The following is a 110,733-nucleotide window of genomic DNA, read 5'->3' as shown; positions in this document are numbered from 1 at the left end:
GCCGCACGCGACATTTCCAGGCATCGGATTTACCATTGAAGGACGTAGAATTTACGCTTTCATTGCCGGCTTGATTGGTCGACCCTGACCTACGCCGGTGACACCATGCCCACAAATCCCAACCACGTCGTCGAAACGTACTCAGCCCTGCTGAAAACGGTGCGGACAGCGGGACTCATGCGCCGCCGTCGTGCGTTTTATGGGATGGTGTTCGCCATCCTGGTGCTGGCGCTGGGGGCCGCCGGGACCGGGTTCGTGCTCTTGGGACAGACCTGGTACCAGCTGCTGATCGCGGCCGCGCTGGGAGTCCTGTTCACCCAGTTCGCGTTTTTGGCCCACGAGGCAGCCCACCACCAAATCTTCGCCTCCGGGCGGACGAACGACTGGACGGCGCGGATTTTGGGGCCGCTGCTGGTGGGCATGAGTTATGCCATGTGGGTGAAGAAGCATACCGCGCACCACCAAAATCCCAACACCAAGGGCAAGGACCCGGACATCCACACCGGCGTGGTCGCCTTCCATGAGGAAGGTGCGGCCGGCAAGCGCGGGTTTGCCGCCGTCGTGACCCGGCACCAGGGGGCGCTGCTGTTTCCCTTGATCCTGTTCCTGGGGTTCAGCCTGGTCCTGGACTCGGCCAAGACGCTGTTTGGCCGGCGTGGCGTGCGGTTCCGCTATGTGGAGATCGGCTTGTTGGTGCTGCGCTTTGGTGCATTGCTGGTGGTGCTGTTCCTCATGCTGCCGTGGGGCATGGCGCTGGCCTTTATCGGCGTGCAGATGGGCGTGTTTGGTTTCTACTTGGGGGCGTCCTTTGCGCCGAACCACAAGGGGATGCCCATTTTGGAGGCTGGAAGCCGCGTTGATTTCCTGACCCGCCAGGTGGTGACGAGCCGCAATATTCGCGGCGGGATCTTTATGGACACGCTCATGGGCGGGCTGAACCGGCAGGTGGAGCACCATCTGTTCCCGGACATGGCCCGGCCGGAGCTGCGGCGCAGCACCTCCCTGGTGCGCGAGGCCTGCGGTAGGAACGGCATTGCGTTGACGGAAACCGGGCTGCTGCAGTCCTACGCCATCGTGGTCAGGTACCTGAACCGGGTGGGGCTCTCCGCCGTAGATCCCTTTGAATGCCCGCTGGTTCGCCAATTCCGCTAAATGCGGGCGGGCCCCAAAAAGCTGAATAGCGCCGCGGCCACCTGGTCCATGTCCTTCAGCCCGCACTCCCACACCGTGATGGTGCCCCAGCCCAGGCCGTCAAGCAGGGCCAGTGCCTGGGCGTCCCGCTCCACCGTGCGGGCGCGCTTGGCCTCCCAAAATTCGGGGTTGGTCTGCGGTTTGTGGGTGCCATTGGGACACGAATGCGAATGCCAAAAGCAACCGTTGACAAAAATGGCCTTGCGGCGTGCGCTGAAGACGATGTCCGGGTGCCGGGCAAACCCACGGCATGGAGCCGGTAGCGGTAGCCCGCCGCAAAAAGCAGCCGGCGCACCTGCATTTCCGGTTTGGTGTCCTTGCTCTTGATGTTCGCCATGACCCTGTGGCGCTGGTCCCTGGTCAGGGAATCAACCATGGCCTCCATGCTACGCGCCGGGCGTACCGTGGGGGATAGGGATAGACAGAAGGAGTGTGGCCATGAAACAAGCCAGCGTTCGGTACATTGTCAATGACGTCGACGCCGCCATTGGGTTTTACGTGGGGAAACTGGGGTTTGTGGAGGTAATGCACCCGGCTCCGGGATTCGCCATGCTGTCCCGCGGCGCCTTGCGCCTTTTGCTCAGCGCCCCCGGCGCCACGGATCTAAACGGTGCACCGGGAGGGGGCGGCCGGGCCCTGGCGGATGGCACGCTCCCCGTTCCCGGCGGGTGGAACAGGATCTCCCTGCAAGTGGCGGACGTTGCTGCGCAGGCGGCCGGCCTCCAAGCCGCGGGCGTGCCGCTGCGCAGCTCCGTGGTCCAGGGAGTCGCGGGCCGGCAGGTATTGGTGGAGGACCCGTCCGGCAACCTGGTGGAGCTTTTCGAGCCGATCCTGCCCCCAGCGGCCGGGTGACCACCCGCTGCGGGCCCGCTACGCCATCGGCAGGTGGGGGTAGTCCGCCTGGCGCCGCTGAAACTCCAATATGGCCGGGTTGACGATGATGCCGTCGCGGATTTCAATGGCACGCCGGATGGTGTCGTTGTCCGCCCAGGCCGCCGGGCCGGCCAGCACCGGTTCAATGAACGGCAACAGGGCTTCGCTGATCTCCCACGAGGCCGAGTTCCACAGGTAGCTGGGGGTGTGGTCCACGGCGTAGTAGTTGACGTTGTCGCCCACCGTAAACATCGGATCGGTGAAGCTGGTGTTGCGGGCCCAGCTAAAGCCCATGCCCTCGTCGCAGGAAACATCCACAATCAGGCTGCCCGGACGGAATCCGGCCAGGTCTGCCTCCGTCAGGTACGTCATGGGCGCATTCGGGTCCTGCAGCGTGCAGTTGACCACAATGTCCGCCTCGGCGAGGAACGCTGCCAAGGGGGCGTCGCCGTCGTCGAGCATGACAAATCCTGTGTGGGGCGGCTCGGGCGCGAAATCGAACTGGACCATTTCGGCGGAGTGGATCGGCGCAGCCACGGCGGCCACGCTGCGGCTGGTGAGCACCTGCACCTCGCGGATGCCCAAGGCATTCAGAGCCGTGACGGCGCCGCGGGCGGTGGCCCCGAAGCCGATCACCACAGCCTTCATCCGGCGCCCGTAATCGCCTGTGGAGCCAATCAGCGACAGCGAATGCATGATCGAGGAGTACCCGGCCAGCTCGTTGTTCTTGTGAAAGACATGCAGGCCAAAACCGCCGTCGGACGCCCAGTGGTTCATGGCTTCAAAGGCGATCAGGGTCAGCTTCTTGTCAATGGCCAGCTGGGTGATCTCACGGTCCTGGACACAGTGCGGCCAGCCCCACAGCACCTGGCCGTCGCGCAGTTCCGCCAGGTCAGAGGCCTGCGGCTTGGGCAGAAGCACGACGTCGGCACCCGCCACCACCTCTTCCCGCCGGGACACGCCGCCCACCAGCTCCGCGAGGGCAGCATCTGACATGCCAAACTGCTCCCCGTAACCTTCCTCGACCACCATCCGGGCGCGGATGTCGGCCTCGATGCGGGAAAAGTGCTCGGGATGAATCGGCGCGCGGCGCTCATCAGGCTTGCGCGAGGTGCCAATGACGCCGAGCCGCAGCCCGGAGCTTGCGGCCGTCATTTTTTCTTTGCGGGGGTGGGCTTGTCGGCGATGCTGGGCCCCGCTTCGCCGGCGCGCTTGTCTGCGCGCTTTTCCTTGATGGACTTGCTGGACTTTTTTGATGCAGTTTGCCGTGGTGATTTGTCGCCCATGTCAGCTCCCTAAGGTGGAACCGAAGATGGTCCCATAGCCCTGACCCTACACGCACTGGCCTGTTAAACGCCTTGGTGCCCCGGCCGTTGTGGACAACGGCAAGGGCACCAGCAGTGCGCGGAGCGGGCGACGGGAATCGAACCCGCGTATCGAGCTTGGGAAGCTAGCGCTCTACCATTGAGCTACGCCCGCACTGAAGCGTCCCCGTCAAGCAGTGGGGACATCGAACAAAAGTCTAGCGGATGTTCAGGGGTGCTTTGTACACTTTGCCGGCCGCCCGGGCCGCATGCTAGAAAATCAGCTCGGGATCGTTTTGCTGCTTTTTGCCCTGGAACAGGCGCACCAGGGGCTCCACGAAACGGGCTGCAACGGGGCCGAAGACGGCCATGATCAGCACGTAGGTGGTGGCCAGGGCGGCCAGTTCGGCGGGCACGGCGCCAGACGCGACCGCCAGTCCGGCAATGACAATGGAAAATTCACCGCGGGCAATCAAGGCGGCGCCGGCGCGGGCCCGGCCCATGACCGCTATGCCCTGTTGCCAGGCGGCCCACCAGCCGGTAATGACCTTTGTGGCGACAGTCACCACGGCCAGCAGGAGGGCAAACCCCAGAACCGGGGGAATGGTGCGCGGGTCCGTGTTCAGGCCGAAGAGTACAAAGAACATGGCGGCGAAGAGGTCCCGCAAGGGTTCCAGCACGCGGGTGGCATTCTCCGCTGTACCACCGGAGATGGCGATGCCGAGCAGGAACGCGCCGACGGCGGCGGAGACCTGCAGGGCGGAGGCAATGCCGGCCACCAGCAGGGCTGCCCCCAGCAGCTTGAGCAGGAAGGATTCCCTGTCCGGGCTGTCCAGCACTGTGGAGACCAGATGTCCGTAGCGCAGGGCCCCGACCAGCACGGCCGAGATAACGGCGAGGGAAATGCCCAGTGCCGTCAACCCGCCCAGCAGGGACACCCCGGCCAGGACCGCCGTCAGAATGGGCAGGTAGGCGGCCATGGCCAGGTCCTCGATCACCAGGACGGCAAGCACCACGGGTGTTTCACGGTTTCCCAGCCGCCCCAAGTCTCCCAATACCTTGGCAATGATGCCGGAGGACGAACTGTAGGTGATGCCGGCCATCACCAGGGCGCCCACGGGTCCCCAGCCCAGGATCAAGGCGATGGCAATGCCGGGGAGCATGTTCAGCACCAAATCCAGCAACCCGGCCATCCAGGATTGCCGCAGGCCCGTGACTAGTTCCTTGGCCGTATATTCCAAGCCAAGCATCAACAGCAGGAGGATGACCCCGATTTCGCTGGCGATGTGGGCAAAGCCGTCGATCCCGCCCAGGTTGACCAGGCCTCCCTCACCAAATGCCAGCCCGCCCAGCAGGTACAGCGGCACAGGGGACATCCCAATGCGTCCGGCCAGGCGTCCCAAAAATCCCAGCGCAAAGAAAACTACGCCTAGCTGGATGAGGGAGAGCGTGGTCGGATCCATGGTGGACCCTATGGCCGGGACTGCAGGATTGCAGCAGCTTCCAAGAGTCCTGAATCGGTCCCCACAATGACCACCATGTCCCCGGTCTTCAGCACTTCATCCGGGCGGGGAGAGCCAATGACCTCATGGTCCCGCAGCAAGGCGACGATGGAGGTGCCGGTGCGGGTGCGCATCTGCGTGTCGCCCAGGGGCCGCTCGGCAAAGGTGCTGCCCGGGCGGACCAGGATTTGGTGGGTTGTGACGCCGGGGACGTCCTTTTGTTCCGCTGCCAGCTGCGCGATGAGTTGCGCCGAGCCCAGCAACGAGCCCAGGGCGGAGGCTTCCTCGGCGCTGAGCGGAATGGACGCGGCGCAGGTGTCCGGATCGTCCACCCGGGAGAGGATCAGCTCCGTGTGGCCGTCACGGTGGGTGACAACGCCTACGCGGCGTCCCGTTCCGAGCCGCAGCTCCCTCCGGACACCGATGCCCGGGAGGGGAGTCTCTTCAATATTCATGGTCCCACTTTAGTCGTGCACCGCGGGCAGCGGCGGGATAGATAAAAACGCCCAAAAATATAACGCCGGATGCCGTCCAAAAAGTCCTGTGCCACCAGCCCCGGAGCCCATGTGCGCTATTTTTAGAAGGTGCTGATCTCAGACCGCGACATACGTGCCGAAATCGATGCCAAGCGTATTGTCTTGGACCCCTACGAACCCGCCATGGTGCAGCCCTCCAGCGTTGATGTGCGCATTGACAGGTACTTCCGTCTCTTCGACAACCATCGCTACGCGCACATTGATCCCTCGGAGGAGCAGCCGGACCTGACGCGCCTGGTGGAGGTGGATCCGGAGGAGGCTTTCATCCTGCACCCGGGCGAGTTTGCGCTGGCCTCCACCTATGAGACCGTCACGCTGCCGGACGATGTGGCCGCCCGGCTGGAGGGAAAGTCCTCCCTGGGCCGGTTGGGCCTGCTCACCCACTCCACGGCCGGCTTCATTGACCCCGGCTTTTCCGGACACATCACCTTGGAACTGTCCAATGTGGCCACCCTGCCCATCAAGTTGTGGCCCGGGATGAAAATCGGCCAGCTCTGCTTTTTCCAGCTCTCATCCCCGGCGGAGCACCCCTACGGCTCGGGCCAGTACGGAAACCGCTACCAGGGGCAGCGCGGCCCCACCGCCTCCCGTTCCTTCAAGAACTTTCACCGCACCAAAATTTAAGGCCCGGGGGGCTACGCCGCCACGCCGTGCGGCGGTGCCTTGACCGGCAACAGCAGCAGCAGTCCGGCCAGCAGCACCACCAAGATGCCGATGATGCCCCACCGCTGGGCGCCAAACAGCACAATGCACAGGCCAAAGAGCTGCGGCGCCAGGAAGGAAACTGCCCGCCCCGTGGTGGCGTAAAGCCCAAACAGTTCGCCCTCCTGCCCTTCCGGGGCCAGCCGGCCCATGAAGGTGCGGGCCGACGACTGGGCCGGTCCCACAAACAGGCACAGGATCAGGCCAAAGACCCAAAAGGCCGTCTTGCCGTGGAGAAACAGCACGGCGCTGCCGGAAACCAGCAATCCGCACAGGGACGTGACAATGACGGCCTTGGGGCCGAACTTGTCATCGAAGAAGCCGGCGGAAAGGGCTCCCACGGCGGCCACCACGTTCCCGGCGATGGCGAAAATAAGCACGTCCCCGGTCTTGAAACCAAACGATCCCACCGCCAGCACGGCGCCAAAAGTGAAGATGGCCGCCAGCCCGTCGCGGAAAATGGCGGAGGAAATCAGGAAGTACACGGTGTGCCGCTCCGACTTCCACAGCAACACGATGGTCCAGAAAAGCTCCTTGTAGGACTGGAAGAAGCCAACATGGGGTTCGTTCGGGTCCGGCTCGCTTTCGGGGATGGCCAGCATCACAGGAATCGAAAAGATGATGATCCACAGGGCGGAGAACACGGCCACGGCACGGTAGGTCATGCCGTCCGCGGAGGTGATGCCGAAGATCCCCTCCTCCGGCTTGATCAGCGCGAAATACACGAAGAGCAGCGCCACAATGCCGCCAAGGTAGCCCGACGCCCAGCCCAGGCCGCTGATCTTGCCGATGGTGTGCTTGGTGGAAATCTGCAGCAGCATCGCGTTGTAGTTCACGTCGGCAATCTCAAAAAACACGTGCCCGGCAGCTATAAGCATGCAGCCAAGCAGCAAGTACGACTCATGCGGCTGCACAAAGAAGCACGCACCGGTGAGCAGGGCCACGATGAGCGTGTTGATGCCCAGCCACAGCTTTCGCCGGCCGCTGTGGTCCGTTCGCTGCCCGGCGACGGGGGCCAGGAGGGCGATGGCGAACCCGGAGATCGACAGGGCAAACGCCAGGACAGCCGTGGCATGGTCTGCGCCGCCGAAATCCTTGCCGGTCAGGTACAGGGCCGTGAAAATGAAGGTGGTCATGACGGAGTTGAAGGCCGCGCCGCCCCAGTCCCAGGCGGACCACGCCACGATCTGCCGCTTGGTGCCCGGCGGGGTGTCCGCTGCGGCAGGTGGGAAATCCATGGCCTGCGGGAACTGAGTCATACGGCACATGCTATCCGGCCCGTCGCGGTGAATGCTGTCACATTAACGCAACGGTTCACCGCGCCGCCTGGGGCCGGTGCAATGGCCCTTGATAGGCTGGGAAGGTCGGGAACCGACCTCTACTGTGATTCAGACGTCCCTGCCCGAACCCTGCGGAGTCCACCTTGTTGATTGTCCTTTGTGCACATTTCATCATGGCTTTGCTCGCGCCCATTTTCTTTTCCCGCTGGGGACGCGCCGCGTTTTACGTGCTGGCAGCCGTTCCCGCTGCCAGCTTTGCCTGGCTGCTGACCCAGTACGGGGCAGTATATTCCGCCACAGGCATCAATCCGGTGCTGGACGTCCCCTGGATCCCCGCCCTGGGCGTCAACCTGACGTTCCGCATGGACGCGCTGGCCTGGCTCATGAGCCTGCTGGTGCTGGGTGTTGGCGCGCTGGTGCTGGCCTATTGCGCCCGCTATTTTAAGACGGACGACGCCGGCCTGGGCGGCTTTGGTGCCCAGCTGCTGGCTTTTGCGGGGGTCATGTTTGGGCTGGTGACAGCCGACAACCTGATTCTCCTTTTCGTATTTTGGGAATTGACCACTGTCCTCTCCTATCTGCTGATCGGACATGCCCGTACCCGCATAGCCGCCCGCCGCGCTGCGCTGCAGGCACTGGTGGTCACCACCTTTGGCGGTTTGGCCATGCTGGTGGGGCTGATCATGGTGGGCGAGGGTGCCGGGACGTACAGCATCTCCGGCGTGCTGGCCAGGGCGCCGCAGCTTGTGGCAGCCACTGGCACGCCGGGCACCGTGCTGGACATCGGCGTTGCGTTGGTTTTGGTGGGCGCCGTGACAAAGTCCGCGCTGCTGCCCTTCCACTTTTGGCTGCCGGGCGCCATGGCCGCACCCACACCCGTGAGCGCCTACCTGCACGCAGCAGCCATGGTGAAGGCGGGCATTTACCTCGTAGCCCGCCTGGCACCTGGTTTTTCCGGCACCGCGCACTGGCAGCTCCTGGTGACGGTGCTGGGCCTGGCCACCATGCTGGTGGGCGGTTGGCGGGCGCTGCGGCAGCATGACCTCAAGCTCATCCTCGCCTACGGCACCGTGAGCCAGCTGGGTTTCCTGATGGTGGTGGTGGGCCTTGGCAGCCGCGAGGCAGCGCTGGCGGGGATGGCCATGGTGCTGGCCCACGGCCTGTTCAAGGCGGCGCTGTTCCTGGTGGTGGGCATCATTGACCACCAGTCCGGGACGCGAGACATTCGCGAGCTGTCCGGGGTGTTCCGCTCCGCGCCCGCGCTGGGCGTGGTGGCCCTGATAGGCGCCGCCTCCATGGCAGGGCTGCCGCCACTGGCAGGATTTGTGGCCAAGGAATCCGTGTTTGCGGCCTTTGAGGCCCATGCCCGCTACGGCTCCGCCGGGCACGTGGCAGGCTTCACGGTGCTGGCCCTGATGGTCATTGGATCCATTTTGACGTTTGCCTACAGCGCCCGGTTCCTGTGGGGCGGCTTTGCCCGGAAACGTCCCGCCCCGGGCGGGGCCGCCGCGCCTGTGGCTGACACGCCCTTCAAATCCGTGGACTGGCTGTTCCTTGGCGCGCCCGCACTCCTCAGCCTGCTAACAGTGGCCTATGGCGCATATCCGCAGCTGGCGGAACGCTGGATTGCGCCGTACAGCGCCCCGTTTCCGGCCAATGACCCACACCCGCAGCACCTGCTGTTGTGGCACGGGGTGACGCTGCCCCTGGTCTTGAGCGCCGTGGTGGTTGGCGGCGGCCTGGCCTTGTTCCTGCTTCGCCGCCGGTTTGAGTCGCTGCAGGCGCGGATGCCGGCGCTGGTGGATTTGGAACGCCTCTACCGGCAGGCCATTGTGGTGCTGGACCTGGTGGCCATCTGGGTGACCGGCCGCACGCAGCGCGGTTCGCTCTTCTTCTACCTGGCAGTCATCCTGGGCACGGCCATTGCCGCCGTGAGCGCCGTGCTGGCCACCACGGGACCGGACTGGCTGGGCCGGCACTACACGGTGGATGGCGGAACCCCTTTCCAGGTCATCGCGGGCGTGGTGATTGTGGTCGGTGCCTTAGCGGCGGCCCGCGCCAGCAAGAGGTTCATGGCCGTGCTGATGGTTTCGGTCACCGGCTACGGCGTGGCGCTGATCTTTGCGCTCCAGGGCGCCCCGGACCTGGCATTGACGCAGATGCTGGTGGAGACCATTGTGCTGGTGGCGTTTGTGCTGGCCATGCGCTCCCTGCCACCGGGCCTGCGAGAACGCACCCGCGGGAGCCACAAGCTGCTCCGGGTCATCCTGGGGGCCGCGTTCGGCGCCGTCATGGTGGTGGTGGGGGTGGTGGCCATGGGATCGCGCATCGCCACGCCCGTCAGCCTGGGCCTGCCCGCCTTGGCGTACACCGGCGGCGGAGGCCTCAACGTGGTGAACGTGACCCTGGTGGACATCCGCGCTTGGGACACCTTTGGGGAAATTTCGGTGCTGGCCATTGCCGCAACCGGTGTTGCCAGCCTGATCTTTGTCCGTGGACGCGGACAGCGGCTGGCCCGGGCCGAGACCGTGGAAACGGGCAGCATTGGGCGCGTTGGCGTGCCGGATGGGTCCCCGAGCCCCGTCGCAGAACTGGCCAGGCGCTTTGCCGTGGTGCCCGGCAACCCGTGGCTGGTGGCCGGGCGCACGCTGGCCCCCGAGCGGCGATCCATCATCATTGAAGTGGTCACCCGGCTGGTGTTCCACAGCATCATGGTGCTGTCCATCTACCTGCTGCTGGCCGGGCACAACGGCACGGGCGGCGGCTTCGCCGGCGGACTCGTGGCCGGGCTGGCCCTGACCATCAGGTATCTGGCCGGCGGGCGCTTTGAGCTGGCGGAGGCCACCCGGGTGTCGGCCGGAACCCTGCTGGGACTTGGGCTGGCGGCTGCTGCCCTGACGGCGCTGGCACCCCTGTTTCTGGGCGGCGAGGTGTTCCAAAGCGCCATCCTCTCCTTTGACCTGCCGGTGTTCGGGCACGTGAAGTTTGTGACCTCAACCCTCTTCGACATCGGCGTGTACCTGGTGGTGGTGGGCCTGGTGATTGACGTGCTGCGGAGCCTGGGTTCGGAAATTGACCAGCATGAGGAGGACGGCATTGGGGACATCACGTTGATTGAGGACGACGAGCCGCTGGAGGTGGGCCGGTGAGCGTCAACCTGACACTGCTGCTGGTCATGGGCGTGCTGTACGCCATCGGGATCTACCTCTTGCTGGAACGCAGCCTGACCCGGGTGCTGCTGGCCCTGATGCTGCTGGCGAACGCCACCAACCTGCTGCTGCTGGCCACGGGCGGCTACGCCGGGCTGGCACCGATCTTCGGCAAGGATATTCCCGCCACGGCATACAACGATCCGCTGCCGCAGGCCTTCATCCTCACCTCCATTGTGATTTCCTTCGCCGTCACGGCCTTCATGCTCAGCCTGATCTACCGGTCATGGCTGCTCAGCCGGGCTGACCACATCCAGGATGACCGGGAAGACCGCCGTGTTGCCAGGCAGGAATTGTTCGACGCCGAGGAAGACTCCGAAATTGCCATTGAGGTGTCCGACTTCCATGAAAACAACCAGCCGGCGGGCAGCCGCGAGATGATTCCCGAAGTGACCTTGAAGAAGGCAGCAGTGCACCACGCCGTCAAGGAAGGCGGGGAATGAGCATCGCATCCCTGGCGCCGCTCGCCGTCGTCCTGCCTTTCCTGGGCGCAGCCCTGGCCTTTGTGCTGATCCGCCAGCCGCGCATCCAGCGCCGGGTCAGCCTGGGCACGCTGGCCGTGACCCTGGCACTGGAAGTGCTGGTGCTCGCCTTTGTCTGGCAGTCCGGCCCCGTGGCAGTGCACCTGGGCGGCTGGGCGCCGCCGTTCGGGATCGTCATGGTGGCGGACCAGTTCTCCTCGCTGCTGCTGGTCATTTCCTCCGCTGTCAGCCTGGCGGTGCTGGCCTATGCGTCCGGCCAGGGCGCGGCCGACGGCGAGGAAGGCGGGCCCCTGTCTGTTTTCCACCCCACGTACCTGATCCTGGTGGCCGGCGTGTCCAACGCATTCCTGGCCGGTGACCTGTTCAACCTGTATGTGGGCTTTGAGATCCTGCTGACGGCCAGCTACGTGCTTATGACGCTGGGCGGAACCGGATCGCGCATTAGGGCGGGGATCACCTACGTGGTGGTCAGCGTGGTGTCCTCGCTGCTGTTCCTGATAGCAATTGCCATGATTTACGGCGCCACGGGAACCGTCACCCTGGCCGACCTGGCCATCAAGCTGGGGCAGCTGGACCACGGGACCCAGCAACTGCTGCACGTGCTGCTGCTGGTGGCCTTTGGCATCAAGGCTGCCGTCTTTCCGCTCTCCTTCTGGCTGCCTGACTCCTATCCCACGGCGCCGGCACCCGTGACGGCGGTGTTCGCCGGGCTGCTGACCAAGGTGGGCGTCTACGCGATCATCCGCACGGAGACCCTGCTGTTCCCCTCCGACCATTTCAACACCGTGCTGATGTGGGCGGCCCTGCTGACCATGCTGGTGGGCATCCTGGGTGCGCTGGCCCAGACGGACATCAAGCGCATGCTCTCCTTCACCCTGGTGAGCCACATCGGGTACATGATCTTCGGCGTCGCGCTCTCATCAGTGCTGGGCCTGGCCGCCACCATTTTCTACATCATCCATCACATCACCATCCAGACCAGCCTGTTCATGGTGACGGGACTGGTGGAGCGCCGCGGCGGCACCTCCGCCATCTCACGGCTGGGCGGGCTGGCCAAGCTGTCCCCCCTGCTGGCCGTGCTGTACTTCATCCCCGCCATGAACCTGTCCGGTATCCCGCCGTTTTCGGGATTCCTGGGGAAGCTGGGCCTGTTGCAGGCCGGCGTGGCGGACGGCTCGCCCATGGCGTACGTGCTGGTGGTGGGCGCCGTGGCAGCCAGCCTGCTGACGCTGCTGGTCATGGCCCGCGTGTGGAACCGCGTGTTTTGGCGCAGCACGGCCGACGCCGAGGACCCTGACCCCGTGCTGCTTGCCACGGCCCCGGACGCCTCCGGCGGACGGAGCATGCGGGCGCTGCGCACCAGCAAGTATGTTGACGCCACCGAGGGCCGGTTCGCCGGGGAGAACGAGATCCCGATCCTGCCGAAAATGATGGTCTACTCCACCCTGGGCCTGGTGGTGCTGGGCGTGGCGCTCAGTGTATTCGCCGGGCCATTGTTTGAGCTCAGCCAGCAGGCGGCGGACGCCATGCTTGCGCGAACGCCCTACATTGCGGCCGTGCTGGGGGCGGGTGCTCCATGAGGCGGACCGTGGACGCTGTGCGCAAGCGCCGCACGTGGCAGCGGCTGCCGCTGCTCATTTGGCTGGTGGTGGTGTGGGGTGCCCTGTGGCAGGACTTCAGCCCCGGCAACCTGGTTTTTGGCCTGCTGATTGCCCTGGGGGTCTCGCAGGCGTTTTATCTGCCTCCCGTGGAACTGAGCGGCCGCTTCAACGTGCTGCACGCCCTGGTGTTTGTGATGTGGTTCCTCAAGGAAGTCACGGTGGCCAGCGCCCTGGTTGCATACTGGGCTGTGGCGCATGGGCCGCGCATCCGAAATGCCGTCATCGCCGTCCCCCTCCGCAGTCATTCGGACCTGCTCATGACGGCAACCGGCCACGTGCTGTCGCTGATCCCGGGGTCCCTGGTGGTTGAGGTGGACCGCGGCACCGCCACCTTGTACATGCACGCCATGAACACGCCCACGGCCGAAAGTGTGGAGCAGGCCCGGGCCGGGATCCGGGACATCGAGGCCCGGCTGATCCGCATCATGGGCAGCCGCGAGGAACTTGCCGCCCTCACCGTTGAGATTCGAGATAACCACGCCCCGAGGGAGGAACCATGACGGGACTGGGAACAGTGGGCGTGATTGTCGCCGTCGTGCTGTCCCTGGCGGCGGCAGGCACCATTTACCGCATCGCCGCCGGGCCGTCGCTGCTGGACCGGGTCATCGCCGCGGACGTCCTGCTGGCCATTTTCGGCGCCGCCCTGGCCACCGACATGGCACTGAAGCACCACACGGACAACCTGGCGCTGCTGGTGGTCCTGAGCGTGGTGGGATTCATTGGCTCCGTGACGGTGGCCCGCTTCGTGGCGCACCGCAAGGAGGAAGCATGAACGTGGTTGATGTGCTGACAGCCATCTGCCTGCTGGGCGGGGCCGCCATGAGCCTGGCCGCAGCGGTAGGACTGCTGCGGTTTCCTGACCTGATGAGCCGCATGCACGCCGCCACCAAGCCGCAGGTACTGGGCCTTTTCCTGATGCTGGCCGCAGTGGCGCTCCAGCTGCAGGCCTGGTCGCTGCTGCCCGCGCTCTTGGTGGCCTGGCTGTTCCAGCTGCTGACGGTGCCGGTGTCCGCTCACATGGTGGGCCGCGCCGGCTACCGCACCAAACACCGCCGCCCCGAACTCCTCACGGTGGACGAGCTCAACGACGTGGTGGAAGCCGTTGTGGAAGAAAACGGCGCCTAAACCTCTTCGGGGTGCTGGTTGAAGCGGGCAATGGCCTTTTGGGTGGTGCGCCCGGCCAGGACCTGGATGATGGCGGCCACGGCGGAGGAAACCAAGGCAAAGGTGAGTGCCGAGCGGAGGCTGTTTTCCAGGTTGGCGCCGTCCTTGGGCGGCTTGTTGCCTGTGCTTTTTTCCCACGCGGTGTCAACGATCTTGCTGGCCACAAACCCGGCAGCCACGCTGACGCCCGTGCCGAGCAGCTTGAACACGATATTCACAAAAACACTCCTTGGGGTGGGGCGGGGTGACGCGGTGGTGGACCTGTTGCTAGCCTAACGGTTTGCCCTCGACAGCGGCCAACGCTGGGAGGAAAATAAAGACGGGCCATTGCCGCGCCGCCCCTCCAAGCCAAGCACGACGGCGGTGAGGCCGCCCACCCGGGGCGCCCCGCCGCCGTCGTGCGTCATCAACATTCGCCGCCAACCGGCCGTGCGGGTAGACTAAAGCCGCAATTCAACACGACAGGGGAGCGTCATCCCGACCCGGGAACCGGCGCTGAGAGTGCGGTTCGCCGCAGACCCTCGAACCTGCTCCGGCTAGTACCGGCGAAGGGAGTCGAGTTCTCTTCGGCTGCGCGGAAATACCGCCGCGGCCGCCCCTCCTGAAAAGGAGGAAACATGAGCAAGTCAGTCGCGGGCAATTCCGCAAACTCCAAGTCAGCACCCAATTCGACGTGGCGCGTGGTGGACATTGTGGTGGCCTCCGTGCTGTCCGTGGCCGTGGGCGTCATCTTCTGGCTGTGGTCCGCCGGCTACGGCGTGATCGCCGCTTTCACCGTGGCCTTTCCGCCCCTTGCCGGCCTGTACGGCGGCGGCTGGCTGATTGCCGGCGTGATCGGCGCACTGGTGATCCGCAAGCCCGGCGCCGCACTGTACTGCGAGATAGTGGCCGCCATTGTCGAGGCGCTGCTGGGCAGTTCCTTTGGCTTTACCGTGCTGCTGTCCGGCCTGGTCCAGGGACTCGGCGCGGAAGTGGCCTTTGCCGCCTTCCGCTACCGCCGCTTCACACTGCCCGTGGCACTGCTGGCCGGTGCGCTCGCGGGCGTGGCCATGGGCATCAACGACTCCCTAGTCTACAACGTGGTGTGGGACTTCCCCTGGAAGCTGGTCTACACCGTGTTCGGTGCCATTTCCGGGGCTGTGCTGGCCGGGCTGCTCTCCTGGCTGGCAGTGCGCGGGCTGGCCCGCACCGGCGCCCTGGCCAATCTGCCCTCACGCGGGGCTGCCACCGAACCGGTGGTGTAGGGAATGGCCCGCCAACCGGGCCGAGGTGCCCCGGCCCGGAGTGCCCCGGCACTGAGCGCCCCGGGCCGGAGCGCCCCGGCGCGGGTCAGTGCCCGGGGGTGGGGCTGGCAGCACGCAGGCCGCCCGGCCAAGGCCATCCACGATCTTGACCTGGAGATCGCACCCGGCGAACGGGTGCTGCTGCTGGGACCCTCAGGCGCCGGCAAGTCCACACTTTTGCACGCCCTGGCAGGTGTGCTGGGCGGCGAGGAGGGTGCCGACGAGTTTGGCACGCTCCTCATTGACGGCGCGCCCGTGGCGGAATCCCGCGGCCGCGCCGGGCTCATGCAGCAGGACCCCGACGCCCAGGTGGTCCTCTCCCGCATTGGCGACGACGTGGCCTTCGGTGCGGAAAACCTGTCCGTGCCGCGGGAGGAAATCTGGCGGCGTGTACCGGAAGCCCTGGAACAGGTGGGGCTGAAGTTGCCGCTGGACCACTCCAGTTCCGCCCTGTCCGGCGGGCAAAAGCAGCGGCTGGGCCTGGCCGGGATGCTGGCCATGCGCCCCGGGCTGCTCCTGCTGGACGAACCCACCGCCAACCTTGACCCCGCCGGCGTGGTGGACGTCCACGACGCGGTCCGGCGCAGCCTCGATGCCACGGGGGCCACCCTGGTGGTGGTGGAGCACCGCGTCTCCGTCTGGCTGGACGTGGTGGACAGGATTGTGGTGCTGGCGCCCGCGCGTGCCGGGGAGCCGGGCGGCGTGCTGCTGGACGGCGCCCCCGCGGAGGTCCTGGCCCAGGCAGCCGGCATGCTGGCCGCCGCCGGGGTCTGGGTGCCGGGCCGGGTTCCCGCCGTGCGTCCGCGGACTTTTTCGGCCACGGACGACGCCGGTTCCCACCTACTGCTCGACGCGGAGGCCCTGGCCGTCTCCCGGCAGGCCGGGACGCGACGGCACCCGGCCGTGCCGGCCGCCGTCGTGCCTTCCGTGCGGATCTCCGCGGGGCAGGCCCTCAGCGTGACCGGGCCCAACGGCGCCGGGAAATCAACGCTGGCCCTCACCCTGGCCGGGCTGCTGCCGGCCGTGGGCGGGCGCCTGGAAGCCAGCCCGGCCCTGGCCCGTGGTGCCGGCAGCGCGCCGCTGAAATGGCGCGGGCGGGAGCTGATCAGCCGGATCGGCTATGTGTTCCAGGAACCGGAGCACCAATTTGTGACGGGCACCGTGCGCGATGAACTGCTGTTTGCGCCGCGGCTGCTGGGCCGGGGGGAGGCCTCCGCGGACGGGCTGCTGGAGCGGCTGCGCCTGGGCCACCTGGCGGACGCCAACCCCTTCACGCTGTCCGGGGGCGAAAAGCGCAGGCTGTCCGTGGCCACCGTGCTGGCCGCCGGTCCGCAGGTGCTGGTCCTGGACGAGCCCACCTTCGGCCAGGACGCCAACACCTGGGCCGAGCTGGCCTCGCTGCTGACCGAACTGCTCGACGCCGGCACTGCCGTGGTGTCCGTGACGCACGACTCCGCCTTCACCCAGGTGTTGGGAGGGGCCCGGCTGGTCCTCGGCGCGCCCACGGACGCCCCTGTTGAGGTTGGAGATAACCACGTGCGGATGACCCCGTCGGCGTCACTGCCGGGAGCCGAGTCGGGGGCTCAGTCGGGAGCCGAGTCGGGGGCTGCATCGGAGCCTGTGCCGGAGCCTGTGTCGGAGCCGGGGGTGCGGAGATGAGCGTGGATGTTCTTGCCGCCCCCCGGTCGAAGGCCTGGCTGGCGGGGGCGAACCCGCTGGCCAAGCTGGGTGCCGCCATGGCCATCACGGTCGCCCTGCTCCTGAGCGTGGACTGGGTGTCTGCCACGGCGGCCCTGGTACTGGAATGCCTGCTGCTTCCGCTGGCCGGCCTGGGCGCCTCCTTGTTGTTGCGTCGCGGCTGGCCCGTGCTGCTGGCCGCCGTGGTGGGAGGCTACGGCACGGCGTTGCTGGCACCCAAAACGGGCGAGGTGCTCCTTTCGGCCGGTCCGCTCCTGTTCACCACCGGTTCCGTGGAGTCCGGTGTGGCCATTGCGCTGCGCGGCCTGGCGATCGCCCTGCCGGGGATCATTGTCCTGGCCAGCACCGATCCCACCGACTTGGCGGATGCGCTGGCCCAGAAGCTCCGCCTGCCGCACCGCTTTGTGCTCGGTGCCCTGGCTGCGATGCGCCTGGTGGGCCTGCTGGTGGCAGAATGGCAGACCCTCGGCATGGCCCGCCGCGCCCGCGGGGTGGGCAGCGAACCCGGCTTCTTCAGCGGCCTGCGGGCGTCCCTGGGGCAGGCCCTTGCGCTTCTGGTCCAGGCCATCCGCAGGGCGTCCCGGCTGGCAGTCACCATGGAGGCCAAGGGCTTTGGCGCCGGGCCCCGCACGTGGGCCCGGGAATCCGTCTTTACGCGGCGCGACGCCGCGGTGGCGGCAGGGGGATTGGTGATGGTGGCCGTGTCGGTGGGGGCCGCCGTCGTGCTTGGAACGTGGAATCCTGTGTTTGGCTAGCCCTGCGCCGAGACAGCGGATCAACGCCGAGACCGGATGGAATATCTTGCGGATCTCGGCGCGCATCCGCTGTCTCGGCGTTGCGCACGGAATGCCCGCAGGGGGAGTACCGTAGTGGGAGACGGTTTGCGAATTAGGCCGCCGAATCGACTTATCGCATGCAATGGCTAATCTTGGCCTCCAAGAGACCGAATTGCTGCAGAGGTCACGAAATGCCTGCAAAATATGCGTCCCATGATATAAAAGTGTTATGACTCAAGTGGCTGCAGAAACCGTTGGTGTATTGGTCCGCGACGCCCGGAACGACAAAGGCTGGACCCAGCTGGAACTCGCGGCGCAACTGGGCACCAGCCAGAGCGCGGTGGCACGGATGGAACAGGGCAAGCAAAACCTTAGCCTGAAGATGATCCAGCGCATGGAATCCCTGCTGGGACGCAACATTGTCAACGTGGGCAATTCACCCAAAAATGTGGTGACCCACCTGCGCGTGCACGGCGGCCGCGAGCTCTCCGGCAGCGTGGATGTCAACTCCAGCAAGAACGCCGGAGTGGCCCTGTTGTGTGCCAGCCTGATCAACCGCGGCACCACCACTTTGCGCCGGCTGGCCCGCATTGAGGAGGTCAACCGCATTGTTGAGCTGCTCACCAGCATTGGCGTCGAGTGCAAGTGGCTCAATGCCACCGACCTTCAGATCCGCCGCCCCAAAGTGCTGGACCTGGGCTCCATGGACGTGGAGGCGGCCAAGCGCACCCGCTCCGTCATCATGCTGCTGGGCCCCCTGCTGGACCAGCAGGACATTTACCGCATCCCCTACGCCGGCGGCTGCGACCTGGGTACCCGCACGGTGGAGCCCCACATGCAGGCCCTGCGCGAATTTGGCCTGGCCGTCACCGCGCACAACGGTTTCTACCAGGTGCAGGCCCCGCTCAGCGACACCACCGACCGCACCTTTGTGCTGACCGAGCGCGGGGACACCGTTACCGAAAACGCCATCATGGCCGCCGCGCACCGCGAGGGCACCACCGTGATTCGCAACGCCAGCCCCAACTACATGGTCCAGGACCTTTGCTTTTACCTGCAGGGGCTGGGCGTGCACGTAGAAGGCGTGGGCTCCACCACGCTGACCATCCGCGGCCGGGCCCGCATCGACGTGGACATTGAATACTTCCCGTCTGAGGACCCCATTGAGGCCATGAGCCTGATCACCGCCGGCATCGTGACCAAGTCCGAAGTCACCGTGCGCCGCGTGCCCATTGAGTTCATGGAAATTGAGCTCAAGGTGCTGGAGCAGATGGGCTTCCACTACCGCAAGTCCGCCGAATACACGGCCCGCAACGGCAAGACCCGCCTGGTGGACATCACCACCCTGCCCTCTGAGCTGCACGCCGCACCGGACAAGATCCACCCCATGCCGTTCCCGGGCCTGAACATCGACAACCTGCCCTTCTTCGCCGTCATCGCCTCCTGCGCCGAGGGCACCACGCTCATCCACGACTGGGTGTACGAGAACCGCGCCATCTACCTGACCGAGCTGAACCGGCTTGGCGCCGGCGTGCGGCTGCTGGATCCGCACCGCATTGACATCAAGGGCCCCACCGCGTGGCGCTCGGCGGAGATCGGCTGCCCGCCGGCCCTCCGCCCCGCCGCCTGCATCCTGCTGGCCATGCTTGCCGCGAAGGGAACGTCGGAGTTGCGCAACATCTACGTGATCGAGCGCGGCTATGAGGACCTGGCCGAGCGCCTGAACACCGTTGGCGCCGAAATCGAATACTTCCAGGACTAAGTCCAAGCACGACGGCGGCCGGTCACCTTTCGCGCGAAAGGTCACCGGCCGCCGTCGTCCTCGAGATTGGAGATAACCACCGCCTCAACCGTCGAGATTGGAGATAACCACCCACCTCATCGGTGGTGATCTCCAACTTCGACGGGGGGAGGGGTGGTGATCTCCAACTTCGACGGGAGGTTAGATTGCTGCGAGGGCCCTTTCGAGGTCCTTCTTGAGGTCGCCCAGGTCCTCCAGGCCCACGGAGAGGCGCAGGAAGCCGTCGGAGAGGCCGATCGCGGCGCGCCCTTCCGGACCCATGGCGCGGTGCGTGGTGGTGGCGGGGTGGGTGATGAGGGACTTGGTGTCGCCGAGATTGTTGGAGATGTCCACAATTTCCAGGGCGTTCAGGAGCCTGAACGCGGCCTCCTTGCGGGTGCCGCCGTCGGGCTCGGCCAGCTCAAAGGTCAGCACCGTGCCGCCGGCCTTCATCTGCTTCTTCGCCAGCTCGTGCTGCGGGTGCGAGGGCAGGAAGGGGTAGATGACACGGCTGACCTGCGGCTGCGCCTCGAGGAACTCACCCAGGGCCAGGGCGCTGGCGCAGGACGCGGCCACACGGATGCCCATGGTTTCCAGGCCCTTGGTCAGCACCCAGGCGTTGAAGGCGGACAGTGCCGGGCCCGTGTGCCGCATCAGGTTCTTTACGGGGCCGTCAATGAATTCCTTCGTCCCCAGGATGGCGCCGCCCAGTACCCGGCCCTGCCCGTCAATGTGCTTGGTGCCGGAGTAGACCACGATGTCCGCGCCGAAGTCTCCGCAGCGCTGCAGCAGGGGGGTGGCGAACACGTTGTCCGCCACCACCTGGGCGCCGGCGGCGTGGGCCAGCTCGCAGACGGCCTGCACATCGATGATTTCCTGCATCGGGTTGGACGGCGACTCAAAAAACACGGCGGTGGTCGGCACCGAGAGCGCAGTGCGCCACTGCTCCAGGTCCGGGCCATCAACGAACACGGTCTCCACGCCCCAGCGCGGCAGCAGTTCGTTCAGGATGACGAAGCAGGAGCCGAACAGCGAGCGGGACGCCACCACGCGGTCACCGGCCCCCAGCAGCGCACCAAGTGCCGTGAACACGGCGGACATGCCCGACGCCGTCGCGAAGCAGGCTTCCTTGCCCTCCAGCAGCCGCAGGCGCTCCTGGAACGTGGCCACGGACGGATTGCCGTAACGGGAGTACACAAAGCGGTCCACCTCGCCGGTGAACGACTGCTCCGCGGCCTCGGCGGATTCGTACACAAAGCCGGAGTTCAGGAAGATGGCCTCAGAGGTCTCCTGGAAGTTGCTGCGGTCCAGTCCGCCCCGGACGGCCTGGGTGCTGTCGGCCCATGATGCGGCGTGCTCATTAAAGTTGCTCAATTGCGTGTCTATCCTTAGTTTTCGCAGGTGGTGCCAGGTGGTGCCAGCTTCGGGGCGGCGCGCCCAGGGCGCTTATTTCCAGGGCAGGTGGCGGTTTTTCCAGCCGTTGACAATGCGGTCGCCGTAGCTGTCCGGCACGCCCTCAAAGCCCTCCAGGACGTTGAATGCCGTGTAGCCGGCAGCCGTGGCGGCCTCGGCGGCGGCCACGGACCGCGCGCCCGAACGGCACAGAATGACCAGCGGGGTCTCCGCCGGAACCGCGGCCTGGAGCTCCGAGAGGAAAGCCGGGTTCGGGGCCCCGCTGGCCAGGTTCCACTGGATGAACACCGGCTCGGCACCCAGGGAGGAGACGTCGGGGACGCCAATGTGGGTCCATTCGCCGTCGGTGCGCACGTCCACCAGCACGGCGCCCTCGCCCAGCTTGTCCCATGCCTGGGCGGGGGCCAGGTCTCCGGCGTAGCTCACGCGATTCCCTCGCCGTCGAACTCTTCAGGGTCTTCCAGCTCCTGGACGGCATTGGCGACGGCGGCGTCGGAGGAGGCCACGGCGTGCGGCAGGACCACGGCCTGGGCGGCGATCACGGAGGTGCCGTTGAACGTCACCGACGGGCTGCCGTGCAATATGTAGCCTTCGGCCAGGGCTGCGGAGATCCGTTCACAAAAGGAACGGTCGTCGGGGCCGGTGATAAGGCGGTAGGCGAGGGGGGATTCGTCAGCGGACATGCGTGCTCCTGAGTGCAGGCGGACGTTGCTGCAAGCGCAATGTTCGTACGGCGTTTCCACACATGCAAAAGGGCACATCGGGCGTTCGCGCTTGCAACCGCGGCCGCTGATTGCCGGGTTTGCCGAGTATTCACCTGAGGCACCCCGAACGAAAAAGTGGGTTGCCGGCCAGCAAGTCAGGGCTTGGCGCTGGCGCTCATTACTCCCTTGAAAAATAACACGCGCACCCCGTGCCGTCACTAATGCAGCAGCGAAATGTGGCGCAACATGACAAAATCGGCGCCCGCACCCGGGTCCTGCCGTGCGGCACCCGTGGCAGGATGAAGCCATGACACTACGCCGCGTACTTGCCGCCCTGCGCTTCCTGCTCGGCGCGGTGACCTTGACCGCCGTGGGCATCCAGCTGGGCATCCACATCAGCCACGGCTTCAATGTGCTGAACTTCTTTAGCTACTTCACGAACCTGTCCAACATTTTTGCCGCCTGCGTGCTGCTGGTGGAGTCCGTGCTGGCCTGGCGCGGGCGCGAGCTGGGTCCGTTGTGGCAGCTGGCCCGCTGCGCCTCCGTGGTGTCCATGGCGCTGGTGGGGATTGTGTTCAGTGCCCTCCTGCGCGACGTGGACCTGGGCTCGCTGCTGCCGTGGATCAACACGTGGCTGCACTACGTGATGCCCGTGGTCGTGGTGCTGGATTGGCTGGTGCAGTCGCCGCGGCTGCCCATCGCGTTCAGGCGGCTGAGCCTGGTGCTCCTGCTGCCCGTGGTGTACCTGGCCTACTCGCTGGTACGCGGTGCAGCGATCAACTGGTACGCCTACCCGTTCCTGAACCCGGCCAACGGCGGCTACGGCACGGTGGCGCTGACGTGTGTGCTCATCGCGGTTGCGTTCCTTGCCGTCAGTGCCGTGCTGGTGGTGGCCGGCAACAAGCTCCGCCCCCTGATTGCCCCGACCGCCGTCAGTGGGTCTGTGCCAGCAGGGCGCTGAGTTCGGCCGTCAGCCTGGACCGGACGTCCGCCGTGCCCACAGCCTGTCCGTCAATGGTGTTCACCGGAGCCAGCAGCCTGATGCTGGAAATCAGCCACACGGCGTCGGCGCGGAACAGGTCCTGCGGCTCCACGGGTCCGTAGCCCAGCTCCCAGCCGGCCTCCTTCGCGGCGGCAAACAGCGCCCCCTGCGTGGTGCCGGGCAGGATGCCGCTGTCCAGGTTGGGCGTGATGAGGCGCTTGACCGGGGCGCCGCCGCGGTCCGCCAGCTGCGCCAGCAGGACGGACGACGTCGGTCCCTCCAACACGTGTCCGTCACCGCTGGTGAAGATCACGTCATCCGCGCCGTGGGAGTGGGCGTGGCGCAGGGCGGCCATGTTGACGGCGTAGGAAAGCGTCTTGGCCCCCAGCAGCAGCCACGGGGCCCGGTGGGAAATGGTGCTGTCATAGCCGCGGTCCAGCAGCAGCACATCCAGGCCCTTCTCGCGCTGCTCGGCCAGCAGCGGCGGCACGGCGGAGGCCTGCACCCATGCCGTGGTGGCGTTGGCGCCCTCCGGGCCCCGGGTGGCGATGAGCTTGATGACAATGTTGGTGTTGCCGTGTTCATCCGGGCCCTGGGGGGAGGCAGAGGCAAAGGTGGCGGCCGCCGTCGAAATGGCCCGCAGCCAGGTGCCGGCGTCGGGGATGTCCAAGTCCAGCGAGCGGGCGGAACGGGCCATCCGGTCAAGGTGTGCCTGCACCTTGCGGGGCGTGCCGTTCACGGCCAGCAGGGACTCGAAGATGCCGTCGCCGCGGGTCACGCCCTGGTCCGTGGCGAGGATCGCGGGCGTGCCGGAGTCGGCCACGCGCCCGTCGGGGAAAGCGGGGTCAAGAAACACCAAAACTGTCATGACTTGAGCATACTGGCCACCGGTTCCGCCGCCGGGCGCCTCCACCGGTAGGCTGTTCTCACTGACGCATGACATGGGGAGGCCTGCTTGATCTGGACAGTGTTTACCTTGCCCACCACCAACGCCTGGCTGTCCGCGCTCGCCGTGTTGGTGGACCTGGTGATCCGGATTGTGGTGCTCGGCGTGATCCCCGGCAACCGCCGCCCCACCACCGCCATGGCGTGGCTGCTGTGCATCTTCTTTCTGCCCTACGTGGGCCTGGTCCTGTTCCTGATGTTTGGCAATTTCCGGCTCTCCCGCCGCCGGCGCGAAACGCAGGCGGCGGTCAACATTCGGGTGGTGGAGGGGACGCGGGAGATCGCCAAACAGGTGCCGCCCTATGACGGGCCCCCGTGGATCAATTCTGCCGTGGAACTCAACCGCAACCTGGGCTCCTTCCCTGCCCTGGGCGGCAATTCCGTGCAGCTGATCCGCGGCTACCAGGAATCCCTGGACGCCATGGCTGCGGAGGTGCGCACCGCCACGGACTATGTCAACGCCGAGTTTTACATCATGAGCTCGGACAGCTCCACCGAGAACCTGTTCCGCGAACTGGAGGCTGCCGCCGCGCGCGGGGTGCGGGTGCGCGTCCTGTTCGACCACATTGGCTCGCTGCGCGTGCCCGGGTACCGGGACATGATCCGCCGGCTGAAGGCCAGCGAGATCCAGTGGCGGCGCATGTTGCCGCTGCTGCCTGTGAAGGGCCAGTGGCGCCGCCCGGACCTGCGCAACCACCGCAAGATCCTGGTGGTGGACGGCCGTGTCGGGTTTACCGGCTCCCAGAACGTCATTGAGCCGTCCTACCGCAAGAAGGCCAATGCCAAGCTGGGCCGAAAATGGGTGGAATTGATGTCGCGCCTTGAGGGGCCCATTGTGGGCACCCTCAACGTTATGTTTGCCACCGACTGGTCCAGTGAAACCGAGGAAAACCTGGAGTCCCAGCTGGCCACGCACCACTGGAACTCGTTCACGGGAGGCGTGCTGTGCCAGGTGGTGCCCAGCGGGCCGGGGTTCGTGACGGAAAACAACCTCCGCCTGTTCAACACCCTGCTGTACTCGGCGGAGGAGCGGATCACCATCTCCAGCCCGTATTTCGTGCCGGATGATTCGCTGCTGTACGCGATTACGACGGCGGCCCAGCGGGGGGTCCGCGTGGAACTGTTCGTCTCCGAAAAGGGCGACCAGTTCCTGGTCCACCACGCGCAGCGCTCCTATTACGAGGCCCTTCTCAAGGCCGGGGTGCAGATCTTCCTCTACCCCAAGCCGCTGGTGCTGCACGCCAAGCACTTCACGGTGGATTCCGACGTGGCCGTGATCGGTTCCTCCAACATGGACATGCGCAGCTTCTCGCTCAACCTCGAGGTCTCCGTCATGATGATCGACAAGGACGTGGTCCTGGCCATGCACGACGTCGAGGAGCACTACCGGGCGGTCTCCCGCCAGCTGTACCTGGACGAATGGGTGAACCGGCCCATCCTGGCCCGGTACGTGGACAACGTTGCCCGGCTGACCGCCACGTTGCAGTAACCCAGTCTCGCGGCAGTCAGCCCGGGAACGTGGCGCCCAGGGTCGACAGGACTCCGTAGGCCTTGGCCTGGATTTCCTGCCATTCGGCGTCGTCGTCGGAGTCGGCCGTGATGGCGCCGCCGATGCCCAGCGAAAGGTGCGTGCCGCCGTCGTCCGTGTCCTGCAGGACCAGGGTGCGGATGGTGACGGAGAGGTCCATGGCAGCATTGAGTGAAAAGTAGCCGATGCCGCCGGAGTAGATGCCGCGCGGGCCTGCCTCCAACCGGTCCAGTATGGCCATGGTGCTGATTTTCGGGGCTCCCGTCATGGAGCCGGCGGGAAACGCCGCAGCCAGTGCCTGCGCCCGCGAATTGCCGGGCGCCAGCTGTGCCTCGATGGTGCTGACCAGCTGGTGGACCGTGGCGTAGCTTTCCACGGCGCACAGCCGCGGGACGGTGACGGAGCCGGGGAGGGCGTAGTGCGACAGGTCGTTGCGGAGCAGGTCCACGATCATGACGTTTTCCGCCCGGTCCTTCAGCGACGATGACAGCTCCGCCTTCAGCGCAGCGTCCTCCTGCGGGCCGGCACCGCGCCGTCGGGTGCCCTTGATGGGTTCGGCGCGCATCAGCCCGGCGGAATCGATGCGCAGAAAGCGTTCCGGGGACGTGCTGCACACCGCTGTGCCGCCGAAGCGCAGGAACGCGGCAAACGGGGCAGGGTTGCGGCTGCGCAGGGCTAGGTACGCGGCCCAGCCGTCCACCCGGCCGCCGCTGTGCGCCTCGAGCTGCGTGGTCAGGCACACCTCGTAGGAATTGCCGTCACGGATTTCGCCCAGGGAGGCGGCAATCATGGCCTTGTACCGCGCCTCGCCGTCCCGGATGCTGAATGCGGGGGCTGGCGGCAAGGCAGGGGGGTCCGCCTGGTGCAGCTGCGCCAGCATGGCCCGCACCTGCGACGTCCACGAATCCGCTTCCGCGACGGAGGCGGGCAGCCCGGCGTCGGCCAGGGTCAGCAGGTACAGGCATTTTTCCTGGTGGTCCACCACCACGGCGCGCCCGGCAAACAGCAGGGCGGCCGCGGGTTGCGCGGCTGGCACGGACGACGGCGGAGCCTGGGTCCCGCTTGCTGCCCCGGGAGGCGGTGCTTCGGCTGCGCCGCCCGTTTCAGCCTTGAGCCCGTAGCCCAGGTATCCCAGCCACCCCAATGTGAACTCCGCCGGGAAGTGCTCCGGGGTGCGCACCGCCCGGCGCCCCCAGACAGAGTCCAGCCAGCGGAAGAACGGCCCGTGGATCCGGGCTGCCACCTGGCCTGCCCGGACGGTTGTCACACCATCTGCGTGGGTGGCAGTCTGGCCGAAGCTGCCGGAGGCGTCCGCCATGATGGAAAACCGGGAACGGCCTGCCGGCTGCCCGGAATCTCCGCCGCCGTCCGCGATGGAGCTGTCCAGCCACACGGCGTCGGGCGAATCCCCGAAAAGGGCGGCAAAGAGATCCGCCGCGGCGGGATGGGCAGCCACCCGTTCCGCCGAAAATGCCAGCCCGCGGCGGCGCGCCAGCTCCGGGGCCAGCAGCGCTTCCAGTGCCGGCAGCCCGGCCAGGGCCGTGAGGACACGTTCCGGGGCGGCGGCAACCCCGTTCGTGCCGTCCACCACAATGTCCGCCACGGCGGCCACCGCGTCCCCGGCCAAAAGCCTGTCCTCCTGCTCGGCCCAGCGGTCCCAGAACGGCGCGTAGGTGTCGCCGTCGCGGGCCAGGGCCCGCTGCTTTCTTTCTGCGGCAGCTGCTTCCACCCACACGACGGCGTCCAGGTACGGCCGCGCGCTGGCGTGGGCCGCCCCGACCCCTTCCACCAGCACGACGTCGGCAACAGCGGTGGTGCGGGAGTCGCCGTCGTGCTTCCCGGCCCAGTCCCACGCAGTCCACTGCGCGGGGAGGCCCCGGTGGAGGGGTTCCAGGACGGAGGAAACGTAGCTGCCCACCCCGTCCGCCAGCCCGTCCCAGCCGGGATATATGTCCTCGAGGTGGAACAGGGAGACGGTGCGGTGGCGGCGCAGCAGGGCGGCAAGTTCCAGGGCAACGGTGGTCTTGCCGGCTCCGGAGCGGCCGTCGACGGCGATGATCACCGGGCGGGGATCAGCCACGGGCGGGGCCCGTGAAAGCGGTGGTGATCCGGCAGGCATTGCTCATGGGGCCAGTCTATCGAGGGCGCGGGCGCCGCCTAGAACGGAGGGTGGCCGTGCTGCTGGATGTACTTTCGGTACCAGGGCCAGCGGACGGCGCCGATGATGACCATCCAGACGCCCAGGCCGGCAGCAATGAGGAAAATGGGGATCCCTGCTGCCAGCGCACCGGAACCCGCGCCCGCAGTGGCCACCAGTGCCACCACACCCAGGGCGATCAACACCACGCCATAGCTGATGGAACCGATGGGGTATTGGATGCCGGGCAGGCGGTAGGCGCCACCGGTGCGCCGCCGGCTCATCCACGGCATGGGTTCGCGCAGGCTGGCGGCGTCGTTGGACGGCACGGGGGCGTGGCCATAGCCGTTCGTGCTCACTTGGCAACCTCCGCCGGAAGGGCCAGCAGTTCGGCAAGGCGGGCCAGCAGGCGGTCTGTGGGGACGGCGTCGTCCCGTTCCTGTTCCCCGGGATTCTCCACCTGGGCCACATCCCACTGCCCGTTGCCGGAGGCGCGGACAAAGAGGTGGTCCTTGGGGCCCCCGATGAGCTGGGACCCGAAGTACATTGCGGACTCCGGGTGGCGTTCGAGGTTGCTGTCCATGACCTGCTTGAGCATCTGGGCGTCCCCCGCCTGCGGATCCTTGACCACCATGAACCAGGTGCTCAGTGCGGCCGGCTGCAGGAAGACCGAAACGTCGCGGGACTGAATGTACAGGGCGGCTTCCACTCCGGTGCCGTTGACCATGGCCACCTCGGTCCACCGTACGGCGGCATTGAGTGCCTGGTTAAGGATCCGGGCGCCTCCCCGCAGCTCCATCGCCTCCCCGTTGGCCACTATTTCGCCCCGGGCCAGCAGGCTTGACGCGCCAAGGGCGGCAATTTGTTCGGTCAGGACGCCGGGGCGGACCTGGAGGGCCTCCGCGTTCCTCTCCTTCAGTCCGGCGGAGCCCTGGGAAATGAGGTAAATGACCTCAGCGGCGCCATAGCCGACAACTGCCGGCGACACCGTGGCGGTGCCTTCGGCGGCGGCTGTGTTTGTCTCAGTCATCGTGTTTTCTCCCTGCAATTGAAGTGTGGGGTGCCGTGGGCGGATCAGAAGGGCCAGAGGTCTTTGGCCACCTTGGCCACGCCATGGCCAAGGTCGGAGGCTGCGTTGCCAATGGCGCCAGCCGCGTCGGAGGCCGCGTGGCCCACGGCTGTTGCGGCGTCTCCCACTGCGGAAACGGTGTTATCGACGGCGTCGTGCACAAATGGGATGTTGTCGTAGGCCAACTCGCCGACGGCCATGACGCCCGCGGCAGCACCCAAGGCAAGATCAGCCGGGGGCGGTGTGCACAGGGCGGCAATGCCCAGCCCGGTCACCACCCCGTCGTAACCGGCGCGCCCGTAGTCGCCCTTGGCAATGTCCGTGCCGACCGTCAGGACGCCAAGCACGGCACCTGCCGGGCCGAGGACCTTGCCTGCGGTTTCCAGCGGGCCCGCCAATGATCCGATTCGTCCGGCGATGGCGCTGTCGCCCATGAACTGGCTGGCGCGTTGGGCCAATGCACCCCAGTTTCCGCCGGCCACGAAATCGTCCAGGGTGCCGAACGCGCCGGCCAGGCGGGAAACCTTCAAGGCCTGCTCAAGGGTGTTGAAGCTTCCCATGAGCCGCAGTTCTGGGCCCAGCCGGAGCAGATTGCTCATGCCGCCCAGTGCCGTATACCAGCCACCCGCCGTTTCACCTGTGCCCAGTGCGCCGTTGGTGAGGATCCCGCCAAGCAATCCGGGCGGCTTGGCGCCGGGAAAGCCTGGAAAGCCTGGCAGCCCGGGGAAGCCCGGCAGCCCCGGAAACCCTGGAAACCCGGGTCCGCCCAAGCCGGACGCGGAACTGGCTTTTTCCTGCTCCTCCGCGTTGCGCAGCAGCAGGGTGGCAGCGTCGTCGAAGCCCTTGCACGCGGACGTGATGGTGGGGCGGTGGCTGGAATTCCACTGGTGCCGGAAACGGTCGGCGTCCTGCCCGTTCCAGCCGCCCGGCCGGTTGATGCGCTGTGTCAGGTCACTGCCCACGTTCCGCAGCCGCTGCGACGCGCGGGAAAATTCCTTGGCCAGCTCGCGCAGCTGTTGCGGGTCCGCGCCAAGCATTGTGTCATTCACCAAAGGTGCCTTCCCGGAAAGTCCGTGTTTTGTCTCGGCTTCCACCCAACCACGTCAGCGCGCCGGCGCCAATGGGGAGAGGTTCCCATGATGCCTAGATCAGCGCCAGCAGGATGCCCACGCCGATGAACAGGATGCCGAAAATCCGGTTCAGGATCAGCTGGCCGCGCTCGCTGGTGGTCAGGTGCTTAAGCTGCTTGGCGCCCGCGGCAAACACAAACCACATGACAATGATGTCGATTCCCACCACGGTGGCCGTCAGGATGATGTACTGCGGTGCCAGGGGCTGTTCCGGCCGGATGAACTGCGGCATGAACGCCAGGAAAAACACAATCGCCTTGGGGTTGAGCAGGTTCACCCACAGCCCGCGCCGGAACATGGACAGGCCGGGCTCGACGGCGGCCGGTGCGGCGCCGTCGTCGGCCTCCTCCGCCTTCGCGAGCAGCTTGCGGATGCCCAGGTACACCAGGTACGCGGCGCCAACGTAGCGGACCAGGGCAAAGAGGAAGGGGGAGCTGGAGACCAGGATGCCCACGCCGGCGGCCACAATGATGACGTGGATGACCAGGGCAAGCTGCTGGCCCAGGATGCCCCAGAAGGAACGCCGGAAGCCCGAGGTGAGGGCGTTGGACATGGTGTTGATGGCGCCCGCGCCCGGGGTCAGGCTGATCATGGCGCCGGCGCCGGCAAGGGCCAGCCACAAGGAGAATTGCACCAGCCAAGCTTACGGTCTGCGGGCCCTACAGCCGCAGTTCCATCAGGATCGTGTCCCGCCACGTCCCGGCAAGCGGGCCGTACGTCATGAAGCCAATGCGCTCGCGCCGCCCAACCTGCCGGAAGCCGGCCTTTTCGTGCAGTGCCAGGCTGGCCGCATTCTCCGCCAGGATGGACGACTGGATGGTCCACATTCCCAATTCCCGGGCACGGTCGGCCAGGGCATGCAACAGTGCCAGGCCTACTCCCCGGCCGGCCGCCGAGGGATCCACATACACGGAGTGCTCAACAACCCCCCGGTAAACCTCCCGCGATGACGTGGGGGTTGCCGCCGCCCAGCCTAGAACCGTGCCCGCGTCACTGACGGCAACCAGCCCCAGCCCCGGGATTTTGGCCGCAAAAAAGTCCTCCCGGGACGGCGGCGCCTCGGCAAAGGTGGCATTGCCGCCGGCAATTCCGGCCGCATATATGCGTTCGACGGCGGGCCAGTGGTCCGCAGTCATCTCCCGGACCGCTGTGCTCACAGGGCCGTGATGCTTTCCGACGCTGCCTCGAGCGCCCCTGGGACCAGTGAGTAGTACGCCCAGGTGCCACGCTTTTCGCGGTGGAGCAGCCCGGCGTCCACCAGGATCTTCAGGTGGTGCGAGACGGTGGGCTGGCCCAGGTCCAGGGGTTCCGTGAGGTCGCAGACGCACGCTTCGCCGCCGTCGCCGGCCTTCACAATGGAGAGCAGGCGCAGCCTGTTGGGATCCGACAGTGCCTTCAGGATCCGCGCCCTTGCCTGCGCTTCCGAGGGGCTGAGAGCCGCGCGGCCGCTGAGTGCACAGCAGTCCGATTCGGCGGCGGGGGCAAGCAGCGGCAAAGTCTCCATGCATCCATTATCCCCATGGATTGACAGTTGTCGATATAGGGGTAAATACTATGTATCGACAACCGTCAATCTACCGTCGTGATGCCGCCAGGAGCCCCGTGGACACCATGAAGAAGCCATCCGTCTTGTTTGTCTGCGTGCACAACGCCGGCCGCTCGCAGATGGCGGCCGCCTACCTCACCGCCCTCTCCGGCGGCGCCATCGAGGTCCGGTCCGCCGGCTCCGAACCGGCGGATTCGGTCAATCCGGCCGCCGTGGCCGCCATGGCGGAAGACGGGATCGACATGTCCGCCGAGATCCCCAAGGTGCTCACCACAGACGCCGTGCGGGAGTCCGACGTGGTCATCACCATGGGCTGCGGCGACACCTGCCCGATCTTCCCCGGCAAACGCTACGAGGACTGGGAACTTGAGGACCCGGCCGGGCAGGGCGTGGCCGCCGTCCGGCCCATCCGCGACGACATCAAGTCCCGCATCCAGGCGCTGGTGGCGGAGCTGCTGGCCTAAGCCCCGCCTGCGCGCAACACGCGCTCCATGCCGCGGTCCGGCACCAGCCAGATGGCCGCCACCACGGCATAGGCCGCCAGCCCGAACACGGGGGAGGCAAAGGTCAGCGCGCAACCTGCTATATAGATGGCGGGGGAGACGCGCGCCTTGACGTTTTTCCCGATCGCCCTCGCCAGCCTGCCGCCCGGGCCCTGCTGACGGATGAATCCTGCCTGCAGGATGGCGTAGGCAATGGCGGCCAGCATCAGGTTCGCCCCGTAAATGAAGACCGGGACGGTCGCGAAGCCGGACTCGTCCATCCAGCGGGTCATGAACGGCACCAGGGACAGCCAAAACAGCAGGTGCAGGTTGGCCCACAGGATGCCGCCCGTCACCTCATTGGCCAGCTTGATCATGTGGTGGTGGTTGTTCCAGTAGATGCCGATGTAGACGAAGCTCAGCAAGTAGCTCAGCAGCGTCGGAAGGATGCTCGCCAGGCCGGACCAGTCCGCCGTCGCCGGCGTCTTGAACTCCAGCACCATGATGGTGATGATGATCGCCAGGACGCCGTCGCTGAGCGCCTCAAGCCGGTTCTTGTCCACAAGTCCCTCCCAGTGTGGCAGTGTCAGGCCCGGGCAATGATCTCCCCGTTGGGCATCACAAACCAGCCGTCCGGGCTGGCGCCCCAGGCCCGCCAGCCCGCCGAAATCCTCTCCAGCGCCGCTGCATCCGCCAGCCCGTAGCCCACGGCCTGCTCGGCAAAGGCGGACTTCACCACCCGGTCCGCCCACACGCCGGCGTGCCAGAGGCGCTGCTCCTCGGTGGCGTACAGCCAATTGGCCGACGACGGCGACACGTCCGTGAAGCCTGCAGCCTGCGCCCAGTGGACTAGGCGGCGTCCGGCGTCGGGCTCGGCATTGTTGTGCCGTGCCACCTGCTGGTAGAGGTCCATCCATTCGTCGAGCTCGGGCAGTTCCGGGTACCAGGACATGCCGTGAAAGTCGGCGTCGCGCACGGCCACAATGCCGCCGGGCCTGGCCACGCGCCGCATTTCACGCAGCGCCGCGACCGGGTCGGTCAGGTGTTGGAGAACCTGGTGGGCGTGGACCACGTCAAATGATTCGTCGGGGAAGTCCAGCTCGTAGATGTCGCCCGTGTCGAAGCTGAGGTTGCGGAGGTGCTGGTCGGCGGCCAATGCGGTGGCCGCAGCAACCACCTCCGGGGAGCGGTCCAGTCCCAGCACCTCGCCGGGTGCCACCAGCCGCGCAAAGTCGGCCGTGATGGTGCCCGGCCCGGACCCCACGTCCAGCACGCGGAGTCCGTGTGTGAGGTGTGGAATGAGATACGCCGCGGAATTGGCGGCGGTCCGCGAAACGTGCGAGCGCAGCACGCTTTCGTGGTGGCCGTGCGTATAGACATCCCCGGACCCTGAGCTGTTTGCCGCGTTCATAAATGGGAGTGTATGCCCGGCCGGAGCTGGGCGCCACGCCTGCCCACACCTTGGCGTGGAGCGCACCCTGAACCCGGCCCTCCGGCGTCGGGCATGTACGCCCACAGTGAAAGTTGAGCCAACTACGCTCAACTTCATTTGACATGGAAACGAGCCTGAGTAAAGTTGAGTCCAGAACGCTCAATACCCGCTGGTTGAGCGAACCCGCAGCCATCCCGGCCGCGGACTTGTTCACGCAGCGGCCCCTGAAAGGAACCACTTATGTCACGTGCCGTAGGTATTGACCTCGGAACCACCAACTCTGTCGTCTCCGTGCTGGAAGGCGGCGAGCCCACCGTCATCGCCAACGCAGAAGGCGGCCGCACCACCCCGTCCGTTGTTGCCTTCTCCAAGAGCGGCGAAGTCCTGGTCGGCGAAATCGCCAAGCGCCAGGCCGTCAACAACATCGACCGCACCATCGCCTCCGTCAAGCGCCACATGGGCACCGACTGGACCGTTGCGATCGACGACAAGAAGTACACCGCGCAGGAAATCTCCGCCCGCATCCTGATGAAGCTCAAGAACGACGCCGAAGCGTACCTGGGCGAGAAGGTCACCGACGCCGTGGTCACCGTCCCGGCCTACTTTAACGACGCCCAGCGCCAGGCCACCAAGGAAGCCGGTGAAATTGCCGGTCTGAACGTGCTGCGCATTGTCAACGAGCCCACTGCGGCCGCCCTGGCCTACGGCCTGGACAAGGGCAAGGAAGACGAGCTCATCCTGGTCTTCGACCTCGGCGGCGGAACGTTTGACGTCTCCCTGCTCGAAGTGGGCAAGGATGAAGACGACTTCTCCACCATCCAGGTGCGCGCCACCTACGGGGACAACCGCCTCGGCGGCGACGACTGGGACCAGCGCGTTGTTGAATACCTGCTGAACCAGCTCAAGGTCAAGGGCATCGACCTGTCCAAGGACAAGATCGCCCTCCAGCGCCTGAAGGAAGCTGCCGAGCAGGCCAAGAAGGAACTCTCCTCCTCGACCTCCACCAACATCTCCCTGCAGTACCTCTCCGTCACCCCCGACGGTCCGGTGCACCTGGACGAGCAGCTGACCCGCGCCAAGCTCCAGGACATGACCAAGGACCTGCTCGAGCGCACCAAGAAGCCGTTCAATGACGTCATCAAGGAAGCCAACATCAAGGTTTCCGACATCGACCACATCGTGCTCGTGGGCGGTTCCACCCGCATGCCCGCCGTCGTCGAACTGGTTAAGGAACTGGCCGGCGGCAAGGAGCCCAACAAGGGCGTCAACCCGGATGAGGTGGTGGCCGTTGGTGCCGCACTGCAGGCAGGTGTCCTGAAGGGCGAGCGCAAGGACGTTCTCCTGATCGACGTCACCCCGCTGTCCCTGGGCATCGAGACCAAGGGCGGTGTCATGACCAACCTGATCGAGCGCAACACAGCCATCCCGACGAAGCGTTCGGAGACCTTCACCACCGCTGACGACAACCAGCCGTCCGTGGCCATCCAGGTCTTCCAGGGCGAGCGCCAGTTCACCCGCGACAACAAGCCGCTGGGCACGTTCGAGCTGACCGGCATCGCGCCGGCCCCGCGCGGCGTCCCGCAGGTTGAGGTCACCTTCGACATCGACGCCAACGGCATTGTCCACGTTTCCGCCAAGGACAAGGGCACCGGCACCGAGCAGTCCATGACCATCACGGGCGGCACCGCACTGTCCAAGGATGACATCGAGCGCATGGTGCACGAGGCCGAAGAGCACGCAGCAGAGGACAAGGCCCGCCGCGAGGCAGCGGACCTGCGCAACTCCGCCGAGCAACTGCACTACTCCGTGGACAAGGTGCTCGCCGACAACGACGACAAGCTGCCCGAGGACGTCAAGAACACGGTCAAGGCCGATGTCACCGAGCTGAAGACGGCCCTGGCCGGCGACGACGACGCAGCCGTGAAGGCTGCGTTTGAGAAGCTGCAGGCTTCGCAGTCCAAGCTGGGCGAGGCCATCTACGCCGCGGCTTCCGCTGAGGGTGCCGCGTCCGACGCCTCCGAGGGTGCTCCGTCCGGGGCCGGTGCAGACGAGGACATCGTTGACGCCGAGATCATCGACGAAGACGCAGACGAGAAGAAGTAGACATGTCTGAATCCGTAAACCCCGAAGAGGGCAAGCCGGTGGACCCGGCGGTCGAGCCCGTCGAGACCCCTGGCAACCCGGTGGCCGAGCCTGTCGAGACCCAGGGCGACGCCCTCTCCCAGGCGGAGGACATACTCAACGGTGTTGAGGTGCCCGCGGAGGAATCCGTGGCCAAGGGAGCGGGCGAGGACGCCGCGGAGCTGAAGAACGATCTTCTTCGGCTCCAGGCGGAGTACGTCAACTACCGCAAGCGCGTTGAGCGCGACCGTGCGGTTGCCGGCCAGATGGCCGTCATCGGCGTGCTGAACTCGCTGCTGCCTGTCCTGGACGACGTCGACGCCGGGCGTGCCCATGGCGACATCGTTGACGGGCCGTTTGCGGCCATTGCCACCAAGCTGGAAACAGCGCTGGGAACGTACGGCCTGGAGAAGATTGACGCCACCGGCGTGCCTTTCGATCCAACCGTGCACGAGGCCCTGATCCAGCAGCCGTCGGCGGACGTCGAGGTTGACACGGTCAGCCAGGTGCTGCGCAACGGCTACAAGTCCGGTGAGCGCGTGCTGCGCGCCGCGCAGGTGATTGTGGCCGTACCGGAGTAGCAACTCGAATCGGTGGTTGAGCTTGTCGAAACCTTGGCGTTTCGGTGAGCTCAACCACCGCATTTCACTACAATTTTTTTCCAGAAGGAGGCGTCTTGGCAAGTCAAGATTGGGCAGAGAAGGACTTTTACAAGATCCTTGGGGTGGCCAAAGATGCGTCGGACGCCGACATCAAGAAGTCATACCGGAAGCTGGCACGCAAGTACCACCCGGACACCAATGCCGGTGATGCCAAGGCGGAAAAGACGTTCAAGGACATTTCTGAGGCATACTCGGTGCTGTCCAACAAGGAAGACCGCGAACAGTACGACGCCATCCGTGCCATGGGCGGCGGAGCCCGCTTCAGCGCCGGCGGGGCAGGCGGGCAGGGTGGTCCCACAGGCTTTGAGGACGTGTTTGGCGACCTCTTTGGCGGTGGACGGGGCGGTGCCCGGCGCGGCACGCCCGGCTTCAACGGTTCAGGACTCCCGCCCGAATTTGCCGACCTCTTTGGCGGTGGCGGCTTCGGCGGCGGCTACCAGCCCGCGCCCACCAAGGGTGCCGACAGGTCGGCGTCGACCAGCATTTCCTTCGGCGGCTCCATCAACGGCACCAAGATCGCCTTCCGTGAACCCAGCGGCGACACCATTGACGTGCGCATTCCCGCCGGCATCAAGGACGGCCAAAAGGTCAGGGTCAAGGGCAAGGGCCAGTCAGGCGCCGCGGGCCCGGGGGACCTGGTGGTCACCGTCAACGTCAAGCCGCACGACTTTTTCATGCGCGACGGCGACAACATTCGCATCCACGTGCCCGTGACATTTCCCGAGGCTGCCCTGGGCGCGGACATCAGCGTCCCCACGCTCACCGGCGACACCGTCAGGGTGCGCGTCCCGGCCGGAACGCCCAGCGGGCGGACCCTCCGGGTCAAGGGTGCCGGCGTCAAGACGAAGAAGGGCGACGGCGACCTGCTCGTGACGATCGATGTTTCCGTCCCGCAGAAACTCAGCAAGGATGCCGAGGAGGCCGTCAGGGCATTCGCTGCAGCCACGGCCGACGGCGACCCCCGGGCCACGCTGCGCGACAAGGCCAAGCTCTAACCACCGGGTTTCGACAGGCTCAACCACCGAAGAGAGGAGATCACGATGATTGTCGACCCCCACGCACCCATCTTTGTGATCTCCGTGGCGGCGGAGCTGGCGGAGATGCACCCGCAAACCCTGCGCCAGTACGACCGCCTGGGCATTGTGAAGCCGAACCGGGCCCCCGGACGCTCGCGCCGATATTCACAGCACGACGTCGACATGCTCCGCGAGGTCCAGCGGCTCTCCCATGAGGGCGTTTCCCTGGAAGGCATCCGGCGGATCATGCAGCTGGAGAACCAGGTGGAGGCCCTCCGCGCCAAGGTGCGTGAACTGGGCGAGCAGCTGGAATCCGTCACGGCGGAGATGGAGTCGCGCCCGCCGCGCCCCAACAGCCGCGTGTTTGCCGCGGGCCTGGCCGGCGACGACATTGTGGCACTGGCCCGCGGCCAGCGCCCGCGCGCCCGCAGCCAGGCCGTCGTCATCTGGCGTCCGCAGCGCTGACGGCGTGCCAAACTGCCGGCGGCGTGTGAAATTTCACCCGCCCCGGACAGCATGGCACGCCGTCACCAGAGGTCGTCCCTCTGTACGGCGGCCAATCGCTTCCGCGCGTTCAGCATGGCCGCCATGATTCGGCGGCGCAGCAACTCGGCGTCGGCCAGGTCCTTCCACTCCACCCGGATAAAGCTCCAACCGTCCTCCATGAGCTCGCGTTCGCGTTGGCGCTCCTCGTAGAGGGCCTCGTTGGTGGGCCGGAAGGCAAAGTATTTGGTCTTTCCATCGAATTCCAAGGCCAGCTTGATGTCCCGCCAGGCGCCGTCAACCCGGTAATTATTGCCCGCAGCCTGCACGTGGACCTGGTATTCGGGCTGCAGAATGTCCATGTCGGCGACCATCAGCCGCAGCCGGGTCTCTCCCGCGGACTCGGAACCTTTGTCCAAGGCTGCCAGCACTTTCCGGGCGGCCCGGACCCCGCGCCGCCCGCGAATGGCGTCGAGCAGTTCAAGCATCACGGCCAGGCTGGCTCCCCGGTGCAGGCCGGAGTCGCCGATAATGACCGCCGTGACAAATGGCTCGGTCCGGGCGCAGTCAACGATGGTCTGTTCCAAGGTGGTGGTCCTGACCGGACCGAGCGTGTGGTGGCTGATCCGGGTTTGCGCTGAATCCGGCAATTGCCGTCGGTGCACCTTGACGCCCGGCACAGTACTTTTTGCCGAGACGGATGACGGCGTTGTAATGTGCACGCCCGGCCCGACGTTCCAGAGGGACAGTCCCAGCAGCCTGGCCGCGCTGGCATGGCTGTAGAGCGCGCGCCCATGGGTGGCATGAAAATGGGCCGTGACGCGCAACATGACCTTTTCCGACGGGTATTTCTCCTGCCAGACACCCATTCTGACGTACGCCCCGTGTCGGATCCGGAACAGGAGCGAATGCCTGACGGCCGACGCCAACAGCCGTGGGCTCAGGCCCACCCGGCCCAGCTCCGCCGTGGTGGCGATTTCGCCTCGGGCGGGCCAGTCCCGGGTAATTTTTTCGGCCAATTCCGACTTTTCCATGTCCCCAGCCTTGCCCCGCCAGGTGGTGACTTCAACAGCCTCCGGCCGGATTGTGGATAAGTCCGCCCGCGGGCAAAACTGGCGGCGTGCCAAACTGTCCACGGCGTGTGAAATTTCACCCGCCCCGGACAGCATGGCACGCCGTCGCCGGGCTGGCCCCGCTAATCGCGGAACAGGCCCGCCAGGTCCGATGCGGTCAGCGCGCCGCCGGCCAGCGAGTCCCCGCTCATGACGTCGGAGAATAGCTGCGACTTCTTGGCCTTCAGGGCCATGACCTTTTCCTCGATGGTGTCCTTGGCCACCAGCCGGTACACCATGACGTTCTTCTTTTGCCCGATGCGGTGCGTGCGGTCCACGGCCTGGGCCTCCGACGCCGGGTTCCACCAGGGGTCCAGGATGAACACATAGTCTGCTTCGGTCAGGTTCAGGCCGAACCCGCCCGCCTTGAGGCTGATCAGGAACAGCGGGGCCGTCCCGTTCTTGAATTCATTGACGACGTCGGCGCGGTTGCGGGTGGACCCGTCCAGGTAGGTGAACGGAATGTCCTCCGCCTTGAGCCTGTCGCGAACCTTGCCCAGGAAGCCGGTGAACTGGCTGAAGATCAGCGCCCGGTGGCCCTCCTTCACCACGTCCTCGAGCTGCTCAAACAGGACGTCAAGCTTGGATGAACGGACGCCGGCCAGGCCTTCGTCCACGAGGGAGACGTCCAGGCTGAGCTGGCGCAGCAGGGTCAGGGACTGGAAGATGGTGAAGCGGTGCTTGTTGACGTCCTCCAGCAGGCCCAGGATCTTGGCCCGCTCACGCTGCAGGTGCGTTTGGTAGACCTTTTGGTGGCGTGGGTTCAGCTCCACTTCCAGGATTTGTTCCTGCTTGGCCGGCAGGTCCTTGATGACTTGTTCCTTGGTGCGCCGGAGCATCAACGGCTTCACGCGTGAGCGCAGCTTGGCCAGCAGCTCGGAATTGCCGTTCTTTTCAATGGGCCGCTGGTAGAACTCGGCAAAGCGCTTGGGGCTGGGAAACAGGCCCGGGGCGACGATGGACAGCAGCGTCCACAGTTCCATCAGGTTGTTTTCCAGCGGCGTTCCCGTCACGGCCAGCTTGAACGGCGCCTTCAGCTTGCGGGCGCACTGGTAGGCCTTGGACTGGTGGTTCTTGACGAACTGGGCCTCGTCCAGGATCAGCCCGGCAAAGGGCTGCATGCCGTATTCGGCAAAGTCGATCCGGAACAGCGCATAGGAGGTGATGACAATATCAGCACCGGCGAAGAAGGAAGCGGAATCCAGCCCGCTCTTGGCGAACGTTTCCCCCACCGAGACCACTTTCAGGCCCGGCGCAAACTTCATGCTTTCACTGGTCCAGTTGCCCACCACGGACGTGGGTGCCACCACCAGGAACGGCTTGTGGCCGCCGTCGTCCGGGCTGGCGGAGGCCTTGACCTGGGCAATCAGCGCCAGCGTCTGCACCGTCTTGCCCAGGCCCATGTCATCGGCGAGCACGCCGCCCAGGCCGTGGCTGTGCAGGAAGTTCAGCCAGTTGAAGCCGTCCAGCTGGTAGGGGCGCAGTGTGGCGTTCAGCGACGGGGGAGTGGGCAGCGGGACCAGGGGGCCGCCGTCGAGCAGGCCGCTGACGGATTTCCGCCAGGCCTCCGCCTGCTCATCCACAATGCCCAGCTGGGCCAGCTCGTCCCAGAGGCCGGCCTGGAAGCGGCTGATGCGCAGCTCGCCGTCCTTGTTGTCATTGAGCCCGCGGGCCTCGTCAATGAGCGCGCGCAGCTGGTGCAGCTCGGGCCGGTCCAGGGAAAAATAGGCACCGCTGGGCAGCAGCATGCGGCTGTGCCCGGCGGCCAGCGCCGAGAAGACGGCGGCGAAGGAGACGAACTGGCCCTCCACCGTGATGACGATGCCCAGGTCAAACCAGTCGCGCTCATCCGTGGCATGTGTGGAGATCTTCACGATGGGCGCCTCAGTCACCTCGCGGTAGCTGGCCGGGTCCCCGCTGGTCTCCACGCTCACGCCGGGCAGCTCGCGCAGCCGCGGCATGACCGTCTCCGTGAAAACCATGGTGTCCAGGCCGGTCAGCACGGCCGAGCCCGCCAGCCGCGGATCCCCCCACGCATTGTTGGCGGCCACGCCCATGGGCGCCACGTCTTCCCAGGGCTGGCCCACACTCTCCACAATGCGCGCCTCTGCCCCGGCGTCACGCACGGCGGATTCACCGGCTTCGGGCCACAGCGGGCGCGAATTCACGCGGTTGCCCACCTGGTAGTGCCATTCCCAATGAAGGCGCAGGGTGTGGTCATCGCCGTAGGCGGCCAGCAGCGACAGCGTCGGCTCCACGTAGGCGGGCAGCTCCACGGAGTGGTCCGCGGAGACCACGGCGGCGGTTTGCTTCAGCTGGGGGTAGAACTGGGTAAGAAACTTTTCCTCGCCCTCCGCCGGCACGTGGACCAGCTCCTTGCGCAGGGCAAAATCCAGCAGCTGGGAGGAGGTGTTGGGGGCCAGGGGAGCCAGGGTGATGGTGCCGCGGACCACGGCGTTGCGCCCCGACGTGCCGCTTCCCACGTTCACCAGGGTGTCGGGTTCGGTGCTGAAAAACAGCCCGTGGACAGGGGAGCCGATGGTGCCGACAATGGCTTCCCTGATGGGAACGCCGGCCGCCTCAATGAGCGGGCCCACGTCCAGGCCGCCGGTGTCGGAGCGGGTGACATCGAGCTGCACGGTGGCGTCATCCGTGGAAATCCGGACGGGGTCCCCCGTGCTGGACTGGACCAGGGAGATGCCGTGCCGGCGGGCGTCGGCCAGCAGCTGCCACAGGTTGCGCCCGGCAAAGTCATTGACGGCCAGCCAGGAGGAGGCATTGCTGTGGCTGTACTGCCGCGGGCTGTGGGAAGACAGGAACTCGCTCAGCCACTCCAGCTGGACGGGATCGTGCTGACGGCCGTAGCTGAGGTAGCCCAGGGTGTTCCAGCTGATGCCCGTCTTCACCCATTTGCCGCGCGTGCCCATGACCACGGGGCGCACATTCAGGATGGGGGCCGAGGGGACCTTGCCGCCGTGGCCCCGGTAGGAGAAACGCGGCGGCGGCACCTGGAGCTCAAATTGCAGGCCCAGCTCCGGCAGCTCGGCCGACGGCGCCGCAACGGCGGGGGGCAGCAAATCGGACAAGGTGGATTCCCAGTCGGCGGCCGCGTCGCCGCCGGCCGGGCCCGCGGCGGGAGGCTTGGCACCCTTGCTGCCCTTGGCGTTGGCCAGCAGGGTCTCCAGATAGGTGGGTTCCTTGGGGGCTTCCTCGGGGACAAAGAATTCCTGGAAGTTGGGGTCCTGTTCGGCGGCGGCAATCAGCGCCACCACGTGCTTGCAATTTTGGCGCACCGGGCAGTTGCAGATGCCCACCCGGCACGCCACCACGCCGTCGTGCTCGCGGACCAGCTTGGCGGTGGAGCGGTAGCTTTGCTTTCCCATGACTTTTCCGGAGAGCAGGCCGGTGGCCGGTTCCAGCGTGATGTCCTGGACGCGGCCTTCTTCGGCATAGGCACGTCCGGCGGCGACGGACTTTTCAGTGAACTCGGCGATCCGCGTCAACAAGAGCGAACCGGCAGAGGGATACGTCACAGAGCTTGCTTCCTTACGGATTTGTGCGGCCCGGTCGGTGGACCACATCCAATCAATCTTAGGCGGTGCCGGGCACCACTTTCATCTTTTGGATTCCTCAGGTGTTGGCACGGTACGCGCGCAGCAGGATGTCAGCCACCTCAGCGCCGACCTCGGAAGCCTGGCGCAGGCGGATCTTGAGCCTGAAGGCGTTGTCGGGGCGGGCCGCGGCGGCCTCCAGCAGTCCTCCCGCAGGTTCGTCCAGACGGAGGAAAATGTCCACGGCTGACTTGCTGACGGGGGTCACCTGGGCAAACTTCCGCCGCGGCGTGAGGAGGGAGATGTACGTTTTGCGCAGCTGCACGGTAGCCTGGCCGGTGCCGTCCTCGGCCCACGCCAGCACCAGGGCGATCACGGCGTCTGCAATGGGGCGCAGCTGCAATCTGTCCGCGTATTGGCCTTCCAGCAGTTCTGCTGCGTCCTTGAGGAAGAAGTCCGGAAAGCCGAACAGCTCCCACATGACGGGGTTCTGGGCGTAACCGGCGACGCCATTTTCCGTCAGCCACGTGCGTGTGGCTGCCTCGGTGGGCAGCCCGGCATTGCGGACAGCGCCCAGCCACCACGGCACGTCGTGTCCGGTCCGGCGCAGCAGCAGCCCGGACATCCAGTCCAGCATTTCGTGCCAGCTCTTGAACTCGGGCCGCGGAGCGTCCGCCACGGTGACTACTTCCGCCGGAAGGTGAGGTCGAAGATCACGCGCCCGGCCTTGTGGGCCTTGTTTTCAAAGCTGGTGAGGATGCGCCCGTCAAAGCGCGGGGCCCAGCCGCCCCCGGTGTCCGGCTCGTCGCTTTGTTCGCAGTCGACGCCGGTGAGCCGCGCCTGGGTGAGCGGGCTGGCGGAACCGGTGCGTTCGCCGTCGTGCATGTTGTCAAAGTCCGGCGACGCCACACCCACGGCGCGCATCTGCTCGGCATAGCCAGACCAGTCGGTGGCCAGGCGCCACAGGCCGCCTGGTGCCAGCACGCGGGCCACGAGCGGGGCGAAGGTGTCCTTCACCATGCGGCGCTTGTTGTGCTTTGTCTTGTGCCACGGGTCCGGGAAAAACACCCACACCTCGCTTACCGAACCGGCAGGCAGCATGGTGCCCAGCACTTCCGGCGCATTGGCCTGGACCACGCGCACATTGCGCAGTTCGGCCGAGACGATTTTTTGGATGGTCTGCGCCAGCCCGGGCGTGTAAACCTCCACGGCCAGGAAGTCCTTCCCCGGGTTTTCCTTGGCGGCATGCACCACGGCGTCGCCCAGCCCGGAGCCGATCTCCACCACCAGGGGCGCCTCCCGGCCAAACTCGGCTGCCGCGTCAAACACGTAATCCGGGTGCACCGAGGTGTCCGAAATGTGCCGGGGGATGTCCACGGCGAGGGTGGCCGAGTGGTCGTCCCACGCCTTTTGCCGGCGCCCCTGCAGGCGGGTCCCGCGGCGGACAAAAGAGACCGGCTGCGCACGGTAGGTGCCTTGGGCGGCCTGGCTGCCGGGCGTGATGGGGCGGGCGGTGCCGTCCTGCGTGCGGGGCGCCTTGTCTGCCTGCGGGGAATCTGGGGCTGGGTGTTCAGTCATCAGTGTTAAGGGTACCGGGGCTTGGTGCACTTTTCTGTGGGGCGAAACTCGACTTGAGTTGTGCCCCCAGTGCACCCGGGGCACAACTCAGCCCTGGTTTTGCCCCACAGAAAAGTCCGCCGCCCCCGCCAGGTCCTTGCCCATGGTCTCAGGGATGGTGAAGATGACGGCCGCACTCACCAGCAGCAGCACCACAGCATAGACGCTGAACAGCACGCCCAGGTGGATGGATCCCAGCCAGGACTGCAGGTACGGGGCGGTGCCGCCAAATACGGCCACGCAGATTGAATAGGGGACGCCCACGCCCACCGTGCGGATGCTGGTGGGGAACAGCTCGGCATAAACGGCCGGGACGATGGAGGCGCTGCCTGCGATGAAGATGAGCATGACGGACATGCTCACGGCCAGCTCCCACGGCTGGTCCTTGAGCAGCCAGGTCATGGGAAAGTGCAGGACGGCGGAGCCAATGGCGCCTGTCAACAGCACCTTCTTGCGGCCGATCCGGTCCGACAGCCTCCCCCAGAACGGCAGGGCGGCGATGAACACGACGTTGCCGATGACGCTGGCCCACAAGGCTGCGCCCCGGTCCATGCCAAGGTCGGTGGCCGCATGGCTGGGCGCCACCACGCCCCAGATGTAGTAGACGACGGTCAGGCCGACGGTCAGGCCGATCACCTGCAGGGCCTGCCTGCGGTGGCGGACAATCTGCGGCCAGATCGGGGCGCGCTTGGCCTTGGCGTCCTCGCCGGTGAAGACCTCGGATTCATGCAGCCGGGAGCGCATGTACAGCGCGTACAGGCCCAGTGCGGCGCCGACGGCAAACGGGACGCGCCAACCCCAGGCCTGCATGTCCACCTTGGGCAGGACCAGCGTCATGGTGGCGCCCAGCAGCGTGCCGAAGAGGATGCCGGCGGTGCCGGAGGTGTAGATCAAGGTGGCCCACAGCCCCCGCTTTTCCTTGGGTGCCATCTCGGACAGGTATGTCTGTGACGACGGCAGCTCGCCGCCGTGGGCCAGCCCCTGCAGGAGACGGGCCACCAGCAGCGTTGCCGACGCCAGGGCGCCCACCTGGGCGTAGCCGGGGGCGACGGCGATCAGCAGGCTGCCGACCGAGGCCAGTCCGACGGCGAGCGTCATGGAGGACTTGCGCCCAATGCGGTCACCGATCCAGCCGAACAGGAAGCCGCCGAAGGGCCGGGCGACGAAGCCGACCGCGAAGATGGCGAGGGTGGCGAGCACGGCGGAGGTCTTGTCGGCCTTGCTGAACAGTGCGCCCGCGAGGAAGGGGGTGAACGTGGCGTAGACGGCCCAGTCGTACCATTCGACGGCGTTGCCGATGCCGGTGCCGACCAGGGTCCGCCACACGGGACGCTGCTTGGTCGACGTGCCGGGGACGGATCCGTGGCCGGTCTGGGGATGAATTGTTGTCTTCATGGAAAACCTTCGAAGGTCAGTTGGCGGCGAAGGCCGGCTGGGAGGCGGAAAGGGAAGCGAGGCGGCTGGTGGCCAGCTCGGCGTAGAGGGCGGCGCCGTCGGTGAGGACGGCGTCGTCGAACGTGGCGTAAGGGGAGTGGTTGAACGCCGTGGTGGTGTGGTCGGTGCCGGGGGCAACGGCGCCGAGGCCGATGAAGGTGCCGGGAACGGCGGCCATCACATGGGAGAAGTCCTCGGAGCCGCTGATGGGGGTGGCCAGCCGGGTGAGGCGCTCGGCGTTGAACATGCCGGAGATGATGTCCTCGGCGTGTTCGGTCTCGGTGGTGTCGGTAATGCTGACCGGGTATTCGGTCTGGTAGTCCACGTCAACGTCCACGCCGTGCGCGGCGGCGATGTGCCTGACCAGCCGGGGTGCCGCCACGCGCATCTTCTCCCGGGAGGCCTCCGAGAAGGTGCGGATGGTGGCCTCGAAGTGGGCGGTCTCCGGGATGACGTTGCGCTTGCTGCCGGCCTGCAGGAGGCCCACGCTGAGCACCACCGGGTCGAACATGTCGAACTGGCGGGTGACCATGACCTGGAGCGCGGTGACGATTTCCGTGATGACGGCCACCGGGTCCTTGGCCATGTGCGGGGCCGAGCCGTGGCCGCCGGCACCGAGCACGGTCACCACCAGGCCGTCGGAGGCGCTCATCATGACGCCGGGCTTGGTGACGAACTGGCCGTGCGGGGCGAGCCCGGAGAAGACATGCATGCCGAAGGCGGCGTCGACGCGGCGGCCGGCGGCGTCCAGGACGCCCTCGCGGATCATGACGGACGCGCCGTCGTGCCCTTCCTCGCCGGGCTGGAACATGAGGACCACGTCGCCGGCCAGCTGCTCCCGCCGGTCCGCCAGGAGGGTGGCCGCGCCGGTCAGCATGGCCGTGTGGAGATCGTGGCCGCAGGCGTGCATGGCGCCGTCAACGCGGGAGGTGTAGGCGACACCGCTGCGTTCCTGGACAGGCAGTGCGTCCATGTCGGCACGGAGCAGGACCACGGGCTTTTGGCCCGCGGAGTCCGGCGTGGAAGACGGGGCGCCGCCGCGGAGCACGGCCGTGACCGAGGTGGTGTCGGTGCCGAGCGAAATCTCGTAGCCGAGGCCCTCGAGCGCCGTGAGCACGCGTTCCTGGGTACGCGGCAGGTCCAGGCCGATCTCGGGATCCTGGTGCATCTCGTGGCGGAACCGGACCAGGTCCGCGGTGAGGTCTGCGGCAGCAAGTGACATGGAAACTCCTGTAAGGATTGGGTGTGGTTAAAAGTGTGTGGTGAAGTGCGTCACTGTTGGCTACATCCCTGAAATTATGCAAATAATTGTGACGATGACGAATTTTCATGCACCGTTGAGCGAGGAAGACCTTGCGCTCATCCATGCGCTTCAGATTGCGCCGCGCGCCGGGTGGGTCGACGTCGGCACCGTGCTGGGCGTCCACCCGACCAGTGCGGCGGCGCGCTGGGACAGGCTGACTGAGACCGGGGCGGTGTGGGTCACGGCGCACCGAATGGGAGACCCGAAGGCGGTCACCCTGTCCTTCATCGGGGTGGACTGCACCATGGAGGGCCAGGCCGGGGCCGTGGAAGCGCTGTGCGCCGTGCCGGAGATCATTACCTTGGAACAGACGGCCAGCAGCAGGGCGCTCTGGCTGACCGTCATTACCGAGTCCATGGCCCAGCTCAGCGGAGACGTCGTCCCGGCGCTCCGTGCCATCGACGGGGTCCTTGGCTACGAGGTTTCCCTCTGCACCAGGCAGCATTTCAACGGCAGCTCGTGGCGGCTGAATGTGCTTTCCCGCGCCCAGCAGCAGCAAATGCAGGTCCTGTCCCGCGCCGCATGGGCACCACGGGGAACTTCGGTGCACCTGCCCCAAAGCCACCTTGACCTCTTGCCCTTCCTGACCCGTGATGGCAGGGCCTCGGCGGCCGCGATGGCCCGTGAACTGGGCCGGGCACCCGCCACGGTGCAGCGGCAGCTGAACAAGGTTGTCGCTTCCGGCATTGTGTCCTTCCGGTGCGAGATGGCCCAGTCGCTCTCCGGTTATCCCATCACGTGCCAATGGTTCGCGAAGGTGCCGGCAGGTCAGCACGAGACCGCTGCGTCAACCCTTCGGCAGCTGCGCAATGTGAGGTTCATCGCATCAACCACGGGGCAAAGCAACTTCACCATCATCATGTGGCTGCACTCGGTGGCCGACATCATGGACGTGGAGCTGACGCTGACGCAAAACATTCCCGGCATTGAATTGCAGGAAAGCGTGGTGATGCTGGCCTGCGCCAAGCGGGTGGGTTGGACGCTGCGCCCGGACGGCACCGCGCTGGAGGCGGTGACCCCATGAAGTGGAGCCCGATTGGACCCTGGCGGCGCGCCACTTGCCAAGTGGCGCACGATTGGCCGCCTGCGGTGCTCCACTTGCCAAGTGACAAAAGGTGAGATGCCCCACCTGGGTGACCATCCGGCGTCGTGCCACTGCTACTATGGGAATACTTAATGCGTATCTTGCGCATTCTGCGTCGATGAACGCATTCAACTTGTCCCGCACTGAATTGCACCGCACTGGTTTTGCACCGTGCATCCGCGGTTGACACGCTCTGGCATTGAATCGGCGAACCCGTGGTCAAAACTGATCGTGGGCCGTTGAACCGCCTTAAGAAGGATTCCCTCTTTACATGACAACTTTTGCTGCCCTTGGCGCGCCCAAGGAAATTGTTGCTTCGCTTGCCTCCAATGGCATTGAGGAAGCATTCCCCATCCAGGTCAAGACCCTTCCGGACACGTTGGCCGGCCGGGACGTCTTGGGCCGCGGCCGCACCGGCTCCGGCAAGACCATTGCCTTCGCCATCCCGCTCGTGGCCCGTTTGGCCGAGCGCGAGGCCCCGTACTTCCGCAAGCCCGGCCGCCCCTTGGGCCTGGTCCTGGCGCCCACGCGCGAGCTGGCCACCCAGCTGAACAACACCATCGAGCCGCTGGCCAAGGCCATGGGCCTGAACACCACCGTCATCTACGGCGGCGTCTCCCAGGCCCGTCAGGAAAAGGCGCTGCGCGCCGGCGTCGACATTGTCATTGCCTGCCCGGGCCGCCTCGAAGACCTGATGAAGCAGCGCGTCGTCTCGCTGGAAAGCGTGGAGATCACGGTCCTGGACGAGGCCGACCACATGGCCGACCTCGGCTTCCTCCCCGTCGTCAAGCGCCTGCTGGACACCACGCCCACCCAGGGCCAGCGCATGCTGTTCTCCGCCACGCTGGACAACGGTGTGGACAAGATTGTCCAGCGCTACCTCTCCAACCAGCTCACGCACTCGGTGGACGAGGCCAAGGCCGCCGTTTCCACCATGGAGCACCACGTGCTGGTGGTCAATGACCAGACCGTCAAGAAGCAGGTTCTCGTGGAACTGGCCTCGGGTGCCGGGCGCCGCATCCTGTTCATGCGCACCAAGCACCACGCCCGCAAGCTGGCCAAGACCCTGACCGACGCCGGCATCCCCGCCGTCGACCTGCACGGAAACCTCTCGCAGAACGCCCGCGACCGGAACCTGGCCGAGTTCTCCACCGGCGGCGTCCGCGTCCTGGTCGCCACCGACGTTGCCGCCCGCGGCGTGCACGTGGACGACATTGAACTGGTCATCCACGTTGACCCGCCCACGGAGCACAAGGCGTACCTGCACCGCTCCGGCCGCACGGCCCGTGCCGGCTCCGACGGCGTGGTGGTCACCCTGACGCTGCCCGAGCAGCAGGGCGACGTCAAGAAGCTCATGAGGGCAGCCGGCGTGGACGTGAACTTTGAGCGCGTCACCGCCAGTTCGCCGGTCATCGCCACACTGGTGGGCGACGTTGCCGACAAGATTGACCCACGCACCCGCGCGGCCCTCCTGGCAGCCAAGCGTCCGGCCGAAGGCGGCGGCACCTCCACGGGTGCCAACGCCCAGCGCAAGCGCGCCCGCTCGGGCGCAGCCCCCACCGCCGGCGGCCGTGGCGGCCGCGGCGGACGTGGACGCGTTTCCGCCGACGCCCCTGCCGCAGGCAACCGCTCGGAGCGCCGTGAAGGCCAGCCGCAGTCGGCCCGCTTTGGCGGCGCCGGGCGCCCGGCCCGCGCGGCCGGCGAGGGACGCCCCGCCCGTGACGGCGATGTGGCCCGCAGCAACCGCGCCCCGCAGGGCTCCGCACACCGCGGTTCCTCCCACAGCAACGACGCCCCGCGCAGCGCATCCCGCGCTGCCGGCACGGGAGCCGTGTGGTCCTCCAACACGGGCGGCACCTCCGGCGGCAGCTACAACGCCAACGGCGGCGGCTCCGGTCGCCCGGCCCGCGCCGGCGGCTCCCGCCGCGCCTCGGCCCCTGCGTCGAACCAGCGCCGCGGCCGCTAGTCCCCACCGCTTAACGCAACGCGCCGGCACCCAACTGGGGTGCCGGCGTCGTGCGTTAACGGCTGCGCAGCGCCGGCCTAACCCTTGGCGCCAGCCGCAGCGCCGGCCCGGGACTGCACCGCCCCGGCAACGGTGGCGGCAGCCATGGTGACCAGGGCCCCCAGGACCAGCGCGGCGGGTTCGCCCGGGGCCAGCAGGTTTTGTTGGAGCCCGATGGTCGCGGCGGCAATCGGCACGCCCAGCTGTGATGCCGACAGCACGCCCAGTGGCAGCGGCAGCCCGAAAAACCGCGACACCGAATGCACTCCGATGGCCCCCACGCCAAGCGCCAGCCCCAGCAGGAGCATTTGCGGGTGTGTGCCCAGCTCGCCCAGGTCCAGGGACGCGCCCAGCCACAGGAAGAACAGCGGCCCCAGAAACCCCTCCGTCAGGGCAAAGAGCTGGTGTGCCAGGCGCCGCGGTTCGCCCACCGCCGAAACCGCCAGCCCGAACGCGAACCCGGCGAGCATGATCGACACATGGCTCCAGACCGCCAGCCCGGCCAGCGCGAACAGCACGGCCAGCTGGATCCTGAGCTCCAGGGCGAACTTGCGGTTCTCGGAGAGCCTGTGGACGCGCCGCCGCAGCCCCTCCCGGTCCGCCCGGCGCAAAATGACAAGCACGACGGCGGCACTCGCCAACACGGCTGCCGAACCAAGCGCCGCACGGCCGGCCGTTGCCGGGTTGAGTGCCAGGGGCAGGGCGGTGATGGCGAGAGTGTCTGCCATGGCCACCTGCGCCGTCATGGCCAGGACGGGCGGGCCGGAGAGCTTCAGGGAGCCCACAATCGGCAGCACCAGGGCGGCGGAGGAAGACGCCAGCAGGACAATGTAGAGGGGTGCGTGACCGTTGCCGAATAAGGCAGCCAGGCCGATGCCCGCCGCGGCTGCGACTGCGGCCACCGCCAGGAGGCGCACGGCGCCGCTGCCCAGGGCCGCACGGATTTGCCGGTCGCGGACGGGGACGTGGCTGCCCGCCACGAACATGACGAGCGCAAAGCCCATGTCGGCCAGGAAGGTGAAGGTGGGCTCGGCCGGATTCACCAGGTTCAGCCCGGTGCGCCCGACGATGATCCCCGCCAGCAGCTCGCCGATCACCACCGGGATGTGCCACTTGCGGGGAAGCGCCAGGAGCGGGCCCAGCAGTGCGGCCACGCAAATGAGTGCCAACCCCGGAAATCCCATGCCGCCTCCTGGAATGTGATGGTGGTCCATAGCCTATTGCACGGCTGCGCCGAAGGATTTACCGTGGAGTTCACGGCCAGCCCGCTGCAAGGGGTGCTGGCGCAGCTAGTGACGGGAGCTACGGCCATGGCGTCAGACGATGTGGAGATTTCAACCCTTGTCCCCGAAGGCGAGTGGACCGATGAGTCGCTGGCCGTGCTGGTGGCTGACTATGAGCACAAGATCGCCGAAATGGGTGCGCCGCAGTCCCAGATCAAGACGCACGTGGAACATACCTCGCGCGGCGGCGTCAAGATCCGCGTTGTGTGGGACCGGAACGGCACGCCCTAGCCCGCTGGACCACTTCGGGCGAAGGTCAGGCCCGGTCGATGCTCAGCACGGCCAGGAAGCCGCGGCCGGAAATCTCCGGAGCGTCATCGGAACCCACCACGGTGTCAAACCTGGCCAGCGCCTCATCGGCAGGCGAGACGGTGGCCGATCCCTGCAGCAGCACGGCATACTGGCCGGCAAACACGGGGTGCGGGCGCTTCTTGGACAGTTCCAGGATGGTGGCGTGGCCCGCGAAGGCCCCGCGCCGGGTGATGAGGTTGAGGTCCTTCAGCGCGCCCGTGGGCAGGGTGGCGGAGGTGTCGGAGTCCCCGGAAAAGCGGAACGGGCGGAACTTTTCGACGGCCCGTTCGGCACCGTCCACGGTCAGGGCAATGAGTTCGCCGTCAATGATGGTGATGATCCGCTCCATGCCGGGAAACGCTGAAAACGCCCCGGCCTTGGCCACTTCGGCAATGCTGATGCGCCAGTCCCAGTTCGCGGGGTCCGGGCCCGCAGCCACCTGCCGGGTGACACCGCCGCCATTGGCCCACGGGGCAGCCTTCAACGCCGCGTAGCGAATGATCCCCACTACTTGTCGTCCACGTTCTTGACGCTGTAAACGTGCAGGCGCTTGGGGTCGGAGCGGCGCTTGCGTGTTTTCCGCTTGTAGTAGGCCCAGCCGCTGGTGATCGCAATCGAGACGCCAAACGCCAGGAAAATCTTCAGGGGCAGCGAAAAGCGGGCCAGGGACAGGACCATGATCATGGCCGCAAAACTGGCGAAGCTCACCACGATGTCCAGCCAATCGGCTTTGTTGCGCATGGCCCCAGCTTACGCGGTTTCGCCCCTATTCACGCCCCTGCGAAACCCAGCTTGGGTCTTGGGCGCGGAAACCGACGACGGCGTCTGCCGCCTTCCCGAGGACCTCCCGTTGCGCCGGGCTCAGCTCAAGGGCCAGTGCGCCCAGGTTTTCGTCAATCCGTTCGGCCCGCCGCGTGCCAGGGATGGGCACCACGGCAAGCCCGAAGGCCCGGCCCTGCCCGTACAGCCAGGCCAGGGCCACCTGCGCCGGCGTTGTTTCCCTGCCCAGCGCCCGGGTGAGTTCGCCCGCGACCTGCCGAACGGCGTCGGCCATTTGCTGGTTCGCCTCCAGCGCGCCCTCGGCGAAGCGGGGGATGTTGTGGCGGAAGTCGCCCGGGCCCAAATCCTGCGCGTGGATGGTGCCGGTGAGGAAGCCGCGGCCCAGCGGGGAATAGGGGACCAGCCCAACGCCGAGTTCGGCCGCGGCGGGGACCACATGGGCCTCCACGTCGCGGCTCCAGATGGACCATTCGCTTTGGACTGCCGCAATGGGGTGGACGGCGTGGGCCGTGCGGAGCTCCTCCGCGGTGACCTCGGACAGGCCCAGGTGGCGGACCTTGCCGGCCGCCACCAGTTCCGCCATGGCGCCAACGGTCTCCTCGAGGGGCACGCGGACGTCGCGGCGGTGCATGTAGTACAGGTCAACGGAGTCGGTGCCGAGCCTGCGGAGGGATTCGTCGATGGCTTCCCTGACGTGGGCGGCGTCCCCGCGGATGTCCGAATATCCCGTGGCCGGGCTGCCCACCAGCGCGAACTTGGTGGCCAGCTGGACTTCGTTCCGCCGGGTCTTCAGCAGCTGGGCGATGAGCTCCTCATTGGAACCGCCCCCGTAGATGTTGGCCGTGTCAATGAAGGTCACGCCCGCGTCCACGGCATGGTGGAGGGTTTGGAGGGCCTCCGCCGGGTCCACCGCGCCGTAGACGGGGGTCAGTGCCATGCCGCCAAAGCCCAGCGGACTCACTTCAAGATTGTCTCCAAGCAGGATCCTGTTCATGGGGTCAAGGCTACGTCGCTCCGGGCAGCTGCGGGTAGGCACCGTCATCCGGATCACCCCGTCTTTGACCGGGGGAAGGCCGTGGCGGCAATAATGGAGACCATGACCGACGTGATTGCCGGGCGGTTTGCGCTGGAGGATCCCATCGCCCGAGGGGGAAGCGGCGTGATCTGGCGTGCCTTTGACCGGCGCACTGGGACAGAGTGCGCCGCGAAGGTGTTGCGGCGCAGGGATGCGGGCGATTTGCTGCGCTTCGTCCGGGAGCAGTCGATCCGGGTTGTTGGGCCCCATGTGCTGGCCCCCTATGCCTGGGCTGCCGAGGACGATGCCGTCGTGATAGCGAGCAAACTGGTCTCGGGAGGCCCGCTGAGCACCCTCCTGGGCGACTATGGGCCGCTGGCGGAGGGCACTGCGGCCGTGGTCCTTGACCAACTTTTGGAAGCCCTTGAGCACGTTCACGGTGCGGGGCTGGTCCACCGGGACGTGAAAACGGCCAATGTCCTCCTGGAGCCCACCGGTTCCGGGAGGATGGACATCCTGCTGACAGATTTTGGCCTCGCCGTCGGGTTGAAGGATCCGCGCCTGACGGAAACCGGCGCCGTGTTCGGCACGCCAGGCTACCTGGCCCCGGAGGTAAGCCGGGGATTGTCCGGGCCGCACCAGGGGCAGGACCTGTACGCGGCGGGCCAGCTTGCCGAGGCGCTGCTGTCCGGTGTGGAACCTGATCTGGCAGGGCGCCGCGAGGGCGCGGAGGTGCGGGACCCGGCGCTGCGGGCAGTGCTGGGTGCATTGCGGGAGCCGGATCCTGCGCTTCGGCCGCCGTCGGCCACGGCTGCCCGGGCGTTGCTGGCTGCTGCCGGCAGGGATGATCAGCCGCGGACCCGGGACGGCGAACCCGTGGAGGTCCTTGAGCAGCTGGCCTCCAACGGGCATCCGCCGGGGCGGACCACGGACCTTGGAGACGTCCCCGCGGCGCCCCCGGAAACCCGGGTCATTTCCGGGCCCTTCGTGGAGGGCGGGCGGATCGTTGACGCGGGGACTGGTGCGGGGCGGGCGGCCCGGCCATGGTCGCCGTCGACTGGTGGGGTGAGGCGCAGGGCCGCCCTGCTCTGGACCGGCGTCGGAGTGTTGCTTTTGGCCGCGGGGGCCATTGGTGCCGTGGAGCTGTACGGCAACGTGGCACAGCAGCCAGCTCCCCATCCCGGGCAAACGGCCTCGACCCCCGCCGTCCCGCCGTCCGGCATGGCGAACCCGGGCTGCGGCTGGCAGGAGGAAGGCAACGCCACCACCATCAACGGGGTGCGAATGGTTTGCACGCGCCAGGGGGGCAGCTATCTGTGGCTTGGCCCTGACGGGCACCCTTAAGGACGACGGCGGAACACGAGCCAGGCGGCTGCCCCGGCGAGCAGCGCGGCAAACCCGGTCCCCATCCACACCCAGGGCGTGGCGGAACTGGCATTTCCGGCCGGCGCTCCGCTGGCGGCTGGCGAAGAGGGTGACTGGCCCTTGCTTGACGGGGTTGTCGACGGGGCATCGGTGGGGCCCGCAGCTGCTGCGTAGCTCGGGCCCTGCGTGGGCGAGCCCACAACGTCGATTTGAAGCGTGTACGGGATGGCGGGGGACTGTCCGGCGGTGGTGGAAAGTCCGGCCTTCAAGCGAACGTAGTAGTCGCCGTCGATCGCGTAGGCCTGGATTCCTGCATCAGGCGACTGGCGGTTGTTGTATTCAACGGGAACCAGGGCGGAGCCGGACAAGGTGACCGGCCGCCTGCCCAGATCTGTCGACGCATTGGTACCGGTGGTTTCGCTCAGGGCCAGGTCGGTGCGCAGCGGGCTGCTGGCGGTTGAGCTGGCCAGGATGGCGCCCAGCCCGGATGAGCCCGGGGCAACGCCCGTGTGGAACGCGTATGCAAGCCGCTGGCCCCACTCCAAGTGCACTTTGACGAACACGGATTCGCCGGGAACTATCGAGTCGGCGTAGCTTCCCGGTTTCAGCAGTGGCGCATCGTTGAAGCTGGTGCCGGCCTGCATGGGTGTTGCGGCGCCGGCGGAGCCCACCGCAATTGCCGGCTGCTTGGCTGCAGGGCCCGGCAGCCCGGAGGCATCGGCTGCCGGCTCAGCGTGGTACAGCAGTTCCATGGCCAGCGGCTGTCCGTGGAACGCATCGCCGCCGCGTTCCACCTTCACGCGCAAATTCCCATCGGTGGGGCATCCCTGGGGCCAATCGGGGCCTCCCACCTCGCCCGGGCTGAGCGTCACAGTAGTTGATTCGATGCTCTTGAGCAGGTTGAGCGACTGCGCCATCTTTTGGAAGTGGCAAGCGCCGGGATCCGACGACGACAGTGTCAGCGAGGCGGACAGCAGGGACCCCGTGGGCGGGATGGAGGGCGTGATAATGGTTGCTGCCAGATACGGGGTCTCGCCCTTGTGGACGTCGATGGTGTAGTACTTCGAAGACGCCTGCGGGTAGGGCGTGTTCCCTATGGGTGTTGCTGCCGTATCCACATACTGCCCGGGTTGAAGTTGCGGGGCACCTGCCGGAGTCTCGGTGCCCTTGATGGGTGACCCCACGGCCGAGTACGGTTTGATGGCTGACTGGACCCGGCGCTCCAGTGCCTTGGCCAGGCCGCTTGCTCCGGCAACGTCCGAATAGCTGCCACCGGTGGCCGAGGCAATGCAGGACAGCTGTGAACGGGCCGCGTCATCAACCCGGAAGCCCACTGTATGGACCACCAGGTCAAGCCCCTGGCTTTTCAGGTCCTTGGCCACCTTGCAGGGGTCCGGGGGTGCGCAGGTGTCGATGCCGTCGGAGACCAGCACAATGGAGCGGGGCCCGGTCCGGGGCAGGGCGGCTGCGGCCTTTTCAAGGGCTGCGCCGATGGGGGTGTAGCCGGATGCCTTGATGCCTGACACGACCGACTTGATCTTGCTGCCGTCGACGGCGGCAACGGGGGCGAGGATCTTGATGTCGCGGCAGCCGGCGGGCTTGTCCGAAGCGGCGGAACCCGTGGAGGTGCCATACACCTCAAGCCCCACATTGGCGCCCTTCGGCAATTGGTCCACGAGCGAAATGACTGCGTTCTTCGCGGCGTCGATGCGTGGACCCGGTGCATCCTGCGTGGCCATGGAGCCGGAGGCATCAAGAATGATCATGGTGGGCGTGTAGGCGTCGTCGGTGCTCGCTGTGACCGTGCTTGCGGTGCCCGCCGGGGCGGTGCCAGCGAAAGCCGAGGCGGGGACTCCGGCGGCGATGACGAGGACCGCCGGGAGCGCCAGTGCTGTGCGCCAGATTCGGTGTGTCATTCTCGGACAACCTCCTGTAGATTTGCAAATGCAACTGTTCTGAAAACATATTTGCATATGCGAATGTTTCGCGCAACCCTCGCCGTTAAGGAGTCTGATGGATCAGCAGGCTGTTGTCGAGCAACAAATTGCCCTCTACGGGGAGCCGCTGGGAGCCCGGTTTTCCCGATTGACCTCCGCGTACCGCATCTCACAGGCCGGACTGGCCCAGGTGATCGGGCTCAGCCCGCCCATGCTCAGCCAGTTGTCCACGGCCCAACGGGTCAAAATCAGCAATCCGGCCGTCTACGGACGCTTGCTCAGGCTTGAGGAACTGGCCCAAACCGACGGCGTGAAGGCTGGCGATCCCCAGGTGCTGGAGGACGCCCTGACCGGGGTCGCGGCGTCCAATCCGGCATTGTCCACCAAGAGCCACTACGGTCAGGGGAGGGCGCAACTCACCACGCTGCTGGCGGAGTTTGTCAGCCCCGGGGAGTTAAGGGAAGGCGCTGCAGCAACGCATGGGGCGCTTTCGGAATTGCTCGAAGCCGCCGCCCGGCACGCAGCAAGCCGGGGGGCGGCAAACCAGCAGGACACGGGGCGGGAAGGCCTGCCCGGCTAGCGGTACACCCCGACGAACGGCCGGCTGGTGGGCACTATCTGCCTGCCCAGCGGCATGAGGGAAACGGGGATCAGCTTGAGGTTTGCGATGGCCAGCGGGATGCCAATAATGGTGATCGCCATGGCAATCGCGGACGTGACGTGGGCTATGGCAATCCAGATGCCGGCCACCAAAAGCCAGATGACATTGCCCAGGGTGGTGGCCACGCCGGCCCCGCCGGGCTTGTCCACCACTGTCCGCCCAAACGGCCACAACGCGTAGCCGGCAATCCGGAAGGATGCGATGCCCCACGGGATGGTGACGACCAGGATGCAGCACACGAAACCGGCCAGGACGTAGCCAAGCGCCAGCCACAGGCCGCCGAATACCAGCCAAATAATGTTCAGAAGAGTCTTCACACGTCCATTCTCCCGTGTCCGGGCGAACGCGCCATCAGGGACCACCCTGAGCGTTCCCCTGATCTTTCGCCCAGTCGCCGGTGCTACGCTAATTTGCACCATGGATTGGCACGCACCCTAAAGGCAGGACACTGATCAACGATGGACGCCGGCACGGTTTTCCTGATCATCTCCCTGGTGATCATCGCCATCGTCTTGGGCGCCGGCATCACCATTGCGGTGCTGGTGTCCCGCGGCGTCCTGGGACTGGTGAAACTGTCCAAGCCCAAGATTGAATCCGCCAAGCGAACTGCCCTCAAGGCCCGGGCGCAGTCCACCGCCGGTCCCCTGGGTGATGTCATGAAGCAGCGGGTCCGCCTCCAGGAATCCCTCGATGCAACCCAGCGCAGCCTGGCCGTGGCCCAGAGCACGCGCCAGTACACAGGCAACTTGGATGCCATTTTCCGCACCCTCCAGCAGGCCGGCTCGGTGCTGGAAAACCAGTTGGCCGTGGCGCAAAGGGAGCCGGACCCGGCCGTGCAGGCCGCCTACGCCAAGACCTTGGGCGGCCAGGTGGAGCAGGTGGCCCAAACCTCCAAGGGCATCCGCAGCGCCCTGGCCGCAGCCGCCGCGCCCATGACCGACGTCGACGTCAAGGACCTCACCCGCACGCTGGAAATCGAGGCGACCATGCTGAAAAACTGGTCCGCCACCTACACGGACCTCGGCGAATCCTGAGCCGCCGTGGGAGTGTTTGACCGCCTCGCCGGCGCTTTCCGGCGCCCCGCCAAGCACGACGCCGGTGCCTCCGCGGGCGGCCAGCTCACCATGGGTGACGCGCAGCTCAAGCAGCTGGCCGCGCTGGCCCGGATGCGCCGCGGCGTGGCCGACGTTTCCGTCAGCCGCCAGCGCCTGGACCTCCAGGCAGCGGACCTCCAAAAGGCCCTCGACTCGCTCGATTCACAGGCCTCAGCTGCCACTGACGCGGGCGATTCCGGTGCGGCCCAAACGGCGCAGGGCAGGCAGGTGGTCATGGCCGAGCAATTGGCCGACATCCTCTCCCAGCGCGACGCCCTGACGGAACAGGAGGCCATGCTGGCCGCCGAGCTGGCCCAGCTGCAGGCCCGCGTTGCCGGCTTCAACGTCACCGCGGAGACCCTCAAGGCCGCCCAGTCCGCGGCGGAGGCCCGGCAAAACATCGCCCGCTCCCTGAAGGACCTCCAGGACCCCTAACCGATCCTCCCTCAGTTTTTGCGGCCTTTTCCCCAACGCCCCCTCACCTCGTGCTGTCTTTTTCGAAACGCTCCGTCACTTCCTTGCATGGCGACCGGCGGGCAAACAGCCACCGTGAGAGTTGCGAGGGAGCGTCGCCGGAAAAACCGCGAAAGATGAGGGAGGGTCGTGGAGAAATGGCCATAAAGTGAGGGAGGGTGTGGGGGAATGGGGCGTTTGATGAGGGAGGGTTTGGTCAGCGCTCCGTGACGTCGCCGGTGGCTGTGTCGAAGCTGAAGGACCTCGCTGCCGTGCCTAAGCCGGATTCAAGCGTGAATGAAACGTCGGCCCGCCCGGCTGCGATTTCTGCGGCCGTCACCGTGTGGTTCGCAGTGAACGCGACATTGGCCCCCGGCCCGAGCTCTTCCGTGCCGGCCACTGCGGCACCGTCCACCCGGACCGCGATGCCGGCTGATTCCTTGCCACGATTTTCCACCCGGCCGCTGAAGGCCAGGAGGTCGCCCTCCTTGTAACCCGGCGCCGCGGGGCCGTAATTGAGGTCCTGTGACTCGCGGTTGGACAGCACCTGCGGAGCGTCGTCCGTGTAGCCCTGGCCCACTTCCTTCCATGCCGAAGGGTCCCAGTCGCCGTCCGTCTGGGCCAGCGTGTGGCTCTCGCCAATGCTCTGCCACACCTCGGGCCGCGCAGGCGTGACGGAACGCAGCACCACGTCCAAGGCGAGATCGCCGGCGAAGGAGGTGCCGCCGTCGTGCGTCAAGGCCGCGGCCGGAGAGGCCAGCAGCTCCCGGGGCTCGACGGCAGTGAACACAATTTCCTGGTAGCCCTGCCGTTCGTAGAGCACGCCGATCCTGCCGTCGGGGAGCCGTGCCGCCGTGGAGTATTCCGAGCTGCCGGGGCACAGGGCCACGGCCCAAGGCCAGCTGGCGCCGTTGTCCTGCGAGAGCTTGAGGACCGTGTTGCGGCGGAGCGCGGAGTCGTGGTTGTGGGTGGCGATGAGCCAGTTTGCCGTTTCCGGGACGGCGAGGTCGGGCACGTTGGGGAGGCCGTCGAAGCGGGCCAGCGAGCCGTTGTCGCTGGGATCGGGCAGTTCCGGGTGCGGCACGGCGGGCGAGTAGCTGTGGCCGCCGTCCACGGATTTTGCGGTGAGCCGGTGCGGGGTGGCGCGCGAGTGCAGCAGCAGGGTCCCGTCGGCGAGGGCGGCAACCTTGTTCTCGTTGGCGCGGTCCAGGCCTGTCGTGGGGACGAATTCGCCCAGAGTCCACGTGTCCCCGTGGTCGTCGCTGTACGCGCTAGCCGCCTTGATTTCGCCGTCGTGCAGGACCACGAACTGCTGCACCAGGCGGCCTTCAAACGGGCCGGCGTGGATCTGGATACCCGCGCCCGCGGCGGCGAACAGCCCGGTGATGCCCTCACGTTTGAGCATGGGGGTGAGGCGGCGGTGTTCCCAGGTGGCGCCGTCGTCGTCGGAAAAGCTGAGGTCGGCATGCTGGATGGCGTCCTCGTCGTCGAGCCCCCCGACCGCCTCGAAGAAGCCGGCGTGCGTGCCCGCGGCGTGGAAGAGGAAGATGCGCCCGGTGTGGGTGTCCACGAGCAGGCTGGGGTCGCCGTAGCCGTCCAGGCCGGTGCCTGTGCGGACGGTTTGCTGTGGACCCCAGCTGTGGCCGTTGTCGGTGCTGCGGCGCAGGAGCAGGTCGATGGGGTTGGGGAGGTCGTCCAGGTTGGGGCGGCCGTCGTAGGCTGCCAGCAGCGTGCCGCGGGTGGACACCGCCAGTGCGGGGATGCGGTACTGGCGGTGGCCGCCCAGGCCGCGGCGGGCCAGGACATGTTCAGGGTGGGAAGTCATGCCTACCAGCGTAGGGCCTTCTTCCGGCGGCTTACTTGTAGAGGGACTTCAGCCCGGCCTCGTCGTAGCGCGTGCCCGCGGTGGTACCGGCAGGGGCGGCCGCGTCCAGGGCCTGGAGGTCTTGGGCGGACAGCTCAATGCCGGCGGCCGCCACGTTTTCCTCCAGGTACGTGCGGCGCTTGGTGCCGGGGATGGCGCAGACACCCTGGGCCAACACCCAAGCCAGGGCCAGCTGGCCCGCGGTGACGCCCTTGTCGGTGGCCAGCGCCTTGATCCGGTCCACCAATGCCAGGTTGGCCGCGAGGTTTTCGGGCGTGAAGCGGGGCATGGCACGGCGCCAGTCACCCTCGGGGAGGTCATCCGGGGTGCTGATCTTGCCGGTCAGGAAGCCCCTGCCCAGCGGGGAGTAGGCCACGTAGCCTATGCCGAGCTCTCGGACGGTGTCCAGGACGCCGTTGCCTTCAGGCTCGCGCTCAAAGATGGAGTATTCGGTCTGCAGGGCGGTGATGGGGTGCGCGGCATGGGCCCGGCGGATGGTTTCCGGGGCCGCCTCGGAAAGGCCCAGGTAACGCACCTTGCCTTCCTTGACGAACTCGGCCATGGCGCCCACTGTCTCCTCGATGGGCGTGTTGGGATCCACCCGGTGCAGATAGTACAGGTCAACGGTCTCGGTTTGGAGGTTGCGCAGGGAACGCTCCAAGGCTTTGCGTGCGTAGGCGGGGCTGCCGTTCACAGGCGCGCGGCCGCCGTCGTCCGTAATCTCGGTGCCGAACTTGGTGGCCAGGGTGAATTCACCGCGCCGGTGCCCAATGGCCTTGGCGATCAGCTGTTCATTGAGGAAGGGCCCGTAAAGTTCGGCAGTGTCTATCAGGGTGACCCCAAGATCAAGGGCACGGTTCAGCGTGGCGGAGGATTCGGCGTCGTCCCGGTCCCCGTAAAACGCGCTCATGCCCATGGCGCCCAGGCCCTCGACGGAAACTTCCAGTCCCTGGCTGCCCAATCTCATCGTTTTCATGGTTTCCTCGTGCTCGCGTGGCTGGCCGTTCGGAGGCGTTCCGGGCGGTGGGTTTCATGAAAATGCTCCTGCAGTTGGCGCTGCGGGGCAAGGGGTGCGGGGCTGGCAGTTCGCTGGCAGTTCACCATGTCAGGCGATGGTGATGCCCAGGTGCGCGGCAATAATGGGTGCCAGCAGGCCCAACTGGTAGTCGTCAATGACTGCGCCGGCAAGGGAGCCGACGCCGTTGAGGGTGCGGAAATCTGTGCTCCGGAGGTCCACGTCCGCCAGTGTGGCCTGCTGGATGTCCAGGGTGCCGATGCGGCAATTCCTCAAGGCCAGGCGCGTTATTTTGGCGCCGCCCAGGTCCAATTCGCCAATGATGCAGTCGCTGATCTGCACGTCGGTGATCTTGGACGAACGCAGGTTGAGGAAGTCCAGTTTGCCGCCGTCGATCCTCACGGACTGCCAGGTGCTGTCGTACAGTTCGGCGGAACCCCAGCGCGGCGTGGTGATTTCCACTTCGCGCCAGCTGGTGCGGGAGGCCTTGAATACGGGGGCGAAACTGTCCGCCAGCACCGTGTCGCGGAAGCGGGTGCCGCGCAATTGGGTGTCATTGAACGTCGGTGCCTCCAGCTGGCATTCCAGGAAATCCGTGGAGGTCAGGTCGGCGCCGTCGAACGCCGTGCGCTCAAAGCGCTGGCCGTCGTAGGTGTCCCCCGGGCCGAAGAATGAGTCGTCGTTTTCGTTCAGATTGCTGAGTCGGATGGGCGAGAGACGGGGAGGGCGGGGAGCGGAATTTGCGGCCATTCGACAAGACTACCGAGCAGCGGCGACGGGGGATTTCTGATAACTACCGGCCGACGTCGTCGTCCCAGCTGCGGACGGTTCCGTGCGCGCTCATGCCAGCCGTTCGATGAGGCGGAACCGCTGCAGCACCAGCATGGTGTTTTCATCCACGGTGAATCCGGGATCATTGAGGGCCGCACGCATGTCATCGGAGTGCCAGTAATCCTCGTGGCCCGCCCGCCACTGCGCAACCGTGGCGAAGCCCTCGCCTTCATCCGTGGCATGCTGCAGGTCCACGTCCGCCAGCCGTGCCCGGCGCACCTCCGTGACTTCGATGACGGCAACGGGTTTCCCTGCGGAATCGACCACCACCTCGCGATCCCCGGGCTTGGGCACTTCCTCCTGCTCCACCTCGTATTCACGGGCTGTTCCCGTGGTGGAAGTCTTGGTGCCGTCCAGAATTGCCGCCACCAGCTGGTCCCGAAGCGGTCCGGGGAAGGCGAACTCGGCGATCGGGAGGGTGCTGTAGTCCATCAAGGGGCCTTCCTCTGCCATGTTTTGGATCAATCGTGCTAATTCGGTGGTGAGGTTGCTTTGCGCCTGGGCGGCCCATAGTTCCCGGCCCCGCATGGTGTGAAAGAGTGGTTCGAGCGCCAGTAGTTGGCGTACGACGGCGGCTCTCCCCTTGTCGAAGTCGTGTTGGGGGATGTGGGCATAATCTTCACGAACCCCCGCCAGGTAGCGGGCATGCTCATCCGGTGACCCGCCGAGGACGGCGAGGTCCGCATCGCACAGGAGGGCTCCGGCGCGGTCAGTTTCCGCAGGGGAGTGGTTGGCCGTCAGGCGGACAAGGCGTGCCACCTCGGATGCTTCTTCGGGAGGAACCAGGTTTTTTAAGCGCACTTGTGCCAATGTGGCGGATTCCTCCTCGTCGACACCGGCAACACCGTTGTAGACGGCGTCATGAAACCAGGCGGCCAGCACCACAGGTCGTGCGGGGTTGCCGTCTGTGAGCAGGTCCAGTGCCTCCAGCACGGCCAGGAGGTGGGTGCCCGAGTGGTAGTGCCGGTGGGATTCATTCCAGCGGCCAAGCAGTTCCTCGCCTGTGGCTGCGTGCCCCGGCAGGATCGAATCCCATCGGTACTGAAGTGCCGTGCCCACTGCCTTGCTGCGGTGGCGCGCCTTGACCCGCAACCCGGAAGAAGCCAGCGCGCGGACCAGGTCCTTGCCGGACACCGGCCGGGCACCGGCTGCCACCAGCTCGGAATAGATCCGCTCCGGCACGTCGTAGTGGTCCAGCTCGAAGGCCCGCCCGGTCACGCCGGCCGCCGCGGCAAACTCGTGGAGTTCGGCCAGGGAGCTGTCCGAGACCAGGTGGGAGAAAACTGTTCCATGTGCGGGCCAGAGCGGCGGATCGATCAAGATCATGGCCCCAGCCTAAGCCTTGGGTGCCGCTAGACAACGCGGACGCCTGCGCGATAGACCGCTGCGACCTGGTGGATGGCGGTGATGTCCGCCAGCGGATTGCCTGTGACGGCCAGCAGGTCCGCGTCCCAGCCAGGTGCAATTCGCCCTGCCCGGCCGTCCAGCCCGCAGGCCGCGGCCGCCGTCGCCGTGGCTGCCTCCAGCGCGGCCGCTGCCCCTACGCCGGCTGCGGCAAATTGCTCGACCGCGTATGGCAGTACGGTGGGGGGTTTGGCCGCATTGATGCCGCTGTCCGGACCGAGCGTGATCCTGACGCCCCGGTCCGCCATGTTCTTCACATGGGCAAGAATGCGGGGCATGAGGCTCTCCATGAACGGATTGGCATGCACGCCCGGCAGCAAGCCAAGGGTGACGGACACGATTGTGCCGGACACCGCGGCCGCCTCGATGATCTCCGGATCCGGCTCCATCCCGGTGGCCGTCATGAAGCTGGCATGTTCCAGGGTGTCGAAACCGGCCGCCAGCGCGTCGTGGATGCCTTGCCGGCCGTGGGCGTGGGCAGCCGTCGGCAGGCCGTGGAAGTGGGCCCTTTCCGCCGCGGCGCGCAGCACTCCCAAGGAATACTGCGATTCATGTGGCGCCGTGGTGGGAGTCATCCGTCCGCCCGTTGCCATGACCTTGATAACGTCGACTCCCCGCAGTGCATGGTCGTCGACGGCGGCGGTGACGGTCTCGGCGTCGTCGGCCTCGCAGCCCAGAAACCAGCAGTGCCCGCCCGTCGTGGTGATGGGAGGGCCTGCGGCCACGATGCGCGGGCCCGCTGCCGGCCGGGTGGCTGTTTCCGCGCGCAGCGTCAGCGAGAGGAAGCCCCGGTCGCCAAGGTCGCGGACAGTTGTAATGACGTGGTCCAGCATGGCCCGGGCTCTCCGGCTCATCGCGTCCGCCAGATCCTGGTCCGACGCGGATTGGACGTTCGCGGCCGCCGCGTCGCTGGCATCGAAGACCAGGTGGGAGTGGGCGTCGATCAGGCCCGGTAGCAGTGTTGCCTCGCCAAGATCGTGAACCGGCATGAGGCCGTCCACCTTGGTTCCGGAGGTTTCGATGGCGCTGATACGGCCCATGGCCACGACCACCGTGGTCCGGTTGGCGGGCAACATTGCCGTGCCGTCAAAGATGTGGCGTGCACGGATGGCGAACCGCGGGGGTTCCCGTCCTGCCTCGGCCATGCTGGTTCGCCGCCGTGATCCCGGAGCCGTCTAGCAATGCCGGCACGGCGGAATGATCAAGATCATGGCATTAGCTTAGGCGTTTCAGGGCCTGGCATTGCCGGAGGGTTGGCAAATAGTGCCCCGATTGCAACCGAGGGTCAGTGAAAAGTGCCCCGATTGCAACCGAGCGTCTGTGGGGGGTGGGGCGGTGGGGGCGTGGGAGGCGTTAGAGGTTCTGCTCGGCATACAGGGCCAGGGCGTCGCGGACAAACGCTGCTCCTTCGCTGCCGCCGTAATTCGCCGCAAAGCGCGGATCCGCAACATACATTTCGCCCAGGCCCGCCACATAGCCGCGCACATCGCCGCCGGGGGCGGATGCCGGCGTGGCGGGAACGGACGTCAGCCACTCCACGTGGCGCCGGGCCAGCTCCTGCGCCTCCGCGGAAGATGCCTCGGTACCGGCGGCGAACGCGGCAATCCAGTCACGGTTCAACGCGCCCACCCGTTCCTTCCATGCGGCCTGTCCGGCGGTGCCCAGCCCCCGCCACCAGGTGTCGCCGCGGGCGTAGGCGTCCTTTCCCCAGCGCTCCTCCACCTCGTCCTTGTATTGTGTGTGGTCAAAGCCGTCAAACATTTTCTCGGCCATGATGGTTTCTCCTTTATCCAGTGTGGCTATGGTGTTTTCCACGGACGCGATCTGCCGGGCCAGCCGCTCCCGTTCCGAGTGCAGCCAGGCCACGTGGGCCGCCAGGGCGTCGGCGGCCGATTCCTGGTGGTCCAGCACCTCGGCAATGGCCGGCAGCCCCAGCCCCAGTTCGCGCAACAGCAGGATGCGTTGCAGACGCACCAGGGCGGCGTCGTCGTAGTGCCGGTAGCCGTTGCCCGCAATGCGGCTGGGCGCCAGCAGCCCCACCGCGTCATAGTGCCGCAGGGTACGGCTGGTGGTGCCGGCAAGGGCTGCAATCTGCTGGATGGACCAATCCATCCGCGGCTTGTCGTTGTCCATAAAATGAGCCTAAAGCTTGACGTTGCGTCAAGGTCAAGGCCCGTTTCGCCGTGGGAAGAATTATCCCGCGAAACACGCCGGGCGAAAGTTGAGCGTAGTAGACTCAACTTGAACACACGACGCGCCACACCAACCCGATGAAAGGACCCCTCTTGGACGCGAAATTCACCACTAAGAGCCAGGAGGCTCTTTCTGCCGCCGCCATGAATGCCTCCACCGCCGGCAACCCCACCGTGGAACCGGCCCACCTGCTCAAGGCGCTCATGGACCAGCGCCAGGGCGTGGCCGTGGCGCTGCTGAAGGCCGCCGGCATCGACCCCGACGTGGTCAGTGTCGCCGCCAGCACCGCCATCCGGCACCTGCCGTCGTCGTCCGGCACCTCCGTGGCACAGGCCCAGCTCAGCCGCAACACCCTGCTCGCCGTCCAGGCGGCCCAGCAGGCCGCCGAGGGCATGGGGGACAGTTACGTCTCCACCGAACACCTGCTGCTGGGCCTGGCGAACGACGCCGGCGCAACGGGAAGTGCCCTGCACCAGGCAGGTGCAACCCGGGCCGCGCTGGATGCTGCCCTGCCCATGGTGCGCGGGGACGGCAAGGTCACCACGCCGGATCCCGAAAACACCTTCCAGGCGCTGGAAAAGTTTGGCGTTGACATGACGGCCGTGGCCCGCTCCGGCAAGCTGGACCCCGTGATCGGCCGGGACGCCGAAATCCGCCGCGTCATCCAGGTTCTCAGCCGCCGCACCAAAAACAACCCTGTGCTCATCGGGGATCCCGGGGTGGGCAAGACCGCCGTGGTCGAAGGCCTGGCCCAACGCATGGTGGCCGGGGACGTGCCCGAATCCCTGCGCGGAAAGTCGCTCATCAGCCTGGACCTGGCATCCATGGTGGCGGGGGCCAAGTACCGCGGCGAATTTGAGGAGCGGCTCAAGGCCGTCCTGGAGGAAATCAAGGCCTCCGACGGGCAGATTGTCACGTTCATCGACGAGCTGCACACCGTGGTGGGCGCCGGTGCCTCCGAGGGATCGATGGACGCCGGCAACATGCTCAAACCCATGCTGGCCCGGGGTGAGCTGCGCCTGATCGGCGCCACCACGCTGGATGAATACCGCGAAAACATTGAAAAGGACCCTGCCCTCGAGCGCCGCTTCCAGCAGGTCTACGTGGGCGAGCCCAGCGTCGATGACACCATCGGCATCCTGCGCGGCCTCAAGGAACGTTACGAGGCCCACCACAAGGTCCAGATCGCCGACTCCGCACTGGTGGCCGCCGCGACGCTGTCCGACCGCTACATCAGCGGCCGCCGGCTGCCTGACAAGGCGATTGACCTGGTGGATGAGGCCGCGTCCCGCCTGCGCATGGAGATTGACTCGGCGCCGGAGGAGATCGACCAGCTGCGCCGCGCAGTGGACCGGCTGACCATGGAAGAACTGGCACTGTCCGGTGAAAGCGACGAGGCCTCGGCCGAACGGCTGGAGGCCCTGCGTGCCGACATGGCGGACAAGAAGGAGGAGCTGGCCGGCCTGAATGCCCGCTGGGAAGCCGAAAAGGCCGGCCTGAACCGCGTGGGCGAGCTCAAGGCAAAGCTGGATGAGCGCCGGTCCGTGGCCGACAAGGCCCAGCGCGACGGCGACCTGGAACTGGCCTCACGCATCCTCTACGGCGAACTGCCCGCGCTCCAGCACGAACTGGACGCTGCCGCTGCCGAGGAGCAAACAGAAAAGAAGGACCTCATGGTGGCCGAGGAAGTCACCGCGGACGACATCGCCGAGGTCATCTCCGCCTGGACCGGCATCCCGGCCGGGCGCATGCTGCAGGGCGAAAGCCAGAAGCTGCTGCACATGGAGCAGGTGATCGGCGCCCGCCTGATCGGCCAGACCAAGGCCGTGGCGGCCGTGTCCGACGCCGTCCGCCGCGCCCGCGCCGGCATCAGCGACCCCGACCGCCCAACAGGCTCCTTCCTGTTCCTGGGCCCCACCGGGGTGGGCAAGACGGAGCTCGCCAAGGCGCTCGCCGACTTCCTCTTCGACGACGAACGCGCCATGATCCGCATCGACATGAGCGAGTACTCCGAGAAGCACTCCGTGTCGCGCCTGGTCGGTGCCCCTCCCGGATATGTGGGCTATGACGAGGGCGGGCAGCTGACCGAGGCCGTGCGCCGCCGGCCCTACTCCGTGGTGCTGCTGGACGAGGTGGAGAAGGCCCACCCGGAGGTCTTTGACATCCTGCTCCAGGTGTTCGACGACGGCCGCCTCACCGACGGTCAGGGCCGCACCGTGGACTTCCGCAACGTCATTGTGGTCCTCACCTCCAACCTGGGCTCCCAGTTCCTGGTGGACCCGTCACTGACGGATGATGAGAAGCACAAGGCTGTCATGTCCATCGTGGAGGCGTCGTTCAAGCCCGAATTCCTGAACCGGCTCGACGAAATTGTCATGTTCGACGCGTTGAGCGTGGAGGAGCTGTCCCGGATCGTTGAGCTGGCGGTGCAGTCGCTCGCCGCCCGCCTGGCCGGGCGCCGGCTGACCCTGGAGGTCACCGATTCCGCCAAGGCCTGGCTCGCGCTGAGCGGCTACGACCCCGCCTACGGCGCCAGGCCCCTGCGCCGGCTGGTCCAGCGGCAAATTGGTGACAGCCTGGCCCGGGAACTGCTTTCGGGCACCATCACGGACGGCGACACTGTCCTGGTGGACACGGCCACGGACTTTGACGAGCTCACCATGGACGAGGTCCCCCAAGGCGAATCGGGCCTGACCGTCCGCCGCAAGTAGGGCCGGGGCCGGCCGGACTAATTGACCAGAGTGGTCTTGATGTTGTCGCCTGTCGGGTCCACCGCGATGCATTGGACGCGGCGGTCCCCGCCATCCCACGAGCCCGAGGTTGGGTAGGCGCTGTATGACTTCAGTCCCTTGTAGTTCTTGGCGGCGGTGGTCACCGGGGCGTTTTTGCAAACCTCGGTGGCCTTGGCCTTGACGGTGTCGTCACCGGGGAAACTGTCCGCCATCGGGTACTCGTAGGACGCAACCACCTGGGCGGAATGCGGGCTGCTGCACAGCACCACGTCAGCGGACTTTTCAATCCCGTTGAAGCCGCGAAGGCAATCACCGTCGAGCCAGTCCAGCGACGATGCCTGCGCCACGATAACGTCCCCATCGCTGCTTGCGGCCGACGGCGACGCGTCGGCGTTGGAGTTGTCCGCAGCGGCCGACGTCTGGACCGGCTGTGGTGTGATGTCGCCGGCCTTTGTGCTGCCCAGCAACAGGCTGAACACCATCCACACCAGCAGGACCACCAGCACGACGGCGACAAGCACCGCACCGAGGATGATGAACAGCTTCTTCCTGCCATCCGGCGAACCCGTCCCGCCGGGGCCTCCCGGGAAACCCTGAGTGCCGCCGGGCTGCTGGCCGGGAACGCCCTGCCACGGGGCACCGGGCTGTCCGGGCTGGCCGGGAACGGGGGGAACAGGGGGAAATCCTGCCTGCTGGCCGGATGCCTGCTGGCCGGATGCGCCATAATTCGGTGCCGCATAGTTTGGTCCACCGGCATTCGGGGTTCCGTGCTGCATGGGGGCGCCGTATGGGGCGTGGCTGCCGGATGGGGCGGACGGCTGTTGTTGCCCCTGGGGTTGCTGCCCATATGGTTGCTGGGCGGGCGGCTGTTGTCCATGGGGTGGCCAGGGCTGCTGCCCATAGGGTGGCTGGCTTGGAGCGCCGGCGGGCGGCTGTCCCGGAGCCTGGCTTTCTCCATTGGCTGACGCTGAAGCCGCCGCGGCAGCTGCTGCATCCGCGGCACCCTGCGCAACCTGTCCGGGTGACTGCCAGGAGTTGGCCTTGGGCTGCCACGGCGTGGCGGACTGCTGCCAGGGCGTTTCCGGGCGGCGCCAGCCCGAGCCGTCGTCGATTCCGCGGCCAATGTGAGGGGCGGCTGCGGGGGCAGCAGGCGCACCGGGAGCCACTGCGGGCGGGACGGGGCGGATCAGCGTTTCCTTGTCGGCCTCATTCTGGGCGGGCACCTCGGCAACCGGCGCCTGGGCAATCGGCTTGTCAGCGACGGGCACCTCGGCAACAGGTGACCCGGCAGCGGCAGGCGGCTGGCCGGCGTCGTCCGCGTTGGAAAGCTGGGAGGAAGCCGGTGGCGCGGTGGGCTGGGCGGGCGCGGTCCAGGGATTGTTCGCGACGGGTGCCTTGGTGAAATCGGTGCGCAGTACGGTGGACTCATCCACCTCGGAAGACTCGCCAGCTGCCTGGCCGTCCTGGTGCCGAAAATCCAGTCGGGAGTCCGGAATGGGGGGAACAACCTCCGACGCCGGCAGCTCGGCAGAGCTCTCAGCCTCGCGGGCCACCCTGGCAGCTTCGGCCTCAACCTCGTCCAGGTTCACACTTTCGGCAACATCCGGGCTGATCTCGGCAGGACCCAGCTGCGGTTCGGCAAATTCAAAGTCGACGTCGGGAATGTCCGGGCCGGGATTTGCGGACGGATTCTCCTCCGGTACCTGGTCGTGAGAATTGTCGTGATCGCTCATTGAGAACTTGCCTTCCCTGCTGCACCAGTCTGTGGCACCTGTTTTTGCCTGAAATAAGGAAAATGACCTTGTCCGCGAACCGGCCGCGGACGGACTTCACAGCGTGTGCCGCGCTTCCCCTGCGGGAAAAAACTCCCCATGCGAGTGACTCTACCGAACATTTGCGGCCAACCGATGGAAAATGTCCACTTCACGATGGGGAGAAGACCCCATGGGCGGGAACGGTTGGCGCAGAACTCATGTAATCTAGGAGTACGACAAATTGACCGAATATTCCGGAGCCTCGCTCTCAGCCCGAGCGACCACCTCCGGTCCAAGTGTAAAAAGGGGGTCACGCCATGGGGCGCGGCCGTCAAAAGGCGAAGGCAACCAAGCAGGCTCGGGATATCAAGTACTATTCCCCGAACACTGACTATTCCGCTCTGCAAAAAGAGCTCGGTGCGACTACTCGGCGAGCCCCGAGCCATCACAGTGAGATCCCCGCAGAGCCGGACTACTCGGCATATGAAGACAAATATGCGGATCAGTTTGAGGACGACGACGAAGTGGACTCCCGCCGCATCGGTTAGGACCGCTTAGTCGCCATAGGCAACAAACCCTGCACGACGCACAGCAAGTTAGCTGAGGCGACGTGTGGGGATTTTGTTGTCCCACAAAAATGCCGCCGTTCCCGCATTTTGCCACCTGTGTAGCGGTGGCAAAATGCGGGAACGGCGGCAATTTCTGTCTGGGGACTACACCGCGTAGCTGCCCACCAGGCGGACGGCGCCGCCGTCAACACCCTTCGCGCCCTGCGTGTAGTCGGTCCCGGACCGGTCGGCTTCGCTTGCCTCGGCCGTGACAGTGCCCATGACCCACGACGGCAGGCCGCGCGAATTCAGCCTTGCCAGGGCGGAATCGGCGGCGTCGGCGGAAACCACGGCCACCATTCCGACACCCAGGTTCAGCGTGCGCTCCAAGTCTGCCAGCGGCACATTGCCCAGCTGCGACACGAGCGTGAAGATGGCCGGCAGGCTCCAGGTGGAACGGTCAACCGTGCCCACCAGGCCCTGCGGCAGCACGCGGGCCAGGTTCGCTGCGAGGCCGCCACCGGTGACATGGCTGAAGCCGTGCACTGCCTTCTCTGCGGTGACGGGCAGGAAGCGGGCCAGGTCCAGGCAGTCGGCAGCGTAGACGCGCGTGGGCTCCAGGAGCTCCTCGCCCAGCGTCCGGCCAAATTCGGAGACTTGGCGGTCCAGGGCCCAGCCGGCGTGGTTGATGACGCGGCGCACCAGGGAGTAGCCGTTGGAGTGCAAGCCGGAGGAGGCCATGCCGATGATGACGTCCCCGGCGCGCACGCGCTCAGGCCCCAGCAGCAGGTCTGCCTCGACCACCCCGGTGCAGGCGCCGGCCACGTCATACTCGTCAGGTGCCAGCAGGCCGGGGTGTTCGGCGGTTTCGCCGCCCACCAGCGCGGTGCCGGCCACCTTGCAGGCGCCTGCGATGCCGCGGACGATGTCGGCGATCCGCTCCGGGACCACCTTGCCGGTGGCGATGTAGTCGGTCATGAACAGGGGCTCGGCGCCGACCACCACGATGTCATCCACGACCATGCCCACCAAGTCGTAGCCGATGGTGTCGTGGATGTCCATGGCCTGGGCGATGGCCACCTTGGTGCCGACGCCGTCCGTGGAGGTGGCCAGGTAAGGCTTCTTGTAGCTCAGCAGCTTGGAGACGTCGTACAGCCCGGCGAAGCCGCCGAAGCCGCCCACCACTGACGGGCCGTGGGTGGCCTTGACGGCCTCCTTCATGAGTTCGACGGCGCGGTCCCCGGCCTCGGTGTCAACACCGGCGCTGGCGTAGGTGATGGCAGTGGGGGATTCCTGGGAGGCGTTGGTCATGGCGTCTCTTTCTTATGAACCGTCTGCGGCGGCGGCGCGGTCTTGGTCGGTGAGGAGGGTTTCCAGTTCCGCGTCGGGACCCGGGTCGCAGCCGGTGGAGGTGGTATTGTCGCCGGCCTGGGTGCGCTCCAGCAAGTTCTTGCCCAGCCTGTCACTGGAGGGCAGCTCAATGGGATAGGTGCCCGTGAAGCAGGCCGTGCACAACCGTTCGCGCGGCTGGAGGGTGGCATTGATCATGCCATCCTCGGAAATGTAGGCGAGGGAATCGGCACCAATTGACTTGCCGATCTCAGCAACGGCGGCTCCGTTGGCAATCAGTTCTGCGCGGGAGGCAAAATCAATGCCGTAGAAGCATGGCCACCGGACGGGCGGGGAAGAAATCTTGACGTGGACCTCGGCGGCGCCGGCCTCCTTGAGCATCCGCACCACGGCCCGCTGCGTATTGCCGCGAACGATTGAATCGTCCACCACCACAATGCGCTTGCCGCGGATGACGGATTCCAGGGCGTTCAGCTTCAGCTTGATACCCAGCTTGCGCAGGGTTTCGCTGGGCTGGATGAATGTTCGGCCCACATAGGCGTTTTTGACGAAACCGTGGGCAAACGGAATGCCAGACTCCTCGGCATAGCCGATGGCCGCCGGGGTGCCGGATTCGGGTACCGGGATGACCAGGTCGGCGTCGGCGTGGTTTTCACGGGCCAGCTGGCGGCCCATTTCCACGCGGGATTCGTACACGGAGCGCCCGGCGATGGTGGCGTCCGGGCGGGCCAGGTAGACGTACTCAAAGACGCAGCCGGCGGGGGTGGCCGGGGCGAAGCGCTGCGTGCGCACGCCGTCCTCGTCAATGGCGATGAATTCCCCGGGCTCAATTTCGCGGATGAAGCTGGCACCCATGGTGGCCAGGGCGGCACCTTCGGAGGCAACCACCCAGCCTGATTCCAGCCGGCCCAGCACCAGCGGGCGCACGCCGTGCGGGTCGCGGGCGGCGTAGAGGGTGTGTTCATCCATGAAAACGAAGCAGAAGGCGCCGTGCACCTTGGGCAGCAGCTCCATGGCCGTCTCTTCCAGGGAGCGGCCGTCCTCGCCCTGGAGCAGTGTGGTGACCAGTGCCGTGTCGGTGGTGTTGCCCTGCGCCATTTCGCCAGAGGTGGGGACGCCGTACTTGGCAATCACCATCTCATGGAGTTCGGCGGAGTTGGTCAGGTTTCCGTTGTGCGCCAAGGCCACGGTGCCGGTGCTGGTGGCGCCAAGGGTGGGCTGGGCATTGGCCCAATTCGCGGCCCCCGTGGTGGAATACCGGCAGTGGCCCACGGCCATGTGCCCGGTCAGGGTGTTCAGCGTGGGTTCGTCAAAGACCTGGGACACGAGCCCCATGTCCTTGTACACACTGATCCGCTTGCCGTCGCTGGTCGCGATGCCCGCCGACTCCTGGCCGCGGTGCTGCAGCGAATACAGCCCGTAATACGTTAGTTTTGCAACCTCTTCGCCGGGTGCCCAGATGCCCAGGACGCCGCAAGCGTCCTGAGGGCCCTTCTCGCCGGGTAAAAGATCATGGGAAAGTTTTCCGTCTCCGCGTGCCACCATAAAATTATCTCATGTAATGGCGCGGGCCTCTAACAGGGCCTCCAGCAGGGCCTCCAGCCGGACCTCCGGCAAAGCGCCGGGCGTTACGCGGAGGCCGGGCTGCCGTCGTCGTGCTCGGGGACGGATTCCACCACTGCTGTGAGGGAGTGCCGCAGGCTCCGCCTGTCGATGACCAGGGCCACCACCGCTCCCAGTCCGGCTCCCGGCAGGACCAGCAGGACGGCGAAGAAGCCAAAAATGCTGCTCGGATCGAAGTTTTCGATGCCGGGGGAGATGAGTGTGAGAATGCCGGCCACCACCACGCCCACCAGGGCCCCCGCAATCAGGAACGGAACGTACTTGGGTGCCCGGCGCAGCTGCACGCGGCGCCGTTCAGGGGGCGTCCGGGCGGCGTCGGATGAAGGGTCGGCAGGCTGGGAAGTCATGCTTAACAGGGTACCCGCCTTAGAGTGGAAGCACCCCTGAGAGGTCCGCCCGCAGTCCTGAGGCGGCCACCAGGGCGTGTTCGACGGCGGCACCCCAGCTGGTCCGGCCGGTCACCAGCGCAAGCCAGGTGTCGGCGTCGCACTCCACCACGTTGGGCGGGGTGCCGCGGGTGTGGCGCGGCCCGGCGATGCACTGCGTGACGCCAAAGGGCGGCACGCGCACTTCCACGGAGTTGCCGGGGACACGGAAGGAGAGTTCCTCCAGCGTGTAGCGCACGGCCGTGGCCAGCACGGCACGCGGCACGCCGCCCTGCTGCCATGCAGCCAGGGCGGCCTGGCCATCAGCTATGTCCACTCGGCGGCGGGATGCCACAATTCCTCCTACGTATCGGCTGCCAAGTCCGGCAGCCTAGTCCGGCAGCCTAGTCCGGCAGCCTAGTCCGGCAGCCTAGTCCGGCAGCCTAGTCCGGCAGCCTAGTCCGGCAACCTAGTCCGGCAGCCTAGTCCAGCAGGGCGCTGACGGCCTGGCCCAGCCTCAGGCTGCCGGCCGGGTGCCCTCCGCCCATGACGGGCGGCACCACCTTGGACAGCACCTGGGCCACGTCGGGCACGTCCAGGGCGCCGGCGGCGGCCAGCAGCGTCAGGGCCACCAGGGTTGCGGCGCGGCCGTTGCCGTCAAGCATCTTCACGGCCACGCTGGCGCCCGTGGGGGTGGCCATGGCGATGACCCCTTCTGCGCCCAATTTGGCCAGCACGCCCAGTTCCTCCATGACCACGGTGTTGGGCCTGCCGCGGCCCTCCACTGCCCACGGGTAATCCAGCATGGACGTTGCAATGGTGGCGGCGCGGGCATTGGCGTTGCGGTCCGACGGCGCCTTGGCCAGGGTGGTGAACGCCCGGGCCAATCCCTTGAGCGTCACCGCCATGACAGGGGCGCCGCAACCGTCCACGCCCGTGTGCTGGACCCGCTGGCCCGTGTATTCCTCCACGACCGAGCGCACCGCCCGCTGCATGGGATGGTTTGGTTCCAGGTAGCCGGCCGTGTCCCAGCCGTTTTCCGAGCACGCCCACAGGAAGGCGGCATGCTTGCCGGAGCAGTTCATGGCGAGCCTGGACGGGCCGCTGTCGTTGCGGACCAGCCAGGCCCGGGCCGCGCGATCCTGTGGCCAGGCTGCCGGGCACCCCAGCTGGGCTTCGGTGACGCCGGCAGCCTTGAGCATGCCGGCGACCACATCCAGGTGCTCGCGCGAACCCGTGTGGCTGCCGGCGGCCACGGCCACCTGTGCCCCGCGCAGCGGCACGCCGGACTGCATGGCGGCCAGCGCCTGGAACGGCTTGATGCTGGAGCGCGGGTAGATGGGGGAATCAATGGCCCCCAGGGACGTGACCACCGAGCCGTCCCCGGCCAGGACGACGGCGGAACCCAGGTGCCGGGACTCCACGAAGCCGCTGCGTTCCACGACGGCGAGTTCAACGGCGTCGTGCGCCCGAAAAGTCTGGATCATGCTGTCATCCTAGCGGCTGGGAAGGAGTGGGAATGCCGGTGGATTCCTTGAGGAGGAGGGGGACGGAGCCGGTGGGCTTGTCTGCAGCCGCGGCCCGGGCGACGGCGGCCAATTGTGCCGGGGCCACATAGATGGTGACGGTGCCTGTCCGCCCGTCCGGAATGATCCTGTGGATCGCCGCACCTTGCGCCCCGGGAAGCCGGGTTTGCCAGGCGGCCACGGCCTCCACCGCCTTTTCCAGTTCCGCGGCATTGATGGTGACCAGGGTAGGGATGGCCCCGGCGCTGGCGGCAATGGTTTCGGCATCCTTCGTGGTGACGGCAACGTGGAGCTTGTTGCCCTCAATCCAGGCATCCGCGTAGGCGGCGCCCAGCCGGGTCTTCAAGGAGTCATTGAGCTGGAGCAGCGCAGTGGTCTCCGCGGCGCCGGGCGTGGTGGCGGAACCCGCGGTGCTTGCAGCGGAGGGGCTTGTGGCGGTGGAGCTTGTGGCGGCGGAGCTTGGCACTGTTCCCGCCGATGCCTGCTCTCCCGGACTCTGGGTTCCCGGGGCGCTGCCTTGTCCGCAGGCCGCCATGCCCAGGACGCCGGTCATTGAGGCCGCCATGGCCAGGGCGGCCAGTCTGCTGCTCGTCATTGTTGCTCCTGCCTTCGTGCGGACCGCCGGGGTGAAAAGAGGGCGAAATGGCAAGTGGGTCCCATTCGTGATGAACGGGACCCACTCCTTACTGGTTATGTGTTACAGCCTATGGCTTTGCCGTTAGTGCGCGGATTTGCGGCGGCGGAACAGCAGGAACGCAGCCCCTCCGAGCACCAGCAGGCTCCCTGCGGCGCCCAGTGGCAGCAGGGCGCTGGAGGCACCCGTGTTGGCCAGGCCGCCGTTGTTGGAGGGGTCCACCCCGCCGGCTGCGCCCGGAGCGGCGGGGGAGGCCGGGGTGGTGGCACCTGGCGTGGTGGGTGCGGGCTTCTGCGTAGCCGGAGGCGTGGGCTTGGCCAGCACCACGAAGTCAGCCTTGCCCGCCGGGGAGGACTGGCCATTGAGGGTCTGGACTGCCGAGAGGCTGTAGTTGCCGCTGGCAAACTTCTGGCTGAACGTGATGCTCCACGTGGAGCCGTCAACCGTGGCGTCATATTGCTGGCCATTAATGGTCACCTTGACCGTGGCGCCGGGGGTGTTGGTGCCCGAAACGGTAACGGGGCCCTGGTCATAAGGGAACTGCTGGCCCTGGCTCGGTGAGGTGACGGCCGGAGCGGCCGGCACCACCGTGAACTTGCTGGTGGCGGCCGGGGAGTCATTCCAATCGGCCAGGGTCTGCTGTGCCGTGACGGTGTAGCTGCCGATCTCCAACGCCGGTGCCACTGCCACACTCCACGTGCCGTTTGCAGCAACCACGGCGGTACCAGTGACGTCGCCGGACAGAGTCACGGTGGCGCCGGCCTTGCCGGTGCCCGTGATGGCGGAGACGGGGACCGTGGCGGAGCCGTTCAGGGCCGGGGCGGTGAACGCGGGGGCGGCCAGGGTCGCCTTGATGACCTGAATGGACGCCGTGGCGGTTGCCGAGGTGCTGTAGCCGTTCCTCGCCTGGGCCGTGATGGCGAAGGTGCCGAACTTGTTCGGTGCCTTCACTGACCACGTGCCGTTGGCGGCAACAGTGGGCGCAGGCGCGGACTTGACGCCGTCGATCGTGACGTCAACCAGCGTGCCCGCAGGGGCGTCCGCCACGGCGCCGCTGATGGTTGCCTCGCGGTACACGGTGCCCTTGGTGGTCACCGCAGGTGTGCCCAGAAAGATCTTGACGGTGTAGCCGTTGGTGGCGGCCAGGGCCGGCCTGATGTCGGCTGTAATCGCAACGGTGGTGCCGTCGTCCATGGTGCCGCCGGCGCTGGTGATGCCCACCGCCGTGGTGCCTGCAATAACGGGGCCGCCGGAGTCGCCGTGGTCGCTGCGCAGGTTGCCGATGGAGGCAAAGCCGCGGACAGCGCGCAGGTCGTTGGGGTTGCCGCCCGGGTTGACGGGCGACGGGGCGTTGATCCCCTGGATGACATACGCGCCCTTTTCGTCCACGGTTCCGCAGGTCCAGCCCGTAGTGCGGCCGGACTTGCAGATTTTTGCCCCGAGAACCGCATCGCCGACGCCCGTGACATGGACGGTGTCGGCGGAAATTTGTTGGGGAGCCGTGGGAACCCAGGATTTTGCCCCGGTCCACTTGGCCACGGCGGGGAGCTGGGTGAGGTTGCCGGCGATTTCGTTGATGACGGAGACGTCGGTGCCGATGTTTGAAGCGGGGTTGCCCAACAGGTCTGACGTGGTGAAGCTGTTGTTTGGGCCGCCGAATTGTGAGAAGCCGACCCTGCCGAGGGGGGTCAACAGGGATGCGGTGTTGAAGCTGTTGGTCGTCACATTTTCATTCGCCGGGTTCGTCAAGGCCGCCACCGTCGTGGCGCCGTCGGAGGTGCAGTGGCCTGCGGAGATGACGGCGGGCGCGCCCGCCATGTTGAAGCCGTTCCAGCCGATGCTGCAGAGCCCGCCGTGCCCGTTGCTGTCATCAGAGGTGTAGTAGCCCTCGCCGTTGACCATGTCGAAAGGGTCGCCCACCGCGTAGTGCGCTGTTCCGGGGCCCGTGGCGTCTACAACCACCACGTTTCCGTATTTGGCGGCGAATTCCGTGACGGACGGCATTGCCCTGGCAAACGCGCGCGGGGACGCTGTGGGCGTGGCGGGGGACTTGAGGTCGCCCGTGCGAATAACAAAATCGCCGCTAATGTTCTGGGCCACCGAAAGCAGGTTCCTGGCACCAAACGTCTTGACGTAGTCGTTGAACAGCGCATCCACGCTGGCGGCGTCCACCTTGGCGGGTCCCAGTGCCGACGGGGTGGCCTTCACCGTCACCTTGGTGGCTCCGGCGGCTTGCCTGGCAACGTCGGTGGCCGTTGTCTGGACGGTGATGCCGCCCCCGGACACCGAAACCACGGCGGCGGGATCCACCGTGGAAACCTCGGCCTGGACATCCGCGGCCTTGGCGGCAAGCTCGCCCTGGGCCTTGAATTCCTCAACCGTCATGCCAAGATCGCGCTTGAGCGCCTCAGCGAGGCCGCCGGGCAGTTCAGTGCCGGATGCGGCTGGCGCGGTGGCTGGCGCACTGGCGGTGCCGGGCGGCGTTGCGCCTGCCGTTGCCGAGCCTGCCGACATTGTTGGTGCGGCTGGCGGCTCGGGTTGAGGGGCGGCGTTTGCGGCGCCGGCCGCAAACGTGCCGGCCATGAAAACGGCGGCTGCGGCACAGGCCGCGCCTCCGCGCCTAAGAAGGGCGCGTGTGGATGCCTGCATGAATATCCCCCTGGTGGAGCCAATGCCTGTCACGGGTGCAAACCGGTGGTGAACCCGGCGCCGGCACCCGAAAAAGATCCGGGCCAGCCCACCATTGACGCTAGCAAGTCGAAAAACCGGGCCGCAAGGGGCAAACCGCATGTTTCGGGAGAAACCGCAGAATCAGGACGTGGAGTCCTGCCCATTGACACTCCGGGCGAAATGTGTCCGCCGCCACTGGCCCGGCTAAAGCGTTGCGGAAGTGGTTGCGGGGCCTTGTACCCTTGAATCGTGAAGGTACTAGTGATTGGCCCCGGCGGCCGCGAACATGCCATTGTCCGCTCCCTCTTGCGTGACCCGAATGTCACGGAGGTCCATGCGGCCCCCGGCAACGCTGGCATCGCCGAGATTGTGCCCACGCACGCCATCGACGCCAACAACCCCGCAGCCGTGACAGCCCTTGCACTAAAGCTGGAGAGCGACCTGGTGGTGGTGGGCCCCGAGGCCCCGCTGGCTGCGGGCGTGTCTGATGCGCTCACTGCGGCCGGAATTCCGGTGTTTGGCCCCAGCCGGGAAGCCGCCCAGCTCGAAGCGTCGAAGGCCTTTGCCAAGACCGTCATGGCGGAGGCCCAGGTCCCCACGGCCATGGCCCGCGTGGCCACCAACGCCGCGGAAGCTGCGGATGCGCTGGATGCCTTTGGTGCGCCCTACGTTGTCAAGGACGACGGCCTGGCGGCCGGCAAGGGCGTGGTGGTCACCAGCGACCGCGAGGAAGCCCTGACCCACGCCCAGTCCTGCTTTGACGTGGGCGGCACCGTGGTCATTGAGGAATTCCTTGACGGTCCCGAAGTTTCCCTGTTTGTCCTGGCCGACGGCCGCACCGTGGTGCCCCTGGCCCCGGCGCAGGACTTCAAGCGCATCTTCGACGGCGACGAAGGCCCCAACACCGGTGGCATGGGCGCCTACTCGCCGCTGGAATGGGTGCCGGCCAACCTGGTGCAGGACGTCATCGACCGCGTGGCCCAGCCCACCATTGACGAGATGGCCCACCGGGGCACCCCCTTTACCGGCGTGCTCTACTGCGGCCTGGCCCTGACCAGCCGCGGCACCCGCGTCATCGAATTCAACGCCCGTTTTGGCGACCCGGAAACGCAGGCCGTCCTGGCCCGCCTCAAGACTCCCCTTGGCGGCGTGCTCATGGCGGCGGCGAAGGGGCAGCTGGAGGACATCGACGAGCTGCGCTGGGCACCTGAGACGGCAGTCGCCGTCGTGCTGGCCAGTGAGAACTACCCCGACACCCCGCGCACCGGGGACAGGATCCGGGGCCTGAAGAAGGCGAACCGGCTGGAGGGCGTCCACGTGCTGCACGCCGGCACGGCCATGGACGACGACGGCAGCGTGGTCAGTGCCGGAGGGCGGGTATTGGCGGTGGTGGGCCTGGGCGCGGACCTGGAAGATGCCCGCGAAAAGGCGTACGCCGGCATGGAGCAAATTTCGCTGGAGGGCGGCCAGTACCGCACGGACATTGCGGCCAAGGCAGCGCGTGGCGAAATCACCGTGGCGGTTCCCGCCCCCAAGGCATAAGGACAAAACATCATCATGGCTTCAGCAGCAGCAAGCAGCACTGCCCCCTCCCTGCCCGGCTGGGAACACGTCTACTCCGGCAAGGTCCGCGACCTCTATACGCCGGCTGTGGGCTCCGGGCCGTTCGCCGGGCGCAGCGACGTGGTCCTGGTGGTGGCCAGCGACAGGATCAGTGCCTTTGACTTCATCCTGGCCAGCGAGATTCCGGACAAGGGCCGGATCCTGACGCAGCTGAGCCTGTGGTGGTTTGAGCAGCTTGACGTACCCAACCACCTCGTTGCGACCACGGTGGAGGAAGGCGTGCCGGCCGCGGTGGAGGGGCGTGCCATGGTGTGCCGGAAGCTCGAGATGTTCCCCATCGAGTGCATCGCCCGGGGCTACCTGACGGGCTCGGGACTGTTGGAGTACCGCGCGTCGAAGACAGTGTGCGGCTTGCCGCTGCCGGACGGCCTGGGTGACGGATCGCGCCTGGCGGAGCCCATTTTCACGCCGTCGGCCAAGGCGGAGGTTGGCACGCATGACGAAAACATCACCTTTGACACCATGGTGGGCACGGTGGGGGCGGACAATGCCCGGGCCCTGCGGGAACTGACGCTGGGGATTTACTCGCGTGCGGAGGAGATTGCCCGGGAGCGCGGCATCATCCTGGCGGACACGAAAGTGGAATTTGGCACCGACCCGGCTACGGGCACCATCACCCTGGGCGACGAGGTGCTCACCCCTGATTCCTCACGGTTCTGGGACGCCGGGCTGTGGGAACCGGGCAAGGCGCAGCCCAGCTTTGACAAGCAATACGTGCGCGACTGGCTCGCCAGCGACGCCTCCGGCTGGGACCGGAAGTCGGACACGCCGCCGCCCGCGCTGCCCGCGGAGGTCATTGCGCGCACCCGGGAGCGTTACGTGGACGCCTACGAACGGCTGACCGGGAAGAAGTTCATTTAGCGCTGGACGGCGCCGAGGTCGCGGGGCGATTCAGTGTCCTTGATGCCCGCCTCCGCCTGGGCCACCCTGTCCGCGGCGCCGGCCTGCAAGGCCAGTTCCCGGGCTTCCCGGAACGCCTGAAGGGCGTCCTCCGGGCGGCCCTCGGCCTGCAGGACCTGGCCCAGCAGGAGCGCCGTGTCACCGGCAATGTGGCTTGGCAGTGTGGACCGCTCCGGGCCCAGGGCCTCAATGAGCGCCAGGGCGTGGGCGGTGTCGCCTGTCAGGTAGTTCCAGCGGGCCCGCAGCAGCGTCAGCTCCATGGCTTCAGCTCCCGTTGCCCCCACCACCGAATGGGCCAGTTCACTGCGCTCAATGGCCTGGAGGGTGGCAGGTTCCACCACGCCGGCAGCGAGCCGCACCCACGCCGTGGACTTGTTGAACTGGGCCCAGCGGGCCAAATCCTGGGTGGGGGAGAGCAGGCGGCTGGCCTTGGCATGGTGGTTCAGGCCGTTGCTGACATCCTGGCGGATGAAGGCCACATTGCCGATCACCCAGTGCATTTCCCCGGCCATCTGTGCGGGCGTGGAATCGGTAATGGCAGCGGCCAGGGTCAGGCAGTGCTCCCAGGCGTCATCCAGGCGGCCGGCCTCGGTCAGGGCGCCGATCAGGGTTTGCAGGGCCGTCAGGTAGGAGGAGTACTCCTCCTCGGTGTCCCCGGACCCTATTTCCACGGCCATGGTGGCCTGCTCGATGGCCTCGGGGAGCCGGCCAAGGCCAAGCAGCGCGGCAGCCATGACCTGGCGCGTGCGCAGTGCCAGTGAATCGCTGCTGGCTGTCAGCGGGTTCGCCAACAGTCGGTGCAGCACGGTCAGGGCCGACTCACACTCAACATTGCGCATCAGGGCGCTGGCCTGCAGGTACGTCATGTTCCACCAGGTCACGGAGTCGCGGCTGGCGATGGCCTTTTCGGCGGCGATGGCGGCGTTGGATGCGGCTGTGGAGTAGTCGCGGGTGTCCCAGCACTGCCGGGCGTAGAGGGACGCTTGCAGGTATTCGGTCTCTTCCGTGGAGACGGGCCGGACCCACTCTTCAATGGAGTGCGGCGCCAGCTGCAGCTGCCGGGCAAGCTGCTTGATGATTTCCACGGTGGGCTCGCGGCGGCCGTTTTCGAGCAAGGAGATATAGCTGGATGAGTAGAGCGAACCGCCCAACTCGGCCTGCGTGAGGCGCCGGTCCAAGCGTTCCTGCCTTAGTCGATCCCCAAAACTGCTGCCCACTGTTGCGCTCCTCCTTGGAACTTGCCGATACAGCAAGTCATTTATCCAACTCTAATGTCTACGGTGAAACGATGGGAGCCCGAGCCATGGAATGTTTCTTCCTGCAGATGGACCACATATTACATGGGCACGCCGCCGCACAGGGTGAGCTTATACAGTGCGGCGTGGCCTTGCCTGGCCACCAGCGTGAACCCCTCCGACGCCGAGGCCAGTGTTACTCCCGGATAAAGCGACATGGGATTGTCAAAAGCCGGGATGTAATCGGTGCCAAAATCGAGCAGGTAGGTGACGCCCTGGCGCTTCGCGGCGGCACACACCTGCTGGTCGCCGCCCACGCGGTTCAGCCAAAAGCGCAGCGTGTACAGGTCGGGATTGAGGTCTCCCTGGGAGCTGTACGGGAACAGCATGTGCCGCCCGGCCAGCGCCATGGCCAGGGCTGAACCGTTATAGGGATTGTTGGCGATCACGTCCTTGGGAGTGGTGAACTGGTCCAGACGGTGGATCAGCGACAGTTCATCCGCGTCCACCTGGGCCAGGGAGTCCGGCTGTGCAGGCACGTTGTAGACGGTGCGCACGGCACCGGCCATTTGCCACATCCCGGGATTGGAGAAGGCGAGGACGACGGCGAGCCCGGCTGCCGCCGTCGTCCTGCCTTTGCCTGTGGCGGCCCAGGCGAGGCGGGCCGGGAACCTGCCCGTCAAGTAGTCCAGGCACCAGGCCAGCCCGACTGCGGCCAGGGGCACCGCCACCAGGGGGAGGAGGGCGGCGATGCGCTCGGGGTTGTCCCACCAGGGTGCCATCAGGGAGTTGGCCAGGGGCAGGTTGGTGCCGGCCGCCAGAGGGTAGGTGAAGGACGCCAGCACCAGGGCGCCCAGCAGCCAGCGCAGCTTGTGCACCGTAAAGGCTCGCCACGTCCCCAGCACGACAAGTGCGGTCAGCAGCACGGCCGGGAACCAGATGGGGGCCGGGGCGTTGGTGAAGTTGCGCAGCAGGGCCAGCGGGAATGGCAGGAATGCGGGGCTGGTGTAGTTGAACAGGCTGCGGATTTGCGGCAGGAGGGCCAGCGCGGCGCCGGCCGCGGCAAGGCCCGCCACGAGTGCGCCCAGCCTGGTCCAGCCCGCGCGGTGGCTGCGGGCAAAGTTGCGGCGCAGCCAGCCGAACACCATGGCCGCCAGCAGGGGGGTGAGCACCAGGAGCACGCTGAACACCCCGTTGGGCTGGGCCGTGATGGCGCCGGGGAGGAAGAGGACCACCAGGGCCAGGGCCATGGCCGGGCCGGGCAGGCGGCCCTCGGCGGGGCGGATGATAAGCAGGACCAGGGCGATGCCCACGGGGACCAGAGCGTTGGACAGGGAATTGGGGTAGGCGGAGCCGTATTGCAGCAGGAGCAGCGGGAAGGCGGGGAAGGCGGCCGCGAGGGCGCCGGTTGCCGCCAGTACTGTGCGGCTGTCGCCAAAGAGGACCCGTGCCAGGAATACGCAACTGAGCGGCCAGACCACCCCGGCCACGGCCAGCCACATGATGTTTGTGGCGGCGGGCACGCTGATGCCGGTGAGGATCACCAGCAGGCTGGCGAGTCCGTGCCAGGCACCCGGGTAAAACGCGGATTTGACGGTGGGCAGGATGAAGCTGGAGATCGCGAAGGAGGAGGCGTTGCCTGTTTGGACCGCGTGTTCGGTGGCGTTGAGGTGGAAAACGGAGTCGTAGCCCTGGGTGAACTGCTCCGGGTTGGCGGCGGCGGTGGCCAGCAGCACCGTGGTGATGGCCAATGCTGTCAGGACCCCGGCCGCGGCGGCGCCCACCGTGCCGCGCGGGTCGCGGGAGGGGTTCCGTCCCCCTGCCGGTGCCGGTGCCGGTGCCGGTGCCGTTGCCGGGGACAGGTAGGGGATGAAACGCCGGGCCAGGTAGGCGCCGGCAGCCGCGATGGCCGTCCCCAGCAGGACCACCGGTGCGCCCCAGCCCAGGTGGAGCCACGGGGCCACGATGGCGCTGACGCCGATGATGGAGACGGAGACGGCCGGGGCCAGGCACAGGGCCGCCAGCCCCCGGAGCCGGAGGGTGAACATCACGCAGGCGCCGGGGAGGCCGAGGATCAACAGTGCCAGGGTGAAGGCCGGCAGTGCCTCAAGCCATGAAGTCACGCGGATGTCCTGTGCTGGGTGGGAAGGTGGGCTGGGGTGCCGGGCTAGATCTTCTTGACCACGCTGGATTTGAGGAGCATGTTGCCGAAGCCGTCGATTTTCGCGTCGATGTCGTGCCCGTCAACAGGCGTGATGAGGCGGATGTTGCGCACCTTGGTGCCTGCCTTGAGACCCTGGGGGTTGCCCTTGATTTTCATGGTCTTTGCGATGCTCACGGTGTCGCCGTCGGCCAGGACGTTGCCCACGGAGTCCCGCACCACATTTTCAGTTTCCGTGTCCGCAGCGGAAGGGGACCATTCGTGGCCGCACTCCGGGCAGACCAGCAGCTCGCCCATCTCGTAGGCGAGTTCGCCGGAACATTCGGGGCACGGGGGAAGTGTGTCGCTCATGTCCCCAGTCTATCCGGGGCCGCTGCCCGGGTCCCGGCATTCCCGGTGCAGGTGATGCTCCTTCTGCTGGTGCCCGCAGTCCGCATCGCGGCCGAACGGATAATCATCTGCGCAATTCTTCCGTTGGCGGCTTTCGTGGCGTCTGCCTTCGGACACAACGCCGAGGTGAAGCTGGCCCGTGTAGCATGGCGACGCCAGTGCCATTTGGCAGCAGCAGTATCCGATGTCGCGAAGGCGCCCATCCGGGCGATGCCCACCAAGTGATCTTTTCCATTCGTACCGGAGTCTTGGCCCTGGATATTTGACGAAATTGACGTGCGGCCTTGATAAATGCGCTGATGTTCACTTTGTGCACTGCCGTACACAGGGTACAAAGCCATCCATAGGAGAACCCCAGGCCAGCCAGCAAACGGCTCAGAATCTTTTGCGTCCAACTGCAGGAGCCGAACCACCACACCCCAGCGGCAAGGCTGTCTTGCTCGGCGAAGCCATGAGCGTAGCGGCCGAAGGGTTGGGGAAGGGCCGACAGGGCGGTGATCCCCTACGGGAATCACCGCCCTGTCCCTGATGTGCCGGCGCGTGGGCGGCTCTTACTTGATCAGTGCTGCAGCCTGGTCCATCAGCGCCCCTGCTGATGCGGCACCGCTGGCTTCGGCACCCTTGCCAGACGCTGTGACCGAAATGAGGACACCATCCTTGATGGCGTGCGCCATGTAGGTGCTTTGTGCAGCGCCGCTTTGGGTTGACATTGCCGTCCTGTAGGCGATGGTTCCCGGTACCGTGCCGATGCCAGCGAACTTGTCCGTGGCCACGGTCATGGACTGTCGTGCCATTGACAGCGTCATGGTGGCACACTTGGCGGCATTGGCGACGCTGGCGTCGAGGCTCCGTTGGAGCGACTTCACGTCAACCCCTGAAGTGAGCGTCACCGTGGTCATGACACTTGATTCGTTGTTGACTTCAGCGCCGGCTGCCGAGGTTGAACCTGCCACAGGCTCCGAGGAGCCCAAAGTCTCGAGCTCTTTGCATTCGGCCGGTTCAACGGTGAACATGCTCATGAGCGCCTTCACCGGGTTGGCCCCGGCGAGCTCTTCAGCGGAGGCGGTGGTCAACTCCGTACCGCTCCCGGGCTTGATTTGCTTGACCATGGCCATGAGCTCGTCATTGCTGTACTGCTTCGCCGCTTTCGGAGTGGGCGTCGCGGAAGCCGTTGGCCCAGCCATCCCGGCAGCTTCTCCGGACACACCACAGCCAGTCAATGCCATCACTACCAATGCCGATATCGCGGCACTGTGCAGCGTAAATTTCTTCACGTAATTCCCCCATTGGTTCTCAATTTCTAGGTCGAGTGATCCTCAACCGGAACTACACTATCGGCCACCGGGCCGAAGTGCATTCGGGTCAGGGTACTGGGCCTTTCGAGACCCACACGCGAGGGGGGACTGCACGCTACAGCGGCCCGCTTCGTCGAAGCGGGACGCTGCAGCCGAGGTTGTCGGCAGCCTAGATGGCCAGTTCCTCATCTTCTTCACGCGACTCTTCTTCGGCGTCGTCGATGTACTGCTGTACTTTCGCGAGGGGAAGGTGGGAGTTCAGGGCCAGGATGAACACCACCACGGTGATGACGGCGTTGCTCAGGAAGGCCCACCAGAACAGCTCAGGATGCGACGACGGGTCCATCAGCCAGCTTTGGAAGCCAACCAGCACCAGCCAGGGGACCAGCCACATGGCACCGGCCTTGAAGTCCAGCTTGGGCTTGCTCTTGCGGTCGCCGGTGAATTGGAAAAGGACCAGGAGCAGGTAACCGAGCAGGATGGTGATGAACATCTTGGAGTTGGTGCCCCAGCCTCCCCAGAACACGATCAGGTTGGCGCAGTAGAAGGCAATCAACGGGATGGTGTTTCCACCCGGCAGCTTGAACGGGCGGTGGCGGTCTCCCATTTGGCGGCGCAGCGCGGCAACCACCAAGGGGCCCGAACCGAAGGACAGTACCGTGGCGGAAGTGATGAAGCCCACCAGCTGCTGCCAGCTCGGGAAGGGCAGGAACATGACCAGGCCCACCAGGAACGTCAGGAACAGGCTCCAGTGCGGAACGCCATGCTTGTTGGTGGCCGCCAGCCAGCGCGGGGCATTGCCGTTGCGACCCTGTGCGTAGGAGACGCGGGCGGCGATGGTGGTGTAAATCAAGCCTGTGTCGGTGGGGGAGATGATGGCGTCGGCATACAGCAGGTAGGCCAGCCAGGCCAATCCGCCCGTGGTGGCCAGGGCTGCCAAGGGGCCGAAGTCGTTGGTGAAGGTCAGGTGGGACCAGCTGCCGGAGCTTTGCAGCACGTGTTCAGGGATGCCCATGGTGAAGGCGACCTGGAGCAGTGCATAGATGACGGCCGTGATGCCCACGGAGCCAATGATGGCGAAGGGGATGTTGCGCTTCGGATTGGTTGTTTCGCCGGCCAGTTCAATGCCTTGGCGAAAGCCCAGGAAAGAGAAGGTGATCCCGGCGGTGGCGATGCAGGTGAAGATCGCGGCGCTGCCGGAGGGTGCGAAGCCCAGCGAGGTGAAGTTGTTTAGGGTCCCCATCTGGGTGGTGCCAAAGGCCATGATGAGGAAGGTGGCGATCACCAGGACAATGATGAACAGCTTCCACCAGACCAGGACGTTGTTGATCTGGGCAAAGAGGCGGACGCCGTAGTAGTTGATCATGACAAAGATGGCCATCAGCACCACGGCAATCACGATGCCCAGCGGTGTCAGCGTGTGCACCGTGGTGTTTTCCACCCGCTGTGCGATGGTGAACGGCGCGTATTTGGTGGCGTAGGTCAGTGCGCCCATGACCTCAATGGCGGGGACGGCGGCGGAGCTGACCCAGGTGATGAAGCCCAGTGAATAGCTGGCGAAGGATCCCCACACCAGGTGCGGGTACCTGACCACGCCGCCGGAGATGGGGAACATGGGTCCCAGCTCGGCATAGCAAAGGCCGATCATCAGGACCATGAGTCCGGCGATCAGCCAGGAAAATATTGCTGCGGGACCGGCAATTTGGGAGGCGTTGTAGGCTCCGAACAGCCAGCCGGAGCCGATGATGGAGCCAATGGCGGTAAAGAGGAGGCCGATGGGTCCCAGATGCCGTTTGAGTTTGATTGCGGATTCGGGAGTTCCTCCCTGTGGTCTGCTTTCTGTAGCTGCTGTCATGGGAAAACCATCTCCTTTGGCGGTTTTTAGGGTACTTTCCGGAAACTACGCCCGCCGATTGGGCATTGTGAGTGAGTTTCCTGTGATTTTGCCTAGAAAATGTCCACAACAGGCCGGGTAAAGGGTGGGGGTCGGCGTCGAGTTTGCCGCGTGTGGGCTATCAGCCAGCTTGGCTCGATGGCGCGGCGCCCGCCAGGAATGAGCGGGGGGCCAGAATGCTGATGCGTTAATCAAAAAAGGCGCTGTCCGCATGGACAGCGCCTCTTGCTGGTCGGGGTGACAGGATTTGAACCTGCGGCCTCGTCGTCCCGAACGACGCGCGCTACCAAGCTGCGCCACACCCCGATCCATTGCCGTCCAGGACCGCGAAGGTCCGGAAAAGCAACTTCTCAAGAATAGCGGACGGGGGCCCGTTCCGCGAAATCGCCGCACCGCCGGCCCCCGTGCGGGGCGGGTTACACCAGGGAGTCCCGCCACGCCCCGTGCAGCGCGGCAAACCGCCCGCCTCCGGAAATCAGCTCGGCCGGCGAGCCGTCCTCCACAATGCGCCCGTCGTGGACCACCAGCACCCGGTCGGCAATGGCCACCGTTGAGAGCCGGTGGGCGATGATCAGTGCCGTCCGGCCGGGCGCCCCTCCGGGCCCGCTTCCCCCGCCCAAAAGCTGGTGAAGGCCGTCCTGCACCATCCGTTCCGATGGGATGTCCAATGAGGAGGTGGCCTCGTCCAGGATCAGCACCGCCGGGTTCGCCAGGAACGCTCGCGCAAAGGAAATCAGCTGTCGCTGGCCCGCCGAGACACGCCCGCCCCGCTTGTTGACGTCCGTGTCGTATCCATCCGGCAGTGCCCGGATGAAACCGTCGGCGCCCACTTCCCTGGCCGCGGCCTCAATCTCGGCCCGGCTGGCGGCGGGGTTTCCCAGCGCAATGTTTTCGGCCACCGTTCCGCTGAACAGGAAGGCCTCCTGCGTCACCATGACCACGGCACGGCGCAAGTCGGCGATGGACAGCTGCCGCAACTCGACGCCGTCGAGCGTCAGGGAGCCTGCCGTGACGTCATAGAACCGGGCGATGAGCTTGGCAAGGGTTGACTTGCCCGCCCCCGTGGCACCGACGACGGCGACAGTCTGGCCCGCGGGAATGTCCAGGTCCAGCCGGGGCAGGACGGCGGGGCCGCTGCCGTAGCCAAACTCGACGCCGGCAAACCGGATGTGGCCCTGCGCGCGGGGCAGCGGGACGGGCGTGCGCGGCGGCAGGACGGTGGGGACTTCCTCGAGCAGGCCGGAGACCTTTTCCAGGGCGGCCTGGGCGGACTGGAAGGAGTTGTAGAACATGGCCATCTGGCTGATCGGCTGGAAGAAGCGCTTCGTTGCCAGCAGGAGGGCCAGCAGTGCGCCCACGGCCAGCCCGTGGTCCAGGACGCGGAAGCCGCCCACCAGGAGCACCACGGCCACGGCCACATTGCCGATCAGCACCAGGCCCGGCTGGAAGATGCCGTTGAGGTTGATGGAGCGGACGGTGACGCGGCGGTAGTCCTCGGCGAGTTCGTCGTAGGTGGCGGCATTGTCCTTCTCGCGCCGGTACGCCTTCACCGCTCGGATGCCAGTCATGGTCTCAATGAAGTGTACAATCAACCGGGCGGACACCACCCGCGAGGACCGGTAGGCAGCCTGCGAGCGGCGCTGGTACCAGCGGGAGAGGAAGTACATCGGAACGGCGGCGGCCAGCACCAGCAGCCCCGTGATCCAGTCGAGCGAGAAGATGCTCACGGCCGTCAGGACCATGAAGATGATGCCGGAGGCCAGGTCGGCAATGCCCGAATCAAGCAGCTCCCGCAGCGCCTCCAGGTCCGAGGTTTGGCGGGAAATGATGCGCCCCGAGGTGTAGGTCTCGTGGAATTCCAGGCTCAGCCGCTGCGTATGGCGGAAAACCTGGATGCGCAGGTCAAGCAGCATGGCCTGGCTGAGCCGGGCGGTGGCCGTGAGGTAGGTGGCGGTCAGCCACGAGCTCGCGACGGCGGCCAGCAGGTAGCCCCCACCCGTGACCAGTAGTGGCAGCAGGTTGCCGCCGGACCTGACGGCGGGCAGTGCGGAGTCGATCCCGTAGGCGATCAGCAGTGGCCCGGACACCTTGGCGGCCTGGGACAGCACCACCAGCACCACCGTGATGATGAAGCGGCGGCGGACGGGCCGGAGCAAGGTGCGCAGCAGCCGGACTGAGCGCTGCCGCACCGCCTTGCTGTCCGCCTTGCTCAGTTCCACGCGGTCCTCGTTGGCCGTTCCGGTGGTGGTGCTCATGCGCCCGCTTCCTTTCCTGCGCCCAGTTCTTCGGCCAGTTCCTCGCCGAGCCCGGTTTCCAGGTGGCTGTCGAGGTCCCGCGGCTCCTCGGTGAGGCTGGCCAGCACGTAGCGGTAGTGGCTGTTGGCTGCGAGGAGTTCGCTGTGCGTGCCGACGGCGGTGATCCGCCCGTCCTGCAGCAGCGCCACCCTGTCCGCCAGGGACACGGTGGACGGGCGGTGGGCCACGATGAGCGTGGTGGTGCTCTCCAGCACGGAGCGCAGCCGTTCGGTGACGCGCTCCTCCGTGTTGACGTCGAGGGCAGAGAGGGGATCATCCAGCACCAGCACCGCGGGGCGGGCGGCGATGGCCCGGGCCAGCGCGATGCGCTGCCGCTGGCCGCCCGACAGGCTCAGGCCTTCCTCACCGATGAGCGTGTCCACACCTTGCGGGAGCGTGTAGGCAAAGCTTGCCTGCGCCACTTCCAGGGCCTGCTCCAGGACGTCCTCGGGGGAGAGCCCCGGCTGTTCGGCGGCGCCCAGCAACACGTTGTCGCGCACGGAGTTGGAGAACAAGGTGGTGTCCTCGAAGGCCACGGCCACATGGGTGCGCAGCGCCGAAAGCGTCAGCTGGCGGACGTCGACGCCGTCGAGCATCAGGGTGCCGGCCGTGACGTCAAACAGGCGCGGAACCAGGCTGAGCAGCGTGCTTTTGCCGCAGCCGGTGACGCCCACCAGCGCCATGGTCTCACCGGCCCGCAGCGTGAGGTTGATGCCGTCCAGCACGTCCCTTGTCGCTGCGGGGGTGTCCGGGTAGCGGAAGTGGACGCCGCGGAACTCCAGCTCGCCGCGCGCGGAGTCCAGCGCGACGGGTGAGGCCGGATCGGTGACGGTGTTGACGGCGTCCATGACCTCAAAATGCCTGTCGATCGCGGTCTTGGCGGTCAGGGTCATCGCCATGAGCGGCCCCATGGATTCCACCGGCCCGGCCACCACGGCGGCCGTGGCGAAGAACGCGACCAGTGCGCCGACGTCGAGCTTTCCGGCGGAAACCAGCAGGATGCCGTCCACCAGACCCGAGCCCAGCGCCAGCTCGGGCAGCAGCGTGACGACCAGCGAGAACACGGCGAGCGACTTGGCCTTGTGGATTTCAGTGGCCTGGAGCTCCTGCGCCTGCCCGGCAAAGGAGTCCAGCGCCTCCGGCCCCCGTCCAAATGCCTTCAGCACGCGGATGCCGTGGACGGATTCCTCCACGGCGGTGGCGAGGTCGCCGGCCTGGTCCTGGCTCTTGCGGCTGACGCGGCCGTAGGACAGCCGGAACCTAAAGCCGAATATGGCGATGGGCACGGCCGCGGCGAGGAAAATCAGGCCCAGCTGCCAACTCATGGAAAACATAAGCGACACGCCAATCACCACGGTCAGGGTGGTCACCACCAGCATGATGGCCCCGAATGCCATCCAGCGTCGCATGAAATTCAGGTCGCTCATGGCGCGGCTGAGGAGCTGGCCGGAGCCCCAGCGGTCGTGGAATTCCACCGCGAGCGACTGCAGGTGGCGGTAGAAGGACGTGCGCATCCGGGTTTCCACGGTGGTGGCGGGGACAATGACAAACTGCCGCCGCAGCGCGATGAGCCCGGCTTCCAGAATGCCCAGGCCAAGCACGACGGCGGCACCCGTCCACAGCCCCTTCGTCCCGTTGCCCGGTTGCAGGGCTGTGTTGACCAGCACCCGGTAGACCTGGGGGACGACAAGCGCCACCACGCTGGCCGCCAGTGCGGACAGCAGGCCCCAGATGAGTGGCCAGATGATCGGCTTCAATTGTGGCGCCAGGCGGCCCAGGGAAGTGAAAAGGGTGGAATTGTCTTTGCTGGTATGTGCGTCTGCCATGGAGTTACGTTGACTGCCCAACTTCAACTGCACCTCTTCAACGGCGCAGTGAATCGATGTCTTTTCAGGGAAGTCCAGCCTACGCCCGCCCGCGTGCCGGGGAGGGTTGCCGCACCCGGTTAACTCGTTAACCTGGGCAATTTGTTTTGGCTCGGGTCAGCTGGCCGTGAAGGCCGGTTCCAAAGTGGCATTGACGCGGACAGTGCCGCCCTCGAGGGCAACCGAGGCAAATTGCCACAAAATGGCGCCGGTGGGGGCATGGACCACCATGTCATGGCGCAGCGGCATTTGCAGGAGCGGGCCGTGGTCCGTCTCCTTCCAGCGGGGCACGCCCGGCGCCTGCAGCCGCGCCAGCGGTACGGGGTGAAGTGAAGCCACCTCTGCCGGATTGCGGCGGGGCTTCTGGGGGCCGCGCAACAGGACCACAATGGGGGTGATCACAATTCCCCGCGATGCGTTGAAGTCGTCCAGCACCCCAAGGACGTCCACCGGGCCGGCCTGCAGCCCAGTCTCTTCCTCGAGTTCCCGCAGTGCCGTTTCCGTTATGGATTCCCCGGGGTCGGCCTTGCCGCCGGGAAGTGCCCACTGGCCCGGATTGGACCCGCGCGCGGTGCGCTTGATCATCAGGAAGTGCGGCTGCCCTTCCTTTTCATAGAGGGTGATGGCCACTGCAGCGCGACGGATTCCTTCGAACTCGGGCTCGCCGTGCCGCTGCCAGCCTGCGAGGCGGGACGCAATGCCATCAGCAAGTTCCTGCAGGGAATCCGGCTCCGGGCGGACAGTGTTGACAGGCATGGTGCTCCTTAGGCCCTGCCGGCGACGGCGGCTTCGGCCCGGGTGCCGCCGTCGGGCAGCAGGCTCAGGTGGGTGTCGATGATGTTGACCAGCATTTGGCGCATGGAGTCGACACTCATGTTGGGGGCGCCCGTCAGGATCTTGATGGCGGCCCCGTCCGTGGCGGAGGTCAGCAGGCGGGCAAAGACCACCGGATCGGTGTCCCGGAAAATCCCCTGCCGCTGGCCGCGCCGGACGGTGCGGACCACGGCGTCCAGCCAGCGCTCATAGAAGTCGTTGTGGAGGGCACGCAGTTCCGGGTTCAAGCACGTCTCGGTCCAGAACTGCAGCCAGATGGACCATTCATTGCGAACCTGCACGCCCGCCGGGAGCTGCATTTCGATCAGGGCCAGCAGGCGCTTGCGCGCGTTCTCAATCTGCCGCAGCGCCTCGCCCTGCCGGATGAAGGCCTGGTCCACGCAGTACCGCAAGGCCTCCTGCAGCACGTCGTCCTTGCCGGGGAAGTAGTAGTGGATGGTCCCCGTGCTGGTGCCGCAGATCGCTGCAATGTCCTGGACCCGGACATGGTGGTAGCCGCGTTCGGCGATGAGCGGCCATGCGGCCTCAAGGATCGCGTTGCGGCGGTCCGGCTTGCCCCGGCCTTCAGTTGCTTCAGTCATGGGAGATCCTTCAGCGCGGCGGATGCTTCGATGAAATGACTCTAGCCTATTTGTCAAACTGACGCATCAGTCAGACTTGATTTTGGTTCCACTGGGTGGAATTTGCCGGGATTCGTCGAAAATTCGCCATAATTCAGCAAAGTCTTGACATCTGTGACGGGAACCACAATGCTGGCTAAATGATCGACGCGTCAGTCAGACGCGACGAAGCCCGGATTTTCCTCCACTGTTGCAGGAGTCAAATGCTATGACCGCTCCCCGGCGCCCCAAGACTTTACGCACCGTTACAGCCACGCTTTTGGCGGCCGCGATGATAGGCCTGGCCGGCTGTTCATCCGCCCCCGGCACGTCAACCGCCGACGTCAATTCCGCCCCGAAGGACGGCGGTACCTTGCGAGTCGGCATTGTGGGCGGGTCCGCCAAGGACTCCCTGGACGCCCACTCACCCGTGACGCACCCGGATGAGGCCCGCGTCATCCAGCTGTATGAAACGCTTGCCACCTACGACGTTAACCACAAGGTGGAGATGGCGCTGGCGGACAAGATTACACCGTCTGCCGACGCGAAGACGTGGACCGTCCATCTCCGTGACGGATTGAAGTTCAGCAACAACAAGCCGATCACGGCTGATGACGTCATCTTTACGTTCAAGCGCATTACCGATCCAAAGGCCCCCATGGCCGGGGCCAGCGCACTGTCCACCCTGAACCGGGACGGCCTGAAGGCCTTGGATGCCCAAACCATCGTTTTCCCCTTCAAGACGCCGTTTGCAACGTTCCCCGACAACGTGGCCCAGTACAGCACCGGCATTGTCCCGGTGGGCTATGACCCCAAGAATCCCGTCAGTTCAGGCCCGTTCATGATGAAGGACTTCACCGCGGGGCAGCAGAGCACCTTTGTCAAGAACCCGAACTATTGGCGCAAGGGCGAGCCCCACCTGGCCGCCGTCACCATCATCGACTTCCCCGATGACACCGCCCGGGTCAACGCCCTGCTGGGCGGGCAGGTGGACGCCATCGACCAGCTGCCCCTGGGCCAGATCAACATCGTCAAGGCCAATCCGGCCCTGAAGGTGCTTGAATCAGCAACGGGCTCCTGGGTGCCGTTCACCATGCGCGTGGACCAGCCGCCATTCAACGATCCCAAGGTGCGCCAGGCTTTCAGGCTGATCGTGGACCGCAAGCAGATGGTGGAGCAGGTGCTGGGTGGCCACGGAACTGTCGGAAACGACCTGTACGCCCCCTTTGACACCTGCTTCGACAAGAGCATTCCACAGCGCACGCAGGACATCGCCAAGGCCAAGCAGTTGCTCGCCGAGGCTGGCAAGTCGAACATGAGCGTGGACCTGGTGACCTCCTCAGCGGCTGCCGGAATGGTGGAGGCGGCACAGGTGTTCGCCCAGCAGGCCAAGGCCGCCGGTGTCACGGTCAACGTGAAAAAGGTGGACCCCGGCGAGTTCTACGGTGACAAGTACCTCAAGTGGACCTTTTCGCAAGACTTCTGGTTCACCCGCGACTTCCTGCCTCAGACGGCCGCATCAGGCTTCACCGATTCCCCTTACAACGAAACGCATTGGGACAACAAGGACTGGTCCGCGCTGGTGAACAAGGCCAGCGCCACCGTCGACATGACAGCCCGCTGCGCGCTCATTCAGCAGGCCCAGCAAATTGAATACAACGACGGCGGCTACATTATCTGGGGCTTCCCCAACAGCGTCGACGCCTACTCCTCGACTGTCCAGGGATTCAGCCCCGACAAGAGCGGCATCCCGCTCACGTCATTTGGGTTCCGGAGCGTTTGGATGAACAAATGAGCCGAAAGGGCGGGGGCGGCATGAGCCGGATGTTGTTCAGGCGCTCGCTGTTCGGCCTGTTCACCCTCTGGGTTGTCTCCATCGTGGTTTTCCTCGCCACCCAGGCACTCCCAGGTGACGCGGCCCAGGCGATCCTGGGCCGCGAGGCCACCCCGGAGCGGCTGGCGGCACTGCGCGCACAGCTCCACCTGGGCGGTTCACTGCCCGAACAGTACTTCAGCTGGCTGGGCCATGTGGTCACCTTCAACATGGGCTCATCGCTCGCCAGCGGCAACCCTGTCCTGGACACCATTGGCCCCATGGTGCTCAATTCCACCGTCCTGATGTTCGCCTCCGCCGTCATTGCCATCCCCCTGGCCATTGTCATCGGAACCTGGAGCGCCCTTAAGAAGGACACGGCCATGGACCATGTGACGGGGGTGGTCACACTCGTGATGGCCTCCCTGCCGGAATTTGTGGTCGGTGTGCTGCTGGTCCTGCTCCTTTCCACCGGGCTGCTGCACCTGTTCCCGGCTGTGTTCGTCCAGATACCCGGCGAGCACGTCTGGAGCCACCCGGACCAGCTGGCGCTTCCCGTCCTCACCCTGGTGCTGGCGGTATCCCCCTACATCATCCGGATCATGCGGGCCACCATGCTGGAGGTCCTGGACAGCCAGTACGTCCAGCAGGCCCGCTTGAAAGGCCTGCCCGAGCGCACCGTCATCTGGAGGCACGCCATCCCCAACGCGATCGGCCCCGTGGCACAGGTCATCGCCCTCCAGCTGGCATGGCTGATCGGCGGCGTGGTGATCGTGGAGTACCTGTTCCGCTTCCCCGGGATCGGCTTTGAACTCATCGACTCCGTAACCAACAGGGACCTTCCCGTCATCCAGGCGCTGGTCATCATCATCGCCCTCTTCTACGTCATCGTGAACCTGCTGGCCGACGTCGTGACGCTGGCCGTCAACCCGAAAGTAAGGACCGCACAATGAGCACCGTCGCCACCAAGCCCGCCGGGCCGGGAGCCGGAATCCGTGTGCGGGCGCCGCGCAAGAAGGGGCTGCTCCGGCGGGCTCTGAAGTCCAGGCGGACAGTGATTGGCGCCATCCTGAGCGTCCTCATCTTCGCCATCGCCTTCCTGGGCCCGTATGTGGCGCCCCATTCACCCACGGAGTTCGTGGGCGCGCCCTTCTCCCCAGCCGGCATCGGAGGCCCCTTCGGCACCGACAACCTTGGCCGCGATGTCCTGTCCCGCTTCCTGGCCGGCGGCCAAACCCTGATGATCCTCTCCGTGCTTGCCACGGGGATTGGCGTGGGGCTCGGCGCGCTGGTGGGCGTATTCGCCGCGTACAGCCGCGGCTGGGTGGACGAGGCACTGATGCGCACCGGCGACGTGGCGCTGGCCTTTCCGCAGATTGTGCTGGCCCTGCTGTTCCTGTCCATCATCGGCCCCAAGCTGTGGCTGCTGGTGCTCATGGTGGCCCTGGGTCACCTGCCCCGTGTGGCCCGGGTGGTTCGCGGTGCGGCCATGTCGGTTGTCGAACGCGACTTCGTCAAGGCCGCCGAATCAGTGGGCATCCCGCGCTGGAAAATCATCGTCGGGGAGATCGTGCCCAACCTCAGCAGCACGCTTGCCGTTGAATTCGGCCTGCGCCTGACCTACTCGATCGGCCTGGTCGCCGGGCTCAGCTTCCTGGGCCTGGGAATGCAGCCGCCCAGTCCCGACTGGGGGCTGATGATCAATGAAAACCGAATTGCACTGACAATTTCGCCCTGGTCGGTGGCCCTGCCCGTCATCGCCATCGCGCTGCTGACGGTAGGCACCAACCTGGTCACCGACGGCCTGGCCAAGGCCGCCATCGGCAGCGATGAAGGAGTGGAAGCATGAGCACCGCCTCACCAACACTCGTGGTGGACGCCCTCAGGATCGTCGGCGTCCCCTCCATGGCCAGCATCATTGACCAGCTCACCCTCGAGGTTCACCCGGGGGAAATCCTGGGCGTGGTCGGCGAGTCCGGCTCCGGCAAGACCACCCTGGGCCTGTCCCTGCTCAACTACTGCAAGGAAGGCACCAAGGTCGACGGCGGGAGCGTCAGCATCCACGACCATGACCTGGCAGCCCTGAACTGGCGCCAGGTGCGGGAACTGCGCGGACGCACGGTGGCCTACATTCCCCAGTCGCCGGCGTCGGCCCTGAACCCGGCCCTGCGGGTTGGCACCCAGCTGCGCGAATGCCTTCCGGGAGACCCCGCCGCCGTCCTTGGCCGGGTGCGGGAGGTGCTGCGGGAGGTGGCACTGCCGGATGACGATGAATTCCTGTCGAGGTACCCGCACCAGCTTTCCGGCGGGCAGCAGCAGCGCGTGGCCATCGCCATGGCATTCACGGCGCGACCCGCACTGATTGTCATGGACGAACCCACCACGGGCCTGGATGTCAGCACCCAGGAACACGTCCTGCACACCGTGCGGGAGATGTGCAAGACCTATGACTGTGCAGCCGTGTACATCAGCCACGACATGGCCGTGGTGGCAGAGCTGGCGGACCGCATCGCCGTCATGTATTCCGGGCGGATCGTGGAGATCGGCCGGACGGCGGACGTCCTGGACCACCCCTCACACCCCTATACCAGCCGGCTGCTGCTCGCAGTGCCGGACCTGGACGCCGTCCGGCCCATGGTCGGCATCCCGGGGAACGCGCCGTCGCCCATGGCACGGCCGCAGGGCTGCGCCTTCGCGCCCCGCTGCCCCATCGCCGACAGCGGCTGCAAGGTGTCACCCCCGGAGGCCACGGATGTGGGGGAAGGGCACAGCGTGCGCTGCTTCAAGGCTGGGACGCCCCTGCCGCCGGCACACGCCCGGCCGCAACGGCAGCGGTCGGTGCGCACCGACGGGGACAAGCCGGTCATCGACATCAGCGGACTGAAGGCGGGCTACGGCAAGTTCACTGTCCTGGAAGACATCAACCTGTCCGTCTATTCCGGGGACTGCGTGGCCTTGCTGGGCGAATCCGGTTCCGGCAAGACAACGCTGAGCCGCTGCATTGCGGGCCTGCACCACAACTTCACGGGGGGCCTGGAGCTCTCCGGCGAACCGCTGGCCACCAGCAGCTTCAAGCGAACCAGGGAGCAGCGCCGCCGCGTCCAGTACATCTTCCAAAACCCCTATGAGTCCCTCAACCCGCGGCGCACCGTGGAGGAACTGATCCTCCAGCCTGTCCTGGCCGTGCGCGGAAAGGTGAAGAACTCCCGCGACATTGTGGCAACGGCGCTGGAACGTGCCTCCCTGCGGCCGGACCATGCCCGCCGGTACCCGGACCAGCTCAGCGGCGGCGAGCGCCAGCGTGTGGCCATCGCCAGGGCGCTGGCGACCGAACCGGAGGTCCTGATCTGCGACGAGATCACCTCGGCCCTGGACGTTTCCGTGCAGTCGTCCCTGGTGGACCTGCTGCGGGGACTGCAGGCCGAAATGGGCTTGACGCTGTTGTTCATCACCCACAACATTGCCCTGGTGCGCAACATCGCCCAGCAGGTGGCGGTCCTGGAGCGGGGGCGGATTGTGGAGTTTGGTGACGTCGCGGACATTTTTGACAACCCGCAGCATGACTACACCCGTTCGCTGATGTCGGCCACGCCAAACTTCCAGCTGCCCAGCCAGGTTTACGCCGCGGAACCGAACGGCGTGGCGCTGTGAGCGGCGGGTTCGACGGCGGTGCGCCGGCACCGAGCCTCCATCCCGAAGCCCTGGCCGGCAAGGTTGCCCTGGTGACCGGCGGCGGCACAGGCATAGGCCGTGCCACGGCCCTGTCCATGGCGCGCTCGGGGGCAAGGCTGGTCCTCGCCGGCCGCCGGGCGGAACTGCTCCAGGAAACGGCCGAACTGGTCCGGGCGGCAGGCTCTGAAGCCATCACGGTTGCCGGGGACATCCGGGACGCTGACCATGTGGTGGAACTGGTGGACCGTGCGGTGTCGGAGTTCGGGCGCGTCGACGTGCTTGTCAACAACGCCGGCGGCCAGTTCCAGGCTCCGGCGGAAGACATCAGCCTCAACGGTTGGCGCGCCGTCCACCGGCTTTCCGTGGAGGCCGTCTGGAATCTTACCCGCGAGGTGGCCGTGCGCAGCATGATCCCCAACCGCTCCGGACTGCTGGTCTTCATGGCATTCTCTCCTCACCGCGGCATTCCGGGCATGGTGCATGCCACGGCGGCCCGCGCCGCCGTCGAAAACCTGGCCTCCGGGCTGGCCCTGGAGTGGAGCCGTTACGGCATCCGCTCCGTTGCCGTGGCACCGGGCAGCATCGAAAGCGAAGGCCTGGACCAGTACACGGAAGAAGCCCGGCGGGGGTGGGAGCAGGGAGTGCCGTTGGGCCGCCTGGGCCGCCCCGAGGACGTTTCCGGTGTCATTGCCTTCCTGGCCACGGACGCGGCCCGGTACATCACCGGAACCACCATTGACATTGACGGCGGAGCCAACGCTTGGGGCTCCGGCCGTCCCGTTCCCACGAAGGAGCCCTGATGACGAGCATCATTGACAACGCAGCCCCGGCCCGCACCGGAACGGACGGCAACCACCCGGCATCCGGCCTGGATGCGCTGTTTTCACCGAACGCCGTGGCCATTGTGGGTGCCAGTGACGACACCCGAAAATACGGCAACTGGATTGCCGTGCAGGCACTGAAGGGCACCCGCCCCGTCCACCTGGTCAACAGGACCCGCAGCACCGTGCTGGGGCTGCCCACTGTGCCCAGCGTGACCGCCGTCGGTAGTCCCGTGGAACTGGCCGTCATCGCGGTTCCCGCGGCAGGGTTTGAGGCCGCGGTGGACGATGCGCTCGCGGCCGGGGCCAAGGCAATTGTCGGCATTAGCGCCGGCCTGGGCGAAGCCGGAGGCGAGGGGCTGGAACTGGAGCGCCGGGTCGCCGCCAAGGTGCAGGCCGCCGGCGCACGCATGCTGGGCCCCAACTGCCTCGGCGTGCTGGACCACACCTCGGGGTTGACGCTGGCCTCCAACGAATTCCCGGTGGGCAACATTGGCGTCATTTCCCAAAGCGGAAACCTTGCCCTGGAGCTGTGCACCCTCTTGGTGGACCACGGCCTGGGCGTGTCGCGCTTTGCCAGCCTGGGCAACCAGGCCGACCTGGACGCCGCCGACCTGATCGAGGCCTATGCCGGACACGCCGGCACGGCCGCCATCGCCGTCTACTGCGAGGACTTCCGGGACGGCCGCCGCTTTGCCCGCGCCGCGGCCAAGGCAGCCGCCGCGGGGAAGCCGGTGGTCCTGCTGACTGTGGGCGCCACGGACGCCTCGGTGCGCAACGCCAAGTCCCACACTGGTGCCATGGTGTCCTCCGGCATCGTTGTGGATGCTGCCTGCCGGGCCGCGGGGATCGAACAGGTCGCCTCACCGGCCCAGATGGCCCACCTGCTGCAGGCCCTGGTGCGCAGCAGGGTGCCGGCCGGCTCCCGGACCGCGGTGTTCGCCGACGGCGGCGGACAGGCCTCGGTGGCCAGCGACAGTGCCGCGGCGCAGGGGCTGGACGTCATGGAATTTCCCGCGGAACTGCAGGCCGCCGTGGCTGCCGAACTGCCACCCACCGCCGCAGTCAGCAACCCGGTGGACGTGGCCGGCGGCGGTGAGCAGGACATCATGTGCTTCGCCCGGGTCCTGGACCGCCTTACGGCCAGTAACGCCGTGGATGCCACCTTGATGAGCGGCTACTTTGGCGGCTACGGCTCCTACGGGCCCGAGCTGGCCCAAAAGGAGATCGAGGCGGCCCACGCCATGGCCGCCTCGACGGCAGCACGCGGTGGCACCGTGGTGGTGCAGACCATGAACTGGGAGTCGGCCGCGGCGGACGCTTTGCGAGGCGGCGGCGTTCCCGTCTACCGCGGCATCGAGGAAGCCGCCTGGGCGCTGGGCCGGCTGGCCCGGCGCCATGCGGAGCCGGCCACCGGCGTGCCAGTGCTCCCCGCACCCGCCGAGCCCGTCACCGATGCCGGCTACTACCCTTCACGCCGGCTGCTGGCCGGCGCTGGAATCCCCTTCGTCGCGGCCGCCGAAGTGGCAACGCGGGACGAACTCCTGTCGGCGGCCCGCGGGCTGAACTACCCGCTGGTGCTCAAGGCGCTCGGCGATGAGCACAAGAGCGACCGCGGCGGCGTGGTGCTGGGCATCGCAGACGCGTCGGCCCTGGAAGCTGCCTGGGACGATGTTCAGGCCCGGCTGGCGCCGCCGTCGTGCTCGCTGGAGGAAATGGCCCAGCTGTCCGGAGCCGTGGAACTCCTTGTCGGGGTGCGCCGCGACCCCCGCTTTGGACCGATTGTGCTGGTGGGCCTGGGCGGCGTGTTTGCCGAAGTCCTCCGCGATGTGCGGTGTGCCCTGGGCCCTGTCACCCCTGAGGAGGCGCGCCGGCTGCTGCTTTCGCTGCGCGGCGCAGCCCTGCTGACCGGTGCACGCGGCAGGGCGCCTGTCGACCTCGATGCGGCGGCCGAGATTGTTGCCAGGCTGTCTGTGCTGGCCGCTGAACACCCCGAAATCAGTGAAATCGAATGCAACCCCGTTGCCGCACTGCCCGGGCGGGCCATTGCCCTGGACGCCCGAATCGTCCTCGACTAACGCCTTCCCCACTCAACCGTTTCCCCAAACCCCAAGAAAGCAGACCACCATGGACTTCCGGTTCACACCCCGCCAGATCGAACTCAAGCAGCGCGCCATCGCCTGGACCGAGGAAATGAAGCAGTACGAGCTTGACTGCGAAATGAACAACGGCCTTTCCGCCGAACAGCACGAAAAAGTCAAGCAGCTCATCAAGAACCACGGACTGGCCGCCATCAACATGCCCGCTGAATGGGGCGGCGCAGGGCTCAACACCCTGGAACATGCCATTGTCTCGGAAGAAGTGGGCAAGCTGACCGGCGCCCTGTGGGACACCATGTGGCGCCCCGCCAACGCCCTCAAGGCCTGCACCCCGGCCCAGCGCGAGGAATTCCTGATACCGGAGATCAATGGTGAACGGCGCGATGCTGTCGCCATCACGGAGCCGGAGGCAGGTTCGGATCCGCAGAACATCCAGACCACCGCGGTCAGGGACGGTGACTCCTACATCATCAATGGCGAGAAACTCTTCGTCACCGTGGGCGATGCCGCCGACTTCATCCTGCTGCTGGCCAGCGTGGACGGTGCGCCCACCATGTTCCTGGTCGACAAGGACCTCCCCGGTGTTTCGGTCAAGCGCACCCCGCGCTACACCCACACCTTTGTATACGAGCACCCAGAATTCCTCTTTGAGGATGTGCGGGTCGGTGCGGACAAGATCCTGGGCGAGATTGGCCAAGGCTACGAACTCACCCGTGACTGGTTTGTCGAGGAGCGGCTCATGATCGCCGCACGCACCATCGGTGCCGCCGAGCGCGCCACCCTGCTGGCCGCCGACTACGCAAAGGAGCGCGTGCAGTTCGGCAAGCCCATCCTGGACTTCCAGCTGATCCAGCGCATGCTGGCCCAAAACACTGTGGACATCATGACCAACCGCGTCCTGACCTACCAGGTGGCCTGGGAAGCGGATCAGGGCATGGACCGAAAGCTGCTCAACGCCAAGGCGGCTGTCATCAAGCTTGGTGCGTCCGAGGCGTCCAACCGCTGTGTGGACAATGCCCTGCAAATCTTTGGCGGCCGCGGCTACATGCGCGAAAACCCCGTGGAGCGGCTGTGGCGCGAACTGCGCGTGGACCGCATTTGGGAGGGCACCTCGGAGATCCAGACGGTCATCATTGGCAATGAGATCAGCAAGCGCGGCGCCGAGGGCCTGCTCGGGTACGCCGGGGCCGTCGCGCAGTGACCTCACCTGACCCCGCGCCGCTGGTTGGGTTGCAGGAGCACGGCACGTCCGTGGTCCTGCAGCTCAACCGCCCGGCCAAGCTGAACGCGCTGTCCACAGGGCTGGAACAGGCCCTGCTGGACGCCCTCCACACTCCCCAGGTCCAGGCTGCCCGCGCCATCGTCTTCACCGGGTCCGAGCGGGCCTTCTCCGCCGGCGCGGACACCTCCGAGCTGCCAGAGATGACCCCCGACAGGATTGCCGCCTACTACCGGGGCAGCGGTTCCGTGTACGACGTCGTGTCCCGGCTTCCGCAGCCCACCATCGCCGCCGTGTCGGGCTACTGCCTGGGCGCCGGCTTCGAGCTGGCCCTGGCCTGCGACATCCGGGTGGCTGCCGATACTGCCCAGTTTGGGCTGCCCGAGGTGGGGCTGGGCATCCTGCCCAGCTCCGGAGGGTTGACCCGGCTGGTCCGCGCCGTGGGGCCGGCGCTGGCCCGGGAGATCATCTTGTTCGGCGAACGGTTCCCTGCCTCGGAGGCCCACCGGCTCGGCCTGGTGCGCGAAGTGATTCCTCAGGCCCGGATGCTGGCCGTGGCCCTCGAGCGGGCGGCCTTCCTGGCCACGCAGCCGGCAATGGCGGTGGCCTGGACCAAGGCCGCCATCGACGCGGCGGCGGAATCCTCCGCGGCATCCTCGCTCCTGATTGAACAGTTGGCCTACGCGGCCTTGAACCGGACGGAAGGACAAAAACAATGACGTCCATCGAACGGGTCGGCGTCCTTGGTGCGGGCCTCATGGGCTCAGGAATTGCCGAGGTGTGCGCCCGCGCCGGCAGCGACGTCGTCGTGGTTGAAATGAACCCGGACGCCGCTGCTGCGGGCCTGGCGCGGATCACCGCGTCCCTGGAGCGGGCGGTGAACTCCGGAAAGCTTGACGCCGGGGACCGCGCAGCCGCGCTGGCCCGGATCCGCATGGGCACGGAATTTGAGGCCTTCGCCGACAGGCAGCTGGTCATTGAGGCCGTGCCCGAGGTGCCCGGGCTCAAGGATGAGGCCTTCCGCCGGATTGACGCCGCTGTCAGGGACCCCGAAGCGATCCTTGCCTCCAACACCTCCTCCATCCCCATCAGCCGGATCGCCTCGGCCACATCCCGGCCGGAACATGTGCTGGGCATGCATTTCTTCAACCCGGTGCCCGTGCTCAAGCTCGTGGAGCTGGTGCCGTCGCTGCGCACATCGGCCCAGGCTGTTGAGCGCATCCGGGACTATGCCACGGCGGCCCTTGGCAAAAAGGTCATCACGGCACCCGACAGGGCCGGGTTTGTGGTCAACGCCCTGCTGGTGCCGTACATGCTCAGCGCCATCCGCATGCTGGAAGCCGGCTTTGCCACGGCTGAGGACATCGACACCGGAATGGTGGAGGGGTGCGCCCACCCCATGGGGCCGCTGCGCCTCACCGACCTGGTGGGGCTTGACACCACCTTGCACGTGGCCAATTCCTTGTATGCGGAGTTCAAGGAACCGCACCTGGCACCGCCGGCCCTGCTGATGCGCATGGTGGAAAGCGGGTTGCTGGGCCGCAAAAGCGGCCTCGGCTTTTACAACTATCCATGACGTCGAGACAGGAAGATGTGGCAATGGATGCAACGCGGCTGATGCAAAATGACTTCGACCCGCTGGGCCCGCGGCTGCGCAGCATTCGCGTGGCCTCCGGCCGAACTGCCAACTACATTGACGAGGGGCAGCCGGACTGGACTCCGTTGGTGTTCCTGGGCGGTGCCGGAACCACCGTGAGGGCCTTCGGGTTGCTGGAGTTTGCCCGCACGCTGCGCGAGGAACTGCGCGTGCGGGTGATATCGGTGGAACGCAACGGACTGGGCGGGACGGCATTTGACCCTGCCGTGGGATTTGGCGAATATGCCGACGACGTGTGGAGCGTGCTGGATTCCCTGGGCATCCGGGAGGCGTCCATCATTGCCATTTCCGGCGGCGGGCCTTATGCGGCGCGGCTGGCAGCGGCCCAACCGGGGCGGGTCCGCTCCCTGCACCTGGCCTGTGCCTTCTCCGATACGCTGGCCGGGACATCGCCGTCGTTCGACATCGGCGAAATCGCGGCTAACCCCGTGGCCTGGTGGACGTTTCCGCCGAACAGTTCCGTCCACCGGATTCCCGGCTTCGCCGATTCGGCAATCGAGGAGGCCCTGCGGGGATCCTTCGCCCGGGGCCGTGACACGCCTCCGGACGGCCTCCGGCAGGCTTTTGAACTCTCCCGCAACACGCCGCTGCCGGAGCTGTCCGCGGTGGTTGCGCCGTCATTCCTTTACTGGGGCACAGCTGACTCCCTGGTGCCGGCTGAGCACAGGCTCAGGTGGGGTTCGCAGCTGCGCAACGTGGTGCTTGAGCGAATCTACAGCGGTGAGGGGCATGACGTGCAGTACCGGCACTGGGACCAGATTTTGGCCGACGTGGCATTTCTGGGAGGGCGTGAAATTGTCTCGACAGGCGGTGAAACGTTGCTGGCCACCCCGCAGCGTGCCGTGGAACTGCGTTCGGCCGGTGCCATTGACGGCATGGCCGCATGGGCTGCCGGGTAAATAAAGGGCGGAGAATACAGGGAAAGGTCCCCGGAGGCAGCAGCTTCCGGGGACCTTTCCTTGCCCCGTCGAAGTTCGAGATAACCACCCCCCGCCCCGTTGAAGTTCGAGATAACCACGTGGTTATCTCGAACTTCAACGGGCAGGGAACCATGGGAGGGGAAGGTGTGACAGGATTCGAACACTTTGATAGTATGACAGGACAAACTATCAAAGGAGCTTTGAATGCCGCTGATTCGCATCGATGTCAACGCAGGCCGCACTCCGGAAGAACTCCAGGCCATCAGCCGCGGTGTCCACGGGGCCGTCCTGGCCGAATACGGCATCCCGCCGCGCGATTACTTTCACATCCTGACCGAACACCCGGCCGGGCAGCTCGTGGCCCAGGATGCCGGGCTCGGGTTTGAGCGCAGCGGCGGCGTGGTCATGATCCAGATATTCACCCAGGAGGGGCGCTCGCAGGAGGCCAAGGCGGCACTTTTTGCAGCGATCGCCGAAGGCCTTGCCGCGGTGGGGGTGGCCGGGGAGGATGTGTTCATTGGGTATGTGGAGAACACTGCAGGTGACTGGTCCTTCGGCTTTGGCAGGGCCCAATATGTCACCGGCGAACTTGCCGTCCCCGCCCGCGCCGCCGCGTAACTCCGCTCCGGCGGCCCCTGTGGCAGCGCCACCATAAATCTTAATGTTCTTATGTCAGAACAAACCTTTGACAGGACATGAATTTTCATGCAAAGTAGTACATGTGTCAGCCATCACTCGGCCGGCGCAGCGCAGGGAAACATTTCCGCACCCCCAGTTCTCAGGCGCGTTCTCCAGTGAAAGGTCCTTGATCCACCGTGAGCCACGATTTGCTGACCATCGGACGCATCAGCGTCGACATCTACCCCAATGACATTGGCGTGGACCTGGAAGACGTGACGTCCTTCGGAAAATACCTGGGCGGTTCCGCCACCAACGTAGCCGTGGCAGCAGCCCGGCACGGCCGCAAGGCGGCCGTCATCACCCGCACTGGGGATGACCCCTTTGGCCGCTACCTGCACCGGGAACTGAAGAAGTTCAAGGTGGACGACCAGTTTGTCCGCCCCGTTGCGCAACTGCCCACGCCTGTCACCTTCTGCGCCATCAAGCCGCCGGAGGACTTCCCGCTGTACTTCTACGGCCGGCTCCCCACCGCTCCCGACTGGCAGATTGCCGCCGACGAGCTGGACACTGCGGCCATCAAGGATGCCCGCATTTTCTGGTCCACCGTGACCGGGCTGTGCCAGGAGCCCAGCCGCGGAGCCCACCTGGCCGCCCACCTGGCCCGCCCCCGGGCTGAGCTGCGGGAAGGCCAGTTCACCATCCTTGACCTGGACTACCGGCCCATGTTCTGGGATTCCGAAGCGGATGCCCGCGAGCAGGTTGCCAAGATCCTCCCGCACGTCACCGTCGCCATCGGCAATGACAAGGAATGCGCCGTTGCCGTGGGGGAAGGCACGCCCGACGAACAAGCGGACCGCCTCCTGGCTGCCGGGGTCGAGATCGCCGTGGTCAAGCTGGGGCATGAGGGCGTCATGGCCAAGACGGCCACGGAGCGTGTGGTATCCGCCCCCGTTCCCGTGGAAACCGTCAACGGACTCGGCGCCGGCGATTCCTTCGGCGGCGCCTTTGTCCACGGCCTGCTGGCTGGCTGGCCGCTGGCCCAGGTGCTGGACTACGCCAACGCCTCCGGTGCCATTGTGGCCTCCCGGCTTTCCTGCGCCGACGCCATGCCGACGCCGGAGGAGGTCACCTCGCTGCTGTCCGAACGCGGCCGCCTGGTGCCTGAACAAACCGTGCCGTCCCCGGCTGCGCCGTCTGAGGCCGGGGTGCTGAAATGAGCGCCCCAACCACAGGCGCCGCCCCCGCCGGCACGGACGCCGATCCCCGCCGTTACGCCCACCTGACCGCGCTGCGCCTGGAGGATCCGGACGCGGTGGCCCGGGCTGCCAAGGCCCGGCGCCGGCATCCTGGCTTGAAAGCCGGCACGCAAAACTTCATTGTGGCCGCGGACCACCCGGCCCGCGGCGCCGTCTCCGTGGGGGCCGACCCCACCGCCATGGCGGACCGGAGGGACCTGCTGGACCGCCTGCAGCTTGCCCTGGCCAACCCGGCCGTGGACGGCGTCCTCGCCTCCCCGGACATCATGGACGACCTCCTGCTGCTCGGCGCCCTGGAGGGCAAGCTTGTCTTTGGCTCCATGAACCGCGGCGGCCTGGCAGGGCTGGTCAACGAGATGGATGACCGCTTCACCGGCCACACCGCCGCCGCCCTGTCGGCGCTCGGCGCGGACGGCGGCAAGATGCTCACCCGCATCTGTCTGGGCGACCCGGACACCGTCAGCACCCTCGAGGCCACGGCGAAGACCATCGACTCGCTGGCGGAACGCCGCCTGATCGCCATGGTGGAGCCGTTTCTATCCGTGCGCGAGAACGGAAAGGTCCGCAACGACCTTTCCACCGACGCCGTCATCAAGTCGGTGGCCATCGCCTCGGGCCTGGGCTCCACCAGCGCCTACACCTGGATGAAGCTGCCCGTGGTGGCCGACATGGAGCGCGTCATGGCTGCCACCACCATGCCCACTGTGTTGCTGGGCGGGGACCCGGACGCCGGACCCGATGAGGTCTTTGCCAGCTGGGGCGCAGCACTGGCCCTGCCCGGCGTGCAGGGCCTGACCGTGGGCCGCACCCTGCTCTACCCCCAGGACGGCGACGTGGCCGGGGCCGTGGCCACCGCCGCCTCGCTGCTGAACCGCACTGAGTTGAACCGCACCGCTGAAGGACAGGAATAAGACATGTCAACTCGCACCATGACGGTGGCCCAGGCCGTCGTCGAATTTTTGGGCCGGCAGTACACCGTGGACACCGTGGGCGCGCAGGAGTACCGCGGGCGGCTGATCCCTGGCATGTTTGGCATCTTCGGGCACGGCAACGTGGCCGGCGTGGGGCAGGCGCTCAAGCAGTACCAGGTCAGCGACCCCGCCCTCATGCCGTACTACCAGGGCCGCAACGAGCAGGCACAGTCGCACCAGTCGGTGGGCTACGCCCGGCACACCCGCCGCCGCGCCACCTTCGCCGTCAGCACCTCCGTGGGACCCGGCTCCACGAACCTGCTCACCGGCGCCGCACTGGCCACCACCAACCGGCTGCCCGTGCTGCTGCTGCCCAGCGACGTTTTCGCCACCCGCGCGGCGGACCCAGTGCTCCAGCAGCTGGAGCGCCCCGACGCCTATGACATCACCGTCAATGACGCCTTCCGCCCGCTTTCACGCTACTTTGACCGGGTCTCCCGCCCGGAACAGCTCTTTTCCGCACTGCTGAACGGCCTGCGCGTGCTCACAGACCCGGCCGACACCGGCGCCGTCACCATCTCCCTGCCGCAGGACGTCCAGGCCGAGTCCCTGGCCGTGCCGGAGGAATTCCTGGCCGAGCGCGAGTGGCGGATCCGCCGCCCCGAGGCCGACGACGGCGACATCCGCCGCGCCGCCGAAGCCATCAGGAATGCGAAGAACCCGCTGATCCTGGCCGGCGGCGGCGTGCTCTACGCCTACGCCGAGGGCGAGCTGGCCAAGGTGGCCGAAGCCACGGGCATCCCCGTCGGCAACACCCAGGCGGGAGTGGGCGTGCTGCCCTGGAACCACCCGCAGTCAGTGGGCGCCATCGGCTCCACCGGCACGACGGCGGCGAATGCCATTGCTGCCCGCGCGGACCTGGTCATTGGCATCGGCACCCGCTACGAAGACTTCACCACAGCCTCCCGCACGGCCTTCCAAAACCCCGATGTGACGTTCATCAACATCAACGTCACCCCGCTGGACGCCTACAAGCACGGCACCTCACTGCCCATCGTGGCTGACGCCCGCAAGGCCCTCGTGAAACTGAACGCGGCCCTGGGCGGCTACCGCGTCGGGGCCGACCTTGAAAACCAGGTGGCCGCGCAAAAGCAGCGCTGGGACGCCATTGTCGATGAAGCCTTCGACACCCGCTACACGCCTCTGCCCTCGCAAAACGAGATCATCGGCGCCACGAACCGGGCCATGGACCCGGCCGACGTGGTGGTGTGCGCCGCCGGCTCCCTGCCGGGGGACCTGCACAAAATGTGGCGCATCCGCGACGCCTTCGGCTACCACGTGGAATACGCGTACTCCTGCATGGGCTACGAAATTCCCGGCGGGCTCGGCGTCAAGCGGGCCGCCATCGCGGAAGCGGCCGGCGGCGGCACCCGGCGCGACGTCGTCGTCATGGTGGGGGACGGCTCCTACCTGATGATGCACACCGAACTGGTCACCGCCGTCGCCGAGAAAATCAAGCTCATTGTGGTGCTGATCCAAAACCACGGCTACGCCTCCATAGGGGCGCTGTCCGAGCAGCTTGGCTCCCAGCGCTTCGGCACCAAGTACCGCACGCTGGACGCCGAACACCACACCTTCGACGACGGCGAAAAGCTGCCGATCGACCTGGCCCTGAACGCCGAAAGCCTGGGCGTGAAGGTGATCCGCGTGGCGCCGGGTGAGACCGTCATCGCCGACCTTGAGGCCGCCGTCCGCGCGGCCAAGGCGGCCCCGGAAGACGGCGGACCGGTACTGATCCACGTCGAATCGGACCCGCTCCTGGACGCGCCCAGCTCCGAATCCTGGTGGGACGTGCCGGTCTCGGCAGTCTCCGAGCTGGAATCCACGCAGCACGCCTACACCACTTATACACAGCACAAGGACCGCCAGCGCACGCTGCTCGGCTGACCCACCCCGCCCCTTTGGAAAGAAGAGACTGACATGACTGAAACAGCAACACTGGCCACCATCAAGCATTTCATCAACGGCGCCGAAACGGCGGGCACGGGCGGGGCCACGCAGCCGGTGTT

General features: G+C 66.5%; 99 protein-coding genes, 2 tRNA genes, 3 pseudogenes and 2 riboswitches. Of the genes and pseudogenes, 45 read left to right on the top strand and 59 right to left on the bottom strand.

The features are described from left to right. Nucleotides 1-105: 105 nt before the first annotated feature. Nucleotides 106-1,152 carry a fatty acid desaturase family protein gene (locus G6N77_RS09025; RefSeq protein ID WP_165181698.1) on the top strand — a complete coding sequence of 349 codons (1,047 nt, stop codon included), beginning with the start codon at nt 106-108 and terminating at the stop codon, nt 1,150-1,152. Here G6N77_RS09025 and G6N77_RS20320 read toward each other — a convergent pair. Continuing rightward, nucleotides 1,149-1,286: a hypothetical protein gene (locus G6N77_RS20320; RefSeq protein WP_306987572.1), complete on the bottom strand. Its 138-nt coding sequence runs from the start codon at nt 1,284-1,286 to the stop codon at nt 1,149-1,151. The genes G6N77_RS09025 and G6N77_RS20320 overlap by 4 nt on opposite strands. Nucleotides 1,287-1,361: 75 nt before the next feature. Then, nucleotides 1,362-1,567: pseudogene (locus G6N77_RS20315) on the bottom strand (very short patch repair endonuclease); the annotation flags it as partial. 62 nt (nt 1,568-1,629) lie between these two features. On the opposite strand from G6N77_RS20315, the gene G6N77_RS09015 reads away from it, so the two are divergent. Then, nucleotides 1,630-2,043, top strand: a complete 414-nt coding sequence (locus tag G6N77_RS09015) for a VOC family protein (protein ID WP_165181697.1) — start codon at nt 1,630-1,632, stop codon at nt 2,041-2,043. An 18-nt stretch (nt 2,044-2,061) separates the two neighbouring features. On the opposite strand, the gene G6N77_RS09010 is transcribed toward G6N77_RS09015, so the two are convergent. The 5 genes from G6N77_RS09010 to G6N77_RS08995 form a co-directional block, all read right to left on the bottom strand. Further along, nucleotides 2,062-3,219, bottom strand: a complete 1,158-nt coding sequence (locus tag G6N77_RS09010) for a N(5)-(carboxyethyl)ornithine synthase (protein WP_165181696.1) — start codon at nt 3,217-3,219, stop codon at nt 2,062-2,064. Then, nucleotides 3,216-3,350 (bottom strand): hypothetical protein, encoded by a 135-nt coding sequence (locus G6N77_RS20110; RefSeq protein ID WP_262453275.1) that lies wholly within the window; start codon nt 3,348-3,350, stop codon nt 3,216-3,218. The genes G6N77_RS09010 and G6N77_RS20110 overlap by 4 nt, the downstream gene beginning before the upstream one ends. A 122-nt stretch (nt 3,351-3,472) precedes the next feature. Further along, nucleotides 3,473-3,543: transfer RNA gene (locus tag G6N77_RS09005), tRNA-Gly, on the bottom strand. A 97-nt stretch (nt 3,544-3,640) separates the two neighbouring features. Continuing rightward, nucleotides 3,641-4,831, bottom strand: a complete 1,191-nt coding sequence (locus G6N77_RS09000; protein ID WP_165181695.1) for a cation:proton antiporter — start codon at nt 4,829-4,831, stop codon at nt 3,641-3,643. Between the two features lie 8 nt (nt 4,832-4,839). Further along, entirely contained in the window at nt 4,840-5,325 is a 486-nt protein-coding gene (locus G6N77_RS08995; protein ID WP_165181694.1) for a cation:proton antiporter regulatory subunit, read from the bottom strand. A gap of 129 nt (nt 5,326-5,454) precedes the next feature. Here G6N77_RS08995 and dcd point away from each other — a divergent pair, with 129 nt between their 5' ends. Then, complete coding sequence (dcd, locus tag G6N77_RS08990) at nt 5,455-6,030, top strand: dCTP deaminase (protein WP_165181693.1); 576 nt, start codon at nt 5,455-5,457, stop codon at nt 6,028-6,030. Between the two features lie 11 nt (nt 6,031-6,041). Here the strand turns inward: dcd and G6N77_RS08985 are convergent, their stop codons facing one another. Further along, on the bottom strand, nt 6,042-7,367 hold the full coding sequence (locus G6N77_RS08985; protein WP_205678140.1) for an MFS transporter: 1,326 nt from the start codon (nt 7,365-7,367) through the stop codon (nt 6,042-6,044). A 164-nt stretch (nt 7,368-7,531) separates the two neighbouring features. Here G6N77_RS08985 and G6N77_RS08980 point away from each other — a divergent pair, with 164 nt between their 5' ends. Genes G6N77_RS08980 through mnhG form a run of 6 tightly spaced genes read left to right on the top strand, consistent with a single transcriptional unit; the run spans nt 7,532 to nt 13,865 of the window. Then, nucleotides 7,532-10,537: a Na+/H+ antiporter subunit A gene (locus tag G6N77_RS08980; protein ID WP_165181691.1), complete on the top strand. Its 3,006-nt coding sequence runs from the start codon at nt 7,532-7,534 to the stop codon at nt 10,535-10,537. Next, entirely contained in the window at nt 10,534-11,040 is a 507-nt protein-coding gene (locus tag G6N77_RS08975) for a Na(+)/H(+) antiporter subunit C (protein ID WP_165181690.1), read from the top strand. Before G6N77_RS08980 ends, G6N77_RS08975 begins: the two co-directional genes overlap by 4 nt. After that, nucleotides 11,037-12,659 carry a Na+/H+ antiporter subunit D gene (locus G6N77_RS08970; RefSeq protein WP_165181689.1) on the top strand — a complete coding sequence of 541 codons (1,623 nt, stop codon included), beginning with the start codon at nt 11,037-11,039 and terminating at the stop codon, nt 12,657-12,659. Before G6N77_RS08975 ends, G6N77_RS08970 begins: the two co-directional genes overlap by 4 nt. 8 nt (nt 12,660-12,667) lie before the next feature. Continuing rightward, a complete protein-coding gene (locus G6N77_RS08965; protein ID WP_262453272.1) occupies nt 12,668-13,240 on the top strand; it encodes a Na+/H+ antiporter subunit E in 573 nt (190 codons plus the stop codon). Beyond that, entirely contained in the window at nt 13,237-13,512 is a 276-nt protein-coding gene (locus G6N77_RS08960) for a monovalent cation/H+ antiporter complex subunit F (protein WP_165181687.1), read from the top strand. The genes G6N77_RS08965 and G6N77_RS08960 overlap by 4 nt, the downstream gene beginning before the upstream one ends. Further along, nucleotides 13,509-13,865: a monovalent cation/H(+) antiporter subunit G gene (gene mnhG, locus G6N77_RS08955; RefSeq protein WP_165181686.1), complete on the top strand. Its 357-nt coding sequence runs from the start codon at nt 13,509-13,511 to the stop codon at nt 13,863-13,865. The genes G6N77_RS08960 and mnhG overlap by 4 nt, the downstream gene beginning before the upstream one ends. Here the strand turns inward: mnhG and G6N77_RS08950 are convergent. Then, nucleotides 13,862-14,122 carry a DUF4235 domain-containing protein gene (locus tag G6N77_RS08950; RefSeq protein WP_165181685.1) on the bottom strand — a complete coding sequence of 87 codons (261 nt, stop codon included), beginning with the start codon at nt 14,120-14,122 and terminating at the stop codon, nt 13,862-13,864. The genes mnhG and G6N77_RS08950 overlap by 4 nt on opposite strands. 235 nt (nt 14,123-14,357) lie before the next feature. Then, nucleotides 14,358-14,475: riboswitch (TPP riboswitch) on the top strand. Between the two features lie 46 nt (nt 14,476-14,521). On the opposite strand from G6N77_RS08950, the gene G6N77_RS08945 reads away from it, so the two are divergent. From G6N77_RS08945 to G6N77_RS08930, 4 genes are all read left to right on the top strand, one after another. Further along, nucleotides 14,522-15,148, top strand: coding sequence for an ECF transporter S component (locus G6N77_RS08945; protein ID WP_165181684.1), 627 nt, complete (start codon nt 14,522-14,524; stop codon nt 15,146-15,148). 3 nt (nt 15,149-15,151) lie between these two features. Then, nucleotides 15,152-16,846, top strand: coding sequence for an ABC transporter ATP-binding protein (locus G6N77_RS08940; RefSeq protein WP_165181683.1), 1,695 nt, complete (start codon nt 15,152-15,154; stop codon nt 16,844-16,846). Further along, on the top strand, nt 16,843-17,640 hold the full coding sequence (locus G6N77_RS08935; RefSeq protein ID WP_165181682.1) for an energy-coupling factor transporter transmembrane component T family protein: 798 nt from the start codon (nt 16,843-16,845) through the stop codon (nt 17,638-17,640). The genes G6N77_RS08940 and G6N77_RS08935 overlap by 4 nt, the downstream gene beginning before the upstream one ends. Before the next feature lie 250 nt (nt 17,641-17,890). Continuing rightward, the gene (locus G6N77_RS08930; RefSeq protein WP_165181681.1) at nt 17,891-19,423 is read left to right on the top strand and encodes a UDP-N-acetylglucosamine 1-carboxyvinyltransferase; all 1,533 of its coding nucleotides are present in this window, start codon (nt 17,891-17,893) and stop codon (nt 19,421-19,423) included. Nucleotides 19,424-19,603: 180 nt separating this feature from the next. Here the strand turns inward: G6N77_RS08930 and G6N77_RS08925 are convergent, their stop codons facing one another. From G6N77_RS08925 to G6N77_RS08915, 3 genes are all read right to left on the bottom strand, one after another. Beyond that, nucleotides 19,604-20,815 (bottom strand): O-succinylhomoserine sulfhydrylase, encoded by a 1,212-nt coding sequence (locus G6N77_RS08925; protein ID WP_165181680.1) that lies wholly within the window; start codon nt 20,813-20,815, stop codon nt 19,604-19,606. Between the two features lie 72 nt (nt 20,816-20,887). After that, on the bottom strand, nt 20,888-21,280 hold the full coding sequence (locus G6N77_RS08920; RefSeq protein ID WP_165181679.1) for a rhodanese-like domain-containing protein: 393 nt from the start codon (nt 21,278-21,280) through the stop codon (nt 20,888-20,890). Continuing rightward, complete coding sequence (locus tag G6N77_RS08915; protein ID WP_165181678.1) at nt 21,277-21,537, bottom strand: DUF1737 domain-containing protein; 261 nt, start codon at nt 21,535-21,537, stop codon at nt 21,277-21,279. The genes G6N77_RS08920 and G6N77_RS08915 overlap by 4 nt, the downstream gene beginning before the upstream one ends. Nucleotides 21,538-21,619: 82 nt before the next feature. Then, nucleotides 21,620-21,741: riboswitch (SAM riboswitch) on the bottom strand. A 124-nt stretch (nt 21,742-21,865) separates the two neighbouring features. On the opposite strand from G6N77_RS08915, the gene G6N77_RS08910 reads away from it, so the two are divergent. Continuing rightward, nucleotides 21,866-22,519, top strand: a complete 654-nt coding sequence (locus tag G6N77_RS08910) for a Pr6Pr family membrane protein (RefSeq protein ID WP_165181677.1) — start codon at nt 21,866-21,868, stop codon at nt 22,517-22,519. On the opposite strand, the gene G6N77_RS08905 is transcribed toward G6N77_RS08910, so the two are convergent. After that, nucleotides 22,491-23,408 carry an aminodeoxychorismate lyase gene (locus tag G6N77_RS08905; protein WP_165181676.1) on the bottom strand — a complete coding sequence of 306 codons (918 nt, stop codon included), beginning with the start codon at nt 23,406-23,408 and terminating at the stop codon, nt 22,491-22,493. The two genes, G6N77_RS08910 and G6N77_RS08905, sit on opposite strands and share 29 nt — an antisense overlap. Before the next feature lie 108 nt (nt 23,409-23,516). Here G6N77_RS08905 and cls point away from each other — a divergent pair, with 108 nt between their 5' ends. After that, on the top strand, nt 23,517-24,974 hold the full coding sequence (cls, locus tag G6N77_RS08900) for a cardiolipin synthase (protein WP_205678139.1): 1,458 nt from the start codon (nt 23,517-23,519) through the stop codon (nt 24,972-24,974). A 16-nt stretch (nt 24,975-24,990) separates the two neighbouring features. Here the strand turns inward: cls and pabB are convergent, their stop codons facing one another. The 7 genes from pabB to G6N77_RS08865 all read right to left on the bottom strand — a co-directional run bounded on the left by pabB (nt 24,991) and on the right by G6N77_RS08865 (nt 30,853). Beyond that, nucleotides 24,991-27,093: an aminodeoxychorismate synthase component I gene (pabB, locus tag G6N77_RS08895; RefSeq protein ID WP_262453261.1), complete on the bottom strand. Its 2,103-nt coding sequence runs from the start codon at nt 27,091-27,093 to the stop codon at nt 24,991-24,993. Nucleotides 27,094-27,170: 77 nt separating this feature from the next. Continuing rightward, entirely contained in the window at nt 27,171-27,509 is a 339-nt protein-coding gene (locus G6N77_RS08890; protein WP_165181674.1) for a hypothetical protein, read from the bottom strand. After that, on the bottom strand, nt 27,506-28,180 hold the full coding sequence (locus G6N77_RS08885; RefSeq protein ID WP_165181673.1) for a hypothetical protein: 675 nt from the start codon (nt 28,178-28,180) through the stop codon (nt 27,506-27,508). Before G6N77_RS08885 ends, G6N77_RS08890 begins: the two co-directional genes overlap by 4 nt. A 44-nt stretch (nt 28,181-28,224) precedes the next feature. Beyond that, nucleotides 28,225-29,268 carry a WXG100 family type VII secretion target gene (locus G6N77_RS08880; RefSeq protein ID WP_165181672.1) on the bottom strand — a complete coding sequence of 348 codons (1,044 nt, stop codon included), beginning with the start codon at nt 29,266-29,268 and terminating at the stop codon, nt 28,225-28,227. 94 nt (nt 29,269-29,362) lie between these two features. After that, on the bottom strand, nt 29,363-29,983 hold the full coding sequence (locus G6N77_RS08875) for a LysE family transporter (protein WP_165181671.1): 621 nt from the start codon (nt 29,981-29,983) through the stop codon (nt 29,363-29,365). Nucleotides 29,984-30,008: 25 nt separating this feature from the next. Further along, entirely contained in the window at nt 30,009-30,485 is a 477-nt protein-coding gene (locus G6N77_RS08870; protein ID WP_165181711.1) for a GNAT family N-acetyltransferase, read from the bottom strand. Between the two features lie 17 nt (nt 30,486-30,502). Beyond that, nucleotides 30,503-30,853, bottom strand: coding sequence for an ArsR/SmtB family transcription factor (locus tag G6N77_RS08865; RefSeq protein WP_165181670.1), 351 nt, complete (start codon nt 30,851-30,853; stop codon nt 30,503-30,505). A gap of 107 nt (nt 30,854-30,960) precedes the next feature. On the opposite strand from G6N77_RS08865, the gene G6N77_RS08860 reads away from it, so the two are divergent. Beyond that, nucleotides 30,961-31,359, top strand: coding sequence for an arsenate reductase ArsC (locus tag G6N77_RS08860; protein WP_205678138.1), 399 nt, complete (start codon nt 30,961-30,963; stop codon nt 31,357-31,359). Here the strand turns inward: G6N77_RS08860 and G6N77_RS08855 are convergent. Further along, on the bottom strand, nt 31,356-31,940 hold the full coding sequence (locus tag G6N77_RS08855; protein ID WP_165181668.1) for a TMEM175 family protein: 585 nt from the start codon (nt 31,938-31,940) through the stop codon (nt 31,356-31,358). The genes G6N77_RS08860 and G6N77_RS08855 overlap by 4 nt on opposite strands. Nucleotides 31,941-31,963: 23 nt before the next feature. After that, nucleotides 31,964-32,788 carry a methyltransferase domain-containing protein gene (locus tag G6N77_RS08850; RefSeq protein WP_165181667.1) on the bottom strand — a complete coding sequence of 275 codons (825 nt, stop codon included), beginning with the start codon at nt 32,786-32,788 and terminating at the stop codon, nt 31,964-31,966. Nucleotides 32,789-33,049: 261 nt separating this feature from the next. Here G6N77_RS08850 and dnaK point away from each other — a divergent pair, with 261 nt between their 5' ends. The 4 genes from dnaK (at nt 33,050) to G6N77_RS08830 (ending at nt 37,073) form a co-directional block, all read left to right on the top strand. Continuing rightward, nucleotides 33,050-34,912, top strand: coding sequence for a molecular chaperone DnaK (gene dnaK, locus G6N77_RS08845; protein ID WP_165181666.1), 1,863 nt, complete (start codon nt 33,050-33,052; stop codon nt 34,910-34,912). Between the two features lie 2 nt (nt 34,913-34,914). After that, entirely contained in the window at nt 34,915-35,511 is a 597-nt protein-coding gene (locus tag G6N77_RS08840; RefSeq protein WP_165181665.1) for a nucleotide exchange factor GrpE, read from the top strand. Between the two features lie 95 nt (nt 35,512-35,606). Beyond that, nucleotides 35,607-36,587 carry a DnaJ C-terminal domain-containing protein gene (locus G6N77_RS08835; RefSeq protein ID WP_165181664.1) on the top strand — a complete coding sequence of 327 codons (981 nt, stop codon included), beginning with the start codon at nt 35,607-35,609 and terminating at the stop codon, nt 36,585-36,587. Between the two features lie 45 nt (nt 36,588-36,632). Next, the gene (locus G6N77_RS08830; RefSeq protein ID WP_165181663.1) at nt 36,633-37,073 is read left to right on the top strand and encodes a heat shock protein transcriptional repressor HspR; all 441 of its coding nucleotides are present in this window, start codon (nt 36,633-36,635) and stop codon (nt 37,071-37,073) included. Between the two features lie 62 nt (nt 37,074-37,135). On the opposite strand, the gene G6N77_RS08825 is transcribed toward G6N77_RS08830, so the two are convergent. The 6 genes from G6N77_RS08825 to G6N77_RS08800 form a co-directional block, all read right to left on the bottom strand. Beyond that, entirely contained in the window at nt 37,136-38,125 is a 990-nt protein-coding gene (locus G6N77_RS08825; protein ID WP_165181662.1) for a hypothetical protein, read from the bottom strand. A gap of 161 nt (nt 38,126-38,286) precedes the next feature. Continuing rightward, complete coding sequence (locus G6N77_RS08820; RefSeq protein WP_165181661.1) at nt 38,287-41,784, bottom strand: DEAD/DEAH box helicase; 3,498 nt, start codon at nt 41,782-41,784, stop codon at nt 38,287-38,289. Nucleotides 41,785-41,833: 49 nt separating this feature from the next. Next, nucleotides 41,834-42,433: a hypothetical protein gene (locus G6N77_RS08815; protein ID WP_165181660.1), complete on the bottom strand. Its 600-nt coding sequence runs from the start codon at nt 42,431-42,433 to the stop codon at nt 41,834-41,836. A gap of 5 nt (nt 42,434-42,438) precedes the next feature. Beyond that, nucleotides 42,439-43,332 (bottom strand): tRNA (guanosine(46)-N7)-methyltransferase TrmB, encoded by an 894-nt coding sequence (gene trmB, locus G6N77_RS08810; RefSeq protein WP_165181659.1) that lies wholly within the window; start codon nt 43,330-43,332, stop codon nt 42,439-42,441. An 87-nt stretch (nt 43,333-43,419) separates the two neighbouring features. Beyond that, on the bottom strand, nt 43,420-44,766 hold the full coding sequence (locus tag G6N77_RS08805) for an MFS transporter (protein WP_165181658.1): 1,347 nt from the start codon (nt 44,764-44,766) through the stop codon (nt 43,420-43,422). 16 nt (nt 44,767-44,782) lie between these two features. Then, nucleotides 44,783-46,027: a M20 metallopeptidase family protein gene (locus tag G6N77_RS08800; protein ID WP_165181657.1), complete on the bottom strand. Its 1,245-nt coding sequence runs from the start codon at nt 46,025-46,027 to the stop codon at nt 44,783-44,785. A 94-nt stretch (nt 46,028-46,121) separates the two neighbouring features. On the opposite strand from G6N77_RS08800, the gene G6N77_RS08795 reads away from it, so the two are divergent. Both G6N77_RS08795 and G6N77_RS08790 read left to right on the top strand, forming a co-directional pair. After that, the gene (locus G6N77_RS08795) at nt 46,122-47,132 is read left to right on the top strand and encodes an Lrp/AsnC family transcriptional regulator (RefSeq protein ID WP_165181656.1); all 1,011 of its coding nucleotides are present in this window, start codon (nt 46,122-46,124) and stop codon (nt 47,130-47,132) included. Nucleotides 47,133-47,463: 331 nt separating this feature from the next. After that, nucleotides 47,464-49,158 (top strand): DEAD/DEAH box helicase, encoded by a 1,695-nt coding sequence (locus G6N77_RS08790; protein ID WP_165181655.1) that lies wholly within the window; start codon nt 47,464-47,466, stop codon nt 49,156-49,158. A gap of 77 nt (nt 49,159-49,235) precedes the next feature. On the opposite strand, the gene G6N77_RS08785 is transcribed toward G6N77_RS08790, so the two are convergent. After that, complete coding sequence (locus tag G6N77_RS08785) at nt 49,236-50,381, bottom strand: cation:proton antiporter (protein WP_165181654.1); 1,146 nt, start codon at nt 50,379-50,381, stop codon at nt 49,236-49,238. Nucleotides 50,382-50,444: 63 nt separating this feature from the next. Between G6N77_RS08785 and G6N77_RS08780 the strand changes: the two genes are divergently transcribed. Further along, nucleotides 50,445-50,711, top strand: a complete 267-nt coding sequence (locus G6N77_RS08780; RefSeq protein WP_165181653.1) for a hypothetical protein — start codon at nt 50,445-50,447, stop codon at nt 50,709-50,711. 25 nt (nt 50,712-50,736) lie between these two features. On the opposite strand, the gene G6N77_RS08775 is transcribed toward G6N77_RS08780, so the two are convergent. The 3 genes from G6N77_RS08775 to G6N77_RS08765 are packed head-to-tail and all read right to left on the bottom strand — an operon-like array spanning nt 50,737 to nt 52,545. Beyond that, entirely contained in the window at nt 50,737-51,279 is a 543-nt protein-coding gene (locus tag G6N77_RS08775) for a HutD/Ves family protein (protein WP_165181652.1), read from the bottom strand. Next, a complete protein-coding gene (locus G6N77_RS08770) occupies nt 51,279-51,512 on the bottom strand; it encodes a hypothetical protein (RefSeq protein ID WP_165181651.1) in 234 nt (77 codons plus the stop codon). Before G6N77_RS08770 ends, G6N77_RS08775 begins: the two co-directional genes overlap by 1 nt. Before the next feature lie 25 nt (nt 51,513-51,537). Then, nucleotides 51,538-52,545, bottom strand: a complete 1,008-nt coding sequence (locus tag G6N77_RS08765) for an aldo/keto reductase (protein WP_165181650.1) — start codon at nt 52,543-52,545, stop codon at nt 51,538-51,540. Between the two features lie 102 nt (nt 52,546-52,647). Between G6N77_RS08765 and G6N77_RS08760 the strand changes: the two genes are divergently transcribed. Further along, complete coding sequence (locus G6N77_RS08760; protein WP_165181649.1) at nt 52,648-53,910, top strand: serine/threonine-protein kinase; 1,263 nt, start codon at nt 52,648-52,650, stop codon at nt 53,908-53,910. On the opposite strand, the gene G6N77_RS08755 is transcribed toward G6N77_RS08760, so the two are convergent. Then, nucleotides 53,907-55,847 (bottom strand): vWA domain-containing protein, encoded by a 1,941-nt coding sequence (locus tag G6N77_RS08755; RefSeq protein ID WP_165181648.1) that lies wholly within the window; start codon nt 55,845-55,847, stop codon nt 53,907-53,909. The two genes, G6N77_RS08760 and G6N77_RS08755, sit on opposite strands and share 4 nt — an antisense overlap. A gap of 97 nt (nt 55,848-55,944) precedes the next feature. Here G6N77_RS08755 and G6N77_RS08750 point away from each other — a divergent pair, with 97 nt between their 5' ends. Then, nucleotides 55,945-56,448, top strand: a complete 504-nt coding sequence (locus G6N77_RS08750; protein ID WP_165181647.1) for an XRE family transcriptional regulator — start codon at nt 55,945-55,947, stop codon at nt 56,446-56,448. Here G6N77_RS08750 and G6N77_RS08745 read toward each other — a convergent pair. Next, entirely contained in the window at nt 56,445-56,846 is a 402-nt protein-coding gene (locus G6N77_RS08745) for a YccF domain-containing protein (protein WP_165181646.1), read from the bottom strand. The two genes, G6N77_RS08750 and G6N77_RS08745, sit on opposite strands and share 4 nt — an antisense overlap. Nucleotides 56,847-56,987: 141 nt before the next feature. Here G6N77_RS08745 and G6N77_RS08740 point away from each other — a divergent pair, with 141 nt between their 5' ends. Further along, entirely contained in the window at nt 56,988-57,563 is a 576-nt protein-coding gene (locus G6N77_RS08740) for a hypothetical protein (RefSeq protein ID WP_165181645.1), read from the top strand. Between the two features lie 6 nt (nt 57,564-57,569). Beyond that, nucleotides 57,570-58,058, top strand: a complete 489-nt coding sequence (locus G6N77_RS08735; RefSeq protein WP_165181644.1) for a PspA/IM30 family protein — start codon at nt 57,570-57,572, stop codon at nt 58,056-58,058. A 235-nt stretch (nt 58,059-58,293) separates the two neighbouring features. Here G6N77_RS08735 and G6N77_RS08730 read toward each other — a convergent pair whose 3' ends face one another. The 7 genes and pseudogenes from G6N77_RS08730 to G6N77_RS08700 all read right to left on the bottom strand — a co-directional run bounded on the left by G6N77_RS08730 (nt 58,294) and on the right by G6N77_RS08700 (nt 65,302). Then, complete coding sequence (locus tag G6N77_RS08730) at nt 58,294-59,901, bottom strand: sialidase family protein (protein ID WP_165181643.1); 1,608 nt, start codon at nt 59,899-59,901, stop codon at nt 58,294-58,296. 31 nt (nt 59,902-59,932) lie between these two features. Then, nucleotides 59,933-60,916 (bottom strand): aldo/keto reductase, encoded by a 984-nt coding sequence (locus G6N77_RS08725; RefSeq protein WP_165181642.1) that lies wholly within the window; start codon nt 60,914-60,916, stop codon nt 59,933-59,935. 129 nt (nt 60,917-61,045) lie between these two features. After that, entirely contained in the window at nt 61,046-61,705 is a 660-nt protein-coding gene (locus G6N77_RS08720) for a pentapeptide repeat-containing protein (protein WP_165181641.1), read from the bottom strand. Between the two features lie 90 nt (nt 61,706-61,795). Then, a pseudogene (locus G6N77_RS08715) lies at nt 61,796-62,155 on the bottom strand (ASCH domain-containing protein); the annotation flags it as partial. Nucleotides 62,156-62,254: 99 nt separating this feature from the next. Next, nucleotides 62,255-63,112, bottom strand: a pseudogene (locus G6N77_RS08710) (DUF4031 domain-containing protein); the annotation flags it as partial. 26 nt (nt 63,113-63,138) lie between these two features. Then, nucleotides 63,139-64,335, bottom strand: a complete 1,197-nt coding sequence (locus G6N77_RS08705; protein ID WP_165181640.1) for an amidohydrolase family protein — start codon at nt 64,333-64,335, stop codon at nt 63,139-63,141. A gap of 208 nt (nt 64,336-64,543) precedes the next feature. Further along, complete coding sequence (locus G6N77_RS08700; RefSeq protein WP_165181707.1) at nt 64,544-65,302, bottom strand: MerR family transcriptional regulator; 759 nt, start codon at nt 65,300-65,302, stop codon at nt 64,544-64,546. A gap of 173 nt (nt 65,303-65,475) precedes the next feature. Here G6N77_RS08700 and clpB point away from each other — a divergent pair, with 173 nt between their 5' ends. After that, nucleotides 65,476-68,094 (top strand): ATP-dependent chaperone ClpB, encoded by a 2,619-nt coding sequence (gene clpB / locus G6N77_RS08695; RefSeq protein ID WP_165181639.1) that lies wholly within the window; start codon nt 65,476-65,478, stop codon nt 68,092-68,094. Nucleotides 68,095-68,111: 17 nt separating this feature from the next. Here the strand turns inward: clpB and G6N77_RS08690 are convergent, their stop codons facing one another. Continuing rightward, on the bottom strand, nt 68,112-69,848 hold the full coding sequence (locus G6N77_RS08690) for a septum formation family protein (RefSeq protein ID WP_165181638.1): 1,737 nt from the start codon (nt 69,846-69,848) through the stop codon (nt 68,112-68,114). A 338-nt stretch (nt 69,849-70,186) separates the two neighbouring features. Between G6N77_RS08690 and G6N77_RS08685 the strand changes: the two genes are divergently transcribed. Next, nucleotides 70,187-70,417: a DUF3073 domain-containing protein gene (locus G6N77_RS08685; protein WP_165181637.1), complete on the top strand. Its 231-nt coding sequence runs from the start codon at nt 70,187-70,189 to the stop codon at nt 70,415-70,417. Between the two features lie 165 nt (nt 70,418-70,582). On the opposite strand, the gene purM is transcribed toward G6N77_RS08685, so the two are convergent. From purM to G6N77_RS08650, 7 genes are all read right to left on the bottom strand, one after another. Further along, entirely contained in the window at nt 70,583-71,728 is a 1,146-nt protein-coding gene (gene purM / locus G6N77_RS08680; protein ID WP_165181636.1) for a phosphoribosylformylglycinamidine cyclo-ligase, read from the bottom strand. Nucleotides 71,729-71,740: 12 nt separating this feature from the next. After that, nucleotides 71,741-73,309 (bottom strand): amidophosphoribosyltransferase, encoded by a 1,569-nt coding sequence (gene purF, locus G6N77_RS08675; RefSeq protein WP_165181705.1) that lies wholly within the window; start codon nt 73,307-73,309, stop codon nt 71,741-71,743. Nucleotides 73,310-73,395: 86 nt separating this feature from the next. Further along, nucleotides 73,396-73,737, bottom strand: a complete 342-nt coding sequence (locus tag G6N77_RS08670) for an MFS transporter (protein WP_165181635.1) — start codon at nt 73,735-73,737, stop codon at nt 73,396-73,398. 19 nt (nt 73,738-73,756) lie between these two features. Then, nucleotides 73,757-74,113, bottom strand: a complete 357-nt coding sequence (locus G6N77_RS08665) for a sterol carrier family protein (RefSeq protein WP_165181703.1) — start codon at nt 74,111-74,113, stop codon at nt 73,757-73,759. A gap of 124 nt (nt 74,114-74,237) precedes the next feature. Next, a complete protein-coding gene (locus tag G6N77_RS08660) occupies nt 74,238-75,242 on the bottom strand; it encodes an asparaginase (RefSeq protein WP_165181634.1) in 1,005 nt (334 codons plus the stop codon). Nucleotides 75,243-75,246: 4 nt separating this feature from the next. Beyond that, nucleotides 75,247-75,876 (bottom strand): hypothetical protein, encoded by a 630-nt coding sequence (locus tag G6N77_RS08655; RefSeq protein ID WP_165181633.1) that lies wholly within the window; start codon nt 75,874-75,876, stop codon nt 75,247-75,249. 123 nt (nt 75,877-75,999) lie between these two features. After that, nucleotides 76,000-78,564, bottom strand: coding sequence for an LPXTG cell wall anchor domain-containing protein (locus tag G6N77_RS08650; RefSeq protein WP_165181632.1), 2,565 nt, complete (start codon nt 78,562-78,564; stop codon nt 76,000-76,002). Nucleotides 78,565-78,834: 270 nt separating this feature from the next. On the opposite strand from G6N77_RS08650, the gene purD reads away from it, so the two are divergent. Then, entirely contained in the window at nt 78,835-80,127 is a 1,293-nt protein-coding gene (purD, locus tag G6N77_RS08645) for a phosphoribosylamine--glycine ligase (RefSeq protein WP_165181631.1), read from the top strand. A 15-nt stretch (nt 80,128-80,142) separates the two neighbouring features. Beyond that, nucleotides 80,143-81,069 (top strand): phosphoribosylaminoimidazolesuccinocarboxamide synthase, encoded by a 927-nt coding sequence (locus G6N77_RS08640; RefSeq protein WP_165181630.1) that lies wholly within the window; start codon nt 80,143-80,145, stop codon nt 81,067-81,069. Here G6N77_RS08640 and G6N77_RS08635 read toward each other — a convergent pair. The 10 genes from G6N77_RS08635 to G6N77_RS08590 all read right to left on the bottom strand — a co-directional run bounded on the left by G6N77_RS08635 (nt 81,066) and on the right by G6N77_RS08590 (nt 93,657). Beyond that, a complete protein-coding gene (locus tag G6N77_RS08635; protein WP_262452654.1) occupies nt 81,066-82,325 on the bottom strand; it encodes a helix-turn-helix domain-containing protein in 1,260 nt (419 codons plus the stop codon). The two genes, G6N77_RS08640 and G6N77_RS08635, sit on opposite strands and share 4 nt — an antisense overlap. Before the next feature lie 119 nt (nt 82,326-82,444). Beyond that, entirely contained in the window at nt 82,445-84,466 is a 2,022-nt protein-coding gene (locus G6N77_RS08630; RefSeq protein ID WP_165181628.1) for a DUF6541 family protein, read from the bottom strand. A 44-nt stretch (nt 84,467-84,510) separates the two neighbouring features. Next, nucleotides 84,511-84,855 carry a zinc ribbon domain-containing protein YjdM gene (locus tag G6N77_RS08625; protein ID WP_165181627.1) on the bottom strand — a complete coding sequence of 115 codons (345 nt, stop codon included), beginning with the start codon at nt 84,853-84,855 and terminating at the stop codon, nt 84,511-84,513. 590 nt (nt 84,856-85,445) lie between these two features. After that, nucleotides 85,446-86,078 carry a hypothetical protein gene (locus G6N77_RS08620; RefSeq protein WP_165181626.1) on the bottom strand — a complete coding sequence of 211 codons (633 nt, stop codon included), beginning with the start codon at nt 86,076-86,078 and terminating at the stop codon, nt 85,446-85,448. Between the two features lie 280 nt (nt 86,079-86,358). After that, nucleotides 86,359-88,044 carry an APC family permease gene (locus G6N77_RS08615; protein WP_165181625.1) on the bottom strand — a complete coding sequence of 562 codons (1,686 nt, stop codon included), beginning with the start codon at nt 88,042-88,044 and terminating at the stop codon, nt 86,359-86,361. A gap of 268 nt (nt 88,045-88,312) precedes the next feature. Continuing rightward, a tRNA-Pro gene (locus tag G6N77_RS08610) sits at nt 88,313-88,389 on the bottom strand. Between the two features lie 110 nt (nt 88,390-88,499). Continuing rightward, nucleotides 88,500-90,338, bottom strand: coding sequence for an ABC transporter ATP-binding protein (locus tag G6N77_RS08605; RefSeq protein WP_165181624.1), 1,839 nt, complete (start codon nt 90,336-90,338; stop codon nt 88,500-88,502). Then, nucleotides 90,335-92,203 carry an ABC transporter ATP-binding protein gene (locus G6N77_RS08600; protein ID WP_165181623.1) on the bottom strand — a complete coding sequence of 623 codons (1,869 nt, stop codon included), beginning with the start codon at nt 92,201-92,203 and terminating at the stop codon, nt 90,335-90,337. Before G6N77_RS08600 ends, G6N77_RS08605 begins: the two co-directional genes overlap by 4 nt. 156 nt (nt 92,204-92,359) lie before the next feature. After that, on the bottom strand, nt 92,360-92,998 hold the full coding sequence (locus tag G6N77_RS08595) for an NUDIX hydrolase (RefSeq protein WP_165181622.1): 639 nt from the start codon (nt 92,996-92,998) through the stop codon (nt 92,360-92,362). Between the two features lie 8 nt (nt 92,999-93,006). Further along, nucleotides 93,007-93,657 (bottom strand): TetR/AcrR family transcriptional regulator, encoded by a 651-nt coding sequence (locus G6N77_RS08590; RefSeq protein WP_165181621.1) that lies wholly within the window; start codon nt 93,655-93,657, stop codon nt 93,007-93,009. 247 nt (nt 93,658-93,904) lie between these two features. Between G6N77_RS08590 and G6N77_RS08585 the strand changes: the two genes are divergently transcribed. The 14 genes from G6N77_RS08585 (at nt 93,905) to iolD (ending at nt 110,611) form a co-directional block, all read left to right on the top strand. Next, nucleotides 93,905-95,470: an ABC transporter substrate-binding protein gene (locus tag G6N77_RS08585; RefSeq protein ID WP_165181620.1), complete on the top strand. Its 1,566-nt coding sequence runs from the start codon at nt 93,905-93,907 to the stop codon at nt 95,468-95,470. A gap of 20 nt (nt 95,471-95,490) precedes the next feature. After that, nucleotides 95,491-96,441 carry an ABC transporter permease gene (locus G6N77_RS08580; RefSeq protein WP_165181619.1) on the top strand — a complete coding sequence of 317 codons (951 nt, stop codon included), beginning with the start codon at nt 95,491-95,493 and terminating at the stop codon, nt 96,439-96,441. Next, on the top strand, nt 96,438-97,337 hold the full coding sequence (locus G6N77_RS08575; protein WP_165181618.1) for an ABC transporter permease: 900 nt from the start codon (nt 96,438-96,440) through the stop codon (nt 97,335-97,337). Before G6N77_RS08580 ends, G6N77_RS08575 begins: the two co-directional genes overlap by 4 nt. Beyond that, the gene (locus tag G6N77_RS08570; RefSeq protein ID WP_165181617.1) at nt 97,334-99,139 is read left to right on the top strand and encodes an ABC transporter ATP-binding protein; all 1,806 of its coding nucleotides are present in this window, start codon (nt 97,334-97,336) and stop codon (nt 99,137-99,139) included. Before G6N77_RS08575 ends, G6N77_RS08570 begins: the two co-directional genes overlap by 4 nt. Then, nucleotides 99,136-99,960: an SDR family NAD(P)-dependent oxidoreductase gene (locus G6N77_RS08565; protein ID WP_165181616.1), complete on the top strand. Its 825-nt coding sequence runs from the start codon at nt 99,136-99,138 to the stop codon at nt 99,958-99,960. Before G6N77_RS08570 ends, G6N77_RS08565 begins: the two co-directional genes overlap by 4 nt. Beyond that, on the top strand, nt 99,960-102,059 hold the full coding sequence (locus tag G6N77_RS08560) for an acetate--CoA ligase family protein (RefSeq protein ID WP_165181615.1): 2,100 nt from the start codon (nt 99,960-99,962) through the stop codon (nt 102,057-102,059). Before G6N77_RS08565 ends, G6N77_RS08560 begins: the two co-directional genes overlap by 1 nt. 49 nt (nt 102,060-102,108) lie before the next feature. Further along, nucleotides 102,109-103,281 carry an acyl-CoA dehydrogenase family protein gene (locus tag G6N77_RS08555; protein WP_165181614.1) on the top strand — a complete coding sequence of 391 codons (1,173 nt, stop codon included), beginning with the start codon at nt 102,109-102,111 and terminating at the stop codon, nt 103,279-103,281. Next, the gene (locus tag G6N77_RS08550) at nt 103,278-104,018 is read left to right on the top strand and encodes an enoyl-CoA hydratase/isomerase family protein (RefSeq protein WP_205678135.1); all 741 of its coding nucleotides are present in this window, start codon (nt 103,278-103,280) and stop codon (nt 104,016-104,018) included. Before G6N77_RS08555 ends, G6N77_RS08550 begins: the two co-directional genes overlap by 4 nt. Beyond that, a complete protein-coding gene (locus tag G6N77_RS08545; RefSeq protein WP_165181613.1) occupies nt 104,015-104,875 on the top strand; it encodes a 3-hydroxybutyryl-CoA dehydrogenase in 861 nt (286 codons plus the stop codon). The genes G6N77_RS08550 and G6N77_RS08545 overlap by 4 nt, the downstream gene beginning before the upstream one ends. A 23-nt stretch (nt 104,876-104,898) precedes the next feature. Further along, nucleotides 104,899-105,855, top strand: coding sequence for an alpha/beta fold hydrolase (locus G6N77_RS08540; protein ID WP_165181612.1), 957 nt, complete (start codon nt 104,899-104,901; stop codon nt 105,853-105,855). Between the two features lie 225 nt (nt 105,856-106,080). Then, nucleotides 106,081-106,494, top strand: a complete 414-nt coding sequence (locus tag G6N77_RS08535; protein WP_165181611.1) for a tautomerase family protein — start codon at nt 106,081-106,083, stop codon at nt 106,492-106,494. Between the two features lie 197 nt (nt 106,495-106,691). After that, nucleotides 106,692-107,714 carry a 5-dehydro-2-deoxygluconokinase gene (gene iolC, locus G6N77_RS08530; RefSeq protein WP_165181610.1) on the top strand — a complete coding sequence of 341 codons (1,023 nt, stop codon included), beginning with the start codon at nt 106,692-106,694 and terminating at the stop codon, nt 107,712-107,714. Continuing rightward, on the top strand, nt 107,711-108,664 hold the full coding sequence (locus tag G6N77_RS08525; RefSeq protein ID WP_165181609.1) for a Cgl0159 family (beta/alpha)8-fold protein: 954 nt from the start codon (nt 107,711-107,713) through the stop codon (nt 108,662-108,664). Before iolC ends, G6N77_RS08525 begins: the two co-directional genes overlap by 4 nt. 18 nt (nt 108,665-108,682) lie before the next feature. Next, entirely contained in the window at nt 108,683-110,611 is a 1,929-nt protein-coding gene (gene iolD / locus G6N77_RS08520) for a 3D-(3,5/4)-trihydroxycyclohexane-1,2-dione acylhydrolase (decyclizing) (RefSeq protein WP_165181699.1), read from the top strand. The last annotated feature ends 122 nt before the right edge of the window (nt 110,612-110,733 follow it).

This window comes from Arthrobacter silviterrae, from assembly GCF_011045165.1.
In the GTDB taxonomy this organism is placed as follows: domain Bacteria; phylum Actinomycetota; class Actinomycetes; order Actinomycetales; family Micrococcaceae; genus Specibacter; species Specibacter silviterrae.
This window is presented reverse-complemented; position numbering and strand designations above follow the sequence as displayed.

Coding starts and splice junctions, on each gene's coding strand:
- G6N77_RS09025 (WP_165181698.1), top strand. CDS start 106: ATGCCCACAAATCCCAACCACGTCGTCGAAACGTACTCAGCCCTGCTG.
- G6N77_RS09015 (WP_165181697.1), top strand. CDS start 1,630: ATGAAACAAGCCAGCGTTCGGTACATTGTCAATGACGTCGACGCCGCC.
- G6N77_RS09010 (WP_165181696.1), bottom strand. CDS start 3,219: ATGACGGCCGCAAGCTCCGGGCTGCGGCTCGGCGTCATTGGCACCTCG.
- G6N77_RS20110 (WP_262453275.1), bottom strand. CDS start 3,350: ATGGGCGACAAATCACCACGGCAAACTGCATCAAAAAAGTCCAGCAAG.
- G6N77_RS09000 (WP_165181695.1), bottom strand. CDS start 4,831: ATGGATCCGACCACGCTCTCCCTCATCCAGCTAGGCGTAGTTTTCTTT.
- G6N77_RS08995 (WP_165181694.1), bottom strand. CDS start 5,325: ATGAATATTGAAGAGACTCCCCTCCCGGGCATCGGTGTCCGGAGGGAG.
- G6N77_RS08985 (WP_205678140.1), bottom strand. CDS start 7,367: ATGACTCAGTTCCCGCAGGCCATGGATTTCCCACCTGCCGCAGCGGAC.
- G6N77_RS08970 (WP_165181689.1), top strand. CDS start 11,037: ATGAGCATCGCATCCCTGGCGCCGCTCGCCGTCGTCCTGCCTTTCCTG.
- G6N77_RS08960 (WP_165181687.1), top strand. CDS start 13,237: ATGACGGGACTGGGAACAGTGGGCGTGATTGTCGCCGTCGTGCTGTCC.
- mnhG (WP_165181686.1), top strand. CDS start 13,509: ATGAACGTGGTTGATGTGCTGACAGCCATCTGCCTGCTGGGCGGGGCC.
- G6N77_RS08945 (WP_165181684.1), top strand. CDS start 14,522: ATGAGCAAGTCAGTCGCGGGCAATTCCGCAAACTCCAAGTCAGCACCC.
- G6N77_RS08940 (WP_165181683.1), top strand. CDS start 15,152: ATGGCCCGCCAACCGGGCCGAGGTGCCCCGGCCCGGAGTGCCCCGGCA.
- G6N77_RS08935 (WP_165181682.1), top strand. CDS start 16,843: ATGAGCGTGGATGTTCTTGCCGCCCCCCGGTCGAAGGCCTGGCTGGCG.
- G6N77_RS08930 (WP_165181681.1), top strand. CDS start 17,891: ATGACTCAAGTGGCTGCAGAAACCGTTGGTGTATTGGTCCGCGACGCC.
- G6N77_RS08915 (WP_165181678.1), bottom strand. CDS start 21,537: ATGTCCGCTGACGAATCCCCCCTCGCCTACCGCCTTATCACCGGCCCC.
- G6N77_RS08910 (WP_165181677.1), top strand. CDS start 21,866: ATGACACTACGCCGCGTACTTGCCGCCCTGCGCTTCCTGCTCGGCGCG.
- G6N77_RS08905 (WP_165181676.1), bottom strand. CDS start 23,408: ATGACAGTTTTGGTGTTTCTTGACCCCGCTTTCCCCGACGGGCGCGTG.
- G6N77_RS08885 (WP_165181673.1), bottom strand. CDS start 28,180: ATGACTGAGACAAACACAGCCGCCGCCGAAGGCACCGCCACGGTGTCG.
- G6N77_RS08870 (WP_165181711.1), bottom strand. CDS start 30,485: ATGACTGCGGACCACTGGCCCGCCGTCGAACGCATATATGCGGCCGGA.
- G6N77_RS08865 (WP_165181670.1), bottom strand. CDS start 30,853: ATGGAGACTTTGCCGCTGCTTGCCCCCGCCGCCGAATCGGACTGCTGT.
- G6N77_RS08860 (WP_205678138.1), top strand. CDS start 30,961: ATGAAGAAGCCATCCGTCTTGTTTGTCTGCGTGCACAACGCCGGCCGC.
- G6N77_RS08850 (WP_165181667.1), bottom strand. CDS start 32,788: ATGAACGCGGCAAACAGCTCAGGGTCCGGGGATGTCTATACGCACGGC.
- dnaK (WP_165181666.1), top strand. CDS start 33,050: ATGTCACGTGCCGTAGGTATTGACCTCGGAACCACCAACTCTGTCGTC.
- G6N77_RS08840 (WP_165181665.1), top strand. CDS start 34,915: ATGTCTGAATCCGTAAACCCCGAAGAGGGCAAGCCGGTGGACCCGGCG.
- G6N77_RS08830 (WP_165181663.1), top strand. CDS start 36,633: ATGATTGTCGACCCCCACGCACCCATCTTTGTGATCTCCGTGGCGGCG.
- G6N77_RS08825 (WP_165181662.1), bottom strand. CDS start 38,125: ATGGAAAAGTCGGAATTGGCCGAAAAAATTACCCGGGACTGGCCCGCC.
- G6N77_RS08820 (WP_165181661.1), bottom strand. CDS start 41,784: ATGTGGTCCACCGACCGGGCCGCACAAATCCGTAAGGAAGCAAGCTCT.
- trmB (WP_165181659.1), bottom strand. CDS start 43,332: ATGACTGAACACCCAGCCCCAGATTCCCCGCAGGCAGACAAGGCGCCC.
- G6N77_RS08805 (WP_165181658.1), bottom strand. CDS start 44,766: ATGAAGACAACAATTCATCCCCAGACCGGCCACGGATCCGTCCCCGGC.
- G6N77_RS08800 (WP_165181657.1), bottom strand. CDS start 46,027: ATGTCACTTGCTGCCGCAGACCTCACCGCGGACCTGGTCCGGTTCCGC.
- G6N77_RS08795 (WP_165181656.1), top strand. CDS start 46,122: ATGACGAATTTTCATGCACCGTTGAGCGAGGAAGACCTTGCGCTCATC.
- G6N77_RS08790 (WP_165181655.1), top strand. CDS start 47,464: ATGACAACTTTTGCTGCCCTTGGCGCGCCCAAGGAAATTGTTGCTTCG.
- G6N77_RS08785 (WP_165181654.1), bottom strand. CDS start 50,381: ATGGGATTTCCGGGGTTGGCACTCATTTGCGTGGCCGCACTGCTGGGC.
- G6N77_RS08770 (WP_165181651.1), bottom strand. CDS start 51,512: ATGCGCAACAAAGCCGATTGGCTGGACATCGTGGTGAGCTTCGCCAGT.
- G6N77_RS08765 (WP_165181650.1), bottom strand. CDS start 52,545: ATGAACAGGATCCTGCTTGGAGACAATCTTGAAGTGAGTCCGCTGGGC.
- G6N77_RS08760 (WP_165181649.1), top strand. CDS start 52,648: ATGACCGACGTGATTGCCGGGCGGTTTGCGCTGGAGGATCCCATCGCC.
- G6N77_RS08755 (WP_165181648.1), bottom strand. CDS start 55,847: ATGACACACCGAATCTGGCGCACAGCACTGGCGCTCCCGGCGGTCCTC.
- G6N77_RS08750 (WP_165181647.1), top strand. CDS start 55,945: ATGGATCAGCAGGCTGTTGTCGAGCAACAAATTGCCCTCTACGGGGAG.
- G6N77_RS08740 (WP_165181645.1), top strand. CDS start 56,988: ATGGACGCCGGCACGGTTTTCCTGATCATCTCCCTGGTGATCATCGCC.
- G6N77_RS08730 (WP_165181643.1), bottom strand. CDS start 59,901: ATGACTTCCCACCCTGAACATGTCCTGGCCCGCCGCGGCCTGGGCGGC.
- G6N77_RS08725 (WP_165181642.1), bottom strand. CDS start 60,916: ATGAAAACGATGAGATTGGGCAGCCAGGGACTGGAAGTTTCCGTCGAG.
- G6N77_RS08720 (WP_165181641.1), bottom strand. CDS start 61,705: ATGGCCGCAAATTCCGCTCCCCGCCCTCCCCGTCTCTCGCCCATCCGA.
- G6N77_RS08705 (WP_165181640.1), bottom strand. CDS start 64,335: ATGGCCGAGGCAGGACGGGAACCCCCGCGGTTCGCCATCCGTGCACGC.
- G6N77_RS08700 (WP_165181707.1), bottom strand. CDS start 65,302: ATGGATTGGTCCATCCAGCAGATTGCAGCCCTTGCCGGCACCACCAGC.
- G6N77_RS08690 (WP_165181638.1), bottom strand. CDS start 69,848: ATGAGCGATCACGACAATTCTCACGACCAGGTACCGGAGGAGAATCCG.
- G6N77_RS08685 (WP_165181637.1), top strand. CDS start 70,187: ATGGGGCGCGGCCGTCAAAAGGCGAAGGCAACCAAGCAGGCTCGGGAT.
- purM (WP_165181636.1), bottom strand. CDS start 71,728: ATGACCAACGCCTCCCAGGAATCCCCCACTGCCATCACCTACGCCAGC.
- G6N77_RS08670 (WP_165181635.1), bottom strand. CDS start 73,737: ATGACTTCCCAGCCTGCCGACCCTTCATCCGACGCCGCCCGGACGCCC.
- G6N77_RS08660 (WP_165181634.1), bottom strand. CDS start 75,242: ATGATCCAGACTTTTCGGGCGCACGACGCCGTTGAACTCGCCGTCGTG.
- G6N77_RS08655 (WP_165181633.1), bottom strand. CDS start 75,876: ATGACGAGCAGCAGACTGGCCGCCCTGGCCATGGCGGCCTCAATGACC.
- G6N77_RS08650 (WP_165181632.1), bottom strand. CDS start 78,564: ATGCAGGCATCCACACGCGCCCTTCTTAGGCGCGGAGGCGCGGCCTGT.
- G6N77_RS08640 (WP_165181630.1), top strand. CDS start 80,143: ATGGCTTCAGCAGCAGCAAGCAGCACTGCCCCCTCCCTGCCCGGCTGG.
- G6N77_RS08625 (WP_165181627.1), bottom strand. CDS start 84,855: ATGAGCGACACACTTCCCCCGTGCCCCGAATGTTCCGGCGAACTCGCC.
- G6N77_RS08620 (WP_165181626.1), bottom strand. CDS start 86,078: ATGGCTGGGCCAACGGCTTCCGCGACGCCCACTCCGAAAGCGGCGAAG.
- G6N77_RS08615 (WP_165181625.1), bottom strand. CDS start 88,044: ATGACAGCAGCTACAGAAAGCAGACCACAGGGAGGAACTCCCGAATCC.
- G6N77_RS08605 (WP_165181624.1), bottom strand. CDS start 90,338: ATGAGCACCACCACCGGAACGGCCAACGAGGACCGCGTGGAACTGAGC.
- G6N77_RS08600 (WP_165181623.1), bottom strand. CDS start 92,203: ATGGCAGACGCACATACCAGCAAAGACAATTCCACCCTTTTCACTTCC.
- G6N77_RS08595 (WP_165181622.1), bottom strand. CDS start 92,998: ATGCCTGTCAACACTGTCCGCCCGGAGCCGGATTCCCTGCAGGAACTT.
- G6N77_RS08590 (WP_165181621.1), bottom strand. CDS start 93,657: ATGACTGAAGCAACTGAAGGCCGGGGCAAGCCGGACCGCCGCAACGCG.
- G6N77_RS08585 (WP_165181620.1), top strand. CDS start 93,905: ATGACCGCTCCCCGGCGCCCCAAGACTTTACGCACCGTTACAGCCACG.
- G6N77_RS08580 (WP_165181619.1), top strand. CDS start 95,491: ATGAGCCGGATGTTGTTCAGGCGCTCGCTGTTCGGCCTGTTCACCCTC.
- G6N77_RS08575 (WP_165181618.1), top strand. CDS start 96,438: ATGAGCACCGTCGCCACCAAGCCCGCCGGGCCGGGAGCCGGAATCCGT.
- G6N77_RS08570 (WP_165181617.1), top strand. CDS start 97,334: ATGAGCACCGCCTCACCAACACTCGTGGTGGACGCCCTCAGGATCGTC.
- G6N77_RS08560 (WP_165181615.1), top strand. CDS start 99,960: ATGACGAGCATCATTGACAACGCAGCCCCGGCCCGCACCGGAACGGAC.
- G6N77_RS08555 (WP_165181614.1), top strand. CDS start 102,109: ATGGACTTCCGGTTCACACCCCGCCAGATCGAACTCAAGCAGCGCGCC.
- G6N77_RS08545 (WP_165181613.1), top strand. CDS start 104,015: ATGACGTCCATCGAACGGGTCGGCGTCCTTGGTGCGGGCCTCATGGGC.
- G6N77_RS08540 (WP_165181612.1), top strand. CDS start 104,899: ATGGATGCAACGCGGCTGATGCAAAATGACTTCGACCCGCTGGGCCCG.
- G6N77_RS08535 (WP_165181611.1), top strand. CDS start 106,081: ATGCCGCTGATTCGCATCGATGTCAACGCAGGCCGCACTCCGGAAGAA.
- G6N77_RS08525 (WP_165181609.1), top strand. CDS start 107,711: ATGAGCGCCCCAACCACAGGCGCCGCCCCCGCCGGCACGGACGCCGAT.
- iolD (WP_165181699.1), top strand. CDS start 108,683: ATGACGGTGGCCCAGGCCGTCGTCGAATTTTTGGGCCGGCAGTACACC.